This is a genomic window from uncultured Microbulbifer sp., assembly GCF_947498635.1.
GTDB classification, from domain to species: Bacteria; Pseudomonadota; Gammaproteobacteria; order Pseudomonadales; family Cellvibrionaceae; genus Microbulbifer; species Microbulbifer echini.
Genome location: NZ_CANMKV010000006.1, coordinates 1 through 115,343 on the forward strand (window position 1 = coordinate 1; position 115,343 = coordinate 115,343).

107 protein-coding genes (1 of these 107 running past the window's edge) are annotated in these 115,343 nt (G+C 48.4%); 68 read left to right on the forward strand and 39 right to left on the reverse strand.

From position 1 onward, the window contains the following. Window positions 1-480: 480 nt before the first annotated feature. From Q1A69_RS04245 to Q1A69_RS04365, 26 genes are all read left to right on the forward strand, one after another. Window positions 481-1,623 (forward strand): tetratricopeptide repeat protein, encoded by a 1,143-nt coding sequence (locus Q1A69_RS04245; RefSeq protein ID WP_299581591.1) that lies wholly within the window; start codon window positions 481-483, stop codon window positions 1,621-1,623. A gap of 69 nt (window positions 1,624-1,692) precedes the next feature. Further along, a complete protein-coding gene (locus tag Q1A69_RS20330; RefSeq protein ID WP_366525548.1) occupies window positions 1,693-1,935 on the forward strand; it encodes a flagellar biosynthetic protein FliQ in 243 nt (80 codons plus the stop codon). Next, window positions 1,935-2,699, forward strand: coding sequence for a flagellar biosynthetic protein FliR (gene fliR / locus Q1A69_RS04250; RefSeq protein WP_299581593.1), 765 nt, complete (start codon window positions 1,935-1,937; stop codon window positions 2,697-2,699). Before Q1A69_RS20330 ends, fliR begins: the two co-directional genes overlap by 1 nt. Continuing rightward, window positions 2,699-3,757 (forward strand): flagellar biosynthesis protein FlhB, encoded by a 1,059-nt coding sequence (gene flhB, locus Q1A69_RS04255; protein WP_299581596.1) that lies wholly within the window; start codon window positions 2,699-2,701, stop codon window positions 3,755-3,757. The genes fliR and flhB overlap by 1 nt, the downstream gene beginning before the upstream one ends. A gap of 40 nt (window positions 3,758-3,797) precedes the next feature. Then, on the forward strand, window positions 3,798-5,876 hold the full coding sequence (locus Q1A69_RS04260) for a flagellar biosynthesis protein FlhA (protein WP_299581598.1): 2,079 nt from the start codon (window positions 3,798-3,800) through the stop codon (window positions 5,874-5,876). Then, window positions 5,876-6,592 carry a flagellar hook-basal body complex protein gene (locus Q1A69_RS04265; RefSeq protein ID WP_299581600.1) on the forward strand — a complete coding sequence of 239 codons (717 nt, stop codon included), beginning with the start codon at window positions 5,876-5,878 and terminating at the stop codon, window positions 6,590-6,592. The genes Q1A69_RS04260 and Q1A69_RS04265 overlap by 1 nt, the downstream gene beginning before the upstream one ends. Before the next feature lie 33 nt (window positions 6,593-6,625). Further along, on the forward strand, window positions 6,626-7,390 hold the full coding sequence (locus tag Q1A69_RS04270; protein ID WP_299581602.1) for a flagellar hook-basal body complex protein: 765 nt from the start codon (window positions 6,626-6,628) through the stop codon (window positions 7,388-7,390). Between the two features lies 1 nt (window position 7,391). Next, a complete protein-coding gene (flgA, locus tag Q1A69_RS04275) occupies window positions 7,392-8,345 on the forward strand; it encodes a flagellar basal body P-ring formation chaperone FlgA (protein WP_299581604.1) in 954 nt (317 codons plus the stop codon). Then, a complete protein-coding gene (locus Q1A69_RS04280; RefSeq protein ID WP_299581607.1) occupies window positions 8,342-9,010 on the forward strand; it encodes a flagellar basal body L-ring protein FlgH in 669 nt (222 codons plus the stop codon). The genes flgA and Q1A69_RS04280 overlap by 4 nt, the downstream gene beginning before the upstream one ends. Then, window positions 8,991-10,172, forward strand: coding sequence for a flagellar basal body P-ring protein FlgI (locus Q1A69_RS04285; RefSeq protein ID WP_299581610.1), 1,182 nt, complete (start codon window positions 8,991-8,993; stop codon window positions 10,170-10,172). The genes Q1A69_RS04280 and Q1A69_RS04285 overlap by 20 nt, the downstream gene beginning before the upstream one ends. Window positions 10,173-10,184: 12 nt before the next feature. Then, the gene (locus Q1A69_RS04290; protein WP_299581613.1) at window positions 10,185-10,562 is read left to right on the forward strand and encodes a flagellar basal body protein; all 378 of its coding nucleotides are present in this window, start codon (window positions 10,185-10,187) and stop codon (window positions 10,560-10,562) included. Then, window positions 10,562-10,963, forward strand: a complete 402-nt coding sequence (gene flgC, locus Q1A69_RS04295) for a flagellar basal body rod protein FlgC (protein WP_299581616.1) — start codon at window positions 10,562-10,564, stop codon at window positions 10,961-10,963. Before Q1A69_RS04290 ends, flgC begins: the two co-directional genes overlap by 1 nt. Further along, window positions 10,960-11,253 carry a flagellar hook-basal body complex protein FliE gene (gene fliE, locus Q1A69_RS04300; protein ID WP_299581619.1) on the forward strand — a complete coding sequence of 98 codons (294 nt, stop codon included), beginning with the start codon at window positions 10,960-10,962 and terminating at the stop codon, window positions 11,251-11,253. The genes flgC and fliE overlap by 4 nt, the downstream gene beginning before the upstream one ends. A 13-nt stretch (window positions 11,254-11,266) precedes the next feature. Then, complete coding sequence (gene fliF, locus Q1A69_RS04305; protein ID WP_299581622.1) at window positions 11,267-12,685, forward strand: flagellar basal-body MS-ring/collar protein FliF; 1,419 nt, start codon at window positions 11,267-11,269, stop codon at window positions 12,683-12,685. Beyond that, the gene (locus Q1A69_RS04310; RefSeq protein ID WP_299581626.1) at window positions 12,648-13,043 is read left to right on the forward strand and encodes a hypothetical protein; all 396 of its coding nucleotides are present in this window, start codon (window positions 12,648-12,650) and stop codon (window positions 13,041-13,043) included. Before fliF ends, Q1A69_RS04310 begins: the two co-directional genes overlap by 38 nt. Before the next feature lie 5 nt (window positions 13,044-13,048). Further along, complete coding sequence (locus Q1A69_RS04315) at window positions 13,049-13,831, forward strand: hypothetical protein (RefSeq protein WP_299581629.1); 783 nt, start codon at window positions 13,049-13,051, stop codon at window positions 13,829-13,831. A 9-nt stretch (window positions 13,832-13,840) separates the two neighbouring features. Continuing rightward, the gene (locus Q1A69_RS04320) at window positions 13,841-15,181 is read left to right on the forward strand and encodes a FliI/YscN family ATPase (protein ID WP_299581632.1); all 1,341 of its coding nucleotides are present in this window, start codon (window positions 13,841-13,843) and stop codon (window positions 15,179-15,181) included. 73 nt (window positions 15,182-15,254) lie between these two features. After that, window positions 15,255-15,659: a hypothetical protein gene (locus Q1A69_RS04325; protein WP_299581634.1), complete on the forward strand. Its 405-nt coding sequence runs from the start codon at window positions 15,255-15,257 to the stop codon at window positions 15,657-15,659. 7 nt (window positions 15,660-15,666) lie between these two features. Beyond that, the gene (locus Q1A69_RS04330; protein ID WP_299581637.1) at window positions 15,667-16,302 is read left to right on the forward strand and encodes a hypothetical protein; all 636 of its coding nucleotides are present in this window, start codon (window positions 15,667-15,669) and stop codon (window positions 16,300-16,302) included. Continuing rightward, entirely contained in the window at window positions 16,292-16,702 is a 411-nt protein-coding gene (locus Q1A69_RS04335) for a flagellar hook capping FlgD N-terminal domain-containing protein (protein ID WP_299581640.1), read from the forward strand. The genes Q1A69_RS04330 and Q1A69_RS04335 overlap by 11 nt, the downstream gene beginning before the upstream one ends. A gap of 5 nt (window positions 16,703-16,707) precedes the next feature. Further along, window positions 16,708-17,889, forward strand: a complete 1,182-nt coding sequence (locus Q1A69_RS04340; protein WP_299581642.1) for a flagellar hook-basal body complex protein — start codon at window positions 16,708-16,710, stop codon at window positions 17,887-17,889. After that, window positions 17,890-18,654, forward strand: coding sequence for a FliM/FliN family flagellar motor switch protein (locus tag Q1A69_RS04345; protein WP_299581643.1), 765 nt, complete (start codon window positions 17,890-17,892; stop codon window positions 18,652-18,654). It begins immediately after the preceding gene. An 8-nt stretch (window positions 18,655-18,662) separates the two neighbouring features. Beyond that, the gene (locus tag Q1A69_RS04350; protein ID WP_299581646.1) at window positions 18,663-18,974 is read left to right on the forward strand and encodes a FliM/FliN family flagellar motor C-terminal domain-containing protein; all 312 of its coding nucleotides are present in this window, start codon (window positions 18,663-18,665) and stop codon (window positions 18,972-18,974) included. Next, complete coding sequence (locus Q1A69_RS04355; RefSeq protein WP_299581649.1) at window positions 18,971-19,402, forward strand: hypothetical protein; 432 nt, start codon at window positions 18,971-18,973, stop codon at window positions 19,400-19,402. The genes Q1A69_RS04350 and Q1A69_RS04355 overlap by 4 nt, the downstream gene beginning before the upstream one ends. Next, a complete protein-coding gene (gene fliP / locus Q1A69_RS04360; protein ID WP_299581652.1) occupies window positions 19,395-20,153 on the forward strand; it encodes a flagellar type III secretion system pore protein FliP in 759 nt (252 codons plus the stop codon). The genes Q1A69_RS04355 and fliP overlap by 8 nt, the downstream gene beginning before the upstream one ends. A 13-nt stretch (window positions 20,154-20,166) precedes the next feature. Next, window positions 20,167-20,877, forward strand: coding sequence for a sigma-70 family RNA polymerase sigma factor (locus Q1A69_RS04365; protein ID WP_299581655.1), 711 nt, complete (start codon window positions 20,167-20,169; stop codon window positions 20,875-20,877). Between the two features lie 138 nt (window positions 20,878-21,015). Here Q1A69_RS04365 and Q1A69_RS04370 read toward each other — a convergent pair whose 3' ends face one another. The 3 genes from Q1A69_RS04370 to argS form a co-directional block, all read right to left on the reverse strand. After that, the gene (locus Q1A69_RS04370) at window positions 21,016-22,494 is read right to left on the reverse strand and encodes a nucleoside hydrolase (protein ID WP_299581658.1); all 1,479 of its coding nucleotides are present in this window, start codon (window positions 22,492-22,494) and stop codon (window positions 21,016-21,018) included. A 204-nt stretch (window positions 22,495-22,698) separates the two neighbouring features. Then, window positions 22,699-23,586: an SDR family oxidoreductase gene (locus tag Q1A69_RS04375; RefSeq protein WP_299581661.1), complete on the reverse strand. Its 888-nt coding sequence runs from the start codon at window positions 23,584-23,586 to the stop codon at window positions 22,699-22,701. 163 nt (window positions 23,587-23,749) lie between these two features. Then, window positions 23,750-25,486, reverse strand: coding sequence for an arginine--tRNA ligase (gene argS / locus Q1A69_RS04380; RefSeq protein ID WP_299581664.1), 1,737 nt, complete (start codon window positions 25,484-25,486; stop codon window positions 23,750-23,752). A 146-nt stretch (window positions 25,487-25,632) separates the two neighbouring features. On the opposite strand from argS, the gene sbcB reads away from it, so the two are divergent. The 4 genes from sbcB (at window position 25,633) to Q1A69_RS04400 (ending at window position 30,598) form a co-directional block, all read left to right on the forward strand. Continuing rightward, window positions 25,633-27,084: an exodeoxyribonuclease I gene (gene sbcB, locus Q1A69_RS04385; RefSeq protein WP_299581982.1), complete on the forward strand. Its 1,452-nt coding sequence runs from the start codon at window positions 25,633-25,635 to the stop codon at window positions 27,082-27,084. A gap of 115 nt (window positions 27,085-27,199) precedes the next feature. Then, window positions 27,200-28,216 carry an aspartate carbamoyltransferase gene (locus Q1A69_RS04390; protein ID WP_299581985.1) on the forward strand — a complete coding sequence of 339 codons (1,017 nt, stop codon included), beginning with the start codon at window positions 27,200-27,202 and terminating at the stop codon, window positions 28,214-28,216. A 118-nt stretch (window positions 28,217-28,334) separates the two neighbouring features. Continuing rightward, window positions 28,335-29,762, forward strand: coding sequence for a nodulation protein NfeD (locus Q1A69_RS04395; protein ID WP_299581667.1), 1,428 nt, complete (start codon window positions 28,335-28,337; stop codon window positions 29,760-29,762). 74 nt (window positions 29,763-29,836) lie between these two features. Continuing rightward, on the forward strand, window positions 29,837-30,598 hold the full coding sequence (locus Q1A69_RS04400; RefSeq protein WP_299581670.1) for a slipin family protein: 762 nt from the start codon (window positions 29,837-29,839) through the stop codon (window positions 30,596-30,598). 222 nt (window positions 30,599-30,820) lie between these two features. Here Q1A69_RS04400 and pgi read toward each other — a convergent pair whose 3' ends face one another. The 3 genes from pgi to nhaC all read right to left on the reverse strand — a co-directional run bounded on the left by pgi (window position 30,821) and on the right by nhaC (window position 35,965). After that, window positions 30,821-32,443 (reverse strand): glucose-6-phosphate isomerase, encoded by a 1,623-nt coding sequence (gene pgi, locus Q1A69_RS04405; RefSeq protein WP_299581673.1) that lies wholly within the window; start codon window positions 32,441-32,443, stop codon window positions 30,821-30,823. 966 nt (window positions 32,444-33,409) lie between these two features. Beyond that, window positions 33,410-34,474 carry a DUF3549 family protein gene (locus Q1A69_RS04410; RefSeq protein ID WP_299581676.1) on the reverse strand — a complete coding sequence of 355 codons (1,065 nt, stop codon included), beginning with the start codon at window positions 34,472-34,474 and terminating at the stop codon, window positions 33,410-33,412. 24 nt (window positions 34,475-34,498) lie between these two features. Next, window positions 34,499-35,965: a Na+/H+ antiporter NhaC gene (gene nhaC / locus Q1A69_RS04415; RefSeq protein ID WP_299581679.1), complete on the reverse strand. Its 1,467-nt coding sequence runs from the start codon at window positions 35,963-35,965 to the stop codon at window positions 34,499-34,501. A 317-nt stretch (window positions 35,966-36,282) separates the two neighbouring features. Between nhaC and Q1A69_RS04420 the strand changes: the two genes are divergently transcribed. From Q1A69_RS04420 to Q1A69_RS04445, 6 genes are all read left to right on the forward strand, one after another. After that, window positions 36,283-37,452, forward strand: a complete 1,170-nt coding sequence (locus tag Q1A69_RS04420) for a 1-acyl-sn-glycerol-3-phosphate acyltransferase (protein WP_299581682.1) — start codon at window positions 36,283-36,285, stop codon at window positions 37,450-37,452. A gap of 103 nt (window positions 37,453-37,555) precedes the next feature. Further along, on the forward strand, window positions 37,556-39,694 hold the full coding sequence (gene dinG / locus Q1A69_RS04425; RefSeq protein ID WP_299581685.1) for an ATP-dependent DNA helicase DinG: 2,139 nt from the start codon (window positions 37,556-37,558) through the stop codon (window positions 39,692-39,694). Next, window positions 39,694-40,122: a YqcC family protein gene (locus Q1A69_RS04430; RefSeq protein WP_299581688.1), complete on the forward strand. Its 429-nt coding sequence runs from the start codon at window positions 39,694-39,696 to the stop codon at window positions 40,120-40,122. Before dinG ends, Q1A69_RS04430 begins: the two co-directional genes overlap by 1 nt. Window positions 40,123-40,408: 286 nt before the next feature. Further along, window positions 40,409-41,101, forward strand: coding sequence for a RimK/LysX family protein (locus Q1A69_RS04435; protein WP_299581691.1), 693 nt, complete (start codon window positions 40,409-40,411; stop codon window positions 41,099-41,101). Between the two features lie 55 nt (window positions 41,102-41,156). Then, the gene (locus tag Q1A69_RS04440) at window positions 41,157-42,689 is read left to right on the forward strand and encodes an inactive transglutaminase family protein (RefSeq protein WP_299581694.1); all 1,533 of its coding nucleotides are present in this window, start codon (window positions 41,157-41,159) and stop codon (window positions 42,687-42,689) included. Window positions 42,690-42,699: 10 nt separating this feature from the next. Continuing rightward, entirely contained in the window at window positions 42,700-43,704 is a 1,005-nt protein-coding gene (locus Q1A69_RS04445) for an alpha-L-glutamate ligase-like protein (protein WP_299581698.1), read from the forward strand. 67 nt (window positions 43,705-43,771) lie between these two features. On the opposite strand, the gene Q1A69_RS04450 is transcribed toward Q1A69_RS04445, so the two are convergent. Together Q1A69_RS04450 and Q1A69_RS04455 are read right to left on the reverse strand one after the other, a co-directional pair. Continuing rightward, a complete protein-coding gene (locus tag Q1A69_RS04450) occupies window positions 43,772-44,932 on the reverse strand; it encodes a fatty acid desaturase (protein ID WP_299581702.1) in 1,161 nt (386 codons plus the stop codon). 200 nt (window positions 44,933-45,132) lie between these two features. Next, complete coding sequence (locus tag Q1A69_RS04455; protein WP_299581705.1) at window positions 45,133-46,317, reverse strand: fatty acid desaturase; 1,185 nt, start codon at window positions 46,315-46,317, stop codon at window positions 45,133-45,135. Between the two features lie 590 nt (window positions 46,318-46,907). On the opposite strand from Q1A69_RS04455, the gene Q1A69_RS04460 reads away from it, so the two are divergent. Continuing rightward, window positions 46,908-48,911, forward strand: a complete 2,004-nt coding sequence (locus Q1A69_RS04460; RefSeq protein WP_299581709.1) for an ATP-binding protein — start codon at window positions 46,908-46,910, stop codon at window positions 48,909-48,911. Window positions 48,912-48,967: 56 nt separating this feature from the next. Here Q1A69_RS04460 and Q1A69_RS04465 read toward each other — a convergent pair whose 3' ends face one another. Continuing rightward, entirely contained in the window at window positions 48,968-49,771 is an 804-nt protein-coding gene (locus tag Q1A69_RS04465) for an inositol monophosphatase family protein (RefSeq protein ID WP_299581712.1), read from the reverse strand. Window positions 49,772-49,906: 135 nt separating this feature from the next. Here Q1A69_RS04465 and trmJ point away from each other — a divergent pair, with 135 nt between their 5' ends. From trmJ to tsaA, 21 genes are all read left to right on the forward strand, one after another. Then, window positions 49,907-50,698 carry a tRNA (cytosine(32)/uridine(32)-2'-O)-methyltransferase TrmJ gene (gene trmJ, locus Q1A69_RS04470; RefSeq protein WP_299581715.1) on the forward strand — a complete coding sequence of 264 codons (792 nt, stop codon included), beginning with the start codon at window positions 49,907-49,909 and terminating at the stop codon, window positions 50,696-50,698. A gap of 104 nt (window positions 50,699-50,802) precedes the next feature. Continuing rightward, the gene (gene iscR / locus Q1A69_RS04475; protein ID WP_299581718.1) at window positions 50,803-51,279 is read left to right on the forward strand and encodes a Fe-S cluster assembly transcriptional regulator IscR; all 477 of its coding nucleotides are present in this window, start codon (window positions 50,803-50,805) and stop codon (window positions 51,277-51,279) included. 64 nt (window positions 51,280-51,343) lie between these two features. After that, the gene (locus Q1A69_RS04480; protein ID WP_299581988.1) at window positions 51,344-52,558 is read left to right on the forward strand and encodes an IscS subfamily cysteine desulfurase; all 1,215 of its coding nucleotides are present in this window, start codon (window positions 51,344-51,346) and stop codon (window positions 52,556-52,558) included. Between the two features lie 27 nt (window positions 52,559-52,585). Next, window positions 52,586-53,008: a Fe-S cluster assembly scaffold IscU gene (iscU, locus tag Q1A69_RS04485; protein WP_299581721.1), complete on the forward strand. Its 423-nt coding sequence runs from the start codon at window positions 52,586-52,588 to the stop codon at window positions 53,006-53,008. 40 nt (window positions 53,009-53,048) lie between these two features. Then, a complete protein-coding gene (iscA, locus tag Q1A69_RS04490) occupies window positions 53,049-53,372 on the forward strand; it encodes an iron-sulfur cluster assembly protein IscA (RefSeq protein ID WP_299581991.1) in 324 nt (107 codons plus the stop codon). Window positions 53,373-53,498: 126 nt separating this feature from the next. After that, complete coding sequence (gene hscB / locus Q1A69_RS04495; protein ID WP_299581723.1) at window positions 53,499-54,026, forward strand: Fe-S protein assembly co-chaperone HscB; 528 nt, start codon at window positions 53,499-53,501, stop codon at window positions 54,024-54,026. 81 nt (window positions 54,027-54,107) lie between these two features. Further along, a complete protein-coding gene (gene hscA, locus Q1A69_RS04500) occupies window positions 54,108-55,979 on the forward strand; it encodes a Fe-S protein assembly chaperone HscA (RefSeq protein WP_299581727.1) in 1,872 nt (623 codons plus the stop codon). 77 nt (window positions 55,980-56,056) lie between these two features. After that, window positions 56,057-56,395: an ISC system 2Fe-2S type ferredoxin gene (fdx, locus tag Q1A69_RS04505; protein ID WP_299581730.1), complete on the forward strand. Its 339-nt coding sequence runs from the start codon at window positions 56,057-56,059 to the stop codon at window positions 56,393-56,395. A 26-nt stretch (window positions 56,396-56,421) separates the two neighbouring features. After that, complete coding sequence (iscX, locus tag Q1A69_RS04510) at window positions 56,422-56,616, forward strand: Fe-S cluster assembly protein IscX (protein ID WP_299581733.1); 195 nt, start codon at window positions 56,422-56,424, stop codon at window positions 56,614-56,616. Window positions 56,617-56,815: 199 nt separating this feature from the next. Continuing rightward, window positions 56,816-57,244, forward strand: coding sequence for a nucleoside-diphosphate kinase (gene ndk, locus Q1A69_RS04515; protein ID WP_299581736.1), 429 nt, complete (start codon window positions 56,816-56,818; stop codon window positions 57,242-57,244). 64 nt (window positions 57,245-57,308) lie between these two features. After that, window positions 57,309-58,427, forward strand: coding sequence for a 23S rRNA (adenine(2503)-C(2))-methyltransferase RlmN (gene rlmN, locus Q1A69_RS04520; protein ID WP_299581739.1), 1,119 nt, complete (start codon window positions 57,309-57,311; stop codon window positions 58,425-58,427). A gap of 582 nt (window positions 58,428-59,009) precedes the next feature. Next, on the forward strand, window positions 59,010-60,908 hold the full coding sequence (locus Q1A69_RS04525; protein WP_299581742.1) for a cytochrome-c peroxidase: 1,899 nt from the start codon (window positions 59,010-59,012) through the stop codon (window positions 60,906-60,908). A 366-nt stretch (window positions 60,909-61,274) separates the two neighbouring features. Continuing rightward, window positions 61,275-62,054 (forward strand): type IV pilus biogenesis/stability protein PilW, encoded by a 780-nt coding sequence (gene pilW, locus Q1A69_RS04530; RefSeq protein ID WP_299581745.1) that lies wholly within the window; start codon window positions 61,275-61,277, stop codon window positions 62,052-62,054. Next, window positions 62,044-62,997 carry a RodZ domain-containing protein gene (locus Q1A69_RS04535; RefSeq protein WP_299581748.1) on the forward strand — a complete coding sequence of 318 codons (954 nt, stop codon included), beginning with the start codon at window positions 62,044-62,046 and terminating at the stop codon, window positions 62,995-62,997. The genes pilW and Q1A69_RS04535 overlap by 11 nt, the downstream gene beginning before the upstream one ends. A 100-nt stretch (window positions 62,998-63,097) precedes the next feature. Then, window positions 63,098-64,210 (forward strand): flavodoxin-dependent (E)-4-hydroxy-3-methylbut-2-enyl-diphosphate synthase, encoded by a 1,113-nt coding sequence (gene ispG, locus Q1A69_RS04540; protein WP_299581751.1) that lies wholly within the window; start codon window positions 63,098-63,100, stop codon window positions 64,208-64,210. Between the two features lie 65 nt (window positions 64,211-64,275). After that, on the forward strand, window positions 64,276-65,538 hold the full coding sequence (gene hisS / locus Q1A69_RS04545) for a histidine--tRNA ligase (protein ID WP_299581754.1): 1,263 nt from the start codon (window positions 64,276-64,278) through the stop codon (window positions 65,536-65,538). A 72-nt stretch (window positions 65,539-65,610) separates the two neighbouring features. Beyond that, window positions 65,611-66,321 (forward strand): tetratricopeptide repeat protein, encoded by a 711-nt coding sequence (locus Q1A69_RS04550; RefSeq protein WP_299581757.1) that lies wholly within the window; start codon window positions 65,611-65,613, stop codon window positions 66,319-66,321. Then, complete coding sequence (gene bamB / locus Q1A69_RS04555; RefSeq protein WP_299581760.1) at window positions 66,321-67,484, forward strand: outer membrane protein assembly factor BamB; 1,164 nt, start codon at window positions 66,321-66,323, stop codon at window positions 67,482-67,484. Before Q1A69_RS04550 ends, bamB begins: the two co-directional genes overlap by 1 nt. 138 nt (window positions 67,485-67,622) lie before the next feature. Beyond that, the gene (der, locus tag Q1A69_RS04560; RefSeq protein ID WP_299581762.1) at window positions 67,623-69,017 is read left to right on the forward strand and encodes a ribosome biogenesis GTPase Der; all 1,395 of its coding nucleotides are present in this window, start codon (window positions 67,623-67,625) and stop codon (window positions 69,015-69,017) included. A 139-nt stretch (window positions 69,018-69,156) separates the two neighbouring features. After that, window positions 69,157-70,620, forward strand: coding sequence for an NAD-dependent succinate-semialdehyde dehydrogenase (locus Q1A69_RS04565; RefSeq protein WP_299581765.1), 1,464 nt, complete (start codon window positions 69,157-69,159; stop codon window positions 70,618-70,620). A 54-nt stretch (window positions 70,621-70,674) separates the two neighbouring features. Next, window positions 70,675-71,373, forward strand: coding sequence for a tRNA (N6-threonylcarbamoyladenosine(37)-N6)-methyltransferase TrmO (gene tsaA, locus Q1A69_RS04570; protein WP_299581768.1), 699 nt, complete (start codon window positions 70,675-70,677; stop codon window positions 71,371-71,373). A 12-nt stretch (window positions 71,374-71,385) separates the two neighbouring features. Here tsaA and Q1A69_RS04575 read toward each other — a convergent pair whose 3' ends face one another. After that, on the reverse strand, window positions 71,386-72,078 hold the full coding sequence (locus Q1A69_RS04575) for a phosphatase PAP2 family protein (protein ID WP_299581771.1): 693 nt from the start codon (window positions 72,076-72,078) through the stop codon (window positions 71,386-71,388). A gap of 316 nt (window positions 72,079-72,394) precedes the next feature. Here Q1A69_RS04575 and Q1A69_RS04580 point away from each other — a divergent pair, with 316 nt between their 5' ends. Beyond that, on the forward strand, window positions 72,395-73,216 hold the full coding sequence (locus Q1A69_RS04580; protein WP_299581774.1) for an MBL fold metallo-hydrolase: 822 nt from the start codon (window positions 72,395-72,397) through the stop codon (window positions 73,214-73,216). Between the two features lie 189 nt (window positions 73,217-73,405). Here Q1A69_RS04580 and Q1A69_RS04585 read toward each other — a convergent pair whose 3' ends face one another. Beyond that, window positions 73,406-74,200, reverse strand: a complete 795-nt coding sequence (locus tag Q1A69_RS04585; RefSeq protein ID WP_299581777.1) for a class I SAM-dependent methyltransferase — start codon at window positions 74,198-74,200, stop codon at window positions 73,406-73,408. 80 nt (window positions 74,201-74,280) lie between these two features. Between Q1A69_RS04585 and Q1A69_RS04590 the strand changes: the two genes are divergently transcribed. Beyond that, window positions 74,281-74,760 carry a GFA family protein gene (locus tag Q1A69_RS04590; RefSeq protein WP_299581780.1) on the forward strand — a complete coding sequence of 160 codons (480 nt, stop codon included), beginning with the start codon at window positions 74,281-74,283 and terminating at the stop codon, window positions 74,758-74,760. Window positions 74,761-74,863: 103 nt separating this feature from the next. Here the strand turns inward: Q1A69_RS04590 and Q1A69_RS04595 are convergent, their stop codons facing one another. Then, window positions 74,864-76,492 carry a di-heme oxidoredictase family protein gene (locus Q1A69_RS04595; protein WP_299581783.1) on the reverse strand — a complete coding sequence of 543 codons (1,629 nt, stop codon included), beginning with the start codon at window positions 76,490-76,492 and terminating at the stop codon, window positions 74,864-74,866. A gap of 1,150 nt (window positions 76,493-77,642) precedes the next feature. Here Q1A69_RS04595 and Q1A69_RS04600 point away from each other — a divergent pair. Together Q1A69_RS04600 and Q1A69_RS04605 are read left to right on the forward strand one after the other, a co-directional pair. Beyond that, on the forward strand, window positions 77,643-78,800 hold the full coding sequence (locus tag Q1A69_RS04600; protein WP_299581786.1) for an NAD-dependent epimerase/dehydratase family protein: 1,158 nt from the start codon (window positions 77,643-77,645) through the stop codon (window positions 78,798-78,800). Between the two features lie 80 nt (window positions 78,801-78,880). Continuing rightward, window positions 78,881-79,909 (forward strand): glycosyltransferase family 1 protein, encoded by a 1,029-nt coding sequence (locus Q1A69_RS04605; protein WP_299581789.1) that lies wholly within the window; start codon window positions 78,881-78,883, stop codon window positions 79,907-79,909. A gap of 43 nt (window positions 79,910-79,952) precedes the next feature. On the opposite strand, the gene Q1A69_RS04610 is transcribed toward Q1A69_RS04605, so the two are convergent. Continuing rightward, window positions 79,953-80,807 carry an alpha/beta hydrolase gene (locus Q1A69_RS04610; RefSeq protein ID WP_299581792.1) on the reverse strand — a complete coding sequence of 285 codons (855 nt, stop codon included), beginning with the start codon at window positions 80,805-80,807 and terminating at the stop codon, window positions 79,953-79,955. Between the two features lie 168 nt (window positions 80,808-80,975). Here Q1A69_RS04610 and Q1A69_RS04615 point away from each other — a divergent pair, with 168 nt between their 5' ends. From Q1A69_RS04615 to Q1A69_RS04635, 5 genes are all read left to right on the forward strand, one after another. Further along, window positions 80,976-83,000 (forward strand): thioredoxin family protein, encoded by a 2,025-nt coding sequence (locus tag Q1A69_RS04615; protein ID WP_299581795.1) that lies wholly within the window; start codon window positions 80,976-80,978, stop codon window positions 82,998-83,000. An 84-nt stretch (window positions 83,001-83,084) separates the two neighbouring features. Then, complete coding sequence (locus Q1A69_RS04620; RefSeq protein WP_299581798.1) at window positions 83,085-83,591, forward strand: protein disulfide oxidoreductase; 507 nt, start codon at window positions 83,085-83,087, stop codon at window positions 83,589-83,591. Window positions 83,592-83,821: 230 nt separating this feature from the next. Next, window positions 83,822-84,640 (forward strand): MBL fold metallo-hydrolase, encoded by an 819-nt coding sequence (locus Q1A69_RS04625; RefSeq protein ID WP_299581801.1) that lies wholly within the window; start codon window positions 83,822-83,824, stop codon window positions 84,638-84,640. A 98-nt stretch (window positions 84,641-84,738) separates the two neighbouring features. Continuing rightward, on the forward strand, window positions 84,739-85,452 hold the full coding sequence (locus tag Q1A69_RS04630) for an aspartate/glutamate racemase family protein (protein ID WP_299581803.1): 714 nt from the start codon (window positions 84,739-84,741) through the stop codon (window positions 85,450-85,452). Window positions 85,453-85,951: 499 nt separating this feature from the next. After that, window positions 85,952-88,474, forward strand: coding sequence for a TonB-dependent receptor (locus tag Q1A69_RS04635; protein ID WP_299581806.1), 2,523 nt, complete (start codon window positions 85,952-85,954; stop codon window positions 88,472-88,474). Window positions 88,475-88,574: 100 nt separating this feature from the next. Here Q1A69_RS04635 and Q1A69_RS04640 read toward each other — a convergent pair whose 3' ends face one another. From Q1A69_RS04640 to Q1A69_RS04720, 18 genes are all read right to left on the reverse strand, one after another. Then, window positions 88,575-89,099 carry a hypothetical protein gene (locus Q1A69_RS04640; RefSeq protein ID WP_299581809.1) on the reverse strand — a complete coding sequence of 175 codons (525 nt, stop codon included), beginning with the start codon at window positions 89,097-89,099 and terminating at the stop codon, window positions 88,575-88,577. Between the two features lie 14 nt (window positions 89,100-89,113). After that, the gene (locus Q1A69_RS04645) at window positions 89,114-90,655 is read right to left on the reverse strand and encodes an NADH-quinone oxidoreductase subunit N (RefSeq protein WP_299581812.1); all 1,542 of its coding nucleotides are present in this window, start codon (window positions 90,653-90,655) and stop codon (window positions 89,114-89,116) included. Beyond that, window positions 90,652-92,244 (reverse strand): NADH-quinone oxidoreductase subunit M, encoded by a 1,593-nt coding sequence (locus Q1A69_RS04650; RefSeq protein WP_299581815.1) that lies wholly within the window; start codon window positions 92,242-92,244, stop codon window positions 90,652-90,654. Before Q1A69_RS04650 ends, Q1A69_RS04645 begins: the two co-directional genes overlap by 4 nt. Beyond that, on the reverse strand, window positions 92,241-94,079 hold the full coding sequence (gene nuoL, locus Q1A69_RS04655; protein ID WP_299581818.1) for an NADH-quinone oxidoreductase subunit L: 1,839 nt from the start codon (window positions 94,077-94,079) through the stop codon (window positions 92,241-92,243). The genes Q1A69_RS04650 and nuoL overlap by 4 nt, the downstream gene beginning before the upstream one ends. Window position 94,080: 1 nt before the next feature. Beyond that, on the reverse strand, window positions 94,081-94,392 hold the full coding sequence (gene nuoK, locus Q1A69_RS04660) for an NADH-quinone oxidoreductase subunit NuoK (protein WP_366525549.1): 312 nt from the start codon (window positions 94,390-94,392) through the stop codon (window positions 94,081-94,083). Next, window positions 94,388-94,912: an NADH-quinone oxidoreductase subunit J gene (gene nuoJ / locus Q1A69_RS04665; RefSeq protein WP_299581824.1), complete on the reverse strand. Its 525-nt coding sequence runs from the start codon at window positions 94,910-94,912 to the stop codon at window positions 94,388-94,390. Before nuoJ ends, nuoK begins: the two co-directional genes overlap by 5 nt. 221 nt (window positions 94,913-95,133) lie before the next feature. Then, a complete protein-coding gene (gene nuoI, locus Q1A69_RS04670; RefSeq protein ID WP_299581827.1) occupies window positions 95,134-95,652 on the reverse strand; it encodes an NADH-quinone oxidoreductase subunit NuoI in 519 nt (172 codons plus the stop codon). 40 nt (window positions 95,653-95,692) lie between these two features. Next, a complete protein-coding gene (gene nuoH / locus Q1A69_RS04675) occupies window positions 95,693-96,649 on the reverse strand; it encodes an NADH-quinone oxidoreductase subunit NuoH (protein WP_299581830.1) in 957 nt (318 codons plus the stop codon). Beyond that, window positions 96,649-99,486 (reverse strand): NADH-quinone oxidoreductase subunit NuoG, encoded by a 2,838-nt coding sequence (gene nuoG / locus Q1A69_RS04680; RefSeq protein WP_299581832.1) that lies wholly within the window; start codon window positions 99,484-99,486, stop codon window positions 96,649-96,651. Before nuoG ends, nuoH begins: the two co-directional genes overlap by 1 nt. A gap of 58 nt (window positions 99,487-99,544) precedes the next feature. Beyond that, window positions 99,545-100,819 (reverse strand): NADH-quinone oxidoreductase subunit NuoF, encoded by a 1,275-nt coding sequence (gene nuoF, locus Q1A69_RS04685; protein WP_299581835.1) that lies wholly within the window; start codon window positions 100,817-100,819, stop codon window positions 99,545-99,547. Beyond that, window positions 100,797-101,363, reverse strand: a complete 567-nt coding sequence (gene nuoE / locus Q1A69_RS04690; RefSeq protein WP_299581838.1) for an NADH-quinone oxidoreductase subunit NuoE — start codon at window positions 101,361-101,363, stop codon at window positions 100,797-100,799. Before nuoE ends, nuoF begins: the two co-directional genes overlap by 23 nt. A gap of 134 nt (window positions 101,364-101,497) precedes the next feature. Continuing rightward, the gene (nuoC, locus tag Q1A69_RS04695; RefSeq protein ID WP_299581841.1) at window positions 101,498-103,303 is read right to left on the reverse strand and encodes an NADH-quinone oxidoreductase subunit C/D; all 1,806 of its coding nucleotides are present in this window, start codon (window positions 103,301-103,303) and stop codon (window positions 101,498-101,500) included. Between the two features lie 45 nt (window positions 103,304-103,348). Beyond that, window positions 103,349-103,996, reverse strand: coding sequence for an NADH-quinone oxidoreductase subunit B (locus Q1A69_RS04700; protein ID WP_299581843.1), 648 nt, complete (start codon window positions 103,994-103,996; stop codon window positions 103,349-103,351). Between the two features lie 20 nt (window positions 103,997-104,016). Further along, window positions 104,017-104,430, reverse strand: coding sequence for an NADH-quinone oxidoreductase subunit A (ndhC, locus tag Q1A69_RS04705; protein WP_299581846.1), 414 nt, complete (start codon window positions 104,428-104,430; stop codon window positions 104,017-104,019). 507 nt (window positions 104,431-104,937) lie between these two features. After that, window positions 104,938-105,117 carry a hypothetical protein gene (locus Q1A69_RS04710; RefSeq protein ID WP_299581849.1) on the reverse strand — a complete coding sequence of 60 codons (180 nt, stop codon included), beginning with the start codon at window positions 105,115-105,117 and terminating at the stop codon, window positions 104,938-104,940. Continuing rightward, window positions 105,105-105,611: a class I tRNA ligase family protein gene (locus Q1A69_RS04715; RefSeq protein ID WP_299581852.1), complete on the reverse strand. Its 507-nt coding sequence runs from the start codon at window positions 105,609-105,611 to the stop codon at window positions 105,105-105,107. Before Q1A69_RS04715 ends, Q1A69_RS04710 begins: the two co-directional genes overlap by 13 nt. 45 nt (window positions 105,612-105,656) lie before the next feature. Further along, window positions 105,657-105,737, reverse strand: coding sequence for a class I tRNA ligase family protein (locus tag Q1A69_RS20335; RefSeq protein ID WP_366525550.1), 81 nt, complete (start codon window positions 105,735-105,737; stop codon window positions 105,657-105,659). A gap of 667 nt (window positions 105,738-106,404) precedes the next feature. Beyond that, a complete protein-coding gene (locus Q1A69_RS04720; protein WP_299581855.1) occupies window positions 106,405-106,971 on the reverse strand; it encodes a hypothetical protein in 567 nt (188 codons plus the stop codon). 565 nt (window positions 106,972-107,536) lie between these two features. Here Q1A69_RS04720 and Q1A69_RS04725 point away from each other — a divergent pair. After that, entirely contained in the window at window positions 107,537-108,946 is a 1,410-nt protein-coding gene (locus Q1A69_RS04725) for a DUF945 family protein (protein WP_299581858.1), read from the forward strand. Between the two features lie 133 nt (window positions 108,947-109,079). Here Q1A69_RS04725 and Q1A69_RS04730 read toward each other — a convergent pair whose 3' ends face one another. The 8 genes from Q1A69_RS04730 to Q1A69_RS04765 all read right to left on the reverse strand — a co-directional run. After that, window positions 109,080-109,382 (reverse strand): hypothetical protein, encoded by a 303-nt coding sequence (locus tag Q1A69_RS04730; protein ID WP_299581861.1) that lies wholly within the window; start codon window positions 109,380-109,382, stop codon window positions 109,080-109,082. A gap of 797 nt (window positions 109,383-110,179) precedes the next feature. Next, window positions 110,180-110,428 carry a hypothetical protein gene (locus tag Q1A69_RS04735; RefSeq protein WP_299581864.1) on the reverse strand — a complete coding sequence of 83 codons (249 nt, stop codon included), beginning with the start codon at window positions 110,426-110,428 and terminating at the stop codon, window positions 110,180-110,182. 956 nt (window positions 110,429-111,384) lie between these two features. Further along, window positions 111,385-111,600, reverse strand: coding sequence for a hypothetical protein (locus Q1A69_RS04740; protein WP_299581867.1), 216 nt, complete (start codon window positions 111,598-111,600; stop codon window positions 111,385-111,387). After that, on the reverse strand, window positions 111,597-111,998 hold the full coding sequence (locus tag Q1A69_RS04745) for a T6SS effector amidase Tae4 family protein (protein WP_299581870.1): 402 nt from the start codon (window positions 111,996-111,998) through the stop codon (window positions 111,597-111,599). The genes Q1A69_RS04740 and Q1A69_RS04745 overlap by 4 nt, the downstream gene beginning before the upstream one ends. Window positions 111,999-112,916: 918 nt before the next feature. After that, a complete protein-coding gene (locus Q1A69_RS04750) occupies window positions 112,917-113,315 on the reverse strand; it encodes a DUF6559 family protein (protein WP_299581873.1) in 399 nt (132 codons plus the stop codon). Between the two features lie 124 nt (window positions 113,316-113,439). Further along, on the reverse strand, window positions 113,440-113,922 hold the full coding sequence (locus Q1A69_RS04755; protein ID WP_299581876.1) for a YcxB family protein: 483 nt from the start codon (window positions 113,920-113,922) through the stop codon (window positions 113,440-113,442). Between the two features lie 668 nt (window positions 113,923-114,590). Further along, a complete protein-coding gene (locus tag Q1A69_RS04760) occupies window positions 114,591-115,100 on the reverse strand; it encodes a GrpB family protein (protein WP_299581879.1) in 510 nt (169 codons plus the stop codon). Window positions 115,101-115,252: 152 nt separating this feature from the next. Beyond that, window positions 115,253-115,343: the 3' end of a hypothetical protein gene (locus Q1A69_RS04765; protein ID WP_299581882.1), read on the reverse strand. 182 nt of this gene lie beyond the right edge of the window; the window shows 91 of its 273 coding nt (coding positions 183-273); its start codon lies off the right edge, out of view; its stop codon occupies window positions 115,253-115,255.

Consider the following 115,343-nt stretch of genomic DNA (forward strand, 5'->3'; position numbering starts at 1 on the left):
CGTCAGCCGAAATGTGATAATCGATCGTAAATAAATCGGTTTCGGGCTGGGAAATATATGCCGAGCTATAGCTGGCTCACACGATTGATTCTGTTGAAACTCAGCTTAACGGAGTTTAAAAATTAAGGTCGATATGGGGCTTGGCGGCATAAAATTTCAAGAATTGTTACAAAAAGTCCAAGTGTCACAAAAGACAGTTGTGAATGCTTGACTTTTCGGCCCTCAGTGAGTCGAGGCAATTCGTAATTGTCGAAATTATTTTTTTATCGAGGGTTGTAAACATAATTTTAATCGAAAAAAAATTATGAATCCCATTGGTTTTGTACAAAAAATGGACAATTCGTGAGGGAGAGGGTCCGTAAATGCCGCTAACAAACAATTTGTAATGCCGCGTTATTAAAAAAATATCTAGGTTTGATAAGTCTATGATACATTACGCCGCCAAAAAGTTGCCGGCGGCTATTTTCAGGAAGTGAAACGATGGAAGACTTGAAGAGTAAGATCGAGAAACTTGCTTCTTTTCTTAAAGTAGACAAACAAAATCGCCGCCTGCTGATCGATTTGGTAGAGACCTGTTTGAGAGCCGGTGAATTAGAAAAAGCCGAGTATTATCTGGAACAAGGCCTAAGCCACTGGGCAGAAGATCCCTCACTGTTATTCCAACGAGGTATGTTGTGCTTATACAAAGGTGAGTACAGCGCTGCAGTTGATGAGTTTTCTTCTCAAATAGGTACTGAAGCTCCTCAGGATGTTGTGATATATAACATTGCTTGGGCTCAGTTGGCCTTACAGCAACCACAAAACGCACTAAATACCCTAGAAGGACTGGAAACATTATCGCCAAGGAGCGCTTTGCTCAAGGCGCGTGGTCTGCATTATCTGGGACGTATGCAGGAGGCTGAAGAGCTTCTTTCTGTTGCTGTAGCAAGTGAGGAAACTGCTCTGGAGGCAGAGTCTGTGTTGGCCCTGGTTGCCTTGGATCAGGAGGATAGCGAGGTTGCCCGTGTCAAAGCCGAAGCAATTTTAGCCAAGGCACCTAGAAATGTCGAAGCCAACGTGATCATTGGAACCCTTAACTTAGGGGAGGGCAACTTACAGTCAGCAGAGAACCATTTTGAGGTTGCTTTGGCTGAAAAACCCTCTAGTGGTAGGGGGTGGCTGGGTGAAGGCTTGCTCGAACTACTTCGCGGTGAGTTCTCACACGCAATAAGCAGCCTACAGAAAGCCGTTGAAAATATGCCAACACATTTAGGCAGCTATAATGCCTTGGCCTGGGCTTATATCTGTAATGGGGATTTGCCGGGTGCAGAAAAAATCGCCTTGCAAGCTAAGGAGCTGGAGCCAAGATTCTCTGAAACCCTGGGTACACTGGCAATCATATATCTTCTCAAAGGCAAAAAAAGTAATGCGGCGGTCCAAGCTAAGATGGCAAATCGACTTAGTGCCAATTCCTTTGCCGGGCGATTTGCTTTAGCACTTTTGGAGTCAGATTCAGGCAAGCAAGAGAATGCTGAAAGAATGATGACACAAATACTGAATAGTGAAATCAATAAACACGGAGAGCTGTTGGTGAATTCACTTTCACGTTATCAGAATCTAACGGAATTAAAAAAGGAAGATTAAAATTGGACACTCAAGTTAATTGATTTAGCTATATTTATAAAGATTATGACACCAGAAGTTGCACTCGAGATGGTTAGAGAGATGTTGGCTACAGCTGGAATTGTGTCATCTCCAATACTTGGTACTGCTCTAGTGGTTGGAATGTTAGTTAGTGTATTCCAGGTGGTAACCCAAATACAGGAAATGACGCTAACTTTCGTACCTAAAATGCTAAGTATTATTGGTGTGATATTTATCTTTGGTACATGGATGCTAGGTACCATTGTAGTTTATACGGAGGGAATGTTTCGCCGGATTGTTGAGTTGATGTAATGTCAATACAAGTGGGATTTGAATTTGTTATAAGCATACTACTTGTTGCTACTCGGATCGCCCCCGTGTTTTTGGCATTCCCACTGCAATCCGTTATTAGCCTGCCAGTTAGGGTCAGATTATTTCTGGTTATTGCAATCTCCGTTGTTATTGCCCCATTTGTAGTAAATGCTGATATTCAATTCAGTAATAGCTATGAGTTAATTCTATTAATAACTAAAGAATTACTAGTAGGAATAGCATTGTCAGCAGTTTTAATGGCTGCAATGACTGCTTTCTTAATTGCTGGAAGGCTAATTGACTTTCAAATGGGAATTGGTGCTGCGACGCTTTTAAACCCACAGTCAAATACACAAAATTCTCTTATAGGTACATTGCTGACATTACTCGGCACCACAATCTTTTTCTTAATTGATGGTCATCACGCACTCATTAGAGGCATTTTGCACTCATTTCAATTAGTACCGATAGGTGCCGCAGTCGTTAAAGATAGTTTATTGGATGCGTTTGTGGCTTCAGGAATGATGTTTATATATGGAGCAATTCTTGCAGCTCCAGTATTGCTTGGATTGTTTCTGGTGGATTTTATTGTGGCAGTTTTTGCACGTACCATGCCGCAGGTAAATCCATACTTTGTTGGACTACCATTGAAAATATTTCTAGGAATATCACTTCTCACAGCCTCCTTAAGCTACTTGATGTCACCAATTACGGCGATATTTGAATCAATATTTCGGGGTTGGGAACAGGTTCTGGTGCATTAATGGCTAGTAATAGTAGTTCTGAAAAAACTGAACCAGCCTCTCCTTTTAAGCTTAAAGAGGCAAAAAAGCGTGGACAAGTTGCTAAAAGCTTAGAGGTGATATCTCTTTTTACTTTAGTGGGGTTCTTATTGTTGATAGTGGGCATGGGGAATGAATTAGCCTCCCAGCTTCTAAAGAATTTAGCTGAAATGTTAGATTTTTCGGAAGTGATAAAATATAGCAATAAAGATATAACTGGCTGGGTTTCCATTCAAGCACAAAAGTCATTGTATATCATTATACCGGTTATGATGTTATCTGTTGTATTTGCTGCTTTAGGTAATTTAATTCAGACGGGATTTATTTTTTCGGCAAGTCCATTAAAGCCAAGCTTCGATAAATTAAATCCAATCAGTGGTCTTAAAAAAATGTTTTCTCTGAAAACAATATTCGATTTATTTAAGACAATAATAAAGATCGCTGTATTGATTGGGTTTTTGTATTTCTTTATTAATAGTTCACTAACAAGATGGCTCTCTTTAGCTAATCACGATCCAAGCTCAGCTATAACCGTATTTATTGAGTCACTAATAGAGGTGCTGGCAATATTAATACCTTTAATTGCCGCGATAGCACTGTTAGATCTGTTGTTTACAAGAAAAAGCTTTTTGAAGCAGATGAAAATGACCAAACAAGAGGTAAAAGATGAAATTAAGCGTCGCGATGGTGACCCCAAAATAAAACAAAAGATAAAAGAGCTTCAACAGGAGTTAAGAAGCAAGAGTTCCGGTCTTGGAAGTGTTCCATCTGCAGATGTTATTGTAACTAATCCAACTCATATTTCGGTAGCGCTTAAATATACAGAAGCAACAATGCTGGCCCCTAAAGTTATAGCAAAAGGAAAAGGGGAAACTGCCTTGGTAATACGAGAAATTGCCCGAAAGCATAATATCAGAATAACCCAAAGCCCCCCATTAGCAAGGATGCTTTATAAGAAATCAAAGATTGATAGCTATATACCTGTGGAGAGCTATGTGGCAGTCGCGAAATTGTTTGGTGAATTAAGAAAAAAATCATAGCTCTGTACGCTATAAGAAAGTAATACCTAGGATACCCTCAATGCTTGAGAGAATGTTCGGAACAAAGAGTGAGGTAGTCCTCGTCTTAGGGGTTATTGGAATACTGATTGTGCTATTTGCACCTATTCCATCTGAAATCCTGGATTTCCTTTTGTTGTTTAATCTAAGCACGGCTTTATTAATACTCCTTCTAACGTTTTATATGGATAGGCCCGTAGAATTTTCTACCTTTCCTGCAATATTACTGATAGCAACATTGCTAAGACTTGCGCTAAATATTGCCGCCACTAGATTAATCTTAAGTAATGGAGATGCCGGAGAAGTCATTGGGGCGGTTGGTGAATATGTAGTTGGTGGGAACTATATTGTTGGACTTGTTGTATTTTTTATTCTCATTGTTGTTCAGTTTATAGTTGTTACCAGCGGTGCTCAAAGGGTAGCAGAAGTTGCAGCTAGGTTTACTTTAGACAGTATGCCTGGCAAGCAAATGAGTATTGACGCAGATCTTAACATGGGCTTAATTGATGAAAAAGAAGCTCAAAAAAGAAGAAAAGAAATTGAGCGTGAGGCAAATTTCTATGGATCGATGGATGGTGCAAGCAAATTTGTTAAAGGAGATGCGGTTGCCGGAATAATTATTATTCTAATAGATATTATAGGTGGCCTGACAGTAGGAATCGCACAGTTAGGAATGAGCTGGGGCAATGCACTCCATACCTATACGTTGATGACGGTAGGGGATGGTATTGTGACTCAAATTCCAGCGTTAATTATCTCTACAGCAACAGGGATTATTATAACCCGAGCATCAAGCGATTCCTTCTTAGGGAATGAAATTTCCAAGCAAATTAGCCGTTATCCAAAGAGTTTAGTGTTAGTTTGTATTGCATTAGCATGTTTTTCAATTTTACCGGGCATCCCACTTTGGCCTATAGCTTTCCTCCTAGCAATCTTTATTCCAACATTGGTAATAATTTTCAAGAACAAACAATTTGATCCAGATAAGGAAGAAACAACCAACAAACAGGAAGAGGAAGAAGATAGAAATGAAAGCCAGGGATATCATGATATTGTTGTAGAACCGCTAGAAATAATAGCAGGGGATGAGCTGGGTGAATATTTATCCAAAGATACAATATTCCTTGAGAAAATAAGAGGGTTTAGAGCGCAGTATACACAAGAGATTGGTGTAGTAGTGCCTTCCTTAAAGATTTCTATTTCGCCAAAAATGGAATCAAGTGCTTATGAAATAAGATTGTTTGGTTCAAGAATCACAAAATCTGAATGCTATACAGATAAATGGCTAGGAATAAGTACAAGTAATATTATTAGCATTGACGGCATAAAAACAAAAGATCCTTCATATGGGTTGCCAGCAGTATGGATTAATACTGAACAAAAAGATCAAGCCAAAGAAAGCGGCCTGACTGTTGTGGACCCTATTACCGTGATATTTACTCACTTTAGTGAGATCATCAGAAAACATTCTGATGAGCTTATCACCCGTAAAGAGACAGAAATGCTTTTATCCAAAGTTAAGATGTCTCAGCCTGGCTTATACGATGAGCTAATTCCTGATAATTTGTCGCTAAGTGATATTCAAAAAATTCTTAAACTGCTTCTTAAAGAAAAAGTCCCAATTAAAAATGTAGAACTAATTGTAGAGTCATTGGTTGATAAATCTAGAACAATAAAAGAAACCCAGTTGTTGGTTGAATTGGTCCGTCAACAATTAGGAAGGATTATATGCGAGCCTTTACTGGATGACGAAGGTGTGCTGCAGGTACTAACGTTAGAGCCTAGGCTTGAACGAAATTTAGCAGCAGGTATTGGTAGTGATGATGGTTTGAGCAGTATGAATGTCGATCCTAGAATAATTGAAAAATTTACTATGAGTATTGCAAAGTCAGCTGAACAAATGATTAACTCAGGAAGTAAGCCGGTCTTATTATGTTCTGGTAAATTGAGGGCCCATTTACGACAACTGATAGAAAGATTTATGCCGCATATGTCTGTTATTTCCTTAAATGAAGTTCCAGGCAATATCCAAGTAAATTCATTTGCAATCGTAAAAATAAATCAAGATGAGTTAGTTAAAAGAGAGCCAGTTGTAGCCTAATGGATGGAATCAATTCAATTATAAAAGCGATGCAAACAGACCTGAGAAAACTTAATGTTATAGGTCATAATTTAGCAAATGTTGATACCAATGCTTTTAAGCGTATTGTGGAGAATCTAAAAACACAAAATCTAGAGAAAGTTGATAATGCAGCAATCCGTTCGGAAAGAAAAAGAGTAAATTTAGATGTTCTCTCTCATATTGATAATTCCAACGGAGCATTAAAGCATACTGGTAGAGAGTTAAATATTGCCATCGAAGGTGACGGGTATTTTCAGATTCGTGATCAAGTAGGAACGTGGTTAACACGAAAAGGAGAGCTGAAGATCGATAGTGATGGATTTCTTACTTTACTTGATGGTTCAAAGTTGCAAGGTATTGATGGCGATATTCAAGTTCAGCCTGGAACTATTCATGTTAAAAATAATGGAGAGATTTATCAATCTGACCAGCAAGCAATTGCAAAAATAGCAATTTTTAATGCTCCGGATCAAACCCTAGTAGAAAGAGGAGCAGGAAAATATGCAAGTTCTTCGATATCTATTATTGAGCAACCTTCTATCAGACAAAAATTTTTAGAAACTTCAAATGTAAATCATTTGCAAGAAATGGTTAATTTGGTTGAGCTCACTAGACACTTTGAGGGTAGCCAACAGATCCTACAAGGGTACAGTACTATGATGGAAGAACTTATATCAAAAGTTGGAAGGGTCTAATAAATATAGCATTTAAAATTTGCGGGGTTAATAATGATTGATGCACTTTATATTGCAGCTACTGGAATGCGAGCAGAGGCTGCACAAATTGACGCTATATCAAATAATATGGCAAATTTAAACACACCTGCGTATAAAAGGCAGGGTGTGAACTTTGAAAGCTTAATTTATCAAGCAGAAAAAACGGGATCGCTAAATAATCAGCTTCAATCTCAGGGGATGGGATCTGCAGCTACTAAAATTACCAGGTTTTACGAACAGGGCGATTTGAAAGTATCGAATGATAAATTAGATATAGCCATATCAGGAAAGGGATTCTTTGAAGTTGAACTTCCAAGTGGGTCTCTAGCATATACTAGAGTAGGTGATTTTAAACTTGATGAAAATGGTTTCCTAACGACAGATAATGGATATTTATTAGCAGATCGAATTCAGGTGCCTACAGATGCAATTGAGATCAATATCTCCGAATCAGGTAAGGTTTCTGCTCGTCTAGCAAATAACTCAGAAGAATCATTGGGGCAGATATCACTTGCAGGATTTATGGCAGAGCAAGACTTGGATGTCATTACTGGTGGTTTATATGCAGCAAATGATGTTTCAGGACAAGCTTATTATTCTGAGCCAGGAGAAAATGGATTAGGCTTAGTGCGACAGGGTTATATTGAATCCTCAAATGTTGACTTGGTTGAAGAAATGTTGAGCTTAACAATGGCACAACGTGCCTATGAAGGAAGCTCACAAGTCATTCGTGCCGCAGATGAAATAATGAAAATTAACAACTCACTAAGAATATAAAATGTTGGTGAAGCAGTATAAATTTTTGATAATTTTCCTTATAACTGCTTCATCGGTAACTGCAGAAGAGGTTAAATTTAAACTATACCCAATCGTTAACCAGGAAACTGATACAGTTTATGTTAGTAGCCTTGGGAAGGCCAAGCCTAAGTTAAATGAGGATTATAGAATAACTATTCCTGATGCTATAAAACTTGAAGCTACTAAGAAAGGATATTGGGTAAATAAATCTGACCTTTCCTCACTAATAAATAACTTATATCCTAAAGAAAAGATAAAAATACTAGGTCCACAAAGGATTAAAGTTCGATGTCCAATGTTGCGGGTAGACAAGACCTTAATATTATCAAATATTGAAGAGTTATATAGAAAAAAAATTATAGCTGGGGATGATATAGCTGTTGATTCTATTGATACCTTACCAAAAGTTAATTTATGTGTAAGACCTGGCAAAACTCTAGTAAAGAGATTCTCTAACGGGAAAATACGCTCCAGAGAGGCTGTAAATATTACATTTGAGTCGGAGGGTAAAGTTGTTAGTAGTTTCCCGCTGTGGCTATCACTTTCTCATCAAAGCAAGGCGCTTATTTCTATTGATCAATATAAAAAAGGCACTTTATCTAATAAAATTAGGGTTACGCAAAGACAAACGGATGTCGCCAAATTAAATGAAAATATCATAAGTGAGATTCCATCTGGAATGCGCCTTAAGAAAAATTTAAGTCCCGATGAAGTGATTACAGTTGGAATGTTTGAAGCGGTACCCGAGGTGGAAATAGGTAGTCAGGTAAAAATTGTATCCATCGTAAATGCTGTCAGAGTGATCACTACAGGAGTTGCTTTATCAGATGGGAAAATAGGAGATTTGGTTTCAGTAAAATTAAAAAATGGTAAAAGTATGTTCAAGGCAGAGGTTTTACAAAAGGGTGAAGTAGTTGTTAGGGGGGGAATATGAGGATAACTCTAAAATTTATTTTATCAATTTTCCATATAATATTTTTCATTTCAACTAACGCATATTCTGAATCACTTTTTAGTGATGAATCATTTGTACCCTTAATAGCAGATTATCGGGCAGTTGCAGTTGGCGACAATGTTACAATTGTAATTGTCGAGTCCTCGCGTGCTAGAGCGAATGATGGTAGTAGTGGATCTGCAACACTATCTGCTACTGCAGCTGGCCAGTTATCAACAACTAGAAGAGAAGAGCTGGGAGGTGCAACATTAGACTTAGGTTTTGGGACTTCACAAGATAGCAGTACAAAAAGGGATGGGTTGCTTAAGGCAGTCCTAACAGCTGATGTTATTGAGATTAGTCCAAATGGAAATCTTCTTCTTCATGGTAAGCAACATTTATTAGTAAATGGAGAGAATCAATATATATCAGTAACTGGTTGGGTGAGTCCATATTATATAGATGAGAACAACACAGTACTTTCTAGCCGACTAAGCCAAACAAAAATCGTTTACTCAGGGAAAGATCCGGACGGAATTAGCTTTTGGAATAAAGTTGCCGGTTTTTTCTGTTGCCCGATGGATATGATATTTGGAGAGAGTGAAAACGAATTGGAAGAATTAGAATCTGAGAGTTATTTAGAAAATGAAGTATTTGATAAGTAGAGGTTTTCATATGAATAGTTTTACATATAAAACACTTTACACAATCTTGATGTTTGTTATTACGGTAACAGCAGTGAATGATGTACTCGCATCTATAAGGCTTAAGGAATTCGCTCGTGTTGAGGGAGTCAGAGATAATGCTTTAGTAGGTTATGGATTAGTTGCAGGACTTGCTGGAACTGGCGACACTCGTCGCTCCGATGCAACAATACAATCAATAGCTAATATATTGGCTCGATTTAATGTTATTGTCGATGAAGAAGAAATCAGTAGCCGCAATGTTGCAGCAGTTATAGTTACAGCTACCCTACCAGCATTTTATCAGCCAGGTGACAAAATTGATATTAACATTGCATCGGTTGGAGATGCTCGAAGCCTAATTGGTGGTACTTTGCTTATGACCCCATTAACAGCGGCAAATGGGGAGATCTATGCATTAGCACAGGGCCCTATTTCTGTAGGGGGTTATTCTTATGGGCTAAATGGCAATATTATACAAAAAAATCATCCAACAGTAGGTGTAATTACAAATGGAGCAACGGTCGAAAAAGCAGTAAACACTCAATTAATTGAAGAGGGGACACTAAGTGTAGTTCTATCGGAACCCGATTTTACAACTGCTGCACGTGTTAAAAAAGCAATACAAAGTGTATTTCCATCACTTAATGTGTCAACACAACATGCCGGAAAAATTTTAATTGATGTACCTTCTAAAATTGATGTGATTGACCTGATAGCTGATATTGAGAACATTAAAATAAAACCGGATAATATCGCTAAGATCATTATTAATGAAAGAACGGGTACTGTGGTTTCAGGCGGATCTGTGGTTATAGATGCAGTCTCTATTTCTCATGGGAACTTAGAGCTAAATATTACAACAGATTATGCTGTTTCACAGCCAAATATTTTTGCTATCGAGTTAAATAAATCTCAAATAACGGATGAAAATGGCCAAGGTATTTCAACTGCTGTCGTACCACAAACAAATCTTAGCGTTAAAGAGCAGTCCTTAGCGGCAGTATCTTTGCCATCAGGAAGTACAGTTAATGATCTTGTTCGTGCTCTTAAGCAGATACATGTTAGCACAAGAGATATGATTGCTATATTACAGGCAATTAAATCTGCGGGAGCTCTACATGCGAAACTTATTATCAATTAACAGAAAATCACAATGATTGATTTAATTAATAGCCTAACTGGCAATCTTTTAGGAAAGTCCTTAGATCGAACTACTATTGAGAATCGTCTAATTGCAAATAACATTGCAAATTTAAACACTGAGGGCTATAGACCACTTACAACTGAGATAGGACAATCATATGTCGATCTCCAAAAGGCCATAGAAATAAAGGATACTGAACGTTTAAATGAAATATCTGAATCATGGAAACCAAACGAAGACGTCAGTGTACACCCATCTTACATAACGGTAAGTCTCGATCAAGAAATGGTAAAGCTGGCAAACAATACCCTGTTATTCCAATCATTGGCTACTGCAAAGTCAAAATTGTCGGACATATTAAAGGTTGCGATTAAGGAGGGGCGATGATGGCTACAGATAGTTTTGCAATTAGCCTGAGTGGTTTAGAGTTACAACGCCTTACCGTTGACACCATAGCGAAAAATATCGCTAACAGCACTAAGACTTTTAGTAATATCAAAGATGTATATAAGCCCCTTGAAGTTATTGCGTCTAATAATAGTAATATACATATGAATGGGATTGAGAATATATCTATAACAGAGCGGAGTATTGATCCAAAGCGTGTTTATGATCCAACCCATCCTTATGCAGATGATGATGGTTTTATATATAAACCCGCAGTAGACAGTGTCGAAGAAATGGTATCATTGATGTCAGCTGTCCGTTCTTACCAGGCAAATATTCAAGCGTTAGAGGCTTCAAAAAAAATTATTCAATGGACAATTGATATGAGCTCAAAATCATGAAGATTGATGCAATAATTCCTTCAGAAAAAATTAAGTCATTAGGTGTTTCTTCAATTTCCAATGAGCCTGAAAATAATCTATACAAGATGATTTCTTCTGAGATTCAGCATGTAAGTCAACAGTATAGAGTAGCTGAAGAGCAAGCATTAACTCTAACAAGTGGAGACTTAGATAATATCCACCAGGTAATGTCAGCTATTAATAAGGCCAAGTTAAGTTTTGAACTGGTTACACAGGTAAGAAATAAATTACTTGAAGGTTATCAGGAAATAATGAAGATGCAGGTATAACGAGAAAAGTTTTATGCGTTTAGATTTAGATTCAAATCTCAAGAAAATATTTTTATTTTTATTTTTATTTATATTTTCTGCTTGCTTGGCTACAATTTTATTTCTCTTGTTTAAAAACAATAAAGAAGTTTTAGTGGGAGATTTGCAAGGAGGTGAAGTTACTACAGTTACAAAAGCATTAATCGATAATAACATTTTGTTCGACCATGATGAAAAAAATGGTGTAGTCCTAGTTCCAGAGGAGAAGCTAGGTGTCGCTAGAATGATCCTTGCAGATAATGGACTGCTAGATTTAGAAAGTATTGGGTTCGAAATATTTGATGACACCTCATATGGATTAACAGAATTTTCACAAAAAATTTATTATCAGCGTGCTCTTCAAGGGGAGCTTGAAAAATCAATAAAGACTCTTGAGGTGGTGCGTAGCGTAAGAGTTCATCTGGTTTTACCTGATTCTTCTTTATTTAAAAAAAATCAAGAAGAAGCCAAGGCTTCTGTAGTTTTGACAATTAAAAATAATTACAACCTTGGTCAAGACAGGGTAATAGGAATTCAAAATCTATTAGCCGCTTCAGTACCTAAACTTAAGCCCGCCAATGTAACAGTTATGGACACAAGTGGCAGGTTACTTTCTAGCACTGAGATGCCTATAGGTGGTGCTTTACAGAAGGTGGAATTCAAGAAGGATATTGAGGGTTACTATACAAAAAAAATTAATGAAATTGTCCTCAAACTCGTTGACGAGAAAAGTGCTGTTGTAGCTGTTAATGTAGTAATTGATTACTCAAAATCAGAGAGCACACTGCAGAATACACTTCCTCTAGTTAACTCAGACTCAGGAGTTTTGGTCAGCAATAAAACAAGCAGAGAATACAATAATAGTAATTCTTCAAAATCTAATGGACGTTTAGGTGGTAGTGGTATTCTGTCAGAGAAAATTGAGAATAACTATCAGTACTCAAGTGAACTCATAAAAAAAGAGGTTAGTCCAGGTAGGGTTAGCAGAATTAGCGTTTCCGTGTTATTAACTAAAGATTTCACTGAAGATCAAATAGGAAAGTTAAACAATTTAATTACAAATGCAGTTGGTTTAGATGCTACAAGAGGTGATCTGATATCTATTGAGATGATCCCTTCTTTGCCGAGTATTTCTACTGAGAAATTAGTTGCTCCCGATGATGATCCATCATTAACTTTACAAGTTAATGATAAACCACTAGTTAACACCCAAAATAGCCCTTCCTGGAAGAGTATTATAGTTGGCGGTGAAAATATCTACCTATATGTAATTCTTTTCTTTTCTTTTGTTGTTTTTTTATTCTTGGTTTTAAGAAGGGGAAGGCTTAAGGCATCAGAAAGGGCAGAAGTTTTGCAGGATATGAGAAATTGGCTCGATGAAAAATCAAATTCCGAAAAAATCAGTATCAAATAAATATACTAAATTGGCAGCAATTAGATACAAATCATTATCTCTTTTCGATCGTATCTGGTTGCGTTTTCAGCTTGGCAGCGAATATAGGCTGCAGCTGAGGGGGGCTTTAAACGAGCTGAAGCTAAAAGGTTTTAATAAAATTAATTATCATGATGTTAAACACCTTCTAATTGAGAAAGATAAAACGCAAATTGAAAGTGATAGCCTCGTAGATAGCCTCGTAGATAGCTCCAATCTTCCGAGCTACATTTCGTTGATAGAAAGTGAAGGGATAAATAATCTGGAGGTTAAATCTGAGGTTACACCACATGTAAAAGAATTGCTCAAGAAGATATCTGCAGAATATATTAAGGGGTAAATTCAGTGTCGGATATAATTCGTCGGCCCAGAATAAATGGAACTCATAAAGTATCATACACTAATTCTGATGTTGCTTCTTCTTTGAAGCCGGATAGAAAAAGTGTAAGGGATATCAATGATGAAAATAATGAGTCTGAAAAAGAAATTAAGCTACTTAAGCAAGAGGTCGCATCCTTAAAGGAGACAATTTCAAAGCGTAACGCAGAGATTAAAAATATACAAAAAAATCTTCGTGAATCGAAAGATTCTTATGAGACTCTAAAAAGTAGCTTTGAGAATAAGATAGATCTAGAAATAAAAAAAGGTTATTCAGAAGGATGGCAACAAGCAAAGAAAGAATATAAGCAGCACTTGGTTGAACACCAGTCCAAACTATCAAGTGAATTTAGTGAGAAAATAAATCTATTGAACAAGCTCTCTGAATCACAGTGGGCAAATGTTACAGAGAAGGCAGTAAGTTTTGCACTGGAAATTTCAGGCAAAGTTTTTGGGTATGAATATATAAAAGAAAATGGACTAAAAGCATTAGTAATAAATTTAATTAATGAAGCGCCAGAAAAAAAATGCATTACCATAAAAGCCTCACCCTTCGATATAGATAGGCTGAAAAAAATACATGGAGAAATCGAAGGAGCAATTGGTGGTAAGGTAAATCTTTCGCCAATCAAAAACTTTAAAAATGGTGAAATATTCGCAGAATGTGACGTTTGTATTCTTGACGGCAGTCTAGATAAGCAACTTATGGTAATTAAAGATACAGTTCTACTTGAGTTTGAAGGTGAGTAGACTGTACTTATGAATTCTGAAATAAATATCATAAATCGAATTAGAGCTGCAAATACTATAGGGAAGTTTGGAAAGCTTATAAGTTTTCATGGAACATTCCTGACTGCCGTAGGGATTGATGTATATATCGGTGATTTCTGTTATATCTATACGGATGACAAAGAATATAAAATCCGTGCTGAGGTGATTGGATTTGATGAAAGAAAAGTAATCCTTATGCCCTTTGATTCACTGAGGGGAGTAAAGCTGGGGAATTTAGTAGAAAGGGCTGAGGGTAAAAATGAATTAACAATTGGTCCTGAACTTATCGGCAGAGTAATGGATCCATTGGGGAAGCCTATTGACTCACTTGGTGAAGTTTCCCCAAATAAAGATAATAGTTTTGATTTATCAACCCTAATCAACCCTTTTGAAAGAAAGAAAATTGACACAATCATTTCAACAAAAATACCAATTGTTGATTCACTCTTAACAATTGGCAAGGGACAAAGGGTTGGAATATTTTCTGGTAGTGGTGTTGGTAAAACAACTCTTATTACTCAATTACTTGAGAATGCTGATTCAGATGTAAATGTTATCGCCCTAATCGGTGAGCGCGGACGTGAAGTAACGGAATTCATAGAGAGTTTTCTTGGAGAGCAGGGCTTAGCAAAGTCTGTAATTATCGTTGCCTCTGCTGACCAACCACCTTTAAGTAGAGTCTATGCGGCATATACTGCGATAAAGGTAGCGGAATATTTTAGCTATCAGGGAAATGATGTATTGTTGGCCGTGGACTCCATCACTAGACTGGCTATGGCACAGAGAGAGATTGGCTTAGCAAGAGGGGAACCGCCATCTGTTAAAGGCTATACACCATCATGTTACTCTGTTTTACCACATCTTGTCGAAAGGGCTGGAGCATTTAAAAATAGGGGATCAATTACCGCATATTATACCGTCTTGGTCGAAGGCGATGATATGAGTGATCCTATAGCAGATTATATGCGTGGAATTTTAGATGGCCACATAGTATTGGATCGTGATATTGCAGCACAAGGTAAGTACCCTGCAGTTAACTTACGGGAAAGTGTTAGCCGAGTTATGAATTCACTTATAAATGACTCAGAAAAGCTAACCCTTAATTCTATATATAAATATCATTCTTTATACTTTGAGTCGAAATCAATGATTGAAATTGGTGCATATAAAGAGGGCGACAATTTAGAGCTTGACAAAGCAATACATATAGAAAAAAAAATTAATGATTTACTTTATACGGGCAAGCTTATGGAAAGAACTCGGGTCATTCAAGAGCTGTCTCTTATTGTTAAGTCTGCTCACCGGCTAGAAGATAAATCAAACTCTTGAAATCAGAATGATCTCGAAGTTAAGACAATTTAGTGATAAAATACAAGTCTTAGTGACTTACAAGCAAATACTTTTGAATGATAGAGATAAGTTACTTAATCTAATTGCGGACAAAAAAACATACTTGTTGAATTTGGAGTTTGATCTTGATTCCAACTCTAAAGAACTGGCTGAAGTTGAAAATTTTATTTTATCTCAGCATTCAAATAAGAATTTAGATCTTCATTTTCTTAGAGTTCAAGAGAGTTATTTTTTTGGTATGGAAAAGAGCCTTGATGAACTTCGTTCAAAAATTGAGACGTGCAGACTGAATGAATCTGAACTTATGGAGAAATATGTCTCGCTAGAAAAAAAAATTAACGAAATTGAGGGAAAAATTTTTTCTCTAAAGAAAAAGCGAAGTTTCTATCATGGTGTTTATGTGGATCAAGATATAAACAATCTTTATTTGCTTAGAAGCGCATATAAAAAAGGATAATTACATTATGGGCTTTGGGGTGGTTGAGAAAAATACCGGATCGATTGCGAGAGATAGCTACAAAGAAACTCATGAAGATACCAAGGATTTAATGGCCAGAGAGTGGGAAAAGGCATTATTAGCGGCATCAGACTCGTCTAAAAGTTTTAAAAAAAATGAAAATATAGAGAATCAAGTAGAGTTGGTGGAGAATAAAAATCTTCTTTGGGATTTATCATCTGTCCATGAGTTTAAAGTTTGTAGCGATGTCCAGCATAGTTCAGTTATGCAAAATTATTTCAGCGGTTATCCCAAGATACCTGAAAAAGATTCCCTGGTATCGATTAGTTTGAGCAAAAATTTTCCTACAGATATAAATCTAGATTCTGCTAATAAATTTAATGATACAAAAAAATTGCCACTAATAAATAAAACAGAGAGAGCTTTATATCGTGGGCTCAGCAACTCTCTGCCTGATAGAACAATATTATTATTGGTTCGTGGAAAGTTTGGATTGGAGGTTCGTATCCGTGATTATTTTGGAAGTACTGATGAGGTAATACGAACTGCTTTTGAACTATCAAACCGGCTAGGGATTAAGATAGATAAAATAACTATAAATGGTTCTATTATAAAAGAAGAGGTGAGTAGATATGTCTATTGATGCTGTTGGTAGAGTTGCTGGTGAGCAGTCTTTAAACGAGCAAAGTACAGTTAATCTTGATGAATTCATGCGTATCTTTATTACGCAACTGAATTATCAGGACCCGTTAGATCCTGTTGACAACCGTGAATTTCTTACTCAACTGGCTGAATTTTCAAACTTGGAAATTGCGAAATCATCACAAACGAATATTTCTGATTTGTTAAATGTAAATGCAGTGAGCCAGTCTCTCGGTTTATTAGGCAAGACCGTAGAGGTGAGTGGTAGTGGAGGAGCAATTATCGGAAGTGTTACCTCTATTAGGTTTGTTGAAGGGTCGCCCTTACTGTCTTTGACAACATCAACCAATGAAGTTATCACTGATTTATCACCTGCTGAAATAAGGATTATTAGGGAGTAAAATTTATGTCTCTACTCAGTGTTGTAGGAAATAGTTTATCGGGATTTAAGGCTTTTACTAGGAAGTTAGATAATCTGAGTCATAATGTTGCCAATATGAACTCTCCTGGATTTAAAAAGCAGGATAGTTATTTTAGAGAGCTGAATGATAATCGTCTTGGAGATGGAATAAAATTTGCGGGTTCCAAAACACAATTTACTCAAGGCGATATTTTTAAAACAGGACAAAATACTGATTTAGCTATTGATGGTGATGGATTTTTCATTATAAAAACTAACGATCAGTATCTTTATACTCGAGCAGGACAGTTTGAATTTAATGAAGGTAAACTTGTTGATATTAGCACAGGTGGAGATGTTTTAGCATTATCAGAGTCTGGTGAGCTAACAGAAATTAGTATAGCTGAATGGCAGTCGACTGACTTTATTCCTACAACAGAAGTAAACTTATCTGGTAATTTAAGCTCTCTGGCCGCTGATAATACAGAATTTCCCCTCGCTACGGACCCTCCAATTACAGTAGAGGTTTATGATTCTTTCGGTGCCCTTCATTCACTTACTGTTAAGTATACAAAAGAGGTATCTGGAGAGTGGAAAGCAGAAGTTTTTAATGAAAGCAACAGCTTGGTTGGTGAAGGCTTACTGGGATTTACTTCCGCCGGATCACCGATTTCTGGATTAAATGAGTTTCCGGTAAATCTGCTATTAAATAACGATCTTACACACGAAATTCTTTTCAAATCCGGTGAGGCCGGAGAGTTTGATGGTTTGACAAGTTTTCCTTCTCAAACTAATAGTTTAACTGCGATAAATACTGATGGGCGCGGAGAGGGAATTTTACTTAGCACTGAATTCAATTCTGATGGAAGATTGGTGTTAACTTATTCTAATGGTATGACTGAGGAGCCATTTTCATTGGCCTTAGCTAACTTTTTGGATACAAGTTCTCTTGAGGTAATGTCTAACAGCCTTTTTAAAGCTCAAGGTATCCCGGAGATTATTGCTACTGCTGATGAACCAATTGTTGGAAGTATTAAATCCTCTTCATTGGAGCGTTCAAATGTAGATGTAACGGATGAATTCTCAGAAATTATAATAATTCAGCGGGGATATCAAGCCTGTTCTCAGGTGCTCACTGTTTCTAATCAAATGATCGAAGAATTATATAATAGCTCTAAAGGTCGATAGATGAATAGTAGCAACTTTTATATTTTTTCTAAGGACGAGATTGATAAATTTTATAGCCGGGTATGTGATGAAGTTTTAGGGGCTTCTTTTAAGTGGTTTGGTTGTCAATTTAAGGAGGTTTCGATAAGTAATGCATACTCATTAGATATTGCTGACAAATCCTTTTCAGCTTCATACTATACAGAAAACATAATTGTTGATCTTCCTGAAGATCATAAGTCCATTTTACTGGAAAAGCTATTAAACACAGCAGTTGATGACGATGATTTCGCCCATTTTATAAGCTCCGAATTATTGCTTGAATTTTTCTCTGATTTTATTTCTATTTTTGATGAGAGTCAAAGATTAAGAGCTGTAGATAAAAAATTAGATGATATTATTTTCAATTATGGTTCAGGTTGGATTTCAGTTGAGTTGTACTTTCAGGATGATTTTCTATTCAGGCTGCATCTTAATCAATCGGTTGTTAATGATGTAATTGGCAATAGGAGACAGTTTTTCTCTGATAAGAAAAGAATCTCTAAATTTAACTCATTATTAAAGGATCGTGAGTTAAAATACGCAGCTGAAATAACCCCTGTCCTGTTAAGCTTAAGCCAAATTAAGAATCTTGAAGTTGGTGATGTTATTAGGACAGATAAAAAGGTTAATGAAGAAATTCGTTTAGTTTCTGAAAATGGTCAAGTATGTATTCTCGGGTACCTCTGTAAGAAGGGTTCAAATAGAGCCATATTCTTAAATAGTCCTGGGATAATTGATAGTTAGGAGTTGTTATGTCCTTTGAAAATGAGATCGATGTTTTAGAACCTTCTGAAATGAATGAGAGTAACGGTAAAAAATTGTTTGAACAGATTAACCCAAAGTTTCTTAAAGGGATTGAGGTGGAGGTTAAGGTTGAGCTTGGAAATACGAGTATTTCCTTTGAGAAATTGGCCACTTTATCAGCTGGGAATATCATTCAGCTAGATACACCAACAGATCAATATGTAAATTTAACAGTTGCGGATGAGGTGTTTGCTAAAGGAATTCTTGTGGTTGTTAATGGTTATTATGGTGTGAAAATTGAAGAGGTCTTTAAAGGTTGACATTCCTGGGTTTATTGCGGTTTTTCTTTAGTATGCTTTTGATAGCTGTCTCGGTTCAAGTGGTTGCCGATGATGATCTTATACCTCGTCTGGAGCAGGAGAACCAGCTAGAAGTAGCTCAAAAAGAGTCCGTTGTTTTTAAACAAGATTTAATTCAGGAGGGCTTGTTTTCAAATGCATATTTTGTGGTCTTGTTTTCTTTGGTCGTTATTTTTCTTTTTTTTAAGTTCAATGGTCTTAAAAGACGAGGAGAGTTGTTGAAAGGGAATAATATAGATCTAATTGAGAAAAAAATTATAGATAATAAGCTTATGGCTTATTTGTTGGTTGTTGATGGTAAGCAGACTTTAATTGTACAGCAGCCAGGTAGTATATGTGTGACCCTTTTGTCTGGGGAAGCCAATTTGGAAGTTGATTCTGGTGCCTAAGTTCTCTTTGTTATTGGTTCTTATATTTATTTTAATGCCCATTGATGGTTTTGCACAATCTGACTCAGTTGATTTTTTTGATAATGAATTTACTTTTTCAGTTAATTCTGGTGATAAAGAGAGCGATTTAGCGGCCCCGATTCAAGTCCTATTGTTATTAACACTCCTTAGTGTTGCGCCGGCAATGCTAATGCTATTAACAGCGTTCACAAGAATCGTTATTGTGTTGTCTATGCTGAGGCAAGCATTGGCTATGCCTAGCACACCTCCTAACACTGTGTTGGTAAGTTTTGCTCTCCTCCTAACCATTTATGTAATGTTGCCGGTGTTTGAGGAAGTAAACAGAGCTGCCGTTACGCCTTATATTAATAAGGAGTTATCTTTAAGCAATGCTGTCGATTTGGCGAAGGAACCGATCAAGGAGTTCATGATTAGCCAGACTCGAGAGAAGGATATTACATTAATATCTGACTTATCTAATGTTAATATACCAAGTCAACCTACGGATCTTGATTTATCTATTTTGGTCCCAGCTTTTTTGCTTAGCGAGCTACAATCTGCTTTTTTAATTGGATTTGTTATATTTCTTCCATTTTTAATGATTGACTTAATTGTAGCAAGTGTCCTTATGTCCATGGGTATGATTATGTTGCCACCTACAACTATCTCTCTTCCTATCAAAATACTCGTGTTTGTGCTGATTGAGGGTTGGTCCTTGCTCGCGTATTCATTGGTGGGAAGTTTTAGGTAGTTTATATTTCAAGATGTCTACAGAAGACAGTGAATTAATTGAAAAGTGGGATGCGCTATCTGGTCCAGCTATTGGTTGCGCACGTACCTGGCTTTACGAGTACTATAAAGATTATAGTTTCTACTTGGCTAGACGTATTTATTCCCGCCGAAAATTTACTGGTGTCGATGTTGAAGACCTATATCAGTGGGCTAGCATTGGTTTGTTGGAAGCTATAGATAGATATGATAGGAAAAGAAGTGTTAATTTTAAAACATATGCTTCATTTAGGATTAAAGGTAGTATTATTAATGGATTGGGAAGCTACTCTGAAAGATTAAGTTTTTTTTCCGAGTCATCTGGTAAGATTTCCAGCGGGGAAAATAATAATACTGATGAAAAAGATCTTGAGTCTGATTTATTAAATACTATTGTATCTGCTACTTTAGATTTTGGCTACGCCTATATACTTGATAACTACTGGTGCCTTGAAGATTCTGTTTCTATTGAGTCTCCTTATGCCTCGCCAGAATACAGCGCTTTTTTATTGGAGATGACTGAAAAGCTTGAAAAAATGTCTAATGTGCATCAAGAAATAATACGAATGAAATATGTAGAAGAAGCAAGCTTCGCAGAGATTGCAAAGCATTTATGCTTAAGTAAAACACGAATAGTGCAGCTCCATGTTGAAGCTATAAATACTCTTCGTAAGTTAATGAATAAAAACTTTTCTTTAGAGTGCTAAATAAAGCTCTTGTATTTTCACTGTGGTTTGCCAACACAGAACTCAGTTCTGTGTTGGCAAGTATAATATTATTTTGATTTGGAGGCTGATTATTTGCTAGATTCTATTGAGCTATCTGAAATAGTCTTTATATCGGATTTAAAAATTTATAGCACGACATCTCGGCCCCTTCCGCGCAGAATTAAAACGATCACGCAGACGCTCAATCATCGCTGTACGAGCAGCGTCATGGTTGATGCCAATAACCACATTCACTTCCAAGCCCTTGCCGTTTTCTGTAAAGGTGGTTTTGCCCACGGTGGGGTCGAAGGTGATGGGGTCATAAGGCGTCATGCTGTCGGCCAGGCCAGCATTTAGTTGGTCGACTTCGATAAACCCAGGTATCAGATCCATCTCCAGAGTTTCAGGCTCCAACAGCACCAGTGCGGCGATAATATCCCACAGGCGAATAACGGCATCCATGGCGAAGTCGCCGTTACCCTGGAAATCTCCACCTTCAAATTCTCGGATGGAGCTGAGCAGTTTGGAGGTATAGCAGGCTTCCGGAGTTGCACGGCGTTTAGCCAGGGCTTCGATGGTATTGCCCTGTACTTTGGCCATATCGGTGGAGTTGGTGGGCACCAGATAGGTTTCAATATTATTTTCGCTCAGGGCGTCAAAAGCCCACTGTGCACTTAGGGGGTCGAGCAGAATATTGAATTCCTGGTGGGTGCTGAAGTCGCTTTCACAGCCGAAGCTTGGGTGAGAAAAAATATTCCCGCCCAAGTTACGGGATTTATCGCCGAAGCAAGCAGCCTCGTGATTTGCGGTGAAGGGTTCGTAATTTTCAAAGCCGCCGCCCATCATTATCACACGGTCAATTTTAGACAGCTGTTCTTCATTGGCCTTGCCGAGTACGCGGGCCAGGGTGGTCAGTTTGCCGGTATTGAAAACGACTGGAGACTGTTCCAGGTTATCCAGTGTTTCCAGGATAATGTCTTCGGCCAGTTCAAACTTAAAGGAAACACCATTGTTGCCCTGGTAGCGATAGTGATCCTGTTTTGCCCGGGGAATCAAATGGTCGGTGCCGTATAGAGTGGAGCCGTTGTCGCGCCAGGGGCCGGGTACATACTGGCCATAGAGATTAATGCCCATGGCATTGCGGCGTTCCAGGTTCCAGGTGCCGGTGCTGAAATCTGAGGAGTTGGGCAGCTGGTAATCATCGCGGCCAGCTACAGCTTTTTCGTCATTTACCGGAGCGCTGGAAGCCTTACCGTTAGCCCCGTAGGCGACCTCTTCTGTGGCAAAGTAGGCACCGCGAATCACTTTAGTATCGTTGTTGCCCAGCCACTCGAGGATGTTGTAAACCGTATTGGCTCCGTGCGCTACAGTATTGAAGGAGTCTTCAACCACTGCCAGTTCCAGGGTATAGCGCGGGTCTTTGGCAATTAGCATCAATGCTACGGCATCGTCAAAGTTATTGAAGTCGCCGATCCAGATAATCGGTTGGGCATCTTCATTCTTGGTTGCTTGGTGCAGGCGCTTTCCATGGCGACCATTATCCGCATGGCAGGAGGCCAGGGTTGCAAAGCTACCCAGAATCAGAGCACCAGCAGAAAGCCAACGTTTTAATTTCATCTATATTTCCCTAAGGTTCGAGTGTCTTAAATTGGCGATTTCACGACTCCTCCCTGAGTCGATAAATGGCCACTCCTGTAATAACTGCCATTAACGCTTGTTAGCTATAAATAGTGCTCAATTACAAAAGTTAATGCCGGCGTAAACACCGGCACAGGTACATCCCTATACCATTTGTTTTTTTTATTGGTTTTCCATTAGATCTTAATTCTGGATAAAAGATTTCAGGTTGCGTGCCAGTTGCTGAGGCAATGTTTCGGTCCCTTTGATGCCCAGGTTTGTTAAGCGTGATTTATCCAGCTGACAATTGTAGGGGCGCGGTACTGAAAAATTAGGTTCGCTCTCTGCGCTGATATGGTCAGCACTCAACTCGCATACTTCGGCAATAATATGGGCAAGTTCAAAACGGGTGCAGGCAGTGTCGCCGCTCCACTGATAGATTCCTTCAAACTGGGTACCTCCTTGGGTTTTCGACAAGCATTTCTCCAATACTTCTGCCACTTCCTCCACACTGGTGGGAAAACGAATTGCCCAGTGATCCAGTGTGACCGGTTTTTGTTCTCGCAGTGTCTCTAATAGGGCGGTAACACCCGATTCCTCCAGGTAGGAGACGGGTCCAAACAGCCAGGGCAACCTTAATACCCAATGGTTACCGTTGTTCAGTACCGCTTCCTCTCCTGCCAATTTGCTGCGGCCATAGAAATTCACGGGATTGGGTGTGTCATCGGAAGTGTAGGGTGGGGCAGTACCATCAAAGACATAGTCGGTGCTGATATACACCAACTGAGCATTGATTTCGCTACAGTACTTTGCCAATAACTCAGTACTGCCGACATTGAGCTGCCAGGCGGTATCTGGATTATCGGCACAGCGGTCAGGCCAGCGCTCGGCGGCACAGTGGATTACCACATCCGGCTTAATTTCCAGCAGAGAAGCTTTTACCGCGCTGCTATCCGATAAGTCCAGGCGAATTAACTTTTCGCCTGCGCGAGAAAAAGCGGTTCCGGTTACAGAAAAAGTAGGGTTGTTGGAAAGTTGCTTAAATACACTACGGCCCAGCAGGCCGGAGGCGCCGGTAATCAGGATTTTCACGGGTTACTTTCCTTCGATTAGGCCGGTGGGGAAAAGGTGGCCTATGTGGGGCAATGGATGGTGTGGAATGGTTTGGCGGGAGACAGAGGAAGTCTGCCCGCCAGAGAGCCGCCCGGCCAGCCTGCCTGCATGGTTGCTGGAGGTGGGGCCGGGCAGGAACAATTTACATTTGCTCCATGACTTCAATCCCGAGCAAGCCGAGGCCAGTCGCGATCGTACTGGCCACCAGGTTACATAATTGCAGGCGGCTATGTTTTTGCTCTTCGCTTACGCCTTCTTTCAGTACCGGGCAGGCTTCGTAGAAGCTCATATAGGCACTGGCCAGCTCATACAGGTAGGTGCAGAGCACGTGTGGGAAGGTGTCTTTGGCTACCTGATCCAGCACTTCGCCAAACTGGCTTAATTTAATGGCTAGGGCGCGCTCCTGCGGGCTTTCCAGTTGGATATTGCCTTTCAGTTCGCTGGGCTCAATACCGGCTTTACGGAAAATACTGCGTACGCGGGTATAAGCATACTGTAGGTAAGGGGCGGTGTTGCCCTCAAAGCTCAGCATGGATTCCCAGCTGAAGATGTAATCGTTAGTGCGGGTTTTGCTTAGGTCTGCATATTTCACTGCGCCGATGCCCACCTTGCGCGCGATTTCTGCACAGGTTTTTGTATCCAGCTCCGGGTTTTTCTCGGCTACCAGTTTTTCCGCGCGCTCTACCGCTTCGTCCAGCAGGGCGGCCAGTTTTACAGTACCACCGCTGCGGGTTTTAAAGGGCTTTCCGTCGTCGCCCATCATGGTGCCAAAAGTGCAGTGTTCCAGGGCGGTAGATTCTGGAGTAAAGCCCGCTTTGCGCGAGGCGACAAAGGTCTGCTGCAAGTGTAGGGATTGGCGCGCATCCACTACGTAGAGGATGCGGTCGGCATTGAGCTGGTTGGTGCGGTAGCGGATAGCGGCCAGATCGGTGGTGGCGTACAGGTAGCCGCCGCCTTTCTTCTGGATAATCATCGGGCTGGGGTTGCCCTCTTTATCGGCCATCTCTTCCAGGAAGATTACGATCGCCCCCTGGTCCTCTACGGCGATGCCACTATCCAGCAGCTCTTTAACCAGTACCGGCAGATCGTCGTTGTAGCGACTCTCGGCATAGATGTCGCCCTGCTCAAGGGTAACATTCAGTTTGGAATAGATTTCTTCACAGTGACTGATGGAGATATCGATAAACTGTTTCCACAGTTTCAGGCACTGCTCGTCGCCACCTTGCAGTTTTACCACGTAGCCGCGAGCGCGGTCGGCGAAGCCTTCCTCGTCGTCGAAGCGCACCTTGGCTTCGCGATAGAACACTTCCAGGTCGGCCAGCGCCACCTCTGCATCGCTGTCTGCCAGCTTATCGGACAGGTGCGCCAGCAGCATGCCGAATTGGGTGCCCCAGTCGCCCATATGGTTTTGGCGAACCACCTTGTGACCCTGGAACTCCAGCAGACGCGCCAGGGCATCACCGATAATGGTGGTGCGCAGGTGGCCTACGTGCATTTCTTTGGCGAGGTTGGGGGAGGAGTAGTCGATGACTACGGTCTTTGGTTCTTGCGCTGCGGCGACATTCAGGCGTTTGTTACTCTGGGCGGCCCACAGTTGCTGGCCCAGCCACTGCTCACTCAGGTGGATATTGAGGAAGCCCGGACCGGCGATCTCGACCTTTTCGATCATATCGCCCTTATCCAGTTGCTCCAGGATCTTGCCAGCCAGCTCGCGGGGGTTGGTGCTCATGCGCTTGGCGGCGCCCATAGCGCCGTTGGCTTGGTAGTCGCCAAATCCGGCTTTTTTCGCAGGTGCCACGATGGGGCCGCATTCTTCGGGGATACCGGCGGCGAGCATGGCGGCCTGGAATTTGTCGGAGAGGAGTTGGCGAATATTCATAGAGTGAAGCGCTGTCTTAAATTCGTGGAAACGCCGAATTTTAAAGGGCGGTGGCGGCTTTGCAACCAACGTTTTCGGACTGAGGTGGTTGGCTGTGGTCCAAATCTGTGCCCAGGTGTCCAGATAGCGTGGCGCTCGGTGGTATGATGCCGCCAAATTATGGAGGTACCGTGAGTTCAAGCACACTTTATTGGCACGATTATGAAACCTGGGGCACAAATCCTGGTGCCGACAAGCCGGCGCAGTTTGCCGGTATCAGGACCGACGAAGCACTGAATATCGTCGGTGAGCCACTGATGATTTACTGCCGCCCTTCGTTAGACTGCCTGCCGCAGCCGATGGCGAGCCTGGTGACCGGCATCAGTCCGCAAAAAGCCCTGGCCAATGGCGTGCCGGAGATTGAATTTATTCAGCGCATTCTCGCTGAACTCGGTGCGCCGGGCACCTGTGGAGTGGGTTACAACAGTTTACGTTTTGACGATGAAGTCACCCGCTACACCCTATATCGCAACCTTCTCGACCCCTATGAGCGCGAGTGGCGCTCCGGCAACAGCCGCTGGGATATTATCGATATGGTGCGTCTCACCTATGCCCTGCGCCCCGAGGGCATTCAGTGGCCGACTCGCGAAGACGGTGCGCCGTCCTTCCGCCTGGAAGAGTTGACCGCCGCGAATAATATTGCCCACGAGGGTGCCCACGATGCGCTCTCGGATGTTCACGCCACTATCGATATGGCGCGGTTGATTCGCAAACAACAACCGAAGCTTTACGATTATGTGTTCCGCCTGCGCCGCAAGCAGGAAGTGGCCAAGATGATCGATATGCGCGAGCGTCGCCCACTGCTGCATATCTCCGGTAAAGTCTCCGCCAATCATGGGCATCTGACTTATGTCATGCCCCTGGCCAGCCATCCGGTTAACCGCAATGCGGTGATCGTCGCCAACTTGGCGATGGACCCCGAACCCTTGCTCAACCTGGATGCCGATAGCCTGCGCGAGCGCCTCTACACATCCCGCGACAAGCTCGGTGAGGGCGAATTGCCTGTGGGTCTGAAATTGGTGCATTTGAATAAGTGCCCGGTGCTGGCGCCGGCGAATATGCTTGACGACAAGCGCGCCGCTGAGCTGAGCATCGACCGTGCTGTCTGCGAAGCCAATTGGCAGAAACTCAAAGATATCGACTTGACCGAGAAATTGCACAATGTGTTCCTGGACCGGGAGTTTCCACCGAAAGATGTTGAGGCTGACCTGTATGGAGGTTTCCTCAATGATGCGGATCGGGATATCTGCCGTGAGCTGCACCGGGGCTTGGCTACCCGCGGGCCGGAAGCGCTGGCTGGAGAAATACCTTTTAGTGACAAGCGCCTGCCGGAGCTTCTATTCCGTATGCGCGCGCGCAACTTCCCAGAGACGTTGTCGGAAGAGGAGCAACAGCGTTGGCAGATTTGGTGTTTCCAGCGTTTAACCGATTCCACCGCTGGAGCTTCCATCACCCTGGAGGATTACTTCCGCCAGTTGTCTGAGCTGCGGGTGCAGCACCCGCAACGGGCGACTCTGCTTACCGAATTGGAAAACTGGGGTGATAGCCTGTTGGCTTGATTCCGGCTTTTCTACCCCGTTAGCGGTGTATCTGGACTGGGTTCTGTAACTGGGGCCGAGTAGAATGCCGCTCGCGAAGAACCGGCGCCCACAAGGCGCAACCACTGGAGTAACCATGGACTTTATCGGAGCCAATATCCTGTCCGTCAGCCAGTTTGAGCGTGCCGACATTGAGCGCGTCTTTAATGTTGCTGACGCCATGACCCCCTATGCCCAGCGTGAAAAAGTAACACGTGTGCTCGAGGGGGCGATTCTCGGCAATATGTTTATGGAGCCGAGTACGCGCACTCGCCTGAGCTTTGGCGCTGCTTTTAACTTGCTGGGCGGTACCGTGCGTGAAACTGTGGGAATTACCGCCAGTGCAATGGCCAAGGGGGAGTCTCTCTACGATACGGCGCGGGTACTGTCGGGTTACAGCGATGTGATCTGTATGCGCCACCCCAAAGAGGGTTCGGTGGCTGAGTTTGCCGAGGCGAGTCGTGTTCCGGTGGTCAACGGCGGTGACGGTGCCAATGAGCATCCAACCCAGGCGCTGCTGGACCTCTACACTATTCGCAAGGAGCTGGCGGGGCACAACCGTACTCTGGACGATTTTCGTATCGCCATGATCGGCGACCTCAAGCACGGTCGTACAGTGCACTCCCTATGCAAGTTACTGTGCTTGTTCGGCAAGGTACACATTACCCTGGTATCGCCGCCGGAACTGGCGATGCCCGAGGAAATCGTGGAGAAGTTGCGTGCGGTAGGGCACGAGGTGACCGTCACCGATCAGCTGGAGACCTCGATCGCCCATGTGGATATTGTGTACTCCACACGCATTCAGGAAGAGCGTTTTTCTTCTCAGGATGAGGCCAACCGCTACCGCGGGCGCTTCCGTTTAAACCGGGCGATTTTTACCCGCTATGCGGAGCCCAATACGGTGATCATGCACCCTCTGCCAAGGGATTCTCGCGCCGAAGCGAATGAATTGGATACCGATCTGAACGAACACCCCAGTCTGGCAATCTTCCGCCAGACGGATAACGGCCTGCTGGTGCGTATGGCACTGTTTGCGTTGCTGCTGGGGGTGGAAGGCCAAGTGGACGAGTATGCCCGTGAGGTTCACTGGCACAGTCGCCGCAACCAGGTATAACGCCAGCAGAGCTTGTTTACGGATAGGACCGCACTTTTCTGTTAATCTGATTGGGTTGCCCGGCCATAACCGTTGAGGTTGGCCTGGGCACCTCCGCAATCGCATCAGGGAAAGATGCATGTCGAACTCGATAACGCCTGCGGTTTTCTTGCGCGGCGCGCTTACGCTGGCGCTGCTCTTTATCGTTTTAATGTCGAAAAGTGCCGCTCAGGAGGACACCTCTCCCCATGTGGCACTGCTGTCTATTGATGGTGCTATAGGTCCAGCCACGACAGATTATTTTAAGCGCGCTACCGAGGAGGCCGGAGAGCGCGGTGCAGCCTTAATCATTGTGCATATCGACACCCCCGGGGGGCTCGATGCGGCGTCTCGCGATATTATCCAGCACATTCTCGCCTCCCCGATCCCGATTGCCACTTTTGTCTATCCCTCTGGTGCCCGTGCTGCTAGTGCCGGTACCTATATCCTCTATGCCAGCCAAATAGCCGCTATGGCGCCGGCCACCACCCTCGGTGCCGCTACACCGGTGCAGATCGGTGGGCCACCGGGAACTCCGGGTCCGGGCAGCAAGCCACAAGAGAGTGAAGAAAAAGAGAAAAAAGAAAAGCAAGACGGTGAGGGAGAAAGCGAAGAGGGCAAGAAGGAAGAACCGCTGTCCGGCACGGCCATGGAGCGCAAGGTCGTTAATGATTCCATTGCTTTTATTCGCGGTTTGGCCCAGCGCCATGGGCGCAATGCAGATTGGGCAGAAAAGGCTGTGCGGGAAGCTGCGACCCTCACGGCTGCGGAAGCACTCGAGCTGAATGTGGTCGATATCGTCGCCAAGAATGACCAGGATCTGCTCAAGCAGATTGCTGGGCGCAAGGTTTCTCTTGATTCTGGGGAGATTACCATTTCAGCAGAAATTGCACAGCTGCCTATAAAAGAGTACGAGCCGGATTGGCGCAATGAATTGCTGGCACTGATTACCAATCCGCAAGTGGCTTATATTCTTTTGCTGATAGGTATTTACGGCCTGATTTTTGAAGGCTATAGCCCCGGTGCTTTTGTCCCTGGAATAGTCGGGGTTATCTGTTTGCTATTGGCATTTTATGCCCTGCAAGTTTTGCCAATTAATTACGTCGGTCTGGCGCTGATTATTGTTGGGGCACTATTGATTGTGGCAGAAGTATTCATGCCCAGTTTTGGCGCTTTGGGAATCGGCGGGATTATCGCCTTAGTGATTGGTTCGGTCATGTTGATCGATACTGATGTGCCTGGAATGCAGGTGTCGCGCAAACTGATCGCGGCTATTGCCGGAGTGAGTGGAATCTTTCTCCTGGGTCTGCTGCTGGCTGTGGGCAGGAGTTTGCGTAAACCACGACTCGCCTCAGATCAAGCCCTGGTAGGGCGTACGGCGCTTGTCAGTAATGTGCACGAAAATGAAGTATTAGTGCATCTCGATGGAGAAATATGGCGTGCTCATTGTGAAACGCCTCTCGAGCCTGGGCAGCGGGTGCGAATTGTCGCCCAGCGCGGTTTGTTGCTTTATGTGGAGCCCGGATAGAAATAAGGTTTAGTCTTCAATAAGGGCATTTTTGCTCTATCAAATTTTGCAGGTGGTTACAGGGAGAGAGAAGCATGGTCGGTTATTTTGTTGGGCTGTTAGTGCTCGCGATATTGTTGCTGCTGATGTATGCCATCCGCGTCTTGCGCGAATATGAGCGTGCGGTGGTATTTTTTCTGGGACGTTTCCAAACTGTTAAAGGCCCTGGCCTGATTATTATTATCCCTATCATTCAGACGATGGAGCGGGTGGATTTGCGCACGATCGTGATGGATGTGCCTTCCCAGGATGTGATTAGCCGCGATAACGTCTCAGTAAAGGTCAATGCTGTGGTTTATTACCGGGTGATTAATTCACAGTCGGCGATTATTAATGTCGAGTTTTATCACGAGGCGGTCAGTCAGTTGGCGCAGACTACCTTGCGTTCAGTACTGGGTAAGCATGAATTGGATGAAATGCTTTCCGAGCGGGACAAGCTTAATGTGGATATTCAGAAAATTCTCGATGAGCAGACTGATGCTTGGGGTGTTAAAGTCACCAATGTTGAAATAAAACATATCGACCTGGATGAGAGTATGGTGCGCGCGATTGCTCAGCAGGCTGAGGCGGAGCGGGCCCGACGTGCCAAAGTGATTCATGCGGAGGGTGAGGCGCAAGCGGCATTGAAATTGACTGAGGCGGCTAACCAATTATCGCAAAATCCGAATGCTATCACCCTGCGTTATATGCAAACGATGGTTGATATTTCCAGTGCCAATAACAGCTCAACAATCGTGTTTCCGCTACCTTTGGATCTGGTTGAGCCATTACTTAAAAATCGTATCGACGCCAAATAAACCATTTCATGGGTTATTGCTCAGTGAACAAGAATAAATTGGCATGCCAGTATTTGGTAAGGTGGTTATTTTGGGGGTAGCTATTGAGTGTGGCTGGCTACTCAGGCATTGAATAAGTGAATGGATTGTTTCCAAGTGAGTTTTGCAAAAAAAAGGCCGTATTTTAAATGCGGCCTTACTTGTTTTAAGAAGGTACTTTTCAAAGCTAGTAGAGAAATCTTTTTACAGCAGTTTTTCCATCAGGCTGCGAGTAGAACTATCCCAGTTTTCGGGTATCGCGGCTTCGGCAGATTGATAAATTTGGGAACTCAATTGCTTGCCCAGCTCTACACCCCATTGATCAAAAGGGTTGATTCCCAGCAGACATCCACTTGAGAAAACTTTATGCTCGTAAAGAGCGAGTAGAGCGCCCAGGTGGTGAGGATCGAGTTTTTCCAGGATCAAGGTGTTACTGGGACGGTTGCCGGGGATGGCTTTGTGCGGAGCCAGTGAATGAGCCTCGCGGTGTGTATGGCCGGCCTCTTCCAGTTCCTGGCGGGCATCGTGTAAGGATTTTCCACGCAATAAGGCTTGGCTCTGGCTAATACAGCAGGCCAATAACCAGCGATGCTGCTCGTGTAATTCGGAAGTGGGTTGCTTAATGGCGATAAAATCTGCGGGAATCAGGTCGGTGCCCTGGTGCAATAGTTGGTGGAAGGAGTGCTGTCCGTTGGTGCCCTCCGCGCCCCAGACCACACCGCCACTGGGGTATCCCAGCGGCTTGCCGTCTCTATCCACGCTTTTGCCCAAACTTTCCATATCGAGCTGCTGCATCCAGGCGGGAAATTTGGACAAGCGCTGTGCGTAGGGCAGGACCACTTGGCTTTTGGTGCTCCAGCACTGACGGTACCAGAACTGGATAAGAGCCAGCAGTACCGGCAGGTTTTCCTGCAGGGGAGCCTGGGCAAAATGGTTGTCCATACTGTGGGCGCCGGCCAATAACGCCTTATAAACGCTGTAGCCACAAGCGAGGATAATCGGCAGACCGATAGCGGACCACAGGGAGTAGCGGCCCCCCACCCAATCCCAGATAGGAAAAATATTTTCTGGAGTAATGCCGAAGTCCTGTGCTGCAACTATGTTGCTGCTAACCGCAACAAAGTGCTGGGCCAGTTGCTTCTCATTTGAGCCGGCGGCCAGTATCCAGCGGCGTGCGCTCAGAGCGTTTTCCCGTGTCTCCAGGGTGGAAAATGACTTGGAAGCAATAATAAACAGGGTTTCTTCCGGGTTCAGGTCCTCTAGGGTGTCACTCAGGTCGGCGCCATCAATATTCGCCACAAAATGTACGTGAATGCGATCCCTATGCCAGGGTGTCAGGGCTTCGACCACCATGCGTGGGCCGAGATCGGAGCCTCCAATACCGATATTGACAATATGGCGGATGGGTTTTCCGTTAAATCCCAGCCATTCTTTACTGTGTACCTTATTGGCAAATCGCTGCATTTGTACGCGGCAATCAGCTACGGCGCGTTCGTGTTCAGTCTTTGCGTCTCCTTGAAAGCGCAGTGCTGTGTGCAGCGCAGGGCGACGCTCAGTGTTGTTGATACTGGCTCCGCTGAGGAGGGCCGAAATTTTGCTGTTTAGATTCTGCTCTTCGGCATAGTCGATCAATAATTGCAAAGTATCCTGGCGTAGGTGATTTTTACTGAAGTCCAAGTAGATACCCGCGGCCTCGCAGCTGAAATTTTCTACGCGTTGCGGATCGGTAGCGAAAAGTTCACGCAGGGACCACTTTTGTTCTTCGAAATGTGCTTGCAGTTGTCGAATAGCTGCGGCGCGACTTAGGGCCAGGGTTTCACTTGTCATGGTGATCTTTGATTCGCTCTCTTGTGAGGAGTTTTTTTTGCAGTTTTGTGCGCGTTTACTGGTACTTGCTTTCAAAAGGTTGGCAATGCTATCGCATTCCCTGTGCCGGGCTGATACCTAAGGCGTTACAGTGTATTACAAGGGGGGAGTATTCGTTAAGAATGAGCTACCAAAAAAACAAATGCCGCTCGTTAAAGCGGCATTTGGTGGTGATTCATACTAAATAATGCTTAGTTATTTGTGTACCTACTAGGGCAAATTTTATCAAAACCTCATTTAGTATGAATCACCACGCTGTTCTGCTTGAAATGATTCTACTTCACCACTTTCATGCAGCGTACTCTGTCTGAAGCCATCCAGCAGTCAGCATCTGCAGGACAAGCCATAGAAGTTGGAATTTGTTCAGCGCCTGGTGGGCAGTAAGCTGGCGGTGCCGGAGGGCTACAGCAACCTGCTAGAACCAGTGCACTGATAATTCCGATTAAGTACTTGGCTGGAGTGAAATTCATCCCCTAACTCCTTTCCGTTGATGTTAGCCATTAGCATAGCCAATAAAACGTCACCTGTTGGTCAGCTTTGTAAAATGTGCTTTACAAAGATACCGCCTAATTGAGTGTAATAGGCGCAGGGAGAAAATAACGGTCAGAGGTTAAGTCAAGAAGAAAGCGATGCCAGTTTATTTGTTTTTGCGCTGTAAAAACTGTGTTTTCTGGGTATCTCGTTTTTTTTGGAACGGAATTGTCTTTCCAATATTGTTTTAGTGGTTTGCCTTTTGGGTTGGAGTATAAATTTTAGATGCTTTTCTTTTTTGCTGGGCAAAAGGTCCAAAAAATTGGCGGCTCTTTACCTATCGAAAAGCGGCTGAATGGGTCAGAAGAAAAGAGGCGCTGAGGAATTTCTGAGAGGACGATTATGCCGGTAAGGTAATGAAATAGATGGAGCCCCATCTATTTCATTATTCACGCGTTAGTGGGTAGGCTTTGGACCGTGCAGGAAATTACCGAATGCCTGCGCCAGAGCCTCCTCCCGTGCTGGATTGCGCAATACGCCCAATAAAGAGGCGCGGACCAGGGGGAGAAACATCAAGTCGGAGAGCAGTAAGTTGAATGTGCTCTGGTTGTTACTGTGTGCCAGCGCATTCAACCACAACTTGGCCAATTCTTGCTCCTGAAGATCCTGTGGGCAGCGGCTGCCGATGGCAGCGAGCAACTCGATAGGGGGCGAAGTGGATTCGGGCCGTTGTTGCGTTTGTTGTTGTAACAGTTCCTGTAGCAGGGTGCGGCGCAGGCCCTGTGCGGGGGAGTGGGAAATACCGCGCACGGCCGCGGCGATTATCGCGTAGTCCGGGATGTCACTGTGCAAAGACGCACGTGCACACATGGCGATGGCCTCCGCCAACTGGTGATCAATCGATTCATTTTCCAAGCAGTGGCACAGGTTGATCAACACTGGTGCGGCAATGTGGGGTAACTGGCGCAGAAGGAGAGCTTTATTGTTCTTCCAGTGTACGGCGAGGTCGGCAATGCCCTGTAGTGCCAAGTTGTCCCAGCGAGATTCTTGCGGATTGTGCAAATAGCCGAGCGTAGCGGCATAGTGAGCGCTGGGCTCACGTTTCAGAAGCAGCCCTGTGTGGGCGTGAAAGGTGGCCTGTCGTTCAGTCGAGGGGGTGAACAGGAGGCCGCTTTGCTGCAGCAACTGGTCTAACTGTGCGGCAGATTCCGAAGCGGATCCCTGTTTAAGTTCTTGTGCCAGTGCGCGCAACAGGTTGTCGCGAGCGGACAATTGCAGCTTGCCCTGTTCATCGAGGGGGAAGCGCAGGAACCAGACAATCGGCTCCCCGCCCTCTGCGGGTTGTAGCAGAAGTCCGCACCAGGCCTGGCGTAAGTAAGGGTGGGGCCAAACCTGTTGCCCCGCCTCGAAGGCCTCAGCGGTGGACTTGGATACAGGCTGCAGGCGCCGGCCCATATCAAACCAATGCAATTTAAAATCCGCCTCTTGTATCAGGGCGCTCAGGGTACCGCTTTCACTCATGGGGGCTTGTCGATTTCCTTTTTCTTAAGTTGCCGTAGCCGCCACAGAGATGGGCTTTTGCTTAAAGTGCAACCAGCCGTAGGCGATTGCCAGCAGTGGGCAAATAATGTTGAACAGGGCGTAGGGCAGATAGTAAATAGTTTGGATGCCGAGGGTGGCGGCCATAAAGGCTCCACAAGTGTTCCAGGGAATCAGTACCGAAGTAATAGTGCCGGAGTCCTCCAGAGTGCGGGACAGATTCAGCCCGTGCAGGCCTTTTTCGGCAAAGGCCTCACGGAACATGCGGCCGGGAATAATGATGGCCATGTACTGGTCGCCGGCGGCGAGGTTCATGCCAAAACAGGTGAGTACTGTGGACGTGACCAAGCCACCGACTGTTTTGATTTGGGCTAGTGTCCAGTTGACGATTACCTGAAGGAAGCCAGCGCGCTCCATGGCGCCGCCGAAAGCCATGGCGGAGGTGATCAACCATACGGTATTGAGCATGCTGCTCATACCACCTTTAGATAAGAGTTCGGCCACATTTTCATTGGCGGAGGTGGACTTGTAGCCATCGAACAGGCTGTACCAAGCGCCTTTCAATGGGGCTAAAAAGCCCTCTCCGCCACCGAGGCGGCGAGCGCTTTCTGGTTCGATAATTAGGGCGATTACGCAGCCAACGAGGGAGCCAATGATCAGCGTCGGAAAGGCCGGGACTTTGCGCCAAGCCATGGCCAGTAGCAAGACTAGCGGTAACAGGCTCACCATAGAGATATTGAATTCACTTTTTAACGCGTTTAGTAGCGACTCGATATCGGTGGCGGAGGCAGTGCTGGTTTCGGTGGTAAAACCGAGGAAAGCAAAAACCGCTAGGGCAATGACGAAGGCTGGAATCGCGGTCGACATCATGTGGCGGATATGCTGGAACAGGTCGTTTGAGGTTACCGCTGCGGCCACGTTGGTGGTGTCGGATAGCGGGGACATCTTATCGCCGAAGTAGGCGCCGGAAATCACAGCGCCAGCGGTGACTTCCAGGGAGAGGCCCAGGGCACCGGCAATACCCATTAGTGCGACACCGAGTGTGCCAGCGGTGGTCCAGCTGGAACCGATACTGAGGCCCACCACCGCACAGATAATACAGCTGGCGGCATAGAACCACTGGGGCGAGAGTATCTGTACGCCGTAATAAATCATGGATGGCACAGTGCCGGCCAGAATCCAGCTGCCGATCAGAGCACCCACTGCCAGTAGTATGAGGATCGCACCGAATACCAGACCGATGCCGTGTAACATACCGCCTTCCATATTACTCCAGCTATGGCCATTCTTCATGCCCATCAGAGCAACCACACAGGCGCATAACAGCAGTGCGATTTGGTTCGGACCGTAGGAAGAGTCGGCGCCGTAGAAGTAGACCGACAGCGAGAGGAGCGCGATCAGGACGCCCAAGGGGATCAGCGCATCCAGTAGGCTGGGTGTACGCGGTTCGTTATTGGGGCTGGCTTGAGACAAGGTGGACTCCTGCTTGACTGCGTGGCATGTGCCGTATTCGTTATTTTTGTCGTCGGCGACGGTTAATCCTCCTATTCTCTCGGCTTGGGGCGGTGAAGTCTACTTTCAATAACGAATAGAGCGGGAGGACCTTTTGGCTGACTGATTCGTCTAAGAGGGATTCCTACGCTTCGGTCAGGTATCTGGTCAGGTGAGGTGCTGGCAGTTCGGCGAGGCTTCCGGTATGTTCTGCGCCGATTTCTTATCCCGGCCATCCTGTGGCCGCACAATAAAATGAGCCCGGGCCGCTAGTCGTAGGTCCGGCAGGTAGTGATTTCATGAGAGCAAGTGAGTTAGACCCCGCTCAATTTGAGGATATGCGCCCCTATCGCGATGAGGAAGTGCGCGATGTTCTGGACCGGTTGATTGCCGATCCGGAGATGTCCCACGCCGTAGCCCATTTCCTCATCCCCAAACTGGCGCGTTTGGAAGGGCCATTGGCCTGGCTGGTACGCCAATTCCTACGCTTTGAGTTTCGTAAAGTACACGACGTGCGCGGTGTGCAGGCGGTTGTAGAAAAGTACATCGACAAGGTTGTGAATCGCACCACCTCCGGGCTGACGATCAGCGGGCTGGATACTCTGCCGCGGGATCGCGCCTGCCTGTTTGTGAGCAATCACCGGGATATCGCCATGGACCCGGCCTTCGCGATTGTCTCTATGTACAAAGAGGGGCATGAGACTTCGCGTATCGCCATTGGCGACAACCTGCTCAGCAAGCAATTTGCCAGCGATATCATGAAGCTCAATAAGTGTTTTACGGTCAAACGCAGCTCGGGCAGCCGCCGCGAAAAACTGCAGTCGGCCTCCAAGTTATCCAATTACATCTATCACTCCATTGTGAACGACAACGAGCATGTGTGGATCGCACAGCGCTCTGGGCGTGCGAAGGACGGCATGGATCGGACGAATCCAGCCTTGGCGGCTATGTTCGCGATGACTAAGGATCGAGATACCCCTTTTGCCGATTTCTGGCGCAAGCTGCACATCGTGCCGCTGTCCATTTCTTACGAGTGGGACCCCTGCGACGGTCAGAAAGCCAAGGAGCTCTACGTTACCGAGCACAAGGAAGAGTATAAGAAGGCGAAGAACGAGGACCTCGCTTCTATTGGCAAGGGTGTTATCGGCTTCAAAGGGCGTGTGCACACCGCTTTTGGCACGCCCATCGAGGCGGACTTCAATGATGTTAACAGCGTCGCCGAGGAGATCGATCGGCAGGTCGTTGGTAATTACACCCTGCACCCCACCAACCTGATCGCCTATGAGAAGATCTATGGTGAGGTGTCCGGGTTGCCGGTGGGTTACCCCCACAAGCCTTGGGATGCTGGGGAGCACCGGGAAACCTGCGAGAAGTTTGAGGCACGCATGGCCAAGATCGATGAGCGCTGGCGCGACAAGGCTATCCAGGCTTATGCCAATCCGGTGGTTTCGCGTTTGGCGTTTGAGTGATTGCCACCCGGCAGCGATGCTGTTGCGGCGCTGGTGGCGAGGGGACGCTTAGTAGATAATAGCGCCCCCTGCGCCACTCACTAGCGAATAGACCTCACTCCCCGTGCTCAATGACAAACACAAAAGTGCCATCCAGGCCGCCTACAGCCAATTCCTGTCCAGCCGTGGGCTAACAGCCCGCTATGGGCAAAAGCTTATGGTGGCGGCTATTGCCCGCACCCTCGGCGCTATTACCCAGAATGCCAGTGGCGAGCGCGATAGCGAAAAAACCGATGGGGAGCATATCTGTGTGGTGGAAGCCGGCACAGGCACCGGTAAGACGGTCTCCTACCTACTCGCCGCAATTCCCCTGGCCCAGGCCCAGGATAAAACCCTGGTGATTTCCACCGCGACGGTGGCTCTGCAGGAACAGATTATCCACAAAGATCTGCCCGAGGTGGCCCGCCACAGTGGTCTCAAATTTGAGTTCACCCTGGCCAAAGGGCGCGGTCGCTATCTGTGTTTGTCGAAGCTGGATCAATTGCTTTCCAGCTTTTCCGCCAGTGGCACCGGCCTCTCTCTCGGGCTCTATGAAGATGAGCTTCCCCAGGTCGAGGCGGAGAGTGTCGCCCTCTACCAAAAAATGACTGACAATTTGGCTTCGGGGCGCTGGGATGGCGACCGCGACAACTGGCCGGAGACCATCGAGGCCGAAGACTGGGGTCGGGTGACCACCGATCACCGCCAGTGCAGTGGCCGTCGCTGCCCCCATGTCACCAATTGCAGTTTCTTCCGCGCGCGGGAGAGCCTGAGTAAGACTCAGGTGATTGTCGCCAACCACGACCTGTTACTGGCGGACTTGGCCCTGGGGGGCGGCGCAATTCTGCCGCCCCCCGAGGAGACGATTTACGTCCTCGACGAAGCTCATCACCTGCCGGACAAGGCCCTAAATCATTTCTCGCATCACAGCCGTGTCGGCGCCTCCACGGGCTGGTTGGATCAAGCCAATAAGGCCCTCGGCCAGATGCTCGGCGAGATCGGCGACGGCGCTGAGCTGGATCGTTGTGGCGAACAATTGCCGGCGGCACTGACTTCCGCCAAGCAGGGGTTGGAGCAGATGTGGCCGCTGATCGAAGAACTCTGTGAGTTTGAGGATGAGCGCGGCAATACCAGCCGCCACCGTTTTGAGGGCGGTGTCGTGCCGGAGTCCATGATGCAGTTGGCGGAAAAGCTGCGCGAGGACTTTGATGAGCTGGAAGGCTTGCTGGGCAAAATGTTGCAAACAGCCCAGCGCATGCTGGAGGACGCGCACTCGCCGGTACCCATTGTGGACCTGGAGCGCTGGTACCCACAGCTGGGTAGCTGGTATGGGCGCGCCGAGGCCAATTTGCTCTTGTGGGCTAATTACGCCCGCGCCGATGCCGATGGGGCCCTACCGCAAGCGCGCTGGATTACCCTGGTAGATTGGGGTGGCTCCACTGATTTTGAAGTGTGCAGTTCGCCGATCCTGGCGGGCAAAACACTGGAGTACAGCCTGTGGCGGCGCTGTTATGGTGCGGTACTTACCTCGGCGACGCTCACAGCTCTGGGTAAGTTTGACCGCCTGCGCATGCGCGCCGGCACCCCGGAGAATGCCAGTTACCAGGTGGTGCCGAGTCCCTTTGATTTTTCCCGCGCCACGCTGCAAGTGCCCGCCTGCGCGGTGGATGCGGGCAAGGCAGATCAACACACCGATGCGGTGATTGATGCCCTGCCGGAGTTGCTCAAAGAGGGTGGCGGTTCCCTGGTGTTGTTCTCCTCCCGCCGCCAGATGGAAACCGTGTACGAGGCGTTGCCGGGTACCTGGCGCAACCGTATCCTGATGCAGGGTCAGCAGTCCCGACAGCTGCTGCTGGACAGCCATCGTGAGATTGTCGATGGTGGCGGCAGCAGTGTGCTGTTCGGTCTTGCCAGTTTTGCTGAGGGCCTCGACCTGCCGGGGGATTACTGTAAGCATGTGGTGATAGCCAAGCTGCCGTTTGCTGTGCCCGATGACCCTATCGAGGCGGCCCTGGCAGAGTGGATTGAGGCCAAGGGCGGCAATCCCTTTATGCAGATCACGGTGCCCGATGCAGCCCTCAAGCTGGTACAGGCTTGCGGCCGCCTGCTGCGCGCGGAGGGCGATAGCGGCACCGTCACACTGCTGGATCGCCGGGTTGTGAGTCGCCGTTACGGCCAGGCGATTCTCAATTCACTGCCGCCTTTTAATCGCCGGATTGAGTAATGTCTATATTGGCATCCCGGTTTTCACCAGCAGGCCCGGCCTGTTTATCCGGGATGCCGGAGTCTTTTGCCGCCCAGAAAGGGTGGCCCCAGGTGCTGGATTTTATGCAAGCTATCTACTCTGAAGTCGCCGATCAATTGTTACAGCTCGAAGCGGAATTGCGCCTTATGGCCCTGTGGCAGGAGGAGATGCCGCCGGCGGAGGCCCTGGCCAGCAGCGAACCTTTCTGTGTCGATACCCTGACTCTGCCCCAGTGGCTGCAGTTCATCTTCCTGCCGCGTATGCGCCAGTTGGTCGAGGGGGAGATGCCGTTGCCGCAGCGGTGCGGTATCGCTCCTATTGCCGAGGAGTATTTCAAAAACCGCGGTGGTGCTGAGCCGCTGGTGGTTATCCTCAAAGGAATCGACGAGCGTCTGCAGCGCAGCTGAATCAGATTTTTCCGGCGCTCAAAGGGGTGCCCTTCCTGCGGCTCATCTACCTTCAATGCTGTAACGGTTCACACGCAATATTCGAATTCTCAAGACTTGGCGCGCGTCACATTGTGGCGCTTGCATAGGTCGAGAGTAGGAACATCCCTGTTCACTGGGCTCTTTCATAGGCTAATATCGACCTTTTGCCTGGTGTGGGAAGGAATTTCTGCGCTTGCTACTGTGAACGCTGCGAAGACGGTGTGGTCGGACTGGAATGCTAATGGGGCTAGAGGTAATCGTTAGGATGCAGAAATTTTCCCTTCTGTGGTTATTGGTGACGGTGCAGTTGATGCTGGGCTGTCAATCGCTGATGTATCCCGAACAGAGCGCGCAGGGGGCTGCGCCCGCTGCTGCACCAGTGGGGCAGCCACAGGGCCAAATAGCGCAGTGCCCCGAGCTTGCAGAAGTGATTTGTGCGGAGCCGGAAATCCGGGTTGTTGAAAAAGTCATCGAACGAAGAGTTGAAAAAATAGTCGAAGTGCCCGTTGCTGAGGACAAGCTGGTGCTCGGGGCTGTGGAGGAAATCTCCATCGAACCCTCCGGCCTGATTATTGAGTCTATCGTAGATACCGGTGCGCCGACGACCACTCTGCGCGCCCAGACACTGACACGCTTTGAGCGCGATGGTGAAGACTGGATCAGGGTGCAGCTGTTACCGCCGCAGGCAGATAGCAAAGCCAAGCCCGCTTCTATCGAGCTGCCGATAAAACGCCATATCCGCACGACACGTGTCGGATTTCCAAGCCAGCGGCGCCCGGTGGTGGAAATGAACCTGACCGTAGGGGAGGTCACCCATCTGGTCGAAGTCAGCCTCACCGATGAGGGTGGTACCGATGTAGTGATGCTGCTGGGACGCAATTTCCTAAAAGATGCTGCGGTTGTCGATGTGAGCCGACGCAATATCCAGGGGCAACCCCGGGTATTCGGAGTTAAATAGGCCGCTTATAAAGTTAGGTTCCCTTTTGGAACCATAGATTTACGGGGAATGGCGAATGTCGCCGCGCGTTCAAGTTTATGTAATTGCGGCACTGCTCGCATTGATCGGAGCGGGTCTCACCGCTTACAAACATTTCGAATTGGGTTTCCCGCTGCTGCCGGGTGAATACCGTACCGTGTGGACTATTGAAGCCAAAGTGGGATTCGATGCCGAGGGAGGTCCGGTGAAGGCGGCACTGACGCTGCCGCGCGAGCAGCGCAATATGGAAATTCTCGGAGAAACCTTCAGTTCTTCCGGTTTTGGCTTTTTTATTGCCCGCGAAAATGACGAGTATCGGGCAGTCTGGACGCGCCGCTCCGCCGAGGGTTCCCAGTCCCTGTTCTACCAGCTCGATGTGTACCAGACACCCGGTGCGGCGCTGGAGCAGCCACTGAACCTCAGTACCAAAGTGAAGAAGCCCTTCCTCGGTGCGCGGGAGCAGGAGGCCGTGCGCCTGGCAATCAATTCCCTGGTGAAGCAGGCCCGCGAGCGCTCTTCCGATGTGGAGTCCTTCACCACCCAGTTGCTGTTTGAACTCAATGACGACGGCAATCAGGACCGCAACCTTATCTTTCGCCACTATGCCGACAAGTCCCTAGTGGATGTGGCCCTGTTGATGCTTGCCACTGCCGATATACCGGCCCACCGTATTCGCGGCCTCTACTTGGAAGATGATCGCCGCCGCCTCGATCCCGAGGATCTGCTCGAAGTGTATGACGGTAAGCGTTGGATCGTATTCGAGCCCGGTAGTGGCTTGCCCGGTGTTCCCGACAATTTCTTTATCTGGCAGCGCGGTGGCAAGAGCCTGCTCGATCTGGAAGGTGGACGCAATTCCCAGGTGACCTTCTCGGTGATTGCCAATGACGTGCCTGCGCGGGATGTCTCCATGCGCAGTAGCCGGGATGAGAAAGACGCGCTGGTGGATTTCTCCATCTACAGTCTGCCTATCGAGCAGCAGAGCATTTTTAAATTGATTCTGCTGGTGCCGGTGGGTGCTTTGGTAGTGGTGCTATTACGCGTGTTTGTTGGCTTGCGCACCTCCGGTACCTTTATGCCGGTACTGCTGGCGATTGCTTTTATTGAAACACAGTTGCTCACCGGTCTGTCAATTTTTGTGTTGATCCTGGTGTTGGGACTTTGGGTGAGGTTCTATTTAAGCCGCCTCAACCTGCTCCTTGTGTCGAGGATCGCCGCCGTGGTGGTCACGGTGGTGATCATTATGGGGGTGATCAGTGTGGTTAGTTACAAACTCGGCATCGAACAGGCGCTGACAGTGACGTTCTTCCCGATGATTATCCTGGCCTGGACAATTGAGCGCATGTCCATCGTTTGGGAGGAAGACGGCCCCTACGAAGTGGTCGTGCAGGCCGGCGGCAGCCTGTTGGTCGCGGTGCTGGCTTGGTGGGTGATGACCAACCGCTATGTAGAGCATTGGACATTTAACTTCCCTGAACTGCTGTTGGTATTGCTGGCGTTTATTCTGGTTGTGGGCAACTACACCGGTTATCGTCTCAGCGAGCTCATGCGTTTCCGGCCTCTGGTTAAGTAGGGGGGTTGCGATGCTGCAGTTTTCTTTCCGGCACCTGATCAACAAAGTGCGCGGTGGAATAGTTTCGCCACTGGCGCTGAGTGAGATGGGCATACTCGGTATGAATGCACGCAATATCAATTACATTGCGCGCTATAACGACCGGGAAAAATTTCCCATCGTCGATGATAAGCTCAATACCAAGCACGCGGCCAAGCGTGTAGGGATTCCGGTACCGGAGTTGATTGCGGCGTTTGAAACTCCGGCTAGCCGCAAGCGCGTGATGGAGGTGATCGAACCTCTATGGAAGTTTGTGATCAAGCCGGCGCGGGGCTCCGGAGGAAAGGGCATTCTGGTGATCGCCGGGCGCGAGGGCGAAAAATACAAAAAAATTTCCGGTTCGGAAATTGAAGCCCTGGATATCTTGCGCCACGTCAACAATATTCACAGTGGCCTCTACAGTCTCGGCGGCAAGCCCGACCGGGTGATGGTAGAGGCCCTGGTGGATTTCGATCCGGTCTTTCAGGATTACTCGTTTGAGGGCGTACCGGATATCCGCGTCATCGTGTTCCGCGGCTATCCGGTAATGGCGATGCTGCGCTGCTCAACGCACGATTCCGACGGTAAGGCCAATTTGCACCAAGGAGCCGTGGGTGTGGGAGTCGACCTGGCTACGGGCCGGAGCTGTCATGCGGTCCAGCGCGGGCTGCGGATTCAACACCATCCAGATACGGAGATGTCTTTTGGCGAGCTCAAGGTGCCCGGTTGGTACGACCTGGTGCGTCTGGCGGCAAGTTGCTACGAAATGACCGGTCTCGGTTATCTTGGCTGTGACATAGTACTGGACCGCGAGAGAGGCCCGCTGTTGCTCGAAGCCAATGCCCGCCCCGGCCTTGCAATCCAGGTGGCCAATGGGGTGGGTTTGCGTCAGCGCCTGGGCTTTATCGAGGGGCTGGAGCAGGAGATGTTCGAAAAAGGCGTGGACGAGCGGGTGGCATTTTCCATGCGCGAATTTGCTGTGGAAAAAACTCTTTGATTCGCCTTGCGGCAGTCATCCGGGAATTTACGTTATAGCTTTGCAGTAGCCCTTGCAGAGCGCTGCGTCAGGTGGCCGCCGTCGTGTCCGCCTGGCACTGTTTTATCAGTAGACCCAGGCGCTTGCTTTGCATTTTCAGGCTGTACTCCACCTCTTTAACCTTACTTTGAATGGTCATCCGGTTCCATTTCTCTGTGAGTTGCTCCCCGTGGCACTGGGTATTTTGTAATTGCAGCTTTTTCCAGTTGTCCAAGGTTTTAGAGAACTGTGCGGACTCATTTCTCAGGAGTTGCAGCCATTCCTCCTTACGCTTGCCAATCGCAAGTTTTCTTTCGGCCTGTCTGAATTGTACGCTGAGCTTTGCCTTTTGAATCTGTATTGGGGATGCAACTTTCAGATTGTAGGTAATCCGCAACCAGCTCAATAATTTGATTACCCACTTGGTTGGGTCGTAGTGGTACAAGTGAATGCCATTGCGATAGTCAGTTTGAAAAGTGTGGTGGTAATTGTGATACCCCTCTCCACATAAAAAAAAGTTGACAAGGTAGTTGTCCCTAGCGCTGATATCGTCTTTATAGGGACGTGGGCCCCACATGTGGGCGAGCGAATTGATCATAAAAGTTGTGTGGTGATTAACTACCAGACGAAGAACTCCGGCGAGCAGAAGCATACCAACAACATCGCCGGTGAGCAGACCCAGGACTAAGAGAATCCCCAGGTTCATTGAGATGATGATGGGGATGTAGTAGTTGTGTTGCCACATTACAATCTTATCCTGCTTTAAGTCTGCGACATTCTTGTGGTCGAGATGACTGCTCGGGTATTCGTGCATCATCCAGTCGATGTGAGAAAACCAGAAGCCGCGCCTCGCCGAATAGGGGTCGCGGTCATTGTCATCGGTATAACGGTGGTGATTTCGGTGGCCGGCACACCAATTTAGTATGCTGCCTTGTATGGCGGCTGCACTGAACAGGGCGAAAAACAGGCGTAGAGACCAGTGTGCATCATAACTGCGGTGCGACCACATACGGTGGGTTCCCGCTGATATAGAGAAAGCACACAGGCCACCGAAAATGGCAAATGCTAACCACTGGTACCAGTGATAACCGTACACAACACCATAAATAGGCACGGCAGTCAGTGCCAGTATACCGGTGATGGCAAACAGTAATGTAGAAGGCCAGAAGCGCTTTAGTTTGGTGATGGTCGCTGGTGGCGTTGTGCGCATATTTCTAGCCTGTCTGCGAAATGGCTTTGGGGAAACCCGTGAGCTAGCGGCGTAATTTTTCTGGGTGGTATTTGGCGGTAAAAGCCAGATACATAGAAATATAGATAATGATTGGGTGGGGGTGCGTCCTGACTCCAAAGTTGCTTGCCAGGAAAGGTGAATCTGATTTGTATGTCATAGGCCCAGGCCATTCCGTAGTTTTATTTACCGAAGCCTATTGAGCTGGCGGTGGCAGCGTTTAAGCGGGATTGCCGCACTAATAACCGCAGACGCCGGCTCTGCATTTTGAGGCGAAACTTCAAATCGCGGATTTTTGTCTGGATGGCCGCCAACTTCCATTTTTTGGCGGGACCGTCTTGAGCAATCTTACGGCGCTCTGCCAGTAGTGCCCGCCACTCCCCCATGGTTTTACAAAAGTCCGCTCGCTCCCGATCTAATAGAGACCGCCAATGCTCCTGATCCCCCGCTTCCAGTTCTTTTAATTGCTGTTCTGTGTGTTCAAATTTTACTTCCTGTACGGTTTTCTGAACCTGCATATCCGTGGCGGTTCTCAGTTGCCGGGTGATGCCGAACCAACTGAGCAACTTTATCAGCCATTTGCTCGGATCGTAGGCAAGCCAACCAACGCCATTGCGAAAGTCTCCAGGAAAGGCGTGGTGGTAATTGTGGTAGCCCTCGCCGAAAGCAAAAATATTAATCAGTGGATTATCCCGAGCAGAGATATCGCTTTTGTATTTTCTGTGCCCCCAGCGATGCCCGAAGGAATTGAGGGCAAATGCGGCGTGGTGATTGATCACCATACGCAATACGACCGCGAGCAGGAACATGGCGATAATGTCTCCGGTAATCCAACCGAATACCAAGCAGATAGCAAGATTCATCGCGATGGCGATCGGCAGGTAGTTACGGTGCTGCCACATCACAATCTTATCTCGTTGTAGGTCCCGCACATTGTCGTGACTTTTCATGCCGGAGGGGTATTCGCGCATCATCCAGTCCAGATGCGAAAACCAAAGTCCCCGCGCCGAGGAGTGGGGGTCCAGGTCGTTGTTGTCGGTATAGCGGTGATGCGCGCGGTGCGCCGCGCACCAGTTCAATGTGGTGTTTTGTAGGGTTGCTGCGCTAAAAAGGGCAAAAAATAAGCGCATCAGCCAGTGGGTCTTGTATGTTTTATGGGTCCACAGGCGGTGGTTGCCCGCCGAAATAGAAATGCCGCACAGTCCGGTCACCAGCAGGAAGGCAAGCCACTGTTGCCAGGAGTAGCCGTACTCGAATCCATATAGGGGCACGGCGGTCAGAGCCAGTAAACCGGTGCTGGCAAAGAGAATCGTGGGGGCCCAATAGCGCTTTCTCTTCTCTGCGGCGTTTGCCGAAACTGTATTCATCCGCGTTACCCCGAAGATCAGCAAAGGATTTACCTGGGGCTGCCACATAGCCCTTCCGGTCTGTATCCAGAGGAGCCCCCAACAGATCTGTAAAAATTGTGGCACAAATTTTCGAATTGGCCTGATCTGTGGGTGTAGGTAAGATTGCGAGGCCTGGCTCTTGGCGCCTCTTTGTGGTGCAAAAAATAGGGAGGTTGGCATTTGTTGGGTCGTATAACTTGGGAAAAGAGGCTCTGGGGCAGGGGGCTTCCCGGTGAGGACCTCAAAAGCTGGCATAGCGCTTGCATTATTTAAAGCGTGTGGGACGCATGACCTGCACTTCGGGGAGTTTGCATGGGGTTATGGCAAACCGTTTCCACTGAGAAACTTCCCGTTTTCTCTCATCATCGCTGATTATGGCCCCGCAATGCGGGGCCTTTTTTATGCTTTCGCCTTCCCATACATTTCACAATGTGTGAAATAAATTTTATTTTTGTGACTCCGTGTGGAATTCTGCTTGGTACTAATGCCCAGTAAATAGACGCTCTATATCGGGCTGGGTATAAATGCCCCTTACGACTGCCAGCAAATGCCAACGAATCGAGTTAAGCGTGTCCGAATCACTAAATCCCGCTCCGCCCCATATTCCTTTTCTGCTGGCCACTCCCGAGGAGTTGCACTCCCTGTCTGGGGTGGAGCTCGCCCACCAGGTTGGTCACCTGCAGGGGTTGATGATGGATGTGGACTGCGGTCTGTGGGAGTGGCACTTAAACAGCGGTGTACAGCGTGCTCAGGGGGATATTTGGCATTTGTTTGCTGACAGTGCCGAGCGGGCCCTCGAAGCCCTGTGGAGTGGCAGCGAGTTGCACCCGGTGCACTCCGACGAGCGCCACCGTCTCTTCGCCCTGCGCCATCGCATCGTCAGCCAGGGGGGCTATTTTGATATTACCTTCCGCGCCTATGATATTACCGGCCAGCTGCGCTGGCTGCGTTTTTGTGGGCGCGCGACCACCAGTGCCGATGGCACTGAGGTCATCGTCATTGGTCACTGTGCGGATTATAGCGAGGCCCTGTCCCAGCGCTACTTGACAAGCTTGCCCAGCGAGCGGCCTCTGCAGGCACTTTCCGGGGTTGGGGACGGTTTGTGGGAGTGGGATTTACGCGCCGATGAGATGGTCCTCGATGATGCCTGTTGGGGGATTCTCGGCTACGAAGTGAGCCCGATTCGCAGTATTGGGCGCTCTGCCGCGGAGCAGTGGAAGGCCCGCATTCTCACCGAGGATATTTCCCGGGTGGAGCAATCCATGCTGGACCATGTGCGCGATCGCCTGCCGCTGGATGTAGAGTTTCGCCTGTGGCGCTCCGATGGCAGCCTGGTGTGGGTGCGTTGCCGCGGCAAAGCGCAACTGGATAGCCGCGGCCAGCCGGTGCGGGTACTCGGCACTTTGCAGGATATCAGCGCCAGTCGCGAAGCCCTGGCACGGCTGGAGCGGGAGTTACATCAGCAACGTGAGGAAAACGCCCACCGGGCCGATCTGTTGTTTAGCCTGAGTCACGAGCTGCGTACCCCGCTCAATGCCATTTTGGGATATAGCCAGATGGTGGAGCTGGATCAGAGCCTGAATTCGGAACAGCGCCAGCGCCTGGGGGAAATTCGCCGTGCTGGTCAGCATTTGTTGCACCTGGTGGGAGATGTCTTGGAGCTCGCTCGAATTGATAGCCGGCGACTCGGCCCCTCGATGGAATCGGTGCGCCCGGCGGAGTTGGTGGCTGAGTGTAAGCGCCTTTTGGAGCCGCTGGCGGAAACTCGGCGGGTGAGTTTGGTCTTCGAGCCTCTCGGCTGGGAGTCCGCCTATATCTGTGCCGATCCGGTGCGCTACAAGCAAGTGGTACTGAATCTCGCCGGTAACGCGATTAAGTACAACCGGGAGAGCGGTCGGGTCATTATTAATTTCACGCCGCAGGCGGAAGGGTGGCTGCGCTTGAGTATTCTCGATACCGGCAAAGGTATCCCGCCGAACCGGCGCGGTGAGGTATTCGAACCCTTCAACCGCCTGGGGGAGGAAAAGGGCCATATCGAGGGCACCGGTGTGGGCCTGGCGATTGCCAGGCGCCTCACGCAGGCTATGGGCGGGCGTATTAATTTTGACAGCCAAGAGGGGCAGGGCTCGGTTTTCTGGATCGAATTTCCCATGATTGATGCCCCCGATGCTCTAATGAGTTTCTCTGCCAATCCACAAGATCCGCCGCATTTACCCGAGGGGCGTTTGCTGCTTGTGGATAACCGTCCCTCGGCGGTGAGCCGTGTCAAAGGGATGCTGAAAGATACCCCTCAGGTTCAGTGCCTGGTGGCCACCGATGTGGTGGAGGCTATTTTTATGGCGCGTACCCAGCATCCGGATGTATTGCTGTTTCACCGTGAGGTGCCGGGGATGTCCGCCTCTGATCTGGTGGACATCTTGGGGGAAGATATTTCCACGAGAGCGATGCGTTTTGTACTGGTGGGGGAAAATCGCAGTGGTGAAAGCCACCCGGCCCTGCCGGCTCAGTTTGATTTTATGCAGCTCTCGAGAGTGTTGGCGGAAACGCTTGGGCGGGGTGGGAGGGCGGTTTAATCGCGGTGTAACAGAGCACTGGTCCGGCTACCGCCGGACCAGTGCGCGTGGATGGCTTAGCGTATGCTGCCCAGGTGTTTGCCCACGATTTGCACCAGCGGCTTGAAGACTCTGGGGGTGGCACATACCAGATTGCCGGAGTCCAGGTAATCTTCGCCACCGCGGAAGTCGCTGATCAGGCCGCCGGCCTCTTTAACCAACAGGGAGCCCGCGGCGATATCCCAGGTGTTCAAGTACATCTCCCAGAAGCCGTCGAAGCGTCCGGCGGCAACATAGGCCAGGTCCAGTGCGGCGGCGCCGGGACGGCGGATACCGGCGGTCTGTCCGGCGATTTCTTTTAGTGCGCGCAAATAAGGGTCGATATTTTCCAGTGCCGGACCGTTAAAGGGCAGGCCGGTACCGATCAGAGCGCCGCGTAAACCTTGGCGCGGGGAGACTCGGATGCGGCGACCGTTCAGCGCCGCGCCGCGGCCGCGGCTCGCGGTAAATTCTTCGCGTTTGATGGGGTCCAGCACCACCGCGTGTTCAATGCGGCCGCGGTAGCGACAGGCGATGGATACCGCAAACTGCGGTACGCCGTGGATAAAATTGGTGGTGCCATCAAGGGGGTCGATAATCCACTCGTAGTCGGGCTCGGCGCCTTCGATCAGGCCGCTTTCTTCCGCGCGAATGCTGTGCTTGGGGTAGGCTTTGCGCAGGTGGTAAATGATTTCCTGTTCGCTGGCCTTATCCACTTCGGTGACGAAATCGTTGCGCGATTTTTCCTCGAATTTCATCAGGTCGCCGCGCTCCCAGGCCCGTTCGATCAATTCTCCAGCCTTGCGCGCTGCGCGCAGGGCAATATTTAGCATGGGTTCCATAACTATTCCGCACTGAGTGGTTGAAGTGGTTAAAAAGCAGACTGCGGGTTAACCGCAGCGGACGCGATTGTAGGGATTCCCGCTCCTTTTTGCTACACTCGCGCGCCCCCATGACATCGAATTATTACTTTCAGTATGGCCAAGCCCCCTTTAGATACGACTCCGCCCAATGCGCTCGACAATGTGCGCGTGGTTCTGGTTAACAGCGCCCACCCCGGAAATATCGGTGGCGCCGCACGCGCTTTGAAGAATATGGGCCTGAGTCAGCTCTATCTGGTGGCGCCGCGCGAATTCCCCGCGGCCAATGCCGTGTGGCGCGCCGCCGGCGCAGCGGAGCTGCTCGACCGTGCCGTTGTGGTGGATACTTTGGAGGAGGCGGTGGCGGACTGCGGTTTGGTAGTGGCCACCAGTGCCCGCGAGCGGCGTATTCCCTGGCCCCTGCTCACGCCGCGCCAGTGCGGTGAACGCGCCGTGGCCGAAGCCTCGAGCCATCCGGTGGCGCTGGTATTCGGCCGCGAGGATCGCGGTTTGACCAATGAGGAGTTACAGGCCTGCAATTTCCACGTACATATTCCTGCGAACCCCGAATACAGCTCTTTGAATCTGGCTACTGCGGTGCAGGTGCTGGCCTACGAGGTACGTATGGCGGCACTGGAGGCGGATAGAGGCGAGCCCTTGAGCTACGCCGATTGGGACCGCCCGCCGGCCAAGGCCAGCGATATGGAGCTCTATTTTGCGCACTTGCAACAGGCTCTTGGTGAACTCGGATTTATCGACCCCGATAACCCCCGTCAGACGATGACCCGCCTGCGCAGACTGTTTAGTCGGGTGCGTCCGGACGATATGGAGCTGGGCATCCTGCGCGGCATGTTGACCGCCATCCAAAACCATATACACCGCTCTGGTGGTAAGGGGCGCCCGGACTAGTTGAGTACCCGAGTACTGCGCTTGGTTATATACTTGACTAAGGTGCTGGGTTATTTCATACTCGCGCCCCATCGGAAAAGGCTGTACATCAGTTTGGAGCTGGTATGCGTTTGACAACCAAGGGCCGCTACGCGGTAACCGCCATGCTGGATCTGGCGTTGCATGCCGAGCGCGGACCGATCAGCTTGGCAGATATTTCCAAGCGACAGGGGATTTCTCTGTCCTATCTGGAACAGCTATTTTCACGCCTGCGGCAATCTGGGCTGGTGTCCAGTGTGCGCGGTCCCGGCGGTGGTTATCGCCTGGCTCGCGATGGCGAGGAAATTTTTGTGGCGCAGATCATTGATGCGGTCAATGAATCGGTGGATGCCACCAGCTGCGGCGGTAATGCCGATTGTGCCAATGGCGAGCAGTGCCTGACCCATTATCTCTGGTCCGATCTGAGTGACCAGATTCACGGATTCCTGAGCGGTATCAGCCTGGCGAACCTGGTGTCTCGCGCCGAGGTACAGGAAGTGGCGCGCCGCCAGGATATGCGCGAAGCACCGGAACAGCGGGTCGCCTTACTCGGCGGTCTGTAAGCATCGGCCACCCGAGTGGCCAAAGCGGAATATTTGAGAATTATTGAGCGGAAACGGTATGACTATGAAGCTTCCCATCTACCTGGATTATTCAGCTACCTGTCCGGTTGACCCGCGTGTCGCTGCAAAGATGGCAGAGCAGTTGACGATGGAAGGCAACTTCGGCAACCCGGCTTCTCGGTCCCACCTGTATGGCTGGAAGGCCGAAGAGGCGGTGGAAAATGCCCGTCGCCAGGTGGCCGAGCTGATAAATGCCGACCCCCGTGAGATTGTCTGGACCAGTGGTGCCACCGAGTCCGACAACCTGGGCATCAAGGGTGCCGCCCACTTTTATCAGGGGCGCGGCAAGCACATCATCACATCCAAGATCGAGCACAAAGCGGTTCTGGATACCTGTCGCCAGCTGGAGCGCGAAGGCTTTGAGGTGACTTACCTCAACCCCGGCAAAGACGGCCTCGTGACGCCACAGCAGCTCGAGGAAGCGCTGCGCGAGGACACCATTCTGGTGAGCCTGATGCATGTGAACAACGAGATCGGCGTCATTAACGATATCGCCGCTATCGGTGAGCTGTGCCGCTCGCGCAAGGTGATCTTTCATGTGGATGCGGCGCAGAGCGCCGGTAAGCTGGCTATCGACCTGCAGGAAATGAAGGTCGATTTGATGTCTTTCTCCGCCCACAAAATTTACGGTCCCAAGGGCATCGGCGCCCTGTATGTACGCCGCAAGCCCCGCGTGCGCCTGGAAGCACAGATGCACGGTGGCGGTCACGAGCGCGGAATGCGTTCCGGAACCCTGCCCACCCACCAGATCGTCGGCATGGGTGAGGCTTTCCGCATCGCCAAAGAGGAAATGGCCGAGGAAAGTACGCGCCTGGTGGCGCTGCGCAACCGCTTCTGGGATCTGATCAAGGATATGGAAGAGGTGCACATCAACGGTTCCGCCGAACAGCGTATACCGGGCAACCTGAATGTCAGTTTTGCCTTTGTTGAGGGTGAGAGCCTGATCATGTCTCTGCGCGATCTGGCGATTTCGTCTGGTTCCGCATGCACTTCGGCGAGTCTCGAGCCCAGCTATGTATTGCGTGCTCTGGGTGTGAACGACGAGCTTGCACACAGCTCCCTGCGTTTTAGCTTTGGTCGTTTCACCAGCGAGCAGGACGTGGATACCGCAGCGGCTGCCGTGCGCAAGGCGGTGGAAAAACTGCGCGAATTATCGCCGCTTTGGGATATGTACAAAGACGGTGTCGACCTAAACAAGATTGAATGGGCCGCTCACTAAGCGCGCGCATGAGTTAGGAGAAAAGACATGGCCTATAGCGATAAAGTAATTGACCACTACGAGCACCCCCGCAATGTCGGTCGTATGGACGATAAGTCGGACAACGTGGGTACTGGAATGGTGGGCGCGCCCGCCTGTGGCGACGTGATGCGTCTGCAGATTCAGGTGAGCGATGAGGGTGTGATTGAAGACGCCAAGTTCAAAACCTACGGCTGTGGTTCCGCCATCGCCTCCAGCTCCCTGCTGACCGAGTGGGTGAAGGGCAAGACCATCGATGAGGCGGAGCAGATCAAAAATACTGCCATCGCCGAAGAGTTGGCCCTGCCGCCGGTGAAGATTCACTGTTCGGTGCTCGCGGAAGACGCGATCAAGGCGGCAGTGCGCAATATCCGCGAGAAGCGTGGCGAATCCGTTGAAGCTGGCGACACGCAGGAATCCGCTGCGGGTTAATCTACCGGGCCCCGAGCCCATCAGTAGTGAAGGTATTGTTTTGGCTATTACCATGACCGAGGCCGCCCAGGCTCATATTAAGAGTCAGCTGGCCAAACGCGGCAAAGGTATCGGCATTCGTGTGGGGGTTAAAACCGCCGGGTGTTCGGGCCTTGCCTATGTTCTGGAATTTGTCGATTCGGCAGAAGCCGAAGACGAGGTGTTTGAGTACGGCGGTGTACAGCTGATCGTAGACCCCAAGAGCTTGGTTTACCTGGATGGTACCCAGCTCGATTTCGTCAAGGAAGGGCTCAATGAGGGCTTTACCTTCTCTAACCCCAACGTTAAAAACGAGTGTGGCTGCGGCGAGAGTTTTCACGTCTGACCGGGGCCCGCTACAGTGAGGCCGGGTGCGTTGCGCATGCCGGCCTTTTTATTGGCCCGGCAACCCATGCCGGGTGGGGGCGCCGCCGCCCAGTTTTTAAGGCCTAGTGCCGGCAGGTGAACTGAGATGGCAACCAATCTGACCCATTTCGAAATATTCGGGCTCGAACCCGCCTTTGAACTCGATCGCAGTGCGTTGGCCGTGCGTTATCGGGAATTACAGCGGGAATTTCACCCGGATAAATACGCTTCCAAATCCGAGCGCGAACAGCTGCTGGCTATATCTATGGCTGCACAGATCAATGAAGCTCACACGGTGCTGCGCGATCCAGTACAGCGCGCGGCCTATCTGCTCAAGCTCGCCGGTGTGGAAGTGCCGCCGGAGCAGACCACCGCCGATACGCAATTTCTCATGCAGCAGATGCTGTTGCGTGAGCGCCTCGAGGAAGTGCGCGAAGAGCCAAATCCCACCGCCGCGCTGGAAGAACTCGCCGAAGAGGTCGATGGCCTCTGTCGCGGGGAGCAGAGGCGATTTGCCGAGACCTATGCGGCGGGCAAGCTCAGCGAAGCCGAGGATTCCCTGCGCAAACAGCAGTTCCTGGTGAAATTACAGTCACAAGTGGAAGAGCTGGAAGCCGACCTGTTCGGCGATTAAATAAGCGGTATCAGAATATAAACCGGGAGCTGGCACAGGCTGTGCCAGCGCGATTAATCCCGATGACAGAAGAGACAAGCAATGGCATTACTGCAGATTTCCGAACCGGGACAGAGCCCCGACCCCCATCAGCGCAAGCACGCAGTGGGTATCGACCTGGGCACCACCAACTCGCTGGTGGCCACGGTGCGCAGCGGCTCGGCAGAGGCCATTGCCGCTGAAGATGGCAGTGTCATTCTGCCTTCGGCGGTACATTACGCCAGCGAGGGGATTACCGTCGGTGCCCAGGCGCGCGCGCGCGCTGCCGCAGACCCCTACAACACTATGTTGTCGATTAAGCGCCTGATGGGGCGTGGAGTGGCCGACGTCAAAAGTCTGGGCGAACAGTTGCCCTACCACTTTTCCGACAGCGATGGCGGTATGCCCACGATTGAAACTGCCGCGGGTCCGGTGAATCCGGTGCAGGTGTCGGCGGAGATCCTTAAAAAGCTGGCCCAGCGCGGTCGTCAGGCACTCTACGGCGCAGAGGGCGGGGAACTCGACGGTGCGGTAATCACGGTCCCAGCCTATTTTGATGACGCCCAGCGCCAGGCCACCAAGGATGCGGCCAAACTGGCTGGCCTCAAGGTATTGCGCCTGCTCAATGAGCCGACCGCCGCTGCCGTGGCCTACGGCCTGGATCAGGGGGAGGAGGGCGTGATTGCCGTCTATGACCTCGGTGGTGGGACCTTTGATATCTCTATTATGCGCCTTTCCCGCGGTGTCTTTGAGGTGATGGCCACCGGTGGCGATACCGCTTTGGGTGGCGACGACTTCGATCGCACCATTGCCGCCTGGATTGCCGATCAGGCGGGACTGGGTACCAACCTGGACGCCATGACTCAGCGGGTATTACTGGATAGTGCCTGCGCCGCCAAGGAATCCCTGTCCAGGTTTGAACAGGTGGAGGTACGCCACGGGGATTGGCAGGGCGTGCTCGACCGGGAAACGATGGCCTCGCTACTGGACCCGCTGATCGATAAGACTTTGCGCGCCTGTAAAAGGGCCTTGCGCGATGCCGATATTGGTGTTGACGAAGTACAGGAAGTGGTTTTGGTGGGGGGCTCCACTCGCACCCTGCGTGTGCGCGAACGGGTCGAGGGTTACTTTGCTCGTCCTCCCCATGCGGAAATTGACCCGGACCAAGTGGTTGCCATCGGCGCTGCCTTGCAGGCGGATGTGTTGGTGGGCAACAAGTCGGGTGACGATCTGCTGCTGCTGGATGTGATCCCGCTGTCGCTGGGTCTCGAGACCATGGGCGGGTTGACTGAGAAGCTGATCGCGCGCAATACCACTATCCCGGTGGCCAAGGCCCAAGAATTCACCACCTTCAAAGATGGCCAGACCGCGATGGCGATCCATGTGGTGCAGGGGGAGCGGGAACTGGTAAGCGACTGCCGTTCGCTGGCCCGTTTCGAGTTGCGCGGTATTCCTGCGATGGTGGCGGGCGCGGCTCATATCCGCGTCACCTTCCAGGTGGATGCAGACGGTTTGCTGTCTGTGAGCGCTATGGAGAAGAGCAGTGGAGTGAGCGCGGATATTACCGTGAAGCCCTCCTATGGCCTTGAAGACAAAGATATTGCGCGCATGTTGCAGGAGTCCTATACCCACGCAAAGGAAGATATTGCCCTGCGCGCTCTACGCGAGGCCCAGGTGGAGGCGGAGCGCACGCTCGAGAGCTTGCTGATTGCTCTGCGTGAAAACGGCGCCCAGCTGCTTGAAGAGCGTGAGTTGAGTGAACTGGAGCATGCCATGGAAGCCCTGCGCTTGGCGCATAACGGCGGCGATGCCGAGGAAATCCGTTTGCGAATGGAGTCACTCAACAAACTGTCCGAGCCCTTTGCCGCGAGGCGTATGGATGCCTCGATCAAGCGTGCCATGCGGGGGCACAGCCTGGACGAATTTGATAAATAAGAGGTGGGCGCATAGCCTGCACAACCTGCGGCCGGGGCTCGCCCCCGTCGGATTGAGACCATAGAGAGTCAGTACCTATGCCGAAGATAGTATTTTTACCCCATCCAGAAATGTGCCCCGAGGGTAAAGTGGTGGAAGCGAAGAGCGGCGTCAGTGTGATCGACGCGGCGCTCGCCAATGATATCGAGATTGAACACGCCTGCGAAAAGGCTTGCGCCTGTACCACCTGTCACGTGATTGTGCGGGAGGGCTTCTACTCTCTGGAAGAGCCCGATGAGCTGGAAGAGGATTTACTGGATAAGGCCTGGGGACTGGAACCCGAGTCGCGTCTGTCCTGCCAGGCAATCGTAGAAGATGAGGACCTGGTGGTTGAGATTCCCAAGTACACCATCAATCAGGTGTCTGAAAAGCACTGATAACAGCGGGTGAGGAAGCCAAGCCGATGAAGTGGACAGATATTCACGATATTGCCATTGAACTCTGTGAAACGCATGAAGATGTAGATCCGCTCACGGTCAATTTTGTTGACCTGCGCAACTGGGTGGTGGCCCTGCCGGGTTTTGACGACGACCCCGGCCGCTGCGGTGAGAAGATCCTTGAGGCGATTCAGGCCGCCTGGATCGAGGAGCGCGAATAGCTAGACCGGGTTCAGTAGGGTATTGGTATTGGAGTACAAAAGTCGATCAATACCCCGTATAATCCGCCGGCCGCGAAAAGCGGTGATTAAAAATTGAGTACCCCGCGGTGGGTATGAAAGGAATATCACGGAAGAGCAACTGAGCAGGTTGCTCTTTCTATATGTAAGTTCAGTTACAAAAATTAATTTGGAGATAACCATGGCCCTGGAGCGTACTCTTTCTATCATTAAGCCGGACGCAGTAGCCAAAAATGTCATCGGTGAAATCGAGAGCCGTTTTGAAAAAGCCGGTCTGAGCATTGTTGCCATGAAAATGGTTCACCTGTCCCAGGAGAAGGCCGAAGGCTTTTACGCTGAGCACAAAGAACGCCCTTTCTTCAAAGACTTGGTTGACTTCATGACCTCCGGTCCGGTTGTTGTACAGGTTCTGGAAGGTGAAAACGCCATCCTGGCTAACCGCGATCTGATGGGGGCTACTAACCCGAAAGAAGCGACCGCCGGCACCATCCGCGCCGACTTCGCGGACAGCATCGACGCCAACGCCGTACACGGTTCCGATTCCGCTGAATCTGCTGCTCGCGAAGTGAGCTACTTCTTCGCAGATGACGAAATCTGCCCGCGCGCTTAATTTGCGTATTGCAATCGCATCGGCCCGCTCGGGCCGGTGCAATTCTTCCCCCGAGGTGAACCGAATGACCACTGAGAAAACCAACCTGCTCGGCCTTTCCGTTGAAAAGCTGGCCGCCTTTTTTGACTCATTGGGCGAGAAGCGCTTCCGCGCTGTTCAGGTTTTAAAGTGGATACACCAGAATGGGGTGGACGATTTTGCTGAGATGACCAATGTCAGCAAGACCCTGCGTCAGAAATTGACGGAAGTGGCTGAGGTTCGCGCACCAAAAGTGTTGAATCAGTGGGACTCCGCCGATGGCACGCGCAAGTGGTTGATCGAAGTCGAAGGTGGCAATGCCATCGAGACCGTTTATATCCCCGATGGTGAGCGGGGCACTCTATGTGTTTCTTCCCAGGTGGGTTGCTCCCTGGATTGCAGCTTCTGCGCGACCGGTAAGCAAGGTTTTAACCGCGATTTGACCGCGGCAGAAATTATTGGACAGGTGTGGATCGCCTGTAAATCTTTCGGCCAACTGGACCCGAAAGGTCCGCGCAAAGTCACCAACGTGGTGATGATGGGGATGGGCGAGCCGCTGCTCAACTTCGACAATGTGGTCGATGCCATGAACCTGATGATGGAAGACAACGCTTACGGTATCTCTAAGCGCCGCGTGACCCTGTCTACCTCCGGTGTAGTGCCGGCACTGGACCGCCTCGCCGATGTGACCGATGTAAGCCTGGCGATCTCTCTGCACGCGCCCAACGACGAACTGCGCAACGAGCTGGTGCCGATCAATAAAAAATACCCGATAGCGGTATTGCTGGATTCCGCCAAGCGCTATATCGAGAAGATGCCGGATACCCACCGCAAGATGACCATCGAATATACCCTGATGCGCGAGATCAACGACCGTCCGGAGCACGCCGAAGAGTTGGCAGAATTACTGCGGGAGATTCCGGTAAAGATCAACTTGATCCCTTTCAATCCGTTCGATCTCTCCGATTACCAGCGCGTGAGTAACAACGCTCTGCGTCGGTTCCAACAGATTTTGCTCGACAAGGGCTATACCGTTACCGTGCGCACCACCCGCGGCGACGATATCGACGCGGCCTGTGGGCAGCTGGCTGGCAGTGTGAATGATCGCACCCGCCGTTCCGAGCGCTATCGCAATGCCGAACGTCCGGTGCGTATCGTTGGCTGAATATCAACGCCTTTTCTAAGCCTGTGAAGCCGGTCCGTGGTTATTTTTCTGGTCGGCTCGTGAATATCCCTCCCGGTCTGGCCCCTTCTATTGGTGGCTTTTTCTGGCTGCGCTAAGTCAGAACTAAAAATATCCGATTCCCCGAATAACTCTTCCCTGGCGACTGCCAACTTTCCTTACAATTTTGTTTTTAACTTTGGCTTCTAGCTGAGATTGATCCTGTCCAGTTGCCTGTGAGTCTGACTGCGCGGCAGTTGGCGATCTGGATGTGTGGAAGATCCCCTCCGTTTGTATAGGGGCTTCTCATTGCTGAAACCCAATATGAGCCCTGCAACGCTTTGCGACAGTTTCAACAGATTGTGGCAAAGAAACACTTTAGGGTAGCGTCAAACGCATTTAGCGGTAGTCGTCGGTCTTTCTTGATCTACGGTTACCCTTTGGTGTCAACCTGGGCACTTATCCCTGCGTTGATGGTCCAGATTTTTCTGATAATAATTCAATCGACGGGGTTAGCTGGGGTCTATGCAGGCTGCAACATTCCATTTCAAATTATCCACTTCATTACTACTCAGAGTATTGGTCTTGCCACTGTTTCTGTTGGCGGTTGGCTGTAGTTCCGGTTCCTCCGATGGAGGTGACAGCAGTGAAGCGGAAACTGTGGAGGGCGATACGGGCTCCGGTGGCAATACCGGCACAGATTCTGATGATAATACGGGCACCGATACCGATACCGATACCGATACCGATACCGATACCGATACGGATACAGAAACTGGGCAGAGCAGTGCCCCGCAGGAGCTGATCGCCAACGCCTTTTCCGGGACCAGTATCGGCCTATCCTGGCAGCGCGACGGTGTGACTTACCGTATTTATCGCGGCGGTGAAAAAATTGCCGAAACCAGCAGCGCTTTCTATGTGGACCAAGGGTTGTCGGTCAATACCGAGTACAGCTACGCGGTGACCAGCGGTGATCTGGGCAACGACGAGCAGACGGCGCGGGCCAGCGCAAAAACCCTGATCAATAACAGCAATAGCGGTCTTAACAATGGTGCGGTAACGGTACCGGTCCTCGAGCGCCTGGTGAACTTGGACGAATGTAAAAATGTTCGCAGTGCCCTGGATTTATTGGATGAGGATCTGGATATCTGCCTGGAGGCCATGTTGGAATTGAATAACATGGCGGGGCACTTGCAGGATATGCGCGCTTTTGCCGCCAGGGTCCGCAGTGAACAGGAGCCGGCCATGATCGAGCTGGGTATGCGCCTGTTTTACAGTAAATCCCTCAGTGCCAATGACGATGTGGCCTGTGCCTCCTGCCACCACGCCGCAGTTGGCTGTAGCGGTGACAATCTCTCTATGCCCGTTGGTGTGAATCCAGTGGATTCCGCACTGATTGGTCCCGGTCGCTCGGACGGTATCAACGAAGTGCCCATCGTCCCCAGAAACGCCCAGCCTATTTGTAACGTGGGGTTGTGGAGCCAGGGGCTCTTCTGGGATAACCGGGTTGCGCTCACCGATCGCGGAGTGCGCACCGATTCGCGAGATGTCAGCCTCAATACCGAAGCGGCGGTAGGCACAGGTACTCTGGCGCTGATGATGGCACAGGCACACTTTCCGATAACCAATCCAGCGGAGATGGGCGATGTCACCCAGTTCGGTTATGACGCGAGCAGCGATAGTGGCAATACCAATTATCGCGAGGATATAGTGGCGGCCAACCTGGGACGGGAGTCCTGGAGTGCATTGTTTAGCGCAGCTTTTGGTGATGACCAAATTACTTTCAGCCGCATAGCGCAGGCTATCGCGGCTTTTGAAGCGGTGCAGCTTTTTATAGATAACCCATTTTTCGATTATGTGGATGGTGACTCGAGCGCCCTCGACGGTGATGAGAAGCGTGGTGCGATTACTTTTATGTCGGGGAATTCCGGCTGTACTAATTGTCACGCGGGGGCATTTTTCACCTCGGAAGGCCCGCGTCCCGCAAACTATCCACAAATTGGTATAGGTACCGATGAGAATGGCAGTGGGGCAGATCTGGGAGCAAATGGTGCGGGTGCTTTCCGGCCACCAACACTGCTGAATGTGGCGATCACAGGTCCCTGGGGGCACAGTGGTCAATTCGCTACTCTGCGCAGAAATGTCGAGCACTATCGTGATCGCGCGGCCTCCATTAACCAATACTACGCCAATAGTGAAATGTGTGATTTGGCGCAATTTGAGCATCTGGCAAACTGCGCCACTAAAGTGGCACCCAATGGCCTTGCGCTCTCCCAGGCCATTCTCGCGGCCAATGGTGGTGATGCGGGCAATAATCTCAGCGATACGGAGATCGATCTGGTCGTGCGCTTTTTGGGAACATTGACAGATCCAGATGCCGCCAACAGCGCATCCAACTCCATCCGCACATTGATCCCCCCCCGCGATGGTGGACCCGACGGCCGGCAGCTGGATGCAAAAGATGGGGCGGGCAACGCATTGTAGTACTGGAGTCCTACTTCAAAAGTTATTGATTTTTCTGGTGAGCCTGGGGCTCACCGGATTGTCATTTGTGGGGCTAGTCCACGATTTTCTTGATTTTCCAGTGGCTGGGGGCTGGGCTAATTGGAATTTATTAGGGGTACACTGCTGAAACTAACAGTACTTTGCGGCACTATAGATAAAGGGATCGGATTAAAGGACCGCTGGCCTAGACAGCATCGTGATTCAGCGAGTGGGTGGCTCTGAAGCCTCCCTTTGCCGGTGAGGAATCATCATGGCTTCTATTCGGGCTTGCCCCGATTGTGATTGAAACCGGTCTTTTCTTGATCCCCAAACGGATAGATAAAAAATAAATTTACGGGTGATGTTGTGTCTGCAAAATCTTTTGGCCTGCCTTTGCTTGGGCTGATACTCGCCGCTTTGCTGGGGGGATGTGTGACCACCGGGATGCCTGAACGCCGGGAAGTTAATCTGGAGAATGCACTGGAAACCCACGTTCAGCTCGGTATTCGCTATCTGCAGAGCGATGAGAATCGCGAGCTGGCCCGCCGCCATTTCAATAAGGCTCTGGAATTGGGCAGAAAGAACCCCATGGCCCACCACGGCCTGGCTCTGTTGTATCAAGCTGATGGTGAACTGAAAGTGGCGGAATCCCACTTTAAAAAGGCCCTGCGCTACGATGATGACTTCTCAATGGCGCGTACCAATTATGGTGTTTTCCTCTATCAGCAGGAGCGATACGAGGCTGCGCTGGAGCAGTTTCGCCAGGCCTCTGCCGACCTGACCTATAACCGCCGCTTTTTTGCCCTGGTTAATTACGGCCGTACAGCCGGCCGTTTGGGTATGGTGGAGGAGGCCGAGAGGGCCTACACCCGTGCGTTGGCTCTCAATGGAAATCTGCCGGTTGCCTTATTGGAGCTGGCGGAGCTCAAATATGGGTCCGGCGATTATGCCGTGGCCAAGCAGTATCTCGATAAATATAGTGAGAGCAGCCGCCAGACACCGCAGTCCCTGTGGTTGGGAGTCCGGATCGAGAAGGTGTTTGGCAACCGCGACAAGGAGCTCAGTTACGCCCTTGCGCTGAAAAATTTGTACCCGTACTCTGCGGAAACACTGAAATATCAGGAGTTGAGTGGTAATGACGGATAGCAGTTCCGTGCACCGCGACAGCGGCCAAAGCGAATCCAATACACAGCTGTCTCCCGGCACTATGCTGCGCGCAGCGCGCGAGGCGGCCGGGTTATCCCGCGAGGAGCTTTCCCGGCGCCTGTGTATTATTGATAACACCGTGGAGTGGCTCGAAAGCGATCTCTATGAACGCCAGCCGGAGGCTGTTTATGCGCGGGGTTATATCCGCAATATCTGCCGGGAGCTGAGTATTGATTCTGTACCTGTGCTCTCTGCTTATGATGCTGCGCGTCCGAAGCGGCCGACGCGCAAAGATTCGAGTCGTATCGAAATCAAAGCCGATGCTCTGCGTCCGGCGCGCAAACGTGGGCAGGGCTTTTTGGCACTGCTGCCGCTAGTAGCGGTGGGCGGCGTTTTCTGGTGGCTCTACGGGGGCCCGGTGACTATTCCCGCTCTGCAGAACTCTGCCGAGCAAAGTGCGCCGGTTGCGCAAACCAATCAAATACGCTCCGTGCCCAGGGAAACCAGCCAAGAGGAGCCCACTTCGATTGACGTGTCTCTGGCCGAGGCTCCCGAATTGCAGCACCAGGCTGCACCGCAACCGGCGGTAGAGGCGGTGGCGGCTACAGAGGAATCGGCACCTTCTACTGCGGAGATCACCGAGCAATCGATAGAGTCGGCGGAGCAGCTTCCCACAGAAGTCGCCCAGCTGGACAAACAGCTGCAAGGGGCTCTGTTGCTCAGTTTTGATGAGGACTCCTGGATTGAAGTGAAGGACGCCGAGGGCGTTGTACTACTTGCCGGTGTGCAGGCCGCAGGCAGCTCCAAGACCCTGGACGGACGCGCGCCCTTTGAATTGATGCTCGGTAACGCCGGCGCCACCAAGGTGGTTTACCGCGAGCAAACCATCGATAGTGGCCCCATCGGCAACCGCCGGACCCGCCGCCTGATCGTAGGCGATTAAAGGGATCTTCGCGGTTTGGGCGCGAACCCTGTAGGTTTGCGCCCAATCTCTCTATAATCTCTCCCTCGATTTTTTAGCAGCAATACTGCCAGGTCAGCCTATGCAATTTGAATCTCCCATTGTCCGCCGCAAGTCGCGCCAGATCATGGTAGGTAATGTGCCGGTTGGGGGCGATGCCCCAATCTCGGTGCAGAGCATGACCAATACCGAAACCTGTGATGTGGCCGCCACTGTGGGCCAGATTCAGCGCTTAGAGAACGCCGGTGCCGATATTGTGCGGGTCTCCGTGCCCAGCATGGAGGCCGCCGAGGCTTTCGGGGAAATAAAAAAACAGGTGAATGTCCCGTTGGTAGCGGATATTCATTTCGATTACCGCATCGCCTTGCGCGTGGCCGATTTGGGTGTAGATTGCCTGCGCATCAACCCCGGTAATATCGGCCGTGAAAAGCGCATTCGCGCGGTGGTAGATAAAGCTCGCGACCTGAATATTCCGATTCGTATCGGCGTGAACGCGGGTTCCCTGGAAAAAGACCTTCAGAAAAAATACGGCGAGCCCACTCCCGATGCCCTGGTGGAGTCCGCCCTGCGCCATGTCGATATCCTCGACAGTCTGAACTTTCAGGACTTCAAGGTCAGCGTAAAGGCCTCAGATATCTTTATGGCCACCGCCGCCTATCGCAAACTGGCGCAGCAGATTGAGCAGCCCTTGCACTTGGGGATTACCGAAGCTGGCGGCCTGCGCGCCGGCACGGTCAAATCCGCAATCGGTCTCGGTGCTCTGCTGCTCGATGGCATTGGCGATACCTTGCGCGTCTCCCTAGCGGCGGACCCGGTGGAAGAGGTCAAGGTGGGCTGGGACTTACTCAAGAGCCTGCGCCTGCGCAACAAGGGCATCAACTTTATTGCCTGCCCCAGCTGCTCGCGCCAGAATTTCGATGTGGTAAAAACCATGAACGAGCTGGAGACGCGCCTGGAGGATGTCACCACACCGTTGGATGTGGCGGTGATCGGCTGTATCGTCAATGGTCCCGGCGAAGCGAAGGAGGCGGATATCGGCCTTACCGGTGGTACCCCGAGTCACGCCGTCTATGTAGACGGACAGCCGGACCGAAAATTCAAGAATGAGAATCTGGTGGATGACCTGGAGCGCCTGATCCGTGAAAAAGCGGCAGCCAAGGCTGAGCGCGAAGCGGACATTATTGCCAAGGCGTAACGGGCCCAGCCTGGGGCGTCGCATCCGAATCGTTGTATTGAGAAATTAGATATTAAGGAACAGCGTTGAAACAACTTCGCGCAATTCGCGGCATGAACGACCTGCTGCCGGAACAGTCCCCGGCTTGGCAGTATGTGGAAGCCACCCTGAGTGAACTCTTTGGTCGCTACGGTTATAGCGAGATCCGCACGCCTACCCTGGAGGCGACCCAGCTGTTCAGCCGCGCGGTAGGCGAGGCCACCGATATTGTCGAAAAGGAGATGTACACCTTCGAGGACAAGAGCGGTGACAGTGTCACCCTGCGCCCGGAGGGAACTGCCGGCACCGTGCGCGCGGCGATCCAGAGTAATCTACTGATCCAGCCCCAGCGCCTGTGGTATTTCGGTCCCATGTTCCGCTATGAGCGCCCGCAGAAGGGGCGTCTGCGCCAATTTCACCAATTTGGTGTGGAAGTATTCGGCATTGAAGGCCCGGATATCGACGCGGAAATTCTGATTATGACTGCTCGTTTGTGGCGTCAGCTGGGTATTAGTGAACAGGTCACCCTGCAGTTGAACTCCCTGGGTAACTCCGACAGCCGCGCCGCCTACCGCGATGCCCTGGTGGTCTACCTGAGCGAACGCCGCGAGCTGCTGGATGAAGACAGCCAGCGCCGTCTGGAGCGCAATCCCCTGCGGATTCTCGATAGTAAAAATGCGCAAACCCAGGAACTGCTTGCTGATGCGCCCTGTCTACTGGACTTCCTCGACGAGGAATCCGCCGCCCATTTCACCCAGCTGCGCGCGTTGCTGGATGCGGCGGGAGTGAAGTACGAGATCAATTCCAAGTTGGTGCGCGGTCTCGACTACTACGGCAAAACCGTTTTCGAATGGGTTACAGACAGCCTCGGTGCCCAGGGTACCGTCTGTGCCGGCGGCCGCTATGATGGTTTGGTGGAACAGATGGGGGGTAAATCCACGCCAGCGGTGGGCTTTGGCCTCGGTGCCGAACGCCTGGTTCTGATGCTGGAGACCCTGAATGTGCTGCCCGAGAGCTTGGTGCAACAGGTAGATGCCTACCTGGTGGCTGTGGGTGATGTACAATCAGCCGCCTTGGCCGCTGCAGAGCAATTGCGCGACGATCTGCCCTGGCTGCGCCTGCAGGCGCACTGTGGTGGTGGGAGCTTTAAGAGCCAAATGAAGAAAGCCGATAAAAGCGGTGCCGATTACGCACTGATTATTGGCGAAGATGAGGCTGCAAACGGTCAGATAACCGTGAAGTATCTGCGTTCCGACCAACAGCAGCAGACTCTCGCACTGACAGAGCTGGCGGCATTGCTGCAGGGCTGATTCAAATACTCAGGGTGGCGGAGATCCCCCCGCCGGGAAAGTTAGAAAACCACAGGAAAGGCGATTTACCCAATGTCTGAGCATCTTACCGAACAAGAACAAATAGAAACGCTGAAGCGCTGGTGGGCGGAAAACGGCAGGGGCATCGTTACCGGTGTGGTCCTGGCTCTGGTTGGCTATTTTGGCTACCAGTGGTGGCAGGGCGACCAGCGCGCCAAGGCAGAGGCGGCTTCCGACCTCTACCAGGGCTTTATCGAAGCGGTTTCCGCCAACAATGGTCAGCCGGACAACAAGCAGCTGACCACCGCGAAATCCCTCGCCGAGCAGCTGAAAAATGAATTTGGCCGCCGCATTTATGCCAGTCAGGCTTCCCTGCGCCTGGCTGCCATCGCCGCCGACAACAATGATCTGGAGGCGGCACAAGCGCAGCTGGAGTGGGTACTCGACAATACCAAGGAAAGCGCCCTGGAGCTGCTGGCCAAGCGCCGCCTGGCCACCGTGATTGCCGCGCGCGGCAACCCGGATGAAGCGTTAAAAATGATCGGGGGCAGCGTGCCTCCGGCTTTTGCCGCCCTATACTCCGAGACTCGCGGCGATATTCTCAGGCAGAAAGGCGATGACGCCGGTGCGCGCAGCGCCTATGAGCAGGCGCTCTCTGAGTTACTGCCAGAGCAGGCGGGTAGTACTCAGCTGCTGCGCCTCAAAGTTGATAGTCTGGCCGTAGCCAGTGGTGATGAGCAGGAACAGAAGCAAAGCGAACCAGCACCTGAGGGAGACGAGTGATGGGATTTCTGAATCGCGCAGCGGGGCGCACGGCCGCGGTTGCCCTGGCGGTAGCCCTGGGTGCCTGCGCCTCCAATGAGAGCAAGGAAGATGTTGAGCCGGTGGAACTGGCGGATATCACCACCAGTGTTGAGCTACGCGAAGTCTGGTCCGCTGATGTGGGCAGTATCGATGAGAAACGCTACGCCATGCTGCAGCCCGGACTGGCCGATGGCAAGTTGGTAGCCGCTAGCAGCGATGGTGAGATCACCGCTTTCGATCGCAGTAGTGGTAGACCCCACTGGGAAACCGACCTGGATATTGAGTTGAGCGGTGGCGTTGGTGTCGGCCTGGGCCTTGCCGTGGTGGTGGACTACCGCGGTCGCGCTGTGGCTCTGGACCTGAATAACGGCGCAGAGCTGTGGAAATATCAGGTATCTGGTGAAGTGGTCTCCGCCCCTGCGGTTGGCTCCGGTGTTGTCGTTTTGCAAACCGTTGACGGCAAGCTGGTAGGGCTCGATGCGAGCAATGGTGAGGAGTTGTGGAGTCACAACACCACCTTGCCGGTTCTTACCCTGCGCGGCACCGCGGCGCCCGTAATCAGCGGTGGTCTGGTGATCGCCGGTCTCGACAACGGCAAATTGGTTGCCCTGGATGCGCGCGACGGTATTCCCCGCTGGGAGCAACGTGTCGCCATTCCCCAGGGTTCCGCCGAGCTGGAGCGGGTTGTGGATATTGATGGATCGCCGGTAGTACGCGGTGACCTGGTATTTGCTGCCAGTTACCAGGGGCGCGTTGTCGCTCTATCCAAGGAAAACGGACGTGGTCTCTGGGCGCGCGATGCCTCTACGCACCACGGGTTGGCTGTCGGTGGTGGTCACGTCTTCCTGAGCGGAGCCTCAGGCAGTGTGTACGCTTACAATGTGGGCGCGGGCCAGATTACTTGGAGCAACAACGAACTGTTGCGGCGTGAGTTGAGTGGCCCGGCTTACTTTCAGGATGTTGTTGTTGTTGGCGACCTCGAAGGTTACCTACATGTTCTCGATCCCAACTCCGGCCAGTTCATCGGCCGTGAAGAGGTCGATGGCGACGCGATTCGAATCCCCATGCTGGTGGATGGCGACCTGCTGTTTGTCCTCTCGGACGACGGTAAACTGGTTGCCCTGCGCCTCGCACAGAGTTAATCGCACAGTATTGACTTGGCGGGCGTGAGTCCGCCAACGGGCTGAGGCCCGCAAAAGGAGCCTGCACTGCAGGCGAATTGAAATCGCCCGCCCCGTGCGGGCGTTTGTATTTATTTATTAGGCTAAAGCCAGAATTCTATGCTGCCAGTTATCGCCCTGGTCGGGCGCCCCAACGTGGGCAAATCCACACTGTTCAATCGTCTTACCAAGAGCCGCGACGCCTTGGTGGCCAACTACGCCGGTTTGACCCGCGATCGCAAATACGGCGAGGCCGAAGTCGATGGGCACAAGCTACTCCTCGTCGACACCGGCGGTATTTCCGGCGGTGAAGAGGGTATCGATGCGGCCATGGCGCAGCAATCCATGCAGGCCATTGAAGAGGCCGATATCGTCCTGTTCCTGGTGGATAGCCGCGATGGCCTGACACCAGCGGATCAAATGATTGCCGAGCGGTTGCGCACCCGCTCTAAGCCGACCTTCCTGGTTGCCAACAAGGTCGATGGGGTCAACCCGGATATTGCCCTTGCGCCCTTCTATGAACTGGGTATTGGCGAACTATTCCCAACCACGGCCACTCACGGCCGCGGCGTACGCAGCCTGATGCAGCGTGTGGTGGAGGATCTGCCTGAACCGGCAGTGGAAGAGGAGGCCGAAGAGGCCACCGGTATTAAAATCGCCATTGTCGGACGCCCCAATGTGGGTAAATCCACCCTGGTTAACCGCCTGCTCGGCGAGGACCGCGTGGTGGTTTACGACCAGCCGGGCACCACTCGCGACAGTGTCTATATCAATTACGAGCGAGACGAGAAGCCCTACACGCTGATCGATACCGCGGGTATTCGCCGCCGCAAGAATATCAAAGAGACCGTCGAGAAGTTCTCTATCGTCAAAACCCTTCAGGCGGTGGAAGACGCCAATGTAGTGGTTTTGGTGGTCGATGCCGGCGAAGGCCTGGTGGATCAGGATATGCACCTGATGGGCAGTGTGATTCAGGCCGGACGCGCTTTGGTGGTGGCCCTGAACAAGTGGGATGGCTTGGAGGCCGATCACCGCGACTATGTGAAAGCGGAATTGGAGCGCCGTCTGCGCTTTGTTGAATTTGCCGATGTGCACTTTATTTCCGCGCTGCACGGTACCGGTGTCGGACACCTGTACGAGTCTATCGAGGCCGCCTACCAGAGCGCTACGGACAAGCTTTCCACCAACCACCTCACACGTATCCTGCAATGGGCGGTTAGTGAGCACCAACCACCTTTGGTGCACGGACACCGTATTAAGCTGCGCTATGCGCACGCTGGGGGTCAGAATCCGCCGGTGATCGTGATCCACGGAAACCAGACCGAGCAGGTGCCGGCGCACTATGTGCGCTACCTGGAAAAGACTTTCCGCAAGGCCCTGGATCTGCATGGCACGCCGGTGAAAATCGAGTTCCGCACCGGAAGTAACCCCTATGCGGGCAATAAAAATAAACTGACCGACCGACAAAAGGCCAAAAAGCGTCGTTTGATGAAGTTTGTGAAAAAGAAAAAATAATGCTGTAAACGTCAGTCAGTCATAGTGTCGTCAATCCCCCCCTAGTGTTGCACTGCGGGGGGCACATTACGGGTTACTATCCTTAGCGGTTGATCGCGGTGTTGACCGGGATCAGGGAAGACACCATAAGGAGATGGCGATGCTGGAGCTGAATAACCCCGCGCTGCTGCGCACCCAGTCTTATATTAATGGCCAGTGGATCGATGCTGATTCCGGCAACACTTTCGATGTTACCGACCCCGCTACCGGCAAGGTGGTTGCCAGCGTAGCTAACCTCGGTGCCGAGGAAACCCGCCGTGCTATCGAGGCGGCCAATGCTGCCTGGCCCGCCTGGGCCGCGACTCCGGTCAAGGAACGGGCCAAGTTGCTGCGGCGCTGGTACAACCTGATTATCGACAATACCGAAGACCTGGCTAAAATTCTCACCGCGGAACAGGGCAAGCCACTATCCGAATCGCGTACTGAGATTGTCTACGGTGCCAACTATATCGAGTGGTTTGCCGAAGAGGCCAAGCGCGCTTACGGGGACGTCATAGCCCCACCTGCCAACGACCGCCGTATCGTGGTGATCAAGCAGCCGGTGGGAGTCACCTGCTCAATCACTCCGTGGAATTTCCCCAATGCCATGATTGCCCGCAAAGTGGCTCCGGCACTAGCTGCCGGTTGCCCGTTTATCGCCAAGCCGGCTCATGAGACACCGCTGTCAGCCCTGGCGTTGGCGGTGTTGGCGGAAGAAGCGGGTATTCCCTCCGGTATTTTCAATATTGTGGCAGGAGAGTCTGCCAAAGATATCGGTATCGAGATGACCAGGAATCCCCTGGTACGCAAGTTCACTTTTACTGGTTCCACGGGGGTAGGCAAGCAGCTGCAGGCACAATGTGCCGAAACCATGAAGAAAACCTCCATGGAGTTGGGCGGTAATGCGCCGTTTATTGTCTTTGATGATGCGGACCTGGATGAGGCGGTGAAAGGCGCCATCATCTGTAAATATCGCAATGCCGGACAAACCTGTGTGTGCGCAAACCGTATTTTTGTTCAGGCAGGGGTCTATGAAGCATTTACAGAGAAGTTTATCCAGGCGGTGAATAAGCTCACCATGGGTAATGGTTTTACCGATGGCACAGATATCGGGCCTATGATTACTGTCAAAGCGGTACAAAAAGTCGAGAGCTTGGTAGAAGACGCATTACAAAAAGGCGCTAAGACTTTGGTTGCCGGCGGCCCAGCTTCTATGGGAGAACAGTTCTATGCGCCTATGGTGCTGGGCGATGCCAATGAAAAAATGCAGCTGTTTAAAGAAGAAATTTTTGGTCCGGTTGCGCCTTTGTTCAAATTCTCGACTGAAGAAGAAGTAATCCGCATGGCCAATGATACTGAGTTCGGTCTCGCGTCTTATTTTTACTCTCGCGATATTGGGCGAATTTGCCGGGTGTCTGAGGCACTGGAGTACGGCATGGTGGGCGTAAACGAGGGGATTATTTCTAATGAAATGGCTCCATTCGGTGGTGTGAAGGCGTCCGGCCAAGGGCGAGAAGGCTCTAAATACGGTATAGAGGATTACCTGGAAATAAAATATCTGTGTCTTGGTGGTATTGATCAGTAAACCCCGGTAACTGGTTTAAAATGCCCGGCTCATTACTGCTTGCCTGGAAGTTTTATGGTTGTTGAGCCTATTGCGCGCGTGCACTCTTGTTTTGGTGAAAAATTTGGCGTTCCCCGGCAGCCCCAGCTTGCCGATGCCAGTCGCGCCTGTATCGAACTGCTGCCTCCGCTGAATATCGCGGAAGCAGTTGCCGGCCTTGAGGAAAACAGCCATATTTGGGTGGTTTTCCAATTTCACCAAGCCGCTGGGCAGTGGTCCGCCAAGGTGCGCCCCCCGCGCCTCGGCGGCAACAAAAAACTTGGCGTTCTCGCCACACGCTCCCCTTTTCGTCCAAATAACATAGGCCTCTCAGTAGTTCGTCTACTGGAGGTGCGCATCTCTCCAAAAGTAGAGTTGATCGTGGGTGGTGCCGATCTGGTGGATGGCACACCGGTGTTGGATATCAAGCCCTACGTGCCTTACGCCGATGCCCTGCACCATGCGGAAAGTGCTTTTGCTGATGCCGCCCCCACATTAACCGCAGTAAATATCCCAGAAGCGATTCTTCACCAAGCCAAAGCTTATAAAGATGACTGGGGTACCAATCTGCCGAGGTTAATTGAGCAGGTACTAGCTCAGGACCCCAGGCCTGCCTATCAGAAAAACGATCCACAGCGTATTTATGGTATGGCACTGTGCGGTTTCAATTTGTGTTGGCGTTATACAGAGAACGAAATAGAAGTAGTTTCTTTAGACGTGCTGTCAATAAGTTGAGGCTAACGAGCATCAGACTCTGCGTGACCAAAGTTTAAAGCCAATGAATAGAAATACAGTGATACACAACCAGTAGACATAAATCAGTAAATAGTGCTCTTTCACATACCGTAATAGGTTAATTAATGAAGGAGACAGATAGATGGTTAGTGCACTGACAGCTATACCTAAAAGAAGGCCGGCCAAAGCATCGCTGGGGTGATGAACACCCAGATAAGGACGTAGAAATAGTATTGCAGGAATTAGCCAGCCCAATACTAGCACCGACACCCAGCCTAATTGGCTGCAGATAACAATTACGCTGACTGATGTCCATAGTACATGGCCGGAGGGAAAGCTTTCTGACTCTTTAGAGCCGGTACTCAGATCTCTGTTGGTGATTTGAATGCCGAGTTTTTTTTGCAGGTCCTTGTTGGCGTAAGGACGTAACCTTTTAAAGTGAATTTTTATTGGATTAAATATAATATTGCTGACAATCAGGGCAAACATTAACAGGATGGAGATGTTTTCCAGGCGCATATTGCTAAACAGCTCACCGGCGGCGGCAAAAAAAACTACTGAAAGTATCCAGAAAGGTGCATCTCCAATTCGGATTAGTAGTTTTATAAGTTGGGGATTTCTAAAGTCGTGTTGATGAGCCCACTTAAGTAGACTTCGATCTAAGTGGGCTAAATAATTTCCCATTTGCTTAAAGGTACTTTTCATGAAGCTGGAATCTGACTGGTGAGAAGTTTAATGGGGTACCTCTGCTTAATTGCTGTATAAAGACCATTGCCTATTGTAGGTTGCTTTTACTCCATGTCATGCATATCAATAGTGAATGTATGGGAATTGTTTTTAGGTGGAATAAATAATAATCAGACTGTTTGGGCATATAGCTAGCAGGAATTAATTCACAAAGGCTCAAAGCCCACATCAAACGAGGTGGAGTATTAATATGTCACTCAATTTCAAGGGAATTGCAATACCATCCGCTCTGTAATCGCATAAGAATAGCGTCCACTGATTTAGAGGGTACCCCATGTCTGTACGTGAATCTTTTCGCTACCAGGATCTCGATGCGCTGCGGGTTGGGCGCTTTAATCTGGGGGTCAATACCACATTTATTGTCTATAGGCTCAAAGGTACGGTTATCGATACTGGCCCCAGTAACCAATGGCAATATGTCAAGCCATTTATTCAAAGTGCGCCTCTTAGGCAGTTGCTGCTTACCCACCACCACGAGGATCACAGCGGAAACGCTGGCGCGATTCAAAAAATCACCGGTGTACAGGCTTATGCTCCAGAGTTAACGATAGATATATTAAAAAGAGGTTTCCGCATTCCCCCGATGCAAAAACTCTTCTGGGGTAGCGCCGGAAAAGCCGACGTTGCGCTTTTACCTAAAGATATAAGCATTGGCCCAGATAAAGTGGAGCCCCTGTTTAGCCCCGGACATGCCAAAGACATGACCTGCTACCTTTTACCGGAACGAGGTTGGCTATTCAGCGCAGATCTGTTTATTGCCAATTACCTAAAATTTTTACGCATCGATGAAAATATTCCCACATTACTAAACAGTATTAAGAGTGTGCTGGAACACCCCTTCGACGTTATTCTCTGCCCACACCGGGGGGTTGTGGAAGATGGTTGGCAGCAATTGAATAAAAAGTATGAGTATATTTTGAACCTTTCCGCAGACGCCCAAGAGTTTGAAAAGCAGGGCCTACCATTAGACCAGATTACTTTCCGTTTATTAGGAAAAGAGGGGCTGCTCAGTATTATGACTGGTTATAATTTCTGCAAGAGAAATCTGATTGCCTCGTGTTTGAAGGTGGACTTAAATACAATGGCCCGTTTCTAACTTTCCTGCCCGGTGGGCTATAGATAATAAAAGTAAAATATATCCTGCCCTGATGTGCCTGGTTTTGCCTATCTGATCGGCAATGTTGATCAATTAGATGCGTAAGCAATCATTGACAGTGTCAAATATATGTAGGTTTTTTTATATATGCTGAATATCAATATCTTTGCGGGAACGAGCTAAAGTATTTTATGCATCGGCTTTAATAATAAATCGCTTAATTCGTACTCCCGCCTGTTCGCGCATCTGCGGATGAATTTTTTGATAGTAGGCATCCATCACCTGCTGGGAAAACTCCTGTCTTTGTGGCTTGTGCAGATGCCGAAATTGAGGCACCCAAGATAAGAAGAATGTGGTGAGTGTTTCTCGGGTGCCAAAGTTTTCCACATGATGGATTTCATCTATCCTGGGGAGGTAGAACCCGGCCTCCTCGATATAAGTGCGCATCTCTTTTAGGGAGTAATGGTTGTAGGGATCGGAAAAATTCTCAAAATAAGGTTGCCACCGTTGACTGTTTTGGAATTCGTACACTGTATCCCAGAAATGTTCATGATCAACCTGAAAGCCGGCCACAACTTGGCCACCTTTTTTTAAGTGCTTGTAGAAACCATCCCAGACTTTTTTCTGGTCAGCCACCCAGTGTAAGCAGCTGAAAGAAAAAATAATATCGAACGGCTCGTCAAACTGAATGTCATCGGCACTCATCTGCTCAAAGGATAGATTGAGTACCCCGTCGTGAGCAGTGCGTGCGTAGCGAATCATATCCTCAGTGAGATCTACACCGATAATCCTGCCATTGTTGAGGCGTTCGGCCAGGTAACGGGTAATTTTACCATCGCCACAACCGACATCGAGAATCATTGATGCATCTTGATAGTTACAGCGCTGAATGGCCTCCATAGCCTGGCGCCATTGCATGGTGGAGGACTTTACATACTCTTGAGCTTCCCATTTATCGTGTCTGACGGTTTTATCGATAGGCATGGCGGCATAAACCTTGATTATGGGACCGCTAACCAGTCTAGCCTAAATACAGGAAGGTCTTTGAACCGGGAGATTTGACCGTGAAACTCAATGGTTCCTGTCACTGTCAGGCGGTGCGCTTTAGTCTTGAGTGCCGACAGTCTTATCCCTTTTGCCGCTGTTACTGTTCGATTTGCTGTAAGACCGCCGGGGGCGGCGGTTATGCGGTAAACCTTGGCGGGGATTACCAATCGATGACGGTGAGGGGAGAAGAGTATATATCGGTCTATCAGGCTCGGCTTGAAAATGCCTCAGACGGCATTCACATCAGTCCGGCACGACGCCATTTTTGTTCAAAATGTGGCAGTGCCCTCTGGCTGTGGGACCCGCGCTGGCCCGAGTTGGTGCACCCATTGGCCTCTGCAATCGATACCGCCTTACCCGTCCCCCCCGAGCGAACTCATCTATTGCTGGCCTTTGCCAAAGAATGGGTGGAGCCGGATATTCGAGCAGGGGATAAGCTGTTCGATGGCTATCCAGATGAGTCGCTGGAGGAGTGGCATTGCCGCCACAACTTATAGGCAGGTGCTAAGGTTTGCGGGGCCGAAGTAAAGTCAGCGTCGATACAAATAAGCGGGGCAGGCCAGCTGGCCTGCCCCGCTTGCAGAGCGGATTTTTTGTGACTTATTCTGGAGCCAGGTAGAGCACCAGGTTATCCAGGAAACTTAAGAGATCGGCTTTGTCCGCATCGCTAAGGGCTTCAAACTGCTCCTTACTGGATCGTGCATCACCGCCGTGATACAGGATGGCTTCTGTCATGGTGGTGGCGCGGCCATCGTGTAGGTAGGGCGCAGTAGAACCTACCCCCCAAAGGTTTTCGGTGAGAAAGACAGAGGCTCCCACGTTCCCTTCATCAAACTCCTCGGCGAGAAATCTGCCCATATCGTGGCGTTTTAGGTCTCCATAGAGGCGTACGATTGCCCCACCACTTTCGGTTTCTTCAAATTGTCCCAGCGTTTGACCAGAGGGTAGTTCCTGGGGGTTATCGAGAATATCGGTAAGCAGGTTGAACTGCAGGGAGGTGCTGGGCAGCCCGGCGATATTCCCGGCGGGATAAGTTTCGTCACGATAACTGGCGTGCTTTGACGGTTCGTAGAAAACCGGAGAGGCTACTTCCATTTTCGGGGAGTGGCAGGAGGCGCAGTCAATAGAATTGAAAACTTCTTCACCATTTTGAATGCTGGCGATATCTGCCTCGCTGAGTGGGAGTCCGTAGGTCGCTTGTTCTTCTTCGTTGAGGGTATTGACAACAGTGTTGAGTTCCAGCTTAGTGACAGGGCGCGGTTGGGCTGCGTTATAGATCGCCAGTGCAGTGATATCCCCAATGCTCAGCTCATTGGTAATAGAATCGAAATCACTGTCGGCATCGCCCACTAGCTCGGTGGCTTGCATGCCAAGTTCCTGGTGTGCGGCACCCCGTACAAAAGCGCGCACAAAGCCGGTTAAGCCCTTCCACTCAAAGGGGCGTACAACGAGGTCTGTGTTGATGCCGACGAGGTTGTCATAGTTAACCTCTTCACAGGAGACGGCGATTTCACCAAAGTTTACCCCTTTAGCCACCATTTCCACAGTGGCGTCATTGCCAGAGGTACAGCTGTCTGCCACGGCTTGGTCTCTTAAAGAGTGCAGCTCTGTAGTCATTTCTTCGGCGACCAACTGTACTGCGCCCATACCAAACAGGTGGGGGGAATTCCGCTCAATGAAGCCCTTCTGTTTGCGCTCCGGATCCATACGGATCACATTGTCACTCACGCCACCGCCACCATCGGCGACAGGAACATTGTGGCAACTGATACAGGAGTCACCATTGGGGCCGGTTGCCCGGTGCGGTAGGATGTTAGCCCAGGCTTTTGGGCCCCTGAGGTCAGGGCGCGGGAAGCTGGTAAAGCGTTTGCCGTTGCCGACATTCACTCCCACGCCATCTAGGGCGTTGTAGTTCATTTCAAACAATTCATCACCTTCCTCAAAGGCGTGCACATAGGCTTCGATAGGGTCCATGGCCTCCAGCTCAGCCTGATCTATGTGGCCACCGAGATGAATTTCTACCGCGCCAGCCTCGAGAATCTGTACGGTGTTAAAGATGGCACTGAAATCAAAAGGTTGCTGTCTTTGCGGTCGCGGGCCTTTTCTCGCACTTTTAGGCACCCTGTGTTTATCGTGTTTGGAACCAAAATCCGCAAATGTCGGCGGTGCGGTAAATGTTAGGGCAGATATTGCCAGGGAAATAGGCAATAGGTGTCTTTTGGAAATCATCAGCGATATCTCCCGGTACTCAATAGATATATATGGAGTAGAATTCTTATTGAGATGCCCAGGTAGTCAGCATAAAAATTCTTCCTGTAGCTGCCCAGCCAGTCGCAGGAAAAAATGCTAAAGAGGCGGAAAGTGTAGACCTCTTTAATCTCACAAGGAGCATCTCGATAAAGTTAAAATGCATCCCTGCACGACACTAACGGTTTATTCGAAAGTGTTGTTAGGCACAAAAAATGGGAGATTTAGTGAGGGCGCCCTTTTCAGGTGGCGACTGCACTATGCTAGGGCTAATGCCCCGCGAACGACCCCGATTATTTATTTTTGCCCATAACCCTCTGCGCATTTGCACAGACCTGTTGTATTTTTCTTACATGTCTTAGTTGTCGTATCTGTATTTGGAGTTCCCAATTTTGAAGAAAATAAAAAAGTTGTTTTTCGGTGACAGGGAGGCCTGGTAAAGCTGCCTCGAGGCTGCCCCATCAGCAATGAGTCTCTTATCCAAGTGGAGATTAATTTGTGTTAAAAATCCTGGAGCAAGTTTCCCAAAATTAGTTTGCAAGGTTGTTCCGCTTATCGGGAGCCTTCCCAAAGGAGAGCTTGCCTGGGGACTAATGGTTCAAGCGGTAGAGTGGTTGTGTAACTATTGTTATATCAATTGCCATAATCAAAAATGATTGCCTGTCTTTAATAGAGGTTACGTTATCGAATAGCGCCCCCATTGGCGTATACCTCCGAAATGCGTGGCGTTCATTTTCAGAATGTCGGGCTTAATCCTTTGTCAGTTAATGGAAAATAAAAAATTGGCGTCATATTCCTTTCATTGGCGCAATTTCATTCTTTGTCGCCATATATTTCACACGGCAAAGAGTGAGATAGTTCTATTAGATTTAGCTGTCATGTTTGGCGGGGTAAACCGGTGCAAAGGCAGTCAATGAGAGTCACCAATAGGCGAATGGATTTTGCTCTTGGATTGGAAGCCGTAACAGTAGGGGAGATCAGGTCATAAATCCCTACTTGCGGTGATAGCCGGAGGCCAGGTCAATTATTGATATAAAGCCGTATCGAGTATCTGGGGATTATCTGGGGCTGGTTAGGTGTTGGGGCTCACTCCGGGTATAAAGTCATTTCTTGTCAAAGGGAAGAGGTTAGGGTGAGAAAGGTACTAGTTCTTGGTGGGGACGGATTCTGTGGGTGGCCGACATCTCTCCATCTTTCTGAAGCGGGATATGAAGTAATTATTGTCGATGACTTTTCCAGAAGAAAAACAGATATAGAGTTGGAGGTTGAATCGCTGACACCTATTCGGCCTCTCGGTGAGCGACTTAAAGTTTGGCGGGACGTGTCGGGCAATAAGATTCGGCATATTACTATCTCAATTGGTAAAGAGTATCGCAGGCTTTTAGAATTACTGATTACGGAAAAACCAGAGGCTATAGTACATTTCGCTGAACAGCGATCAGCGCCTTATTCTATGAAGTCATCCGGCCACAGGCGTTTGACTGTTAATAAAAACCTAAGTGCAACAAACGATATTCTTGCGGCGATTGTCGAAAGTAAATTGGACATACATCTTGTTCATTTAGGCACAATGGGTGTCTATGGATACGGTACAGCGGGTATAAAAATTCCGGAAGGCTACCTTAAAGTACAGGTTGAAGAGGGTGGAAAAGTTACTGATGGAGAAATACTGTATCCCTCTAATCCTGGCTCTATCTATCACATGACCAAAGCTCAGGATCAGTTACTTTTTTCTTTTTATAATAAAAATGATGAACTGCGTATCACGGATTTACATCAGGGAATTGTTTGGGGTACTCAAACACCACAAACCCGGAGAGATGAGTATCTAATCAATCGATTTGATTACGATGGTGACTACGGTACCGTATTGAATCGCTTTCTCATGCAGGCGGCCATTAATTATCCGCTTACGGTACATGGAACAGGTGGTCAGAAACGTGCTTTTATCCATATACAGGATACGTGCCGCTGTATTCAGTTAGCGATTGAACATCCACCAGAAAAGAAAGACCGAGTAAAAATATTAAATCAGATGACAGAGATTCACCGGGTCAGGGACTTAGCTCAATTGATCGCAGAGAAAACCGGTGTAGGTATTGCTTATCTGGATAATCCAAGAAAGGAGTCCGCTGAGAATGATCTACTGGTAATTAATGATCAGTTGCTGGAGATGGGCTTAAAACCGACAACACTAAATAAAGAGCTTATGACAGAGGTAGAGCAGGTCGCAAGGAAATATTCCAGTCGATGTGATCAGGATAAAATTCCGTGTCTTTCAGAATGGTAGGTGTTAACTGACCTCAGGTTTTGGATTAGAGGTGTTAGATTGAATTGTCATTTTATCTAAGTGGATAGAGATTTCCAGGTATGAAGATATTGATTGCTACAGATACCTATCCAAAGCAGCTGAATGGTGTGTCAAGGGTTCTTGAGAAAACGATGAAAGAACTAGCTGTGCGGGGGCACCAGGTTAAACTTGTATCAGTAGATGAATTTTTCTCTATTCCCTTGCCGGGCTATCGAGAGATTCGTGTTGCCATATTTCCAGGATCACGGCTCACACGTATTGTTGATGATTTTGCCCCAGATGCGATTCATATTATGACAGAGGGGCCTATTGGCTTTGCAATGCAAGGCTATTGTAAAAAGCGGGAGTTGAAATTCACCACCTCCTGGCTTTCCAGATTGTCGGAGTATGCTTCCCTTCGCTATAAAATCCCGGTCAATTGGTTGCACAAGCTATTGGTTAAGTTTCATCAGGCTGCATCTCAAACCATGGTGACAACAGAGAGTATGGAGAATGAAGCAAGAGCTCTCGGTATTGAAAGGGTTGTTCGTTGGCGGCGAGGGGTCGAGTTAGATAAATTTCATCCTATTAAAACAGATGTTTTTTCCGGTTTGCCTAGACCGATCATGTTGAACGTTGGTCGCGTTGCTGTAGAAAAATCTCTGGATAGATTTTTATCGATCAATACTCCTGGCACCAAAGTAATTGTTGGCGATGGACCTCAGTTGGGTGATCTGAAGAATAAATTTCCAGAGGTGATTTACCTTGGTGTCAAAGAGGGTAAGGCGCTGACCGAGTGCTATAGCGGAGCTGATGTATTTGTTTTTCCATCATTAACCGATACTTTCGGTTTGGTGAATTTAGAAGCGCTTGCTTGTGGGCTACCTATAGCCGCCTATCCCGTAACGGGGCCTAGGGATATTATTGGTGATGCCCCTGTAGGCGCTATGGATAAGAATTTAGCCGTAGCTATTCAGCGAGCTCTTTTGTACAACTCGGATGACTGCATTGCTCGAGCAAAAACATTTTCCTGGGATATAGCCACTGATGACTTTCTTTCTAATTTGGTGCCCATCAGCGTGGGGCAACCAGTCTCAGCTGAATATTAGGTATGCTGGGGCTAGAGGGGAGAGATGGATCCAGAAGTAACTCTTATATTACTGAGCTTAGTAGCTCGGACCAGTTATCCCGATTTAGGAATCCATAGTGGCCGGCTTTAGGCCAAGTATGTGTAGTACAGAGTGGGAGCATCTTGGCAAGATGCAGGGGCATTTTATAATCAAGGATATCGTCAGCATCTCCAAAAAAAATTTCAACCGGAATCTGGATGGCGTTAGGCTCAAAACCCCAATCCCAAAGCGCCATAATCATCTCGTAAAGTCCTTCTCCCTTTTGGTTCATGCCGGTGCTGAAAGATGCTTTGAACATTGCTGTGAAACTGGGGTCTCCCAATAGAGTAGCGGCATCCGAGGGATCTTCACGCGCAGTTTGCTGAATAAAGCGATTAATATCATTTCTGGCGCTTTTGGAGGCTACTTTACAAATCCAATTGATCAGAAAGGGAATTCTGTGCAGTCTTGCTATCAGTTTTAGATCGCGGTTCTTCAATAAAGCGGCAATTCCCGCTTTGCCCAATGGAGCAACAGGGGAAGCAAGGGATATCTTATGAACTCTATCAGGCAAATGATAAGCCACAGAAAGCGCGTGGGGTGCTCCGCCAGAGTGTCCTAGCAAAGAGAAATAATCCAGCGCTAGGTGATTTGCTAATTCTTCCATATCCTTACCCCAGTCAACCATTTTTCGCCCCCTTTTTGGGGATGAACCGCCGACTCCGGGTTGATCGGCAGCTATCATTTTAACGCCAAGAGCCGTAGTGAGTGTGTTGTCGGGATTTCGTATTAATCTTGAATCAGAGAAGCCATGATTAAATATCACCGGAAATCCAGTGGGATCGCCGTAGATGTCGTATCGGAGATGGCGTCCATCTTTAAGTGTCAGCGTGGGCATACGGAAGATAATATTTGATTATATATTAATGATCTAAAGTGGTTATCTCGGAGTATAGTGTTGATATCTCCCTGGTAATAAATTCTTGGTTTACAGCGTTTAGGCATCGCAGGAGGTTCTAGGTATCTCGAAATTGCGCAAAGGCTCTTCAGCCTCAAGGAAAATCGTGTGTATAACATCAAGTTTTTCTTGAAGATAGCCTTTACATTGTTGGCTTTTTACTGGAGCTCCTTCACTTATGCACAGGAGGTGGTAACTGCCGATCATGTGCAGATACGCTGGTTGGCGCCTTCCAGTTTTGCACGAGAATCTACCGAAAAAATTGGCCTCTATTTTATCGTAGAGTCAGGGTGGCATGTATATTGGCGAAACCCAGGCGATTCGGGTGCGGCACCCCAGTTTGTAATTGAGGAAGTGGGGGCAAGCGCTGGGCCAATAGAGTGGCCCTTCCCCACTCGAATTAAAATAGAGCACCTCACTAATTTGGGTTATGAGGGAAATGTAGCTTATCTGTTTGATTTGACGCCCAAGCCGGGTAGGGAACAAGTCTTACTGAGCGTTGATATTGAATGGTTGGTGTGCAAAATCGAATGCATACCTGGTTTTGGGTCAATGACATTGGCGCGCCCTGTAGGAGGTCAGTCTGAATGGTCTCCCGAAGACTTGAAGATACGGAATTATTTTGCTCAACGAGTGCCATCCTCGGAAGAAAGTAGTCCCTGGAGGCTTGGCAATCTGGCAGCTCAAGGAAACAAACGCATCCGGTTGTTCATCGAGTCTGTAGAGTTAGATAAGCCAGCGGAAGTTTTTCCTGTCGATGGAAAAGTATTCTCGGCTGCCAAGCCGGTCCTGCAAAGAGATGATAAGTCTTTGATCTATGTCTTTGCGCGCCTACCGGACTCAACCTTACCAAAGACGGCTAGCTTCGTATTAAGTGATGGAAATCGCGCCTGGCAATTAAATCAAGTACCGTTTTCAAGCCCTTTATCCGAGGCACAGTGGAGGCCATTGTGGTTAATTATTCTTACGGCATTCGCTGGAGGCGTGCTTTTAAATCTGATGCCTTGTGTTTTCCCTGTACTCTCTATCAAGTTACTAGGACTGATCGGCGAGGGGGGGAATACCGGAACGCGACTGCGTGAAGGGATGTTATATGCCTCTGGAGTTATTTTTACCTTTACGCTCCTAGGTTTAATACTCTTAATCCTGCGTGCGGGAGGGGCCTCTATTGGCTGGGGGTTTCAATTGCAGTCACCCGCAGTGGTAATGAGTCTGATTGTATTGTTCTGGGTGATGGCCATGTCTTTTCACGGTGTCTTTGAATTTGGTAATCACCTGGTAAAAGTAGCCGGCCTTAGTCGAGGAGGAACCTTCGGCACCGGTGCGCTAGCGGTGTTCGTTGCGGCGCCCTGTACCGGGCCATTTATGGGGGTCGCTCTTGGCAGTGCAACTGTATTGCCCCCCATAGAGGCAATACTTATTTTTATTTGCATGGGGCTAGGTTTGGCGGCCCCATTTGTTATTCTTTGCGCAAGTCCCCCTCTCCTGGATCGGCTCCCATCACCAGGACCATGGATGGACAAACTTCGCCAACTATTGGCATTTCCCCTCTACGCCACAGTCATTTGGCTTCTTTGGATTTTTGGGCGCATGGAAGGGGAAGAGGGTTGGTTGCTGGGCACCTCCATGGTACTGCTGGTAACCGTCGCACTCTGGATGATCCGTAATTACACAGGTTTTGTTAGGGCCATTTCATGGGGGCTCTTGTTACTTAGCCTACCTGCTGGATTTTTGATCTTAGAAAGAAATGAACAGCAAACTATATCGGCCTCTATCGGCTGGCAGAAGTATGATCCGACATTACTCAAACAAGCGCAAAAGGAAAAACGCTCTGTTTTTATCGACTATACAGCGGCTTGGTGTGTTACCTGCCAGGTAAATAAGCGGCGAGTACTGGATAAGGAAACCGTTTTACAGCTCTTTAAAGATAATAACGTTTTGCTCTTGCGAGCCGATTGGACTCGTGACGACCCACAAATTACCGAGTCTCTAGCCGCCTTGGGGAGAAATTCAATACCGGTTTATGCCTGGTATCCTGGTGGAGCCAAAGATCCGGAAATATTGCCGCAGATATTACAGGAATACATGATAGCTGATTTATTTGATGGTAGAAATACGTCAAATAAAGAGTAGGGGTTCGGTAATGAAAAGCTTGCAGGGATACTATTTTTGATAAGATTTTCAGGGTTAAATGCAATATAAAGGGAGGAGGTGTTAGTGGTGCAAATCCACTGGTATCGGATGTCAGTAAAAACATTGGTATTTACTATGCTGGCTATTATGGTGATGGCATCGGTCGCCTATTATCAGCAACGGGATGTTCCAAAAGAAAAGGCTCCAGGGTTAAAAGGCCATACATTAAATGGCAATTTTCTGGATCTTAAGCAGATGATTAAACAGGGACCTGTCCTTATATATTTTTGGGGGTCCTGGTGTCCTTACTGCCGGATAGTATCACCTAAAATATCTGAGCTGGCACGGGATTATCAGGTAATAGGAGTCGCTATGCAGTCGGGAGAAGAGCGGGTAGTGAAGGAGTATATGCAAAAGCATAATTTGAAGTTCCCAACCATTAATGATCCCCAGAGTAGAATTAGTACACTTTGGGGAGTTAGAGTCACACCAACAATGATTATTGTCGGCAGTGATGGAAGGGTCGCATGGGTTACGAGTGGTGCCACGTCTAAAATTGGGTTAAAAATGCGCCTGGAGTTGACAGAATAGAGTATTCATTGAGCTGGAAGTTTTCAGGTTGCTTGACCTTGGGTCACGAATGTTGTCGGCGCCAGTTATAGACCTTTCGACCTACCCGATTAATAAAGCTCTGTGTACTATGTCGAGAATGTCACTTTATTAATCGGAATGAACAGATATTTATGGTCGCTGATCCTGGGAGCTAACTATCTTAGAGCTTTAGTCTTATTGATTATTCGATTTTAAGTGTTGGAGGATGTGTGTCGGTCATTGACTCATTTGACTATAAAGATCTCGATGCGCAGAGGGTTGGTAGGTTTGACTTTGGAATCAACACTACATTTATTGTTTATCGTTTAAAAGACACTATTGTTGATACCGGTCCTAGTAATCAGTGGAAATACATCAAGTGGTTTGTAAGAAATAAGCCCTTTAAGCAGCTTTTACTAACGCATCACCATGAAGACCATAGTGGTAATGCCGGTTCCATTTATAAGTTAACGGGCATTCAACCCCGGGCCCCGAAAGCAACAGTTGAAATTCTTAAACGGGGCTTCCATATATCGCCATTGCAGCGCTTGATATGGGGTGCGGCGGGTCTGGCCGAAGCTGCGGTATTACCCAAGGATTTACGTATTGCCGGTGAAAAAGTGATCGCCATTTCTGCTCCAGGGCATGCTAAAGATATGACCTGTTACTTAATGGAGAACAGAGGTTGGATTTTTACAGCAGATCTCTATGTTGCCAGCCATCTGAAAATGCTGCGTAAAGATGAGAGTATTCCAATCTTAATGCAGAGTATACGTAGGGTACTTGAGTATGATTTTGAACTTATCCTTTGTCCACACCGGGGCATGGTGGAGAATGGAAAAAAGCGGCTTCAGGATAAGTACGATTACCTACTTAATTTATCCAGCTCCGCTCAGGAGTTAGGGAGGCAGGGAATTTCCCTTAAGGAAATTACTCGTCGTCTACTCGGTAGAGAGAATATGATGGCGCTCCTTTCAGGCTATAACTTTAGTAAAAAAAATCTGATTGCATCCTGTATGGCCCTAGATTCCACTGAATCGATTGAGTAAGCATATGCTCTCGATTGTCGATCGTTTAAGGAAGGTTGTATCCCTCCATAAATTGACATAGCTTAAGTGCTCATTTTTTGAAGTCATGTGAGGGATCCATGAAAAAGGTGGGATTATTGGGGGGGATGAGTTGGGAGAGTACACAACTTTATTATAAGTTGATTAACCAGGGAGTTAATCGCTATCTCGGTGGTCTCCATTCTGCAGAGATTATTTTATACAGTGTAGACTTTGCCCGTGTGGAAAAGCTGCAGAAAAATGGCGACTGGCAAGAGGCTGGGCAGCTTCTGGCTGAGGCGGCCAGGTGCCTGGAATCGGCCGGTGCGGACTGTATTCTCATCTGCACAAATACTATGCATAAAGTGGCTAAATCAGTAGTTATGTCAGTAGATATCCCTCTCCTACATATCGCCGACGCTGTAGCAGAAATTTTGTTAAATAAAAAAATTACTAAAGTTGGCTTGTTGGGAACCGCTTTCACAATGGAACAAGACTTCTATCGGGAGTACATACAGGATAAATATGGGGTAACCGTTATCGTGCCCGATTCCCCTGATAGGGCCGCTGTTCATAAAATAATCTTTGAAGAGTTATGTAAGGGGGTATTGCTGGATTCATCCAGGGAGTTGTATTTACAGGTTATTGATCGACTTTCAGCACAAGGAGCAGAGGCGGTAATCTTGGGGTGCACAGAGATTGGTTTGTTGGTTTCTCAAGACAATGTGACGGTTCCACTTCTGGATACAACCCAAATACATGCGAGTAAAGCTGTGAAATATGCACTTAGCGACAGTCAGACGTTTTCTACTTGATCCTCATTGTGCAATGTGGATGAGGTTCAAAATTAGCTGGTAGAGGCTCCTTTCTATAATGCCGTTTATTTAGGATGAACTGTTTTATTTTGGGTGAAATTTCAGTTAGTATTCATTATATGGCCGGATTTATTAAATTATATTTATTCCGGCTTCCTTCCTCTCTATTCACTTTTTTCTGGTTTGGTCCAAATTACCTTAGTGTCACAAATGGCATTATTTTCTAGTTAGACATGATTTAAATTATCAATATCTGTTATTTAGGTATTTTAATTTTTCATTTTTAGTGGCATTTTCTACCTGTGTCACGCTTCTTGCAGTGATTGTGAACGAGGATAATCTTCATTCGAATTCTTCAACTCAAAGAGTGAATTATTCGAACTATAACGATCAATTATTGGGTGGGTACTTGTGTGTGTTACATAGGTTTTCCACACTGATGGAACTTGGTCTATTTGGCTTGGAAGATAAAACCAATAATCAACAGGGTAGCTATTTCATGACAGAAAATAAGAAGCGCTGGCTCGCGGCCTGTGGCGCTCCATCGCTATTGGCAATGACCATTGCCGCTGTATCCAGCCCTGCGGTTGCTGAGGATGCACTTCTGGAGGAAGTCATCACCATCGGTACCCGTGTCGAAGGGCGCTCTGCTACAGACTCCTCAGCGCCGATCGACATTGTTACCGGTGACGAATTTGTCAATCAGGGCGATGGTGATCTCAACAATTTGCTGCGCAATGTGGTGCCTTCCTACAATGTGAATGCTAAACCGATTTCGGATGCAGCATCGATTGTGCGCCCGGCGAACCTACGTGGCCTGCCACCTGATAGCACTCTGGTTCTGGTAAACGGCAAGCGCCGTCACCGTGCTTCAGTGATCTCTTTCCTGGGTAGTGGTGTTTCGGATGGTGCCCAGGGGCCGGATATTTCCGCTATCCCAGCGATAGCGTTGAAGCAGGTTGAAGTTCTTCGCGATGGCGCCGCAGCACAGTACGGCTCCGATGCGATCGCCGGTGTCATTAACTTCCAGCTCAAAGATGCCGCCGAGGGTGGCACTGTCGAAGTGAAGCATGCCACCACTGCCGAGGGCGATGGTGACCAGAGTATGGTTGCCGCCAACTTTGGCCTGCCGCTGACCGATTCCGGCTTCATCAACTTCAGCATGGAGTATCGTGAACAGGACTCCACCAGCCGCAGTACCCAACGGGATGACGCCGCGCAGTTGATTGCCGATGGTAATAGCTCTATTGCCAGTCCCGCTCAAGTTTGGGGGCAGCCGGAAGTGAATGATGACACCAAGTTCTTTGTCAACAGTGCCATTGAACTGAGCGATGCCCTTGAACTATATGCTTTTGGTAACTATGCGAGCCGCTCTACCGATGGGGGATTCTATTTCCGTAACCCTGAAGATAGGGCAGGGGTCTTTACCTATGAGGAGAAGTATGATTCAAATGGAGATGGGGTTAAGGATAAAAAACTGATCTACCCCTTGATTGGTGATTTAGATCCCAGTAATGGTATTGATAATTGCAAGAACGTCAGTGTCTCAGAAGCTCGCGATCTCGATGAGTGTTTCTCCTTCACCGAGATGTTTCCCGGCGGCTTTACCCCTCGCTTTGGTGGTGATCTGGAAGACTACTCCATATTTTTCGGTTTGCGTGGTGAGCTTTCCAATGGTATTGGCTACGATGTGAGCGCCAGTAGAGGGCAGAACAAGGTAGATTTCCATATCTACAATACTGTAAATGCCACTATGGGCCCGAATACGCCTACCAGCTTTAGTCCTGGTGGTTATGCGCAAACCGAAACCAATTTTAATATTGACCTGACCAAGGCTACTGAGATTTCCGGCAAGACATTGTATATGGCCGGTGGTTTCGAGTGGCGAGAGGAAGAGTTCGAAATCAATATGGGGGATGAGGCCTCCTGGACGCTTGGGCCTTTGACTGAGCAGGGCTTTATTATTGGCTCTAATGGTTTCGCGGGATTTGGACCGGAAGTCGTCGGTACTTTTGATCGCGATAATATTGCCCTCTATACCGATTTTGAGTTGGAAGCGACCGATAATTTGCGCTTGGGTGCAGCAATTCGTTGGGAAGACTTCTCCGATTTTGGTGATACCTCTAACTTTAAGTTATCGGGTCACTATGTAGTAAACGATAGGTTGGCTCTGCGCTCCACAATCAGCACAGGTTTCCGCGCACCCACGCCAGCTCAGTCAAATATTAGTAATGTGACGACAGCCTTTACCAATGGTCAGCTGGAAAATCTCGGTACTATCCCACCAACTAACCCAATTGCCCAGTTGAAAGGTGGTAAGCAATTACAGCCTGAAGAGTCAGAAAGCTTTACTATTGGTGCCATCATTGCTGCTGGAGATTGGGATATTACCCTCGACTACTTCCAGATTGCGGTAAGCGATCGAATTACCCAGTCAGCGGATCAGCTACTGAGTGATGCCGAGCGCGCGCAGTTGGTGGCTGATGGTATCAGTGGGGCGGATTCTCTGTCGTACTTCCGGTTCTACACCAATGATTTCGACACTAAAACTCAAGGAATCGATTTGGTCGCAACCTATCCATTGGGTGATGCTACAGACCTGAGTTTCGCTGCCAACTGGACAGATACCGAGGTTACGGACTTTAATCCAGACACCATGGATGATATGCGTCATCAACAACTGGAGGATGGTCTTCCCAATATTCGCGGCAATGCCACGGTCTCCCATGCCGGTGATGGCTGGCGCGGGTTGGTGCGTCTGAACTATTACGGTAGTTACTGGGAAGCGCACCTGGACGATTACAGCTTGCCTATCGATGCTGGTGATGAGTGGACAGTGGACATTGAAGGGGCTTACGACTTTAGTGATTCCTTGTCACTGATCGCTGGGGCTGAGAACCTGTTTAATAACTACCCAGACAAAAACCCCTGGTCCGGTGTTGCAGGCGCTGAATACCCAGAGACTGCACCCATGGGCTTTAATGGTGCGCTCTACTATCTCCGTGCACAATATGAGTTTTGACGGTTAAAGTAGCATCTGGGCATGATGTTTGGTTTTGAGTGACTTTGTCACCTGAAGCCAGGGCCCCAAGAAAAGCCCGCAAATTATGCGGGCTTTTCTTTTACATGTCCCAAAGGGAGTTGGTGGCCATTGATAAAGTAATACGCTCTTTGTCCTGAATTTGCTTCAGATCCTCGAAGACTTCTTTGACTTCCATAGACTCTATCGCACCATATACGGCTTCATACAGGCTTGAAAAGTAGCGGTCTACTTCACGTCCTAATTTGTTGATTTCTTTGATCGTGGGAGGATTGCTTAGCGATAGCTTCCGAATAAAGTCATCAGCACTTTCTTCATGAGTATATTGTAACCAGGTCCCCATGACCTTTTGCCGGACAATTTCTCCGTAGTTTGATAAATTTCTTGCCATCCGACGTTCGTGTTCCAACATATGTTGTAAGAGTAGCTGAGTTCGGTAATCCTCAGACTCATCATGTAAATCCTCATAAAGGTCAGCCATATCGAGATGAAATTTTTTTGCATCTCGAATGATTTCAAATGCCTGCTTGAAGGTTTTCATATTTTGCCCTTTGGTACCTAGTAAATGTAATTGGGCAGAAAAACAGGTCGTATATTTTGCGGCCATACCCTAATTTATCTTTATAGTGCATTTATCCAGTTGATCAAGATTTGAGGGAATATTCCAAATAATAATAGTGCTCCAGTCAAGGTTGCTATTAAAAATTGTCCAGAGGTTGCAATTACTAGAGTGCCATTACTGTTGGTTTCGGCAGTTTCATTGCGCTGTACCATGATAAGTAGCAGGCGTAGGTAGTAAAAAAGCCCCAGTGCACTCCCGACCACAACACCACCTAAAAGTATCCACATTTGCCCTTCGACCCCCGCTGTGAACACATAAAATTTACCAATAAAACCTATGGTTAATGGGATTCCTGCAAGTGAAAGAAGCATGGCGGCAAAACAGCTAGCTAGCCAGGGTGAGCGCCATAGAAGTCCGCGGTAAAATTCACGATGGTAGGGGTTTTTTGCGTCTATTAGAAATTCTTGAGGATGTTTTCCGCTAAGCATATTCTCTTCGTTTGCATCAGCTACTAATCCTACAACTGCGAAACCCCCTAACGTAGTAACAATATAAGCTACCAAGTAATAGATGACAGCCTCCGTACCAAAGGTACTTTTACCAATAAGAAACGCCACAATCAAATAACCAATATGACTAATAGACGAGTAGGCTAAAAGACGCTTTATATTGGCCTGCATTAGTGCTAAAAGATTTCCCACTAACATGCTGGCTATCGCTGCGATAGCCAGCATATCAATTAACACCTCGCTCCCAAAGAGATCCAGTGTGTTAAAAAATCGGAGCAAAAATCCTATCACTGCTCCTTTGCCGACAGTTGCAATCAAGGCGGTTGTAGGTGTTGGCGCCCCTTGGTAAACATCTGGAGTCCATATATGAAAGGGAACTAGAGATAATTTAAAGGCAACAGAAATTAGCAGTAAAGTGATCCCGGTTGCAAATAAAGTAGAGCTTTGAGAAAGCTCTGTCATCCTCGAAGCTATGGCATTAAAGTCGAGCGATCCGCTTGCACTATAGATTAGTGCGATACCAAACAAACCAAGGGCTGTGGATAATGCCGAGAGGATCAAATATTTAATGGCAGATTCAAGGGACTGTAACTGCTCCGACTTGGGTGAAATTTCCCCTGTCACTGCAAACCCCAGCATTGGGTAAAGCGCTAAGCTGATTAGCTCTAATCCAAGAAAAAAAGTAGCAAAGTGGTTGGCGAAAATAAGCGTGCTAGCCCCCAGCATTGCGAGTAACAATAGGATATAAAATTCCTCGGGATAACTAGCTGAGACTCCTCTCGGATCGCAGCGCAGGCGAAGATAGTTGAATCCCATGATGCTGATGGCAACGGCAGTTAGAAAAAGTAATAGACAGAAGAATAAAGAGGTATGGTCAACAAGTAATAAGGCTGTGACTTGTATAGAGCTAACGTCTCCTAGCAAGTTACCTGTTACCCAGAAGCAAGAGATAATTGCTAACAATAAAGTCAGTATAGTGGTTGCCAATGCTCCGCGATGGCCTCTCCAAAAAGATACCTGTAATAACAAAATAACAATGCCGGCACTTATTATCAGTAGTGGCAGTATTGCTAAGAGTTCCTGCGCGCTCATGGAGTATTATCCTCTATAGAGGTGGGCTCAACCCTGGATGAGTGGACCTGTAAAGGTGAAATCTTGGGGGGGAACTTCTGAAAGCTCAATGCAGACTCAATTTTATTAACGGACATTTGCACGGTCTTATCAGAAATATTGAAAATGGGTTGTGGGTGTAACCCGATAAGTACGAGCAATGCGGCAACCACAAGCAGTGCGCCTGTTTCCCGCACGTTGAGATCTGCTGTGTTGCTCTCTTGGATAGGCTTCTCCAATCGTTTGTTAAGCTTACCAAAGAAGACTCTTTGCATCATAATAAGAGCATAGAGCGCAGCTCCAATAAGGCCGATAGCCGCGAGAGCTGTAAGCCAATGATTGCTGCGGAAACTTCCGACGAGCACCGTAAACTCGGCAACAAAATTACCGAGTCCAGGCAGGCCGAGGGATGCCACTGCAAAAAAAAGAGCGACGGCCGATAGCTTGGGTAGCTTGGACCAAACCCCTCCCAGTTGTTGCATGTCTCTGGTATGGAGGCGGTGCTGTAAAGCACCTACGAGTGCAAATAAAGCGGCAGTACTCAGTCCGTGCGCAATCATTTGCATAACAGCACCCTGTATGGCAATTGTGTCCAGCGCATAGAGGCCAAGTAATACAAATCCCATATGACTAACACTGGAGTAAGCTACCAGGCGCTTCATGTCATTTTGTGCAAAGGCTAGCATTGCACCGTAAATAACACTGAGTGCACCAATGGTCATTGCAACGGGGGCGAATAATATGGAACTCTCAGGAAATAGCGGTAAATTGAAACGTAATAGGCCGTAAGCCCCTGTTTTAAGAAGAATTGCCGCGAGTAGGATGCTGCCCGCTGTTGGAGCCTGTGTGTGAGCATCTGGTAACCAGGTATGGAAAGGTAATGCTGGGAGTTTGACAATAAATGCGATAAAGAAACCAAGCATTAACCAGTAGGCAATGTCAGAGGGTACCTGGGCCTCTAATAATATATTATAATTGAAGGTCAACTGTCCGGAATTTATGTAGTGAATATAGGCTAAGCCCACAATTGCGATAAGCATCAACAGACTACTTGCCTGTGTGAAAATGAAGAACTTGATCGCAGCGTAGATACGTCGTTCATAGCCCCAAACGGCAATAAGAAAAAGCATGGGAATTAGCATGACTTCCCAGAAAAAGAAAAATAAAAAAAGATCGATAGCGGTAAAAACCCCTGCAACACCAGCCAGAGTCCATAAGTAATTGAAGTAGAAAAACCCTCGGCGAAACTGGATGTCATTCCAGGTCATAATAAGCCCGAAAATTCCCATCGCAATGGTCAAAGAAAGCATTAAAAAGCTTAGCCCGTCAATAGCGAGATAAAAGTCGATGCCAAACCTGGGGATCCATGGTATTTTCAAGCTATCCCACCAAGTATTATCAGTTATAGCTTCTGTTGAAGTGATAAATGATGAATAGTTTGTGAGAAGTACAGTTGTAAATAAAAGGCTAATTAGGCTTATCCAGCGCCCCCCGGCTTGAAAATAACGCTCTGCTAGCCAAGCGAGTAGGCCGCCTGCAAACAGTATAATAATGATTGCTAGAAGGGTCATAGAGCCACCAGAAGTGCCAGGAATAGGACGGAACCTACGGCAAAAGTAGCCAGATACCAGCGCACCTGACCATTTTGCGAGGAGCTGAGTAGAGCGTTCAACTGCCGGCTCAGCGCAGCAGTACCTTTGTATAGGTTGTCGATAATATCGTTGTGATTAATCTTGGCCAGTGATTTAAAAGGTTTTACCAACAGATGCTCGTAGAGCCAGTCAAATCCCCATCCGGAGAACCAAAATTGCATAATAGACGAACGTTTCTCGCCAGATTTTTTTTGGTAAATAAATAGCTTCCAGGCGATGGCAAGACCAATTAATGGCATCGCAATAGCGACACCCTCAATCCAGGCTGAGTGATCCTCATCGGGGCGACTGCCAAATACTGCCTGTAGCGGTGGTGCTAATAGGCCACCAATCATTGCCAGTAATGCGAGAATACAAAGAGGTATAGTCATCACAGGTGTATTGGCATCGTTACAGTGTGATGAGGCTGATCCCTCTCGGCCTAGAAACACCAAAAATAATACACGGAAACTATAGATTCCAGTGACTAACGCTCCGAGTATTCCTGCGAGCCATAAAATGTTGATACCCTGGTGAAATTCCCAAGCGCTCAATAAGATATGATCTTTACTATAAAAGCCCGATGTAAAGGGTAGGGCTGCCAAGCAGGCGCAGCCAATGGTAAAGCATATAAAGGTCAGTGGAATTTTTCGGTAGAGCCCGCCCATTGAAAAAATATTCTGCTCGTGATGCAGGCTCAAGATGACAGAGCCGGCTGAAAGAAAGAGTAGGGCCTTAAAAAATGCATGGGTTATTAAATGAAAGATTGCTCCAGACCATGCACCCACCCCTAAAGCCAGAAACATATAGCCGATTTGGCTGATTGTGGAATATGCGAGAACCCTTTTAATATCGCTCTGTGCTATTGCACTAAAACCAGCCAATAATAGTGTGAGAGCGCCCACAAATGCCACCGTGGTCATAGCCGTTTCTGATAAAAGATACAAGGGGTGCATACGTGCAATTAGGTATACGCCTGCGGTGACCATGGTAGCAGCATGAATCAAGGCGCTTACTGGTGTTGGGCCTGCCATAGCATCTGGAAGCCAGGTCTGTAGAGGTAGTTGTGCTGATTTTCCTACGGCCCCACCGAGTAATAGTAGGCAGGCGACTGTGACTACTTCGTTATTAATATCAGGGCCATCGATCGCAGCGGTAAGTTGTGGAATATTCAGGGTGGAAAATTCATAGAAAAGTAAGAATAGACCTATGGCCATCGCGGTATCGCCAATACGGGTGACGATAAACGCTTTTTGAGCAGCAGCACCATTGGCTGGTTCTTTATACCAGAAACCAATTAATAAGTAGCTGCAAAGTCCAACACCCTCCCAGCCCAAATAAAGTAAGACAAGATTATCAGCCATCACCAGAATTAACATGGCGCATACAAATAGATTGAGATAGGCAAAATATCGGCGAAAATCCGCATCTTCTCGCATATACCCCACTGAATATAAGTGAATCAGGAAGCCGACTCCGGTGATGACCATCAGCATTACCAGAGTCAGCCAGTCAATATAAAAATTAAAGCCCAGCTCTAGGTTATCTACGAGCATCCACTGCCAGAGTGCGATATTGACAATCTCAGATGGGTTTTTCCAGAAAACAGATATTGCCACAATTGCGGTAAATAGGGCGGCAATACCGATGCTGCCTACACCAATGCAGGCGACTGTTCTTTGTGATGGTTCGTGCCGATTAAAGAGTGGAAAAGCAACCAATGTCAGGAAGCCAATCAGCGGTAGAAGCGGTACCCAAGCCAAAAGCCCCTGCATATCAACCTCTCAATTCATTTAGTTGATCAATATCGACAGTGTGTTTACGATGATAGAATTGCAGAACCAGAGCAAGAGCAATGGCTACTTCCGCGGCGGCAAGGGTTACAACAAATATAAACATAACCTGACCATCCGCATTCCCCCAGTGGGCGCCCGCCACTACAAACATGAGGGCTGCAGCATTTGTACAAATTTCCACACTCATCAGCATAAATATGACATTGCGCCGCATCATCAAGCCGGCCAACCCTAAGCAGAAGAGTATAGATGCTAGTAAGACGCCGGCCTCAAGGCCCGGTGCAGTTTCAATTGGCATTGCTCGATTCCCCTGGATTAATTTTTTTGCGTCGAGCAAGGTGGAAGGCCCCCACTAGCCCTGCAAGTAATAACATTGAGGCTAGTTCTACAGCGAGGACATAGTGGCTGAAGAGTGCAATCCCAACTTGTTTGGGGCCTATGTAGTGAAATGTTTGGGTGGAAGAAATTTGTCCATTACTCACTAATAAAATCAGTTGAACGAGTAATAATGCAGAAAGTAGTGCAGGACCAATCCATGTTCTGGGTTGTAGCCAGGCCTGCTCTTGTACAACTGTGGAATCTCCTTGATTAAGCATCATAATCACGAAAATAATCAGCACCATAATAGCTCCGGCATAAATAATCACTTCCAATGCGGCGGCGAGTGGCGCTCCAAATTGGTAGAAAATTACAGCAATCGCTAACAGCGAGGTGACAAGATAAAGAAGGGCATGCACAGCATTGCGGTGAAAAATTACCATAGTGGTGGCTGCCACCGCTATAGCTGCTGTGATATAGAAAATGAAGTTCATATGGGCTCCCTCTTATGTATAGCTGTTATTGGTTTGAGAGGTTGCTGCACTACATGATCAGAACTTATGATCAAAAACTACAACCCTTATGCAAGATTCGGACTGTTGGTTGTATTTTTATTGATTTCTATAAGAGGCTATCTTTTTATGGTTAAATGGCTGACTGAAAAAGTGTCCCTATTTCTTGGGGGTTGCATTTTTTTCGGCTATACAATCTGTCTCTATAAGTTAAGGCTCTTTATGTTAATTGGCTCTGCTTCATTATCAGCCTCTCCCTTATCTTTTCCGGCTATTGCCTTTCCGGCCACCTGGTAGAAACTATAGTCGTGATATTTTCCTGGTCCGTCGATCAAAAGGTCCTCTTTTTCATAAACCATATTTTGCCGATCGTATTCGCACATTTCGAAATCTGGAGTGAGCTGGATGGCATAAGTGGGGCATGCGTCTTCACAAAGACCGCACATTATGCAGCGGGAAAAATTTATACGGAAATATTCCGGCCGCCACCGGCCATCTGGATCCTCAGTTTTTTGAAGTGAAATACAGTCAGGAGGGCAAGCCACCGCACAGAGATTGCAGGCAACACAACGTTCATCCCCATTGGGGTCGCGACTTAATATAATTCTTCCCCGGTAGCGAGGTGCCAAGTAGGGCTTTTCCTCAGGGTATTGAACCGTTACATTGCGCCGAAAAAGGTGCTTGAAAACTAGCCACATGCTTCTAATTTGGCTTGCGATCATTTTTCCTCTCCGGTGTTTTTAAGGAAAAACGTAGAAGCTTCTAGGCAGTCCATAGTAGTACTCCAGCAGTTGCTAGCAGATTGGCTAGTGACAAGGGGAGCATGACTTTCCAGCCAAATTTCATCAGCTGATCGTATCTTGGGCGTGGCAATGATGCGCGTAACAGGATGAAAATGGCTACTAATAACGCAGTCTTCAGGCAAAACCAAATAATGGGTGGCAACCAGGGTCCATGCCATCCGCCGAGAAATAAAGTAGTGATTAATGCGGCGATCAGAATAACGGCGAGATATTCACCGACAAAGAACATTCCGAATTTCATGCCTGAGTATTCTGTATGAAAACCTGCTGTCAATTCATGTTCAGCTTCGGGCAGGTCAAAGGGGGTTCTGCGGCTCTCCGCGATACCAGCAATAAAGAAAACAAAAAAGCCTAGAAATTGAGGAACAATAAACCAGAGTTCTGCCTGCGCATTGACAATATCTCGCAGGTTAAAGCTGCCGGACATCATCACAACCCCCATTAAGCTCAATCCCATAAATACTTCGTAGGATACCGTTTGTGCCGCGGCGCGTAGCCCACCGAGTAGAGCGTATTTATTGTTGGATGCGTAACCGCCGAGAATGATGCTGTAAACCGCGATGGAACTCATTGCCAGTACAAACAGTAGTCCAATATTGAGATCCGCTACACCAATATTTGGTGACATGGGCACAACCCCAAAGGCGATCAACATGGTTGCCATGACTACGGTTGGTGCAAGAACAAAAACTGGGATATCAGCAAAACGCGGAATAAAGTCTTCTTTGAAGAAAAGCTTGATCATATCGGCCATGACCTGCATTGTGCCGAAGGGCCCCACCCGATTTGGCCCTGGTCTATCTTGCCAGAAACCGAGAAGGCGTCGCTCCCCCCAGGTGAGTATTGCAGCCAGTAGTACCGTTACGATAAGTACGCCAAAAATATTTAGTAGTGTGATCCAAATTGATGTAGTCATTAGTTCTCAACTCCAGCAATTGAATGAGTCGCGGCAGGCCTTAGGGTGGCATAACCGGGCATCAATGCTGCTAGGGTTTCAAGTCCTGGTAACCCGTACGGTACTCCAATACAACCTTCTGGGGTGGTATTGCACCTTCGTATCTCCGTACGATAGATGCCACTGCTTGTTTCAATATCCACCAGCTCCCCTTCGTTCACGCCGTGTTGCGTCATCTCTTTTGGGTTTATCAATACAAACGGCGCTTCAATAAGTTCAGAAATGGCCATTGACTGATTGCTGAGTTCCTCTGAACCGAACAGACGATAGATGGGCAGCATTTGCATAGAATTGGGTGGTTGTGGTGATTTTTCTAAAGTGTTTGTCCAATCCGGTATAGGGTGCCTAGGTCGCTCGATCATTTTTCCTGAAGGGCCACCCTTTCGTTCGCCACCAACTTGTTCCTGAAATTTAAAGATTGATTGGTTGGAATTCCAACCTGGTGACCAGATGTTGGCTTGCAGTTGGGTTTTATTTGGATTATGAATGCCTTCCATACTGAAGCTCATCGGAGCGTCAGGATCATTGATTGGCGGTGTTTCAGAAACATGCTCTTGGGCGTGGATCGCAGTGCGACCACTATAGCGGGAACTTTGACGAGCAATCCTAAGTCCATCAATGCGAAAGTTCTCATCTGGACCGAGTTCATCTAGTACGCGCAAAACCCGGAATTCCCTGGCAATGGCGTCGCTGATATCTGTACTGTGTTTCCACTCTTTCAGCACAGAAAGGTTTTCACATGTCTCCGTACAAAAATCCACAGCATCCACCAACCAACGCCAACTTTCCTGAATAAACCCTTTGCCTTCGTAGACGGCATAGAAGCGCTGAGCCAAGCCATTATTGTTTACAAAGGTTCCCTGGGACTCTGCCGTTGCCGATGCGGGAAAAATGCAGTTAGCGCGTTTCGCGGTAGGTGTCAGCAGAGTATCTAATAGAATAACTTCATCCACTAGTGAAAATAATTTTTCAACGGAATGTTTATCCAATCGCCGATAGAGATCATTTTCCAATATGATCAGACTTGTGGGTATATTCGCCGATCTCTGATCAGTAAGCGTTTGCACAAGTTGTTGTAGATTTCCTTCTGTCCCATTAAAGAGCTGTGTAAGTCCCAGGCTGTTCGCTTCACTGCAAGCCAAATACAGTTTTGTTGGCGTCTTCTTGTCATCACTCAACGCGCGGGATAATTCCGCTACCGCCTGCAGAGTGCCTGGATGTTTTCCGGATGTTCCAGAAATTATAAGTGGCTTACCGGCTTTGAGAAGTATCGCTGCTGTGCGTTTCACCATTTCCTGCAGGTGCGGGGGCATCTTCAGATTCGGTGCTTTGTAACCGGAGATTTCCTGGGCGAGGGCATGGGTAAACAGTGCAGTTTTTTGCGGTGACTCAAACAGTGTGGCATCGGCAATATCATCGAGATTACTAAGGGCTGTTCCAATAAAGATGATTGGACTGTGCTCTTCCTCCAGCTGTCTTACCGAGGCATCCTGCCACAGGGGAATCTTCAATGATTGCGCAGCTTGTTTTTGCCGATTGCGCGCTGCCTGGCGCACGGCAAGGGCAATGCGTGGTGCCGTGTTGTAAATATCTTCACCAATAATTAAAACTGCATCGGAGGTCTCTATTTCTGGTGTGCTGGGGCTTAGAATTCTGTCATCGCTTTGTAAGCTGTTGACCAACTGAAGCACTTCCTGGTCGAGATAATTCAGTCCAGAGTAAAAGTGATCTGCCCCCACTAACTGTCGGAGGGCAAAATTATTTTCTAGTGATGACCGTGGTGAGCCAATACCGATAATTCGCCGTAGTTGACGTTGTGCTGCCGTAATTTGTACCGATAAATTCAAGACAGCATCCTGTGGATTAATTTCCTTGTGTAAGATGTCTTTATTATCGGCGGTAGAACCGATGAGATCTTCATCTCGCACACTAAGCACTTTATCAATGCGTGTGGCGCTATTGACGTACTCATATCCAAAACGCCCACGGTCGCATAGGAAGTAACCGTTGATATCGTGATGGTAGAGATTGGTGATACGCCTCAGAATTGGATCAAGATTATTGCTGGATTCTCGTGCCCCAGGTGCGGTATTGCAGCCCACAGCGCAGTGTTCACAAATTGAGGGAGCGGTTTGCAGGTCCCATTTCCGCACGAAATGTGCACTGAAGGTTTTATCAGTAAACACTCCTGTGGGGCAGACCTCAACCAAGTTACCACTAAAACCGTTCTCAAGCCGCCCTTCTTCTTGTCGACCAAAATAAATTTGATGATTTCTCCCAAGGGCCTGTAAATCGTTTCCCCCAGCGTATTCATTGTAAAATCTGACGCAACGATAACAGGTGATACAGCGGTTCATTTCATGATTGATAAATGGTCCGAGATATTGATTACGATGTGTGCGTTTGCTACCTCGATAACGGCGCATAGTGTGGCCTGACATTTCTGTCATGTCCTGCAGGTGACACTCTCCCCCCTCTTCACACACGGGACAATCGTGGGGATGGTTGGTCATCAAGTCTTCGATAATTCCTCCACGAAACTCCTTGGCCATCTCGGCATTCACGCTATAAATACCCCCATCCCGGATTGGGGTCATGCAGCTCATGATCAAACGGCCCGATTGATCTTCACTGTCTTTGTATTCGATCATGGCGCATTGTCGACAGGCGCCTACAGAGCCCATTTCGGGGTGCCAACAAAAATAGGGAATATTTAATCCTAGCGTCAGGCAGCTACTGAGTAGATTCTGATCACCATCTACTTGGTATTTTTCGCCGTCGATTGTAATGGTTGGCATCGCTAGTCCATTATTTTTGTATCGGTGTTGTAAGGTTTTATCGCAAACCCTGTGAGTACTATTTGTACGGACAGCACCGGTTGGTAATATGATCAATAAAATCCTGTTCGAACAGTTTCAATGCACTTTGTAGCGGTTCCGCCGCACCAGGGGCCAGAGCACAGAAGGTTTTTCCAGGACCAATCCTTTGACACTGTTCACGTAATAGATCTAGGTCCTCGGGTAAGCCCTCGCCATCTTCAATTCGCTGCAATACTTTGACAATCCATGGAAGACCATCGCGACAGGGGGTGCACCAACCACAGGATTCGCGAGCAAAGAACTGGGATAGGTTTAGTACCAGCCCGACAGGACAAGTTTTATCGTCCAGGACTATGATGGTACCTGTGCCCATACGACTACCAGCTTTGCCGATTACATCGTAATCCATGGGTAGATCCAGATGATCCGGTCCCAAGAAATCCGTGGAGCCGCCACCTGGTAGAAAGCCTTTAAGTCTCAGTCCGTCGCGCATGCCACCGGCATGCTGCTCAATGATTTCCCGGATCGGGGTGCCCATGGGCAGTTCCCAGGTACCTGGGTTCTTAACTTTACCGCTTACCCCAAAAATTTTGCTGCCAGCATCTTGCTCCAGTCCAAGTCCTCGATACCAGTCGACCCCGAGAGCAACCAAGTGGGGGATATTACAGAAGGTCTCTACATTGTTTACCACCGTGGGTTTGCCCCACAAACCGCTCACCTGCGGAAATGGTGGTTTAGCCCTGGGGATTGCACGGCGCCCTTCCAGGGCGTTGAGAAGCGCCGTTTCTTCTCCACAGATGTAATTACCAGCACTGCGGTGAATAAAAATATCCAGGGAAAAACCACTGTCGAGAATATTGTTGCCGAGAAGACCCTGGGATTTAGCTTCATTGATAGCCAATTCCAAGCGCTCTGCCGCCAGGTGGTATTCGCCGCGAATAAAAATATAACCAATCGACGCCCCTATGGCATAGGCAGCAATGGCCATACCTTCAAGCAATAGATGAGGATCCCTTTCCATTAGGAGTCTGTCTTTGAAAGTACCGGGTTCCATTTCATCGGCATTACAGACTATAAATTTTTGCTTCGGTGCGTCCTCACCATGGGGAACAAAACTCCATTTGAGACCGGTGTTAAATCCCGCACCGCCACGTCCGCGAAGCCCGCCATCCTTTACGAGAGTGACAATGTTATTCGGCTCCATGGTGAGTGCTTTACGCCACCCCGCATAGCCATCATTCGCCAAATAACTGGCGATGTCAGCTGCGATATTTTTCCCAGTGATATTTTTAGTCAGTGGATTTGTCAGCATGAAGTTGTTTCTTTTTATCGATTAACGTGTCGATAGTGTCTTCATCGAGATTTCTGTACATCTCCTCGCCCAACATCAATACCGGTGCTTTGTCGCAGTCCCCAAGACAGGGCATTTCCAACAGGGTAAATATCCCGTCCTTGGAGGTTTCACCGGGCTTTATTTCCAGACTCTGGCAAATATGTTTTTGAAGTTGGTCGCACCCCATTACCCAACAACTTGCGCTTTTACATAAGTAAATGACCTCCTTACCGACTGGCTGGCGAAATATCAGTTGAAAATAGGTCGCCACACTTTCCAGTTGGGTTACAGGAATCTTCAGATAGTTTGCAATGGCGTGAATGCTGTTGTCCGAAATCCAGCCCCGATGTTTTTGGACGATTCTGAGTGCTTCTAAACCCACGGAGGATTTTCCTTCATAGTGTTTGGCCTCCTCGTCAATTTCCAATTTTTCCTCATCGGTGAGGATTGCGGAGATTTTGTCTGGATCGCTGTTACTATGCTCCATTACTTCAATTGGTTCCGGTTCTAATAAGCTGGACATTTGCGCCTCCTCTGGCGATAACGTGGAGGCATTTAGAAAATTCTATTGCCGCCCGCTGGTTTCGCGGCCTTATGACATAGAACTGTGAGCTTCACTGGTCCTCTCCGCTTATGTGAGCTTTGGTCACTTTTTTATTAGCGGTCAACGTCAGCCATGACAAAGTCAATACTGGCAATAATCGCAATCAAATCGGCGATTAGCAGTCCCCGAGACATCAATGGAATCATTTGCAAGTGTGGAAATGAGGGCGTGCGTATTCTGGTCCTGTATGAAGTTGTTCCCCCATCACTCACAATTTGATAACTATTTAATCCCTTAGTGGCCTCAATAGGAAAGCACACTTCACCGGCTGGCATTACCGGACCCCAGCTATTGTTTACAAAGTGTTGGATGAGAGTTTCTATGTCCTGCATGGTCCGCCCCTTTCGTGGCGGCGTGGTGAGTGGGTGGTCGGATTTATACGGTCCCGCAGGCATATTTTCCAGACACTGGCGAATAATACGCAAGCTTTGCCACATCTCATCGACCCTCACCCGGCAGCGGTCGAAACAGTCACCTCCATCATAACTGGGAATATCAAATTCAAATTGTTCATAACTACTGTAGGGACGCTTTTTACGTAGATCCCATTCAAGCCCGGTGGCACGTAAGCCGGGACCTGTAACCCCCCACTCCATGGCTTCAGCGGTATTGTAGACACCTATCCCGCGAGTGCGTTTTTGTAGCAGTTTATTCTTGATCACCATGCCGTCGTAGTCGCGTAATCGTGCGGGCATGTAATCAAGAAATTCCCGTACCATTTTATCCCAACCTTCCGGAAGGTCCTGGGCCACGCCACCAATGCGAAACCATGCGGGGTGCATGCGCCCGCCAGTGATCGCCTCAACAATACCAAAGAGTTTCTCCCGGTCGATAAACATATAAAAGACCGGTGACATCTGCCCAACATCCTGGGCAAAGGTGCCAAAAAATACCAGATGGCTGGAGATTCGGAAAAACTCGCACAACATCACTCGGATAATCTGCGCGCGTTCGGGAACCTGAATCCCAGCGAGTTGTTCCAGGGCCATTACGTAGGGCAGGTTATTCATCACCCCACCCAGGTAGTCGATACGGTCTGTATATGGGACGTAAGTGTGCCAGGCCTGACGCTCAGCCATTTTTTCGGCGCCACGGTGGTGGTAGCCAATATCTGGTACGGCATCCACAATCTGCTCACCGTCAAGTTGCAGGGCTATACGAAAAACGCCGTGCACGCTGGGGTGATTGGGCCCAAGATTGAGAAACATAAACTCCGCATCTTCACTGGCACGGGCCATGCCCCAGTCTTCAGGGCGGAACAGCAAAGCCTCCTGCTCCTTGCGTTCCTTTTCTTCAGACAGGCTAAAGGGGTCTACCTCAGTGGCGCGGGCATGGTGATCTTTGCGCAGGGGATGCCCTTTCCAAGTTGTTGGCATCATGATCCGGCACAGATTTGGATGGCCGTCAAAGTGGATTCCAAAGAGGTCCCAGACCTCTCGCTCATACCAGTTGGCGTTTTCCCACTCAGCAGATATTGATGGGAGTGAGAGGTTGGCTTCGGGCAGTGCTATCTTGATGCGAATAAACAAATTTCGGGTAAAAGACAGGAGCTGATAGACCACCGTGAAGTCGCTGCTGGGTTGTTTTTCCGGTCCTTCGCCCCGGTTTACTCGCAGCCGCTCATCGATGGCGCTGATGTCGTAGAGCATGGCGAATGGGCGAGAAATTTCCAGCTTAAGGAAGCGCAAAAGAGGAATTAAGGATTGGGTATCAACCCACAGGGTTGGCATGTCACCGCTGTCGGGCTGCAGCCAGTAGTTATGGAAACGATACTCCTGGTCGAGATTCCGTAGGAATACACCAGCCTCCTTGCTATAGGCCGTTTCACGATGCACGCTCTTCGCTATAACGCCAGTCATCGGTTTTCCCGTTGTTATTGTTTTGTATGAAAAGTTAAAGTGCAGTTAGACCGTATCTGGCGCACGCAATATTTCTGTGCGCATCCGTTCCTCCCGGTGTAAATCACGCTGGCTCTGTTTAGGAATCTGCCTGGTACCCTGTTCATCTACAACCCAGCTGAGACTTCTGCGCTCAGCTGCGACCGATTTTTGTAGAAGGGTGAGGCCTTGCAACAACGCCTCGGGCCGGGGGGGGCAGCCAGGGACGTATACATCGACGGGGAGGAATTTATCGACGCCCTGTACAACGCTATAAATATCGTACATGCCCCCTGAGTTGGCGCAGGAACCCATGGAAATTACCCAGCGAGGCTCAATCATTTGTTCATAGAGGCGCTGGATTACCGGAGCCATTTTCAAAAATACCGTACCGGAGATAACAATCAGGTCTGCCTGTCGTGGTGTTGCACGGATAACCTCAGCACCGAATCGAGAAATATCGTGTCGGCTGGTAAACGCAGTGGCCATTTCTACGTAGCAGCAGGAGAGCCCAAAATTAAATGGCCAAAGTGAATTGGATCGGCCCCAGGCGACCAGCTCTTCCAGCTTGCCGAGTAAGATATTTTTCTGCAGTTCCTCTCCCAGATCTTCGCTGTTCTCCTGGTGGGAGTCGGTGGCGATTACCTTTTCGGCTTTACTCAGCTGCCAGCGCATGATTTTTTCCAGTCAGTCTTTTATTGATGATTTTTATGGTCGCTCAGGCTCTTCTGATGACCACCCCATTCCAGGGCGCCCAAGCGCCAAAGGTAGATCAATCCCACCAACAGAATCACGATAAAAATAGTGGCTTCTATAAAACCGAGTAGCCCGGTTTCGTAGAACGCAATAGACCAGCTAAAGAGATAGATAGCCTCCAGATCGAAAACAATGAATAAAATGGCAACAAGATAGTAGGCGACTGAAATACGTAGGCGTGCGCTACCCTGTGAGATAATCCCCGACTCGAAGGGCTCATCGGTTGCAGGATCTCGGCGTTTTTGCCCGAGGAAATAAGATAGGCTGAGCATCAATACGATGAGAGCGATTACAGCGGCACAGTAAACGATGAGTGGCCACACTTCTGGATTGAGTTGCTCTGGGTAGTTCAACTTCCTTTTCCCCGCTGTTCTGCCGGGCCCTGGCCCGAGTGGATCATCGATACCGCAGTGAAAATCACTGAGTTAATTTTGATGGGAAACGTTTCTGGAAAATGAAAATAGATTGAATAAGGGATTTTTATTTTTTGGCTCTGCACCTGTTGTAGGGAATACACTGTAATCCCAACGCGCTTGTCTGGCCGTTTACTGTTTATAAGGCCTTGCGGCAGATTGCGCCAGTTTTGCGTTGGACCGTTTATTTATTACGGTTTATGTTTTTATGAGGGGAGATTCTGTAAAAATTAACGACAGTGAGATTGGTGGTCTAGGAATGGAGTTGAGATAAAATTGACGAGACAAAAAACTGAAGGAAAAAAGTAGCCGAAGCTAAACAGGCCAAACTAAAAAACTGGCGGGATGGAACAGGGAGTTGAGCCTCCTGTTCCGGTGTCATCCGGTTAATGGAATGAACCTTGGTTACAGATTGCTGATTTCCACTAACTGTTGCTACAGGCGATCCTAGGCATTTTTCATTTCTGTGAGTCTGTCTTTTTCTTTGGCAACGACGTCGGCCGGCGCCTTGTCGACAACCTTTGGATTGTTCAGTTTGCCCTCGACACGTGACAGATCTTTTACGAGCTTGTCGATTTCCTTTTGCAGGCGTGCGCTTTCGGCCTTGATATCGATTAGGCCGGCCATGGGACCAGCAGTTCCATATCGCCCACCAGGGCGGTGGCGGAGGCTGGAGCGTTCTCACCGGCTTCCAGCCAAGTGATATTTTCCAGACTAGCCAGTTTGGTCAGAAGACTTTGCGCTTGGTTCAGCAATTCGTTATCTCGTGAGGAGCCGCCACGTAAAATCAGAGGGATTTTCTTAGCGGGGGAAATATTCATTTCTCTAGGGATATTACGCACCCCTTCGATCACCTGCTTCGACCAGGCAATGGCCGCTTCCGCCTCTTTATCGACTTTGTTGGCGTTGGACTCCGGGTGGTGCAGCAGCCTGATGTTTTCGCCCTCGGCGCCAGCCAGGGTTTTTACGCGCTGCCAGATTCCCTCGGTGATATAGGTCATCAGCGGGTGCGCCAAGCACAAAATGGTTTCCAGTACGCGGATCAGGGTGCGGCGGGCGCCTTTCTTAACGGCGTAGGAGGCGTTCTCGACCCAGACAAAGTCACATAGCACCCAGATCATGCTTCTCGCGCACAGCCTCTTCCTGCGGTTGCTTTCGCTGTCGTACTAGGCGGGGATGTGGTGGACCCACCACAGCTGACGGGAAATACCCCAGTCCTGGATATCGCGTATCCAGGAGAAATCCATGTTTTCGTAGTTTTCGGGATGAACTCAACGCGGCCATCTTCAATTGCGACGATGGCCTCACAGGTCAGGGGCTGGGTTTTTACATACTGCCTCAATAACTTGCAGCTGCAACGCTGCGAAGTGTAAGTTGTGGGGCGCCGAAGGCGCGTAGTTGGTTGGGTTGATACGCCCAGTATGGGTGTGGAGTAATGAGGTGAAAGTCCCCTGTAGGAAGATCAATATTTAATGGATTCTATCCAATGCTAACTACTAGCGAATGGCAACTGCAACACCATGAAGTCCTGTGGGAGGAAGCTGCTAGCAAAACTACGAGTTGACGAAAAGAAAAATCCTATAAGGCTTAGCCTGGAGGCGAGGTGACCAAGGGCACCGAAGCCGGGTGATCTAACGGGCGGAGTCAATGAGGCAGTTGTGTAGTGAAAGCTCACGTTCTTATCTGGGGAGATCTGTTTAACTTACTGCTATGAAGTTGTCAGAGTGGCCGCTGACTCAGAAGTAGCGTATTGCCATGATACTCTACTCAAATGAAGAGCTGCTCGACAGTATCGTTGGGTAGAGATTCATAACTAATAGGAGCCGCCCATTGCGGACCCGTATGATGGGTGGTCTAGGGGCCGGTAGCTAGAAACTACCGGCCCCCCGATTTAGGACAATAAATACCCTCACATTACTCTTCTTTCTCTAAGTTCCTACGAGCTACGCCTATAAAAAATCGCTTCCATATTTTGGTTGATTCATCGAACGTTAGAAACTCCTTCACTACGGAACCATCGGCTTGCCGTGAATAAACTCCCCTTATGGCAGATACAGGTTCACCATTATTCGGATAGATGCGACCCTCTAATACAAAATCACCATTTTCAACTAAACCACCAGAGTAATCTATATGATAGCGAGGGCTCATCCATACTTGTCGCCACTTTCCGGTAGCAGGATCCACAAAATTCATCCCTGTCCCAGTACCACCGAATAATGTCGACCAGTCTTCATGGATAAGGCAGCCTTGCTCTTTTTTAGAATAAACTTGAGCAGCGATTTTTTTTCCATCCATCGTAAAAAAATCCCAGCGGCCAACCAAAAAATCCAGGTCGCGGTATGGTGAACGATTTTCACTGCAGACGGGTGTCTGAGATTGAATTTTCGATTTAGGGAGAGAGTTGCCGAATACTATAGTTGTATATAGAAAAAGAAATATTGAAATTACAGTGCTTGCTGTTGGAGCTAATTTATTCATTATGTCCTCATATTTATGCCCTAATGCCTCAACAACCGGCTGACGGTATGCCGGTCCGATGCCAAAGGCACGTAGTTGATTGAATTGGTACGCTTAGTATGGGCGTGGACTAATGGGGTAAAAGTCTCATATAGGTAGTTAACATTTAATGGGTTCCATTAAATGCTAACTACAAGCGAATGGCAACTGCAATACTGTGAGATCTTGTGGGGAGGAAGCCGCTAGCAAATACATGATTTATACTTTCGAGTAGCTGGGCAAGCTGAATCTCAACTCGCTAACGGTTACATTTACACGATCTTTTATAGAACATAAAAATATGTACCAATTACAATTGAGCACAGCGTTCGCATTTTCGACGAGGAAGGCTTCCCGCCCCCAACATTTAGGACAATACGTGGTAAGTTTCATTAAGCCCGCTTTACATGTTGTTGTTATAGGGACGTCCGTTTGTAGTTTACATCAAGAAAGAACAAAATTTTTATATTTTGTCTTACAGTTGCTTGTTAATATGAGATAATAATAGACTTATTTCTCAGCCCATTTGTAGTTTGGATTTATCTTAATGAAGAAATTATTAAGTGTATTGCTTCCAGCAGCAGTGCTTACTGGTGTTGTTGCACCGAAAATTGCCGGCATTCAACTTGAGTCATCCATTGATGAAATAGTCACTGCCGCGAATAAAAATTCGGCATACACGGTTGAAGTAAAAAACATGGATTCATCCTGGTTTTCAACCCAGACCACCTTTTTAATAAGCATGGATCTCAATGCCTTCTCGGATGTATCAGATACCCCTGAACTTGAACCTTTTTCTGTAGAAGTAGATTTCAGTGCTTCCCATGGCCCCTTTCGCTTCGGTGAACATGCCGGTTTCGGATGGCTTGGCTGGACGCTAGAAGTTGCCGGTGATCAATTACGTGAACATTTGGTATGGGCTGAGCAAACTCCTTTTTACCTGGTTCATGGCAATATGAATGCTCTAGGTAGTTATTACTATAACGATAGCATTACGCCATTTACTACTGATATTGAAGATCATAAAGCTCAGTTAACTTTCAGCGGTTTTCAGGGTAAAGGGCAATATCAGGATGGGCAACTAACTTACCACGGAGGTGCCGATAGTCTTACCGTCACTTCTGAGTTAAGGGACGTCAACGTTGAAAGGTTGACTATGGATATGACCATGCCTTCCTCCCTTAAGGCAATATTTGAAAGTGCTTTTTATGATTCTGATACAAAAATTAATTTTGGTGCGGTCAGGTTAAATGATAGTGAACAAAACGAAAATATTGACATTGCTGACCTATATGTAAAGGCCAGTACTGAATTCAACCAAGAAAAACAACAGGGAAATATACAGGTTGCCTACGGCTCTAAAAAGGTCGAAATAGCTGATTTCCATGGTGAAGATCTGGCCCTTGAGATTGAGCTCGCCAATATCAGCCAAGAATTTTTGAAGTCTTATCAGGATTTTGCCAACTCAGTCAATACGCTGCCTGCTGAAGACGCAGGAGCTAAGGCTATGGAGTTTATGAGCGCTAATCTGTTATCTTTAGTGGGCGGCGAGCCTCAAGTGAATATTACCAGCTTACGTGGTACTTTCCCGCAAGGTAGCTTTAACAGTAACCTTCATGCTAGCTTAGTTGGCATTAGCGCGTTACCGGAGCAATCACTAGATCGGACTTTCTGGCTGTCACATGCCTTAGTTGACGGCAAACTAAGCGGGGATAAAGCCCTGATTGAATTTATGGCCGTACAAGTGATGAAAGTTCAATTGAAAAATAACCCGCAAACTCAAGGCATGAGTGAAGAGCAGCTGGAGCAAGTAGCTGCTCAACAAGTACCGACCATATTAGAGTCACTTGAGCAACAAGGTTTGTTAGTATCAACCAATGACAGCTACAGCTCTAATATCAGCCTGAAAGACAGCGAGTTTAAGGTTAATGAAAAACCTATACAGTTGCCCCTTTAGCGGATATTAGTCGTTTGTGATTGAAGTGGCTTATCTTAAGCCACTTCATGATTTTCTGCGTCAGTCTGACTGTTTGTTTCTCTTCTAAAACTGACGATTTGTCGATTTCTTGTGCTAACGGTGTTTACCTAAGCTATAAACAAAGCCGGACATGGTTTAGTTTTAGCATGGCTACCGAATGCTCCCTAGTTTTACGATAAAAGTCCTCTGCTCCTGAGACTGAAGCAGATCCTGGGGCTGCAAACATTCCGGTCATAATCTGACCATATTCGTAAAAATACAATTCGCCGGCTTCACTTGAAATATTTGTGCGAAGATCTTTGTCCGACTCCCAAGCTCTTTTATCGAAGAAAACGGTATGATTAGCGGACTCCAATTCTGCCTCAAAGAACCCTTTATTCTTGAGGCAGCTAATTTCTTTTTGGTCGATAATCAAATCAGGGCAGATTCCAAATTTGTAAAATAATGGTTGGCGGAAAATATAGACTATGGCCTTTTCATTCTTCAGCTCGGCAACCTGATCAAACGCTGGCCCAGTTGCGGTGCAGCCTATTAGCACTATTTAAAAATAAATAGAATCGTTCGCTTCATTGATGCTGCTGAGTCATAACAGCCGCTACTTTGTGTTGTGAGGGCTGATGCTAGAAACTAACGGCTACCCGATTTAAGCGTGCCCTGAAGTGGACTTGCACCATTTAAAATACGTCCGTGCCTTATGTTTAATAAACATATAGCTTGAAAGAGCTATCAACGTTATGCCGAGTAAAATACCAGGAACGAATACATTTTCTTTAACACTTAGATAAACTATCAAAAGCAGCGTTGATAATATAGACAGGACCGAGAGCAACCTGTAGAAATGCTTATCAAGCGCCAAGCATAATGCGGAAAGAAGAAAGCCTATTGGAATGAGTATTTGCGCCCAACCAAGCCATGAATCCGCGTTTACAATTACAGCGCCCCCCAAACTAGCGCAATTACAAACTGAGCGAACTCCCAGATAAGTAATAACTTTGGTTTACGAATCAACTCGTTTGGAACATTTGCAGCCCAGGGATAGCTATGACCGCCTCTTGTGAAATTGCGATATCGGATCTTCATAAACACTTAACGGCAAGTATTGGGCGGACCACGCAGAGGGCCGTCTCAGCAGCCAAAGGGTGCGACAACCACACCTTGTTTTGAATTTTTACTTTAGTGTCCATATTAGATACTTTTGTAGATTTTCCTGTGCTAGTTATAAAACTTGTTAATTCCTGCAAGAGCGGAATTTAAAGTCGACAGAGCAGAAATTTGACCAAAATGGAGCACATACACTCCGTTATCTTCATCAATGGTTTTCAAAATATTGACAATATCAAAGTATTCGGCTAACACATCATCTATGTAATCCTGGTACTCGAAACTAGCAAGTTTTACTGATGCCCCTTCTAATGGATCCTGCTGGCTAGAAAGATGCTGTAAAAGTTCAGTGTCGTTCATGGTCTATGAGGCATAACGACGAGATAACCCGCGCTGCAGGCGGTAAAAAAAATGACCTGACACTGACTTTAGGTCGAAATAAACAGCCCCACTCCTGCAGTGACAGGTTCATCGTCTTGGTACTCCCAGCATGGGCGTGGACTAATGGGTGAAAGTACCTTGTAGGGAGGTCACCGTTTGATGGATCCATTAAATGCTAACTACTAGCGAATGGCAACTGCAATACCGCGGGGAGGAAGTCGCTAGTAAAACTACGAGCTGACGAACAGGAATATCTTATAAGGCTTAGCCTGGAGGCGAGGTGGCCAAGGACACCGTGGCCATGTGATCTAATGGGTAGAGCAAATGGTGCAGTCGTGTAGTGAAAGTATCTGGGGAGACCTGTTTAGCTTGCTGTTGTGAAGCTGTCAGCATGTCTACTGACTTATAAGTAGGCTCAAATCACAAGTAACCATTGTGGGGATAGAAAAAATAGTGGAACACAGCGGCATCTAGGCCAGTAATGGCCGAGATAATTAAACAGTAGTCAGCCGACCGCATAGTACCTAGTGCCAAGATTAATACCTCGGATAGGGTGAAGGCCTGAACCTAAATCCACGCGTTAAAAGACAGGGCTAGTCTACAGACATGTTTCCAGTTGGATAAAGTTGAGGTAGCGCACTGCCATGACACTCAACTCAAATGAAGAGCTACTCGACGCTATCGTTGGGTAGAGATTTATTTTCGGGTAGGGAACCGCCCAATGCGGACCCGCACGATGGGTGGTGTGAGGGCCGATATCTAAAAAATACCGGCTACCCGATTTAGCACTGCCAGCCTCATAGTCAACTTTATTAGAACTGTAATTGTGGTTCCACATGGTGATAACTGACCATGGGACACCTAGTACAAAAGCCTGAGCTTCTTCTTGGTGCGTTGCTTAACTCCTTTTTGTAGCCGCAGCTTGCTGCGCATTGTCAGCTTTTTCGCCTACTTAACCAAGCAGCACCCGCTATGGAAAGTAAAAGCCATCCTGACATTACAATGTTGAAATTACGCTGCTGATCGGCTTCAGAATTGTAGAGCCTGAAATCTGCCAGACTTAAGGCCCACCCAGCCAAATACACTAAGAAGAAATAAGCAATACTGATGAAAATAAACGCGATGATAAACCAGAGTAATTTTTTCATCATGATACCGGAAAGATCCTTATTTTTTTTGATTTACCTAAGTCAGAACAAATGCTTGGAATAACTATATTAAATCTTGTACGAAAATATGAATCAATTCCAGTCATGGCTCTACCATTCCAGAGATCGATATGAGCTCCACCGCTACCATCACTGCGCAGATAGTAATCTTCAAAGCATATAATTCCTTTCCTCGATTCTACTTTTTCTCTCCAGTTTTCACCGGTAATATTTTCAGTAACTAGCATATTTGGAATTTTTGATTTTTGAATCCAATCTGCAAGCTCTGCTGCCGCGAGAATATGTTCTTCTTCAGGGTTAACCCAACACTTCCTTTCTTTTGGAAAAGTATTGAATTTAATACCAGACTTTTCATTGCATGACTTAGTCGAATCGCGCATTGGTTTCCAAAAAGCTTTTCACCATCACGGTTCTTTGCATCGCATGGATCTTCATTTGGGTAGTTTTTCCATAATCTATCAAAACGTACCATTTAACTTCCTTGTTGGTTTGCTATTTCCGACTAAAGCTAACGCCTGCCTCAACTGCCGGCGGCTTTTAGTACAAAAGGTAACAGTGGCCGGAAGTCAGATTACAGGCGCTTAATAAGCCCAGTATGGGCGTGGACTAATGGGGTGAAAGTCCCCTGTAGGAAGATCACCATTTATTGGGTTCCATTAAATGCCAACTACTAGCGAATGGCAACTGTAACACCGCAAAGACTTGTGGGGAGAAAGTCGCTAGTAAATACGAGCTGACGTACAGAAACATCCTATAAGACTTAGCCTGGAGGTGAGATGGCCAAGGACACTGAAGCCGGATGATCTAACGGGTAGGGTAAATGATGCAGTTGGGTAGTGAAAGTTAACGTTCTTGCTTGAGGAGATCTGTTTAACTTGCTGCTGTGAATCTGTCTGTGTTGCCGCTGCCTAATAAGTAGGCACAACCCGATAGCCTCCAAGGTTTGGATAGGAGAAAGTGATGGGAGATAGCAGCGCCTCGGTCAGTAATGACCAAGATGATTAAATAGAAGTTAGCCGACGGTATAGTAGCCAAATGCCAAGATTAATACCTTGGAAATGGCGAAGGTCTGAACCCTAAATCCACGAGTTAAAAGACAGGACTAGCCTACCGATATGTTTCCAGTCCGATAAAGTTGAGGTAGCGCACTGCCATGACACTCAACTCGAATGTAGAGATGCTCGATACTATCGTTGGGCAGAGATTCATAACGGATAGGGTGTCGCACATTGTGGGCTCGCCGATGGGCGGTGTGGGGGTCGGTAGCTAAAAACTACCGATTACCCGATTTATATGCCTCAATCTGTGCCGCCGCCGCCGCCGCCGCCGCCGCCGCCGCCGCCGCCATCCATACCATGTGCACCGCCACCAAAGTCAGAGCCAACAGATGCAACATCGTTACTACTAAAGTTTGCATTTCCGTAAAAATGAAGATTTCCTACTTCTCCACGCATTGCTCCGTAATCACACACCTCACCAATTTCATGATGATATGCATCAAATTCCTTCTTTGAGCAAAAAATTGAAATCGCGTAACTGGTATAAATAATTGAGAGCCCTGACCTCTCAATCGTAGCTCTTACTTGTTTTGGGCGATACCTTTTAGATTTCCCATAATCTTTCGCTAGGAACCTAGGCAATTTCCGCAAGTACGATTTTATCGCTCTATTTCGTTTTATTCTTCGGATGAACTGCATTACGTCTTCCTTGTGCGCATTTAACGCCTTGCCAAGTGGCGGCCCTGTAGGGTCGTCGCGTTTGGGCAACTTGTTATGTATTGTATTATCTGCATTGTAGGCACGATTTTAATTTTTATTGAAATCAATGTTTACCCTTAATCTTGGTAACTATCTCATTAATTAATTCAACAGGTAATAACGATTTAGACAAGTACTGCTGCCCCCCAGATTTGGCCACCAAAATAAGCCCTAAATCGGTTTCAATAATACGCTCGATATCTGCCCACGACAGAGCTGTTATCGTATAAGGATTCTGTGTCTGGATTCCATCCTTATCTATGGTTAATTTCACTTCACTACCGGCACTTTTCCCAAGCATCTGCCGTGCTAACCACCAAGCTCGTCGAAATCGAATGTGAATCAGTTCCAGCACGCCTAATGCAATTAACATGCAACTTGCGATCTTAGGTTGCTCAGTAAATAACAGTAATCCCGCACCAGAAGATAATAATAATGTAGGAAGAAGATAATTGGGCTTAACGTTTTTTCCATAGGGTAGAGACTGATCATAGCATTCGGCAAGGTAATCTCTAGATAAGGTAAATTGAGTGTTAAAAGGCTGCATAAAAACAACTTATTGTGTCTGGTAAATTTGTCGTAGCATTACAGTGAGTGTCAGGATGATTCTTTAAGCTAATGTCAATTACGCGACATCTCTCAATAAGATCTCGACTTAGCCCCACATAACGCCTTTAGCAACGGCAAATTACGGAATCGAAGGCGTAGTAATTTGTCCGCTTGCCTAAATTTGGCACGCCCAGCATGGGCGTGGACTAATAGGGTGAAAGTCCCCTGTAGGAAGATCACCGTTTAAAGGGCGCCATTAAATGCTAACTATCAGCGAATGGCAACTACAATACCGTGAGGTCTTGTGGGGAGGAAGCTGCTAGTAAAACTACGAACTGAAGAACAGGAACATCCTATAAGGCTTAGCCTGGAGGCGAGGTGGCCAAGGGCACCGAAGCCGTGTGATCTAACTGGTTGAGTCAATGATGCAGTTGTGTAGTGACTGTTCACGTTCTTTTCTGGGGAGATCTATTTAGCTTGCTGCTGTGAAGCTGTCAGGGTGGCCGGTGACTCAGAACTAGCGCACAGGCATGACACTCTACTCAAATGAAGAGCTGCCCGACACCATTGTTGGGTAGAGATTTATTACGGATAGGAGTCGTCCATTACAGACCTGCACGGTGGATGGTGTGGTAGCCGCTAGCTAGAAACTACCGGCCACCCGATTTAGCATTGTTCACTCTGCATAGCCTGTCGGATAAAGGGCCACTTTTTCTCTGTGTATGCTTCGCGATCCTCTTTATAAGCTGCTGCGAGTTCTCGTTTTAACGTTGCGTATTCAGTTACTACTTCGTTATTTGAGCGTAAAAGCTGGCGAAATTTAATACGATCTTGCCACAACGGACTTTCATAAGGAATTAGATGAAGGTGATGGGTGCGATAAGTATCTGATGGCTTACAAAACCAATGCATGACCTCAGTTTTATATGGCCAGTATTTATAACCACTCTCAACTAGAACATCTATTGCTGGCTTCGATTCACTGAGAGATTTCACACCGAACATAACATCGATCACTGGCTTGGCTAGCATACCTGGAACTGCCGTACTACCCACATGTTCAATACTACCGTAAAACCATTTTCCTGCTATGGCCATCAAGTGCTCCTTTTCCCTCTCAAATTTATCCGGCCAAGAGGAATCATACTCTTCGAGAATTACTGGTGCTCCGCTCATAAAGTGAAACTTTCCTTGTGATGCTAGCGCAACGCACATTTATATTTATAAGCTACAGCCTATTTTTTGCCGTAGTTTATAAATATAAAATGACGTGTATTATTAACTATTCGAACCACGACTCCCGTTTTAGATTTTCTGGACATTTCCGATCAATAGATTTTATACTTACATTCAACATCATTCCGTACTACAGAAATATACTCCTCTCCAACACGAATGTTTTTCCATTCGATATTAAAT

Bases quoted from the DNA above. Each gene is read 5' to 3' on its own strand.
- fdx (WP_299581730.1), top strand. From the start codon at position 56,057: ATGCCGAAGATAGTATTTTTACCCCATCCAGAAATGTGCCCCGAGGGT.
- Q1A69_RS04455 (WP_299581705.1), bottom strand. From the start codon at position 46,317: ATGAATACAGTTTCGGCAAACGCCGCAGAGAAGAGAAAGCGCTATTGG.
- Q1A69_RS04610 (WP_299581792.1), bottom strand. From the start codon at position 80,807: ATGCCCACGCTGACACTTAAAGATGGACGCCATCTCCGATACGACATC.
- Q1A69_RS04270 (WP_299581602.1), top strand. From the start codon at position 6,626: ATGATTGATGCACTTTATATTGCAGCTACTGGAATGCGAGCAGAGGCT.
- Q1A69_RS04605 (WP_299581789.1), top strand. From the start codon at position 78,881: ATGAAGATATTGATTGCTACAGATACCTATCCAAAGCAGCTGAATGGT.
- nuoC (WP_299581841.1), bottom strand. From the start codon at position 103,303: ATGACTGGCGTTATAGCGAAGAGCGTGCATCGTGAAACGGCCTATAGC.
- Q1A69_RS04335 (WP_299581640.1), top strand. From the start codon at position 16,292: ATGTCTATTGATGCTGTTGGTAGAGTTGCTGGTGAGCAGTCTTTAAAC.
- Q1A69_RS04760 (WP_299581879.1), bottom strand. From the start codon at position 115,100: ATGAGCGGAGCACCAGTAATTCTCGAAGAGTATGATTCCTCTTGGCCG.
- Q1A69_RS04650 (WP_299581815.1), bottom strand. From the start codon at position 92,244: ATGACCCTTCTAGCAATCATTATTATACTGTTTGCAGGCGGCCTACTC.
- Q1A69_RS04745 (WP_299581870.1), bottom strand. From the start codon at position 111,998: ATGCGCGATTCGACTAAGTCATGCAATGAAAAGTCTGGTATTAAATTC.
- nuoL (WP_299581818.1), bottom strand. From the start codon at position 94,079: ATGCAGGGGCTTTTGGCTTGGGTACCGCTTCTACCGCTGATTGGCTTC.
- Q1A69_RS04280 (WP_299581607.1), top strand. From the start codon at position 8,342: ATGAGGATAACTCTAAAATTTATTTTATCAATTTTCCATATAATATTT.
- Q1A69_RS04350 (WP_299581646.1), top strand. From the start codon at position 18,663: ATGTCCTTTGAAAATGAGATCGATGTTTTAGAACCTTCTGAAATGAAT.
- Q1A69_RS04340 (WP_299581642.1), top strand. From the start codon at position 16,708: ATGTCTCTACTCAGTGTTGTAGGAAATAGTTTATCGGGATTTAAGGCT.
- Q1A69_RS04310 (WP_299581626.1), top strand. From the start codon at position 12,648: ATGAAAAATCAAATTCCGAAAAAATCAGTATCAAATAAATATACTAAA.
- Q1A69_RS04345 (WP_299581643.1), top strand. From the start codon at position 17,890: ATGAATAGTAGCAACTTTTATATTTTTTCTAAGGACGAGATTGATAAA.
- Q1A69_RS04395 (WP_299581667.1), top strand. From the start codon at position 28,335: ATGTCGAACTCGATAACGCCTGCGGTTTTCTTGCGCGGCGCGCTTACG.
- Q1A69_RS04440 (WP_299581694.1), top strand. From the start codon at position 41,157: ATGTCGCCGCGCGTTCAAGTTTATGTAATTGCGGCACTGCTCGCATTG.
- ndk (WP_299581736.1), top strand. From the start codon at position 56,816: ATGGCCCTGGAGCGTACTCTTTCTATCATTAAGCCGGACGCAGTAGCC.
- fliF (WP_299581622.1), top strand. From the start codon at position 11,267: ATGCGTTTAGATTTAGATTCAAATCTCAAGAAAATATTTTTATTTTTA.
- Q1A69_RS04390 (WP_299581985.1), top strand. From the start codon at position 27,200: ATGGACTTTATCGGAGCCAATATCCTGTCCGTCAGCCAGTTTGAGCGT.
- nuoH (WP_299581830.1), bottom strand. From the start codon at position 96,649: ATGACTACATCAATTTGGATCACACTACTAAATATTTTTGGCGTACTT.
- Q1A69_RS04640 (WP_299581809.1), bottom strand. From the start codon at position 89,099: ATGGCCGCAAAATATACGACCTGTTTTTCTGCCCAATTACATTTACTA.
- Q1A69_RS04565 (WP_299581765.1), top strand. From the start codon at position 69,157: ATGCTGGAGCTGAATAACCCCGCGCTGCTGCGCACCCAGTCTTATATT.
- Q1A69_RS04580 (WP_299581774.1), top strand. From the start codon at position 72,395: ATGTCTGTACGTGAATCTTTTCGCTACCAGGATCTCGATGCGCTGCGG.
- iscU (WP_299581721.1), top strand. From the start codon at position 52,586: ATGGCCTATAGCGATAAAGTAATTGACCACTACGAGCACCCCCGCAAT.
- Q1A69_RS04285 (WP_299581610.1), top strand. From the start codon at position 8,991: ATGAAGTATTTGATAAGTAGAGGTTTTCATATGAATAGTTTTACATAT.
- flhB (WP_299581596.1), top strand. From the start codon at position 2,699: ATGGCTAGTAATAGTAGTTCTGAAAAAACTGAACCAGCCTCTCCTTTT.
- Q1A69_RS04400 (WP_299581670.1), top strand. From the start codon at position 29,837: ATGGTCGGTTATTTTGTTGGGCTGTTAGTGCTCGCGATATTGTTGCTG.
- Q1A69_RS04480 (WP_299581988.1), top strand. From the start codon at position 51,344: ATGAAGCTTCCCATCTACCTGGATTATTCAGCTACCTGTCCGGTTGAC.
- Q1A69_RS04320 (WP_299581632.1), top strand. From the start codon at position 13,841: ATGAATTCTGAAATAAATATCATAAATCGAATTAGAGCTGCAAATACT.
- Q1A69_RS04535 (WP_299581748.1), top strand. From the start codon at position 62,044: ATGACGGATAGCAGTTCCGTGCACCGCGACAGCGGCCAAAGCGAATCC.
- Q1A69_RS04630 (WP_299581803.1), top strand. From the start codon at position 84,739: ATGAAAAAGGTGGGATTATTGGGGGGGATGAGTTGGGAGAGTACACAA.
- hscA (WP_299581727.1), top strand. From the start codon at position 54,108: ATGGCATTACTGCAGATTTCCGAACCGGGACAGAGCCCCGACCCCCAT.
- Q1A69_RS04370 (WP_299581658.1), bottom strand. From the start codon at position 22,494: ATGAAATTAAAACGTTGGCTTTCTGCTGGTGCTCTGATTCTGGGTAGC.
- nuoI (WP_299581827.1), bottom strand. From the start codon at position 95,652: ATGATCGCAAGCCAAATTAGAAGCATGTGGCTAGTTTTCAAGCACCTT.
- fliR (WP_299581593.1), top strand. From the start codon at position 1,935: ATGTCAATACAAGTGGGATTTGAATTTGTTATAAGCATACTACTTGTT.
- der (WP_299581762.1), top strand. From the start codon at position 67,623: ATGCTGCCAGTTATCGCCCTGGTCGGGCGCCCCAACGTGGGCAAATCC.
- nuoJ (WP_299581824.1), bottom strand. From the start codon at position 94,912: ATGAACTTCATTTTCTATATCACAGCAGCTATAGCGGTGGCAGCCACC.
- nuoG (WP_299581832.1), bottom strand. From the start codon at position 99,486: ATGCCAACCATTACAATCGACGGCGAAAAATACCAAGTAGATGGTGAT.
- Q1A69_RS04550 (WP_299581757.1), top strand. From the start codon at position 65,611: ATGTCTGAGCATCTTACCGAACAAGAACAAATAGAAACGCTGAAGCGC.
- ispG (WP_299581751.1), top strand. From the start codon at position 63,098: ATGCAATTTGAATCTCCCATTGTCCGCCGCAAGTCGCGCCAGATCATG.
- Q1A69_RS04715 (WP_299581852.1), bottom strand. From the start codon at position 105,611: ATGATCTGGGTGCTATGTGACTTTGTCTGGGTCGAGAACGCCTCCTAC.
- Q1A69_RS04260 (WP_299581598.1), top strand. From the start codon at position 3,798: ATGCTTGAGAGAATGTTCGGAACAAAGAGTGAGGTAGTCCTCGTCTTA.
- Q1A69_RS04645 (WP_299581812.1), bottom strand. From the start codon at position 90,655: ATGAGCGCGCAGGAACTCTTAGCAATACTGCCACTACTGATAATAAGT.
- Q1A69_RS04465 (WP_299581712.1), bottom strand. From the start codon at position 49,771: ATGGAACCCATGCTAAATATTGCCCTGCGCGCAGCGCGCAAGGCTGGA.
- Q1A69_RS04635 (WP_299581806.1), top strand. From the start codon at position 85,952: ATGACAGAAAATAAGAAGCGCTGGCTCGCGGCCTGTGGCGCTCCATCG.
- trmJ (WP_299581715.1), top strand. From the start codon at position 49,907: ATGGCCAAGCCCCCTTTAGATACGACTCCGCCCAATGCGCTCGACAAT.
- Q1A69_RS04700 (WP_299581843.1), bottom strand. From the start codon at position 103,996: ATGCGCTGGCAGCTGAGTAAAGCCGAAAAGGTAATCGCCACCGACTCC.
- Q1A69_RS04290 (WP_299581613.1), top strand. From the start codon at position 10,185: ATGATTGATTTAATTAATAGCCTAACTGGCAATCTTTTAGGAAAGTCC.
- Q1A69_RS20335 (WP_366525550.1), bottom strand. From the start codon at position 105,737: ATGGATTTCTCCTGGATACGCGATATCCAGGACTGGGGTATTTCCCGT.
- Q1A69_RS04710 (WP_299581849.1), bottom strand. From the start codon at position 105,117: ATGGCCGGCCTAATCGATATCAAGGCCGAAAGCGCACGCCTGCAAAAG.
- nuoE (WP_299581838.1), bottom strand. From the start codon at position 101,363: ATGTCCAGCTTATTAGAACCGGAACCAATTGAAGTAATGGAGCATAGT.
- Q1A69_RS04750 (WP_299581873.1), bottom strand. From the start codon at position 113,315: ATGCAGTTCATCCGAAGAATAAAACGAAATAGAGCGATAAAATCGTAC.
- Q1A69_RS04330 (WP_299581637.1), top strand. From the start codon at position 15,667: ATGGGCTTTGGGGTGGTTGAGAAAAATACCGGATCGATTGCGAGAGAT.
- hscB (WP_299581723.1), top strand. From the start codon at position 53,499: ATGGCAACCAATCTGACCCATTTCGAAATATTCGGGCTCGAACCCGCC.
- Q1A69_RS04450 (WP_299581702.1), bottom strand. From the start codon at position 44,932: ATGCGCACAACGCCACCAGCGACCATCACCAAACTAAAGCGCTTCTGG.
- argS (WP_299581664.1), bottom strand. From the start codon at position 25,486: ATGAATATTCGCCAACTCCTCTCCGACAAATTCCAGGCCGCCATGCTC.
- Q1A69_RS04245 (WP_299581591.1), top strand. From the start codon at position 481: ATGGAAGACTTGAAGAGTAAGATCGAGAAACTTGCTTCTTTTCTTAAA.
- Q1A69_RS04430 (WP_299581688.1), top strand. From the start codon at position 39,694: ATGTCTATATTGGCATCCCGGTTTTCACCAGCAGGCCCGGCCTGTTTA.
- Q1A69_RS20330 (WP_366525548.1), top strand. From the start codon at position 1,693: ATGGTTAGAGAGATGTTGGCTACAGCTGGAATTGTGTCATCTCCAATA.
- Q1A69_RS04410 (WP_299581676.1), bottom strand. From the start codon at position 34,474: ATGAGTGAAAGCGGTACCCTGAGCGCCCTGATACAAGAGGCGGATTTT.
- Q1A69_RS04740 (WP_299581867.1), bottom strand. From the start codon at position 111,600: ATGATGAAAAAATTACTCTGGTTTATCATCGCGTTTATTTTCATCAGT.
- iscX (WP_299581733.1), top strand. From the start codon at position 56,422: ATGAAGTGGACAGATATTCACGATATTGCCATTGAACTCTGTGAAACG.
- Q1A69_RS04595 (WP_299581783.1), bottom strand. From the start codon at position 76,492: ATGATTTCCAAAAGACACCTATTGCCTATTTCCCTGGCAATATCTGCC.
- bamB (WP_299581760.1), top strand. From the start codon at position 66,321: ATGGGATTTCTGAATCGCGCAGCGGGGCGCACGGCCGCGGTTGCCCTG.
- iscR (WP_299581718.1), top strand. From the start codon at position 50,803: ATGCGTTTGACAACCAAGGGCCGCTACGCGGTAACCGCCATGCTGGAT.
- Q1A69_RS04575 (WP_299581771.1), bottom strand. From the start codon at position 72,078: ATGAAAAGTACCTTTAAGCAAATGGGAAATTATTTAGCCCACTTAGAT.
- tsaA (WP_299581768.1), top strand. From the start codon at position 70,675: ATGGTTGTTGAGCCTATTGCGCGCGTGCACTCTTGTTTTGGTGAAAAA.
- flgA (WP_299581604.1), top strand. From the start codon at position 7,392: ATGTTGGTGAAGCAGTATAAATTTTTGATAATTTTCCTTATAACTGCT.
- Q1A69_RS04445 (WP_299581698.1), top strand. From the start codon at position 42,700: ATGCTGCAGTTTTCTTTCCGGCACCTGATCAACAAAGTGCGCGGTGGA.
- Q1A69_RS04585 (WP_299581777.1), bottom strand. From the start codon at position 74,200: ATGCCTATCGATAAAACCGTCAGACACGATAAATGGGAAGCTCAAGAG.
- Q1A69_RS04735 (WP_299581864.1), bottom strand. From the start codon at position 110,428: ATGAACGACACTGAACTTTTACAGCATCTTTCTAGCCAGCAGGATCCA.
- fliE (WP_299581619.1), top strand. From the start codon at position 10,960: ATGAAGATTGATGCAATAATTCCTTCAGAAAAAATTAAGTCATTAGGT.
- rlmN (WP_299581739.1), top strand. From the start codon at position 57,309: ATGACCACTGAGAAAACCAACCTGCTCGGCCTTTCCGTTGAAAAGCTG.
- Q1A69_RS04265 (WP_299581600.1), top strand. From the start codon at position 5,876: ATGGATGGAATCAATTCAATTATAAAAGCGATGCAAACAGACCTGAGA.
- flgC (WP_299581616.1), top strand. From the start codon at position 10,562: ATGGCTACAGATAGTTTTGCAATTAGCCTGAGTGGTTTAGAGTTACAA.
- Q1A69_RS04720 (WP_299581855.1), bottom strand. From the start codon at position 106,971: ATGAATAAATTAGCTCCAACAGCAAGCACTGTAATTTCAATATTTCTT.
- nuoF (WP_299581835.1), bottom strand. From the start codon at position 100,819: ATGCTGACAAATCCACTGACTAAAAATATCACTGGGAAAAATATCGCA.
- Q1A69_RS04365 (WP_299581655.1), top strand. From the start codon at position 20,167: ATGTCTACAGAAGACAGTGAATTAATTGAAAAGTGGGATGCGCTATCT.
- sbcB (WP_299581982.1), top strand. From the start codon at position 25,633: ATGCCGCCAAATTATGGAGGTACCGTGAGTTCAAGCACACTTTATTGG.
- Q1A69_RS04725 (WP_299581858.1), top strand. From the start codon at position 107,537: ATGAAGAAATTATTAAGTGTATTGCTTCCAGCAGCAGTGCTTACTGGT.
- Q1A69_RS04755 (WP_299581876.1), bottom strand. From the start codon at position 113,922: ATGCAGCCTTTTAACACTCAATTTACCTTATCTAGAGATTACCTTGCC.
- pgi (WP_299581673.1), bottom strand. From the start codon at position 32,443: ATGACAAGTGAAACCCTGGCCCTAAGTCGCGCCGCAGCTATTCGACAA.
- Q1A69_RS04420 (WP_299581682.1), top strand. From the start codon at position 36,283: ATGAGAGCAAGTGAGTTAGACCCCGCTCAATTTGAGGATATGCGCCCC.
- Q1A69_RS04435 (WP_299581691.1), top strand. From the start codon at position 40,409: ATGCAGAAATTTTCCCTTCTGTGGTTATTGGTGACGGTGCAGTTGATG.